This is a genomic window from Brevibacillus brevis NBRC 100599 (genome assembly GCF_000010165.1).
Classification (GTDB): Bacteria; Bacillota; Bacilli; order Brevibacillales; family Brevibacillaceae; genus Brevibacillus; species Brevibacillus brevis_D.
In genome coordinates, this window is sequence record NC_012491.1 from 4,902,151 (window position 1) to 5,017,493 (window position 115,343).

Below are 115,343 nucleotides of genomic sequence, written 5' to 3' on the forward strand. Positions count from 1 at the left end.
CCAGCTACTATCCCTTTTCCCTAAGAAAATGGAGAAAAGAAAAGCTCCTTTGATCGAGCCGCTAACTGGAAAAGAAATGATTATCCTTTCCATGCTGGCCGAAGGAGCATCCAACAAGATGATCGCCGATGAGCTAGGGAATACGCTCGGGACCGTCAAGGTGTATTTGCATCGGATATATGGCAAGCTCGGTGTCACCAATCGCACTCAGGCTCTTCTGAAAGCCCAAGAAATTTCGCTGTTAGAAAATAGCCCTGTTGATTAACGGAACTTTTCACTATGTTCTTGCAGAAAAGCGTCCAGCTTGCGAGGTTCTCTGCCGAGGACACGCCATACATCGTCTGTCGGCTTTTCCGGGATCGCTACTGACATCGCTTGAATTTCAACGACATGACTGGCGAGCCACTCCGGCATGTTTCCATACTCCATCAGATCACGTCGGAGTGCTTCGCTATCCTTGTTGATGTACGTTATCGGGCGGTCAAGCAGCTCTGACAGCTTGCTCGCAATTTGCGAATAGCTGAAAACCTCAGAACCCGTCAGTGTGTATACACGACCTGCTTTTTCGGGATGGGTCAATGCCTCTGCGGCAACATCGGCGATATCCCGGCAATCGATAAAGTTGCAGGCTGTTTCGCCCATCGCACCGAAGAAAACATGTTGCGTCTGAATTGTCGGTGCGAAACGGAGCAGATTCTGCATAAAGGCGTACGGTCGAAGCACAGTATTTTTCATACCCGATTCTAATAAAGTTCTCTCGATTTCCTGGTGCCATCTCGCTACGGCGACTGGCGCCTTTTCGTCGTAGGCTGGACTGGATATTTTCACAATGTGTTGGATTCCAGCCTCAGCTGCTATGCGAATCATCGCTGTTTCCAGCTCGACCTGATCGGGACTGTTTGAAAGGGAAAGGAAAAGCTGATTCGCACCTGTGAATGCTGTGCGCAATGATTCAGGGTCAGAAGCTTCCGCTGCTGCGACTTCCACCGTAGATTCTGCCCGTTCTCCCATTAGCATCTGAAGTTTTTCCGGTGTTCTGCTCAATGCCCGAGTTGGGACACCAAGCTCTATCAATCGTTTCAAAAGTGCACGTCCTATGGTTCCTGTCGCTCCCATAACTACGATCATTATCTATCTCTCCTCCGTAACTGATTCCATTTTTATTGGTCATGGCTGATGGCACTACGCCACCGCCATGTGATTAACGTGCTGGCGATTATCGCTGATAGCGGGAAGTCGATCCAGACACGGCTTAGCCAAGCTAACGATTCACCGGGAGCAACGATGACGAGTAACTCCGTTGTTAGCCATGCTGCCAACAGACCGATCACCGCCATTGTCATCCCCATAACCGCTACCAGCGCCAAATGAGGCGTGTGGGTGACCCAACGTTTATGTATACCTTGGCTCTGTAACCATCGTCCAAGCAGTGCGGCAATCAATGCAGATGTTCCGCCAATCGTGGTCAATGCTCCTATTTGCAGCCCTTTGTCAGCGGTGATCCATCCTCCAATGCTCGCCATGATTGCAGGAGACAAATAAGCCATGACGACCTCTCGCCATAAAACAAACAATTTCCGCTCGGGACTTGCCCTCTTGATCGGATAAACACCTCCCGATTTTGCAGGATCATGCATGTTTTTCACCTCCTTTCCCTTGTTCTGAATAAGTAATTAGGAACCTAACTATATAAGAGTGAAAATGGGCTAGCTGCCTAGCCCGCTTTACTGCTTACTATTCTTCTGTCAGTGCCGAGATGCCTTGTGTCACGCGGCCTAGCAGGTCGAGAAACACACTGCGCTCCTGAGTATTGAGCAATCCGACCATCGCTTCCAATCTCGCAAAGTGCTCAGGCGCCATTTCACGCAGCTTACTAGCCCCGAGCTCCGTTAACATGACCGATTTTTGCCTGCCATCTTTTGCACTCGCTCGTCGTGAGACTAGGCCGTCGCGCTCGAGGATGTCGATCAGACCGGTAACAGTTGCACGTGTTACACCCAGATGCTCTGCCAATTGTGACGGCAGTACTTCCCCTCCGTTATCTTCAAGGTCTGCCAACAACCGATATCGTCCCGTTGATAAGCCGAATCTGGCAAAATGTATTTCGGCCGCATGCCCTAGCTTGGCTCCTGCCTCCATCAGCCTGGCGGCGACGAGTATAGCTTGTGCATCAACATCGAGTCCATACCGGTCAATCTGGCGTTGCGATTGAACTAGCGATGGGATCGCATCTTCTTGTTTTCTTCCGTTTGAATGGTTTGTCATAGATATAGTATGGCACCTAACTATCTTCCTGTCAACACGTCCCCTCTATTTCGGTGCCATTCTGATTGCCCCATCCAGCCGGATCGTTTCTCCATTCAACATCGGATTGGTGAGGATGCTGTTCACGAGCATCGCGTATTCTTTCGGGTCACCCATGCGAGCGGGAAAAGGAACAGTCGCACCCAACGCTGCTTTTTCAGAGCGCGGGAGCTGATCGAACATCGGCGTGTCAAATAGCCCTGGAGCAATCGCCATCACGCGTATGCCATACCAAGCCAGATCTCTTGCTAGCGGCAGGGTCATACTTACAATTCCGCCTTTGGAGGCGCTATAGGCAACCTGCCCCACCTGTCCTTCAAAAGCCGCCACCGATGCGGTATTAATGATGACACCTCGCTCCCCCTGTTGGTTCGGCTCGTTTCCTACCATTTGCTCCACCGCCAACCGAATAACATTAAAAGTACCGATCAGATTGACTGAAATGACTTTGCTGAAGGATTCCAGTGGATGTGGACCGCTTCTCGACAGCGTTTTTTGTGCCAAACCAATCCCCGCACAGTTGACCACAGCGTGAATCGTACCGAATGTGCCAGCAGCCTGATCAATGGCCTCCCTTACACTCGCCTCACTAATAACATCGGTATGCACGAACAAAGCATTCTCGCGCCCCAACTCATTCGCCAGCGCTTGCCCCTTCTCTACCGTCAAATCAAGAATGGCTACTTTTCCCCCGTGTTGAACTACATTCCTCACAGCGGCTTCTCCCAAACCGGAAGCACCACCCGTTACAATGGCAACCACTTCCCGCATATCCAAGCCATTCTCTCCCTTCCTCTGCTATTGCATCCACATTCAGAAAAAAGCTCTGCAAGTTGGATACCAACCAAGCTCCCCCTTGTGGCACGTAGTTTTTCCGAAGCGACAAGCAGACTGCACCTTCTCAAATCCAAACAGGTGTGAGACAGCTGTGTCCGGGCAAAGGACAGTTGTGCTTATCCATCTCCAACATTTTGCGAGGGCGTGCGGCCCGGCCCTTAGAAATCTTCATGCCTAAAATAAGTAGGTAACCATTCTGTGGGTTCATCCGTCTGCTATATAGGAGAATTTTACTAATCATACATACACCTATTTCGAAGTAGTCAGACGAACTGGAGATGATCTCATGAGTCCTATGGTTTTTTTCAAAAAGGCTGTCCCCGCGAACGCGGAACAACTCACCCAAATTGCCACTCGCTGCTTCGCAGAAGACGTCCAAAAGTACGGAGAGGGCCCTGCCGGACATGACCAGCCTGACCAGCATATTTTATTCATGCAAAAGGCCCATTACTATACGATCTTGCTGGATGACCAGATCGTCGGCGGTTTTTGCCTCATTCCAGTCGACCATGAGCATTTGGAGCTGGGGATCATTTATGTCGATCCTGATAAGCAAAACCTGCGTATCGGAAGCCAAACCATGCAGTTCATGGAGGCAGCGTATCCACACATCAAAAAGTGGACGCTCGATACTGGCTATGAAGCGGTGCGCAACCAACACTTCTACGAGAAATGCGGTTACAAAAAGGTCGGCGAGACCGAGCCAAACGCAACAAATGGTTTTTATAAATTCAGGTACGAAAAACGGATACCTAAATAGATAGATGGAAACGGGAGAACAGCTACAGGCCGTTCTCCCTTTTTCTTTTGTCGCCCTTATTTTCGAATGCCCTTCTTGGTCGCCAATTCCAAGTAGTATGTTGTTTCTGCCTGTGTTTCCTTCGTAAATGCTTCACTTACCGCATATGCCGGCTCCACATGGATTTCACTCAGCTTTTGCAAAAAGGCTGGGTCTTTTTCCATCTTGGCAATCGCTTCTTCCCACTTGCGGATAATCGACGCTGGCGTTCCTTTGGCAAACGACACTCCCGTCCACCAGAAAACCGACAAGCCTTGAATCCCTTGCTCCTCCGCAGTAGGAACGTCAGGCAGGAACGGACTTCGCGTGTCACCGGATACGGCGAGGATTTTGACCTTGCCCGCTTTCAGCATCGGCATGATCTCCCCCACGGTATGCACCGCCAAAATCGCGTGCCCTCCAGCGACTTTCGGGACGGAGTCGGATGCGCCTTTCGTCACGATCATTCTCGTCTTGGCGAAGTCAGCCCCAATCACATCCAACCACTCTGCTACCCCAAAAGCGGAAAAACCTGCTGGACCTACAGAAGTCCATGTTAACTGCTCCGGATTCGCACGAACCCACGCGGAAAATTCAGCGAAATCTTTCCAAGGTGCGTCGGCTTTCACAGCAAAAGCAAGCGTTCCTTTGCCAATCCTGGCTGCATAGACTTGATCCTCGCTTGTAATCGGCGGTGCTTTCATCCCGGCAGCGAGCATCGTCGTATTGGATACATTGACAGCAAGCGCTGTGTAACCATCGTTTTTGGCTTGCTTTAAAGCATACTCCGCTCCTACCGCCCCACCACCTCCCGCCTTGTTGACGACGACGATGGGCTGCCCCCATTCCTTGCTCAAGTAATCTGCTGCCGCTCTGGCTACGAGATCGACTCCGCCCCCGGCAGAATACGGCACGATATACTCCACCTGCTTCGATGGATAAGCCAACTCGGCTGTACCTTGATTTCCACATGCGCTAACAGCTGCCGCCAAAAGTAACGACAGGATGACAGCCGCCCATTGTTTATACCTTTTCAATGACTCTTCCTCCCTACGCGACATCTACTCCCCGGTCACGCTCTTCTTTCAGCCTTTGCTGTGTCCGACGGTTCAGCACCAATGAGATGATCAAGAGTGCTCCAGCTGCCAGCAAGATGGTCAACGATAGAGGTCGAAACAAAACAATACTGAAATCACCCGCGCCCATCGCCATCGTTTGAATGAAGGATTCTTCCAGAAGCGGTCCCAAAATGAAGCACAACACCAGCGGAACAACGGGCCATTTATATTTGGAGAAAACATACCCAAGTCCGCCAAACAGAAACGCTACCCACACATCAAACATGCTGTTGCGCACACTGTATGCCCCAATCGTGCAGAACATCAGGATGATTGGAGCCATGATGCCATACGGTACCCTCGTCAATTTGACCCACACCCATACCATCGGGAGGTTCAGCACGAGAAGCATCGCATTCCCCACGAACATCGAAGCGATGACCGTCCAGACAAAGCTCGCATTTTGTTCAAACAAAACAGGGCCTGGCGTCAAACCGTAGATCATCAATCCTGCCAACAAAATCGCCAGTGGCGGTGAGGAAGGAATCCCGAGCGAAAACAGCGGGATGAAGCCCGCACTGCTCGTCGCATTATTCGCTGCTTCTGGTGCTGCCACCCCTTCGATCGCTCCCTGACCAAACTTCTCGGGATGCTTCGATAGCTTTTTCTCCATATCGTACGCCAAAAACGACGTGATCGCAGCCGAACAGCCTGGCAGCAATCCAAGAAAAAAGCCGATAATTCCGCCCCTCAGCATAGGCCCAGCACTTACTCTCAAGTCTTCCTTTTTCGGGTAGACACTACCTGGCTTGCCAAGCAGGGTAGCTGTGCGTTTTTCATCAATCCCTTTGAGGACTTCCGTAATCGCAAACAACCCGATAATGATGCTAATCATGTCAAAACCGCCGACCAATGCGGGCACGCCGTAATCAAAGCGCGGCATGCCCGAAGAGGGTCCCAGTCCAACTAGAGCGAGCGTATAGCCGAATGCCCCCATCAAAAACGATTTGACCAATGATCCTCCTGATAGACTGACCATCAGCGTGAGAGCCAAAATCATCAGCGCAAAGTATTCAGGCGGTCCGAATTTTAAGGCTTGATCTGCCAAAATCGGTGCGAAAAAGACGAGGCCGATTACGCCCAGTACCCCTGCACCAAACGAAGCCAGTGCGGATATCCCTAATGCTGGCCCACCTCTCCCTTTTTTCGCGAGCGGATAGCCATCCAAACACGTGGGGACTGACGATAGCTCCCCCGGGATATTGAGCAGAATGGCAGTCGTCGAACCGCCGTACATGGCACCGTAATAAATCCCTGCCAGCATGATCATCCCTTGTGTCGGCTCCAGTACGGCTGTCACCGGAAGTAGAATCGCGATGGCAGAAGTGGGACCGAGACCGGGCAATACGCCTACAAAGGTGCCAATAAGAGCGCCGAGTGCCGCCATGAGCAGATGCTCCGGCGTGAGGGCTGAAGCAAAACCAGCCAGTAGTAATTGGAACGTCTCGATGATCAGCACCTCCTTATCATGCTTGCTCTAAAACCAATCGCCTCCAGGCAGCGTGATATGCAGCGAGTAGATGAACACCACATACAGCCCCCCTGTCAAAAGGACGGAGTACACGATGGACGTACGCCACCGATAGCTGCCGATCAATATAAAAAATGCAAAGGAGACAAAGAGCGTCGCCATTGTGTAGCCGATCGCACCGAGCAGCCAGACATACAGCAACAGGAATAAAAAGCAAAGCAGCAGGCGCAGCCTTTTTCCAGGAAAAAGCGGTCCGGGATTTGGCGAAGAGGCTTCCTCCGTCACCCGGAATGATTGGACCAGCAGCACACCCCCGAGCATAAAAAACAAAAAGCCGAGAATAGCAGGCAACGTGTGATCCCCCACGTACAAGGACGTCGAGAATGCCTCCAGACGATAGGCCTCGAATGATAGGACGACTCCAAGAATCATACTTAGGAGGGCACCGATAAAATCTGGCTGATTATCCGGGCGTCTCATGTGTATCACCTCAGCAAAAAAGCTACCACCAGCCTATGGCACATGCGCCCATTGTGTGCGAAAGCATAAAAAACTACCATAGCCAGTCCGTATGGGACACAGCATATGGTAGTCATTTACATCTTGATTTCAATTTCGTTCCATTTCGATTTGGTCGCTCAGACGAATAATGGCATGAGCGACCTTCGCTTCATACGTCTCATTGCTCTCGAACTCGCTCCAAAGCTCTTTGCTATCGCCGTTCGAAACATCGTGGATCATGAGCATTTTCAAAAGCTTCTCCATATTGGCTTGATTGCGGATCAAATGAGGCTCCATCCGCTTAACCACCATCCATAATTTTTGCGAATTGACTATCGGCGTCGTCACCATCTGCATCCGCTACCTCCACACCAATTATAACTACATATAACTAGTTATAATTAATTATAACGAATTACTCAAGTAAAAATGTTGTCTTCCGAAGTCACCTTTTTGCGTATAAGAAATGCCCTCCAATTGGAGGGCATTGATTGTATGGTTCAGTATGTTGCTTATGTTTCTACTGTCAGAGAAAAAAGATGATTACCAAGGCTCCGGCCAGCCATATTGTATAATCAGATTAGATTGCTTGGCTGGTTGTTCTACTAAAACTGGCATTGTAATGAAGGCGGTTAACATACACAAAGACAATATCCATTTCTTCATGACCTATACCTCCTGTTTGGATCTATGATTACTTCCATTATACACGTTTACCAATTTATGGAGTATACCAAAAGGAAGATTTTTTTTCTCTGACACATAGAATTCAAAAAGTACGCTCAGACTCTTATCTGCTTGTTTTATCTCATTGATTGCGCGATAGTAATTCACGCTCTCCACAAGACTATCGATTCCTAAGTCTGCTTCGTTTTTTTGAATGTAAAAGGTGCCCTTTGTTCGGAAATACAGTCCCATTTGATTGTATTGATTCGGAGTAGTTAAATTCTCTGGCAAGATCGATGCTTCTGCCAAAAATAGTTCACGGATTTTCTCTTCTTCTCCTACCTGGATATAAATCTCTAGCAAATCATTCGCAATCACAATTTTTTCATCCTGTGCTTGTTGCGCAAGACACTCTTGTAATACCGGAATGGCTTTATCAAATTTCCCTGTCTTTCCGTATAGTTTCCCCCGAATATGTCTGGCATGTTTATGTACCTCGGGATAATCGAACATTTCGTATCTCTCCAGATAAAAATGCCCTAATGTGTAGTCTTCTAACTCAAAATAGGAAATGATAATCGCAAGAATCGCTGCTGCTTTTTGTTCACTCTGACTATGGTCGATTTCAAGTCCTTGTTTACACAGATGAATACAATCTGAATAGAATCCAAGACGCAATGCATGGAAGGAAAATTTATAGTAGGTCAAAATTCGCTCATTGATATGCAGATAGGACGTGTAGTGTAATAGCTCCTTGCCTTCTACATAGGTTTGATCTAATTGGCTTAGATTTTCACGTCGGATCATGTAGCGTTGGAAAAGCGATCTTGCCAGATACAAAGGAATTCCATGCTCACGCGAGTAGTCACAAATCACGTCATAAAGAGCCAAGCGCAGTTCTTCATTCCCTTCCATTCCCGCGCTTTGATACAGATAGTCTAAAGAAAGAAATGTATTGCTTTTGGGACAATTTAGCAATTGCAAAGCTACTTTGTTGGTAAGAACCACATTCTTCTCTTGCATCACAGCCTCTAATAGAGACCGAAGTGTCGCTTCGCGCTTAATTTTATATAAATAGGGTACGATCGCTGTATAAAGTGGAATATCTAGTACTTTTGCCAGCTTCATTACATGCTGCATATTTGGTAAAGTAAAGGCATCGGATTCTATCTTACTAATGGTTCCAGAAGCTACACCTGTTCTTTCTGATAACTCAGTCAGTGTTAAGTTTGCTCTATTTCGATATACTCGTAATATGCCCCCAAAGGTCTTTCCCTCTGAAATCACAGCAAATACACCCTCCTGATGATTCCTTTTTATGGATATGATAGCACATTAAACCACGAATGATATAATCGATTTGAATCATTTTTAAATAGATTACACTTTTTTACTAGAGTGGGGAAGAGATGGGAAAACAAACTCTTTAGAGTGGTAATACTATTACTAGGAATCCATAAGGCAATTATCACTTATTTATTTCCAATTGAATGGAAAAGATTTGAACCATGAAGTGATCTGGAAAGTTTCCATAGCTTCATTAAAATCGAGTGGATAAAGTTTTTATGCAAGCCGAGCAATTGGTTTATTGAATGTGACTTAAGGTTGTGGTATCGAGTTGATCATGTCGAACATAATTTTGATAAGAATAACTTGATATGAAACTACACTCATCAATAATTTACTGTCATAACACCCAGTATTGTATGGGTATAGATCAACAGCAATCATATTATGCGTACATGAAGGTATTTACGAAAAAGCCGCTTAACTAAACAAGCGGCTTTTTGTGGCTATCTACTTCTGTCTTCTTTAAATACTATGCGTTCTTTCAATCATTTCGTAGAATCACGTTGTTGTTGTCGATGCTCATTTAGAGCATCCATCCAAATCGTAACGAGCTCTGCAAAATACTTTGTTTCAATGATCGACTCCAATTCCTCGCCAGTGTCTATACCCGCTTCTAGCTGTTCCTCAACGTATGAGTTATAAATTCGAGTATAATCCCTCCGTATTTCGGAACTGTATAAATTTCCAGTACCATCTGATACTTCCTCTTCACCAGATACCACTCTTTGTATCCGGTCTAAAATTAAGTTCTTCGAGAGTTCCGATCGAACCTCGACTTCTAAAAATTCTTCTACAATCGATAAATGTTCTGGTAAGCAAATTCGTAGTTTATCTGCCTTATCATCGAAAACAATTTCGTAAGGTATCATAGGGTTCCTCCTAGATTACGGTTCATAAATTGGGTAAGCTGTAGTAATCCTTCCATCTTTGTCTAGCCACATTTCAATTTAAATGCCAGAGGAATGCCTACCTTCCCATTTTTGTATCATTTCCGTTCCATTTCACTTTATGGAGGGGATTGCTCATGATGCCACCCTACAGCTTTTCCTTTTTCGTTAATTTCTCCTTCAAGGATATGCCTTCTAGCATTTGGGGCAAAGTACTTTTCAATATCATCCCATTCGCAATTGCCGATATTATGAACCCAAATTTGGGTGAAACCACTACCAAGCCATTTTCCTTCATACAAATAAAAAGCTGTCGCCCAGCCCATGCTTACGAAAAGCATAGCCCGACAACAGCTTCACCTATCCTTCGATTACTCCATCGTCAAAACAACCCGACCATTGATTTGACCTTTTTCCAAACGCTCCAACACTTCGTTAATCTGATCCAGCGGCTGCGTCTCGATGATCGCGCGAACCTTGCCGCGTGCTGCAAAATCAAGTGCTTCTTGCATATCCTTGCGCGTCCCCACAATGGAGCCTTTCACCGTCACACCATTCAGTACCGTGTCAAAAATCGGGATGGGCAGCTCTGCATTCGGCAAGCCAACAACGACGAGAGAGCCGCCACGTCGAACGGATTTGTAGGCTTGTTCAAACGCCTTCTTGGTAACGGCCACGCTGATCGCCCCGTGGACACCGCCCACCTGCTCTTGAATGGCTTGTACCGGATCTACCTCACTGCCGTTTACTGTCACATCTGCCCCTAGTTCTTTTGCCAAGTCCAGCTTCTCCTTGTGAATATCGACAGCTACGACGTTGTAGCCCATCGCCTTGGCATATTGGAGAGCCACATGCCCCAAGCCGCCGATGCCGTAGATCGCCACCCACTCACCCGGCTTCACGTTTGCTACCTTCAATGCTTTATACGTTGTTACCCCTGCGCACAGGATCGGCGCTGCTTCCACATCACCCAGCTCGTCTGGAATGCGTGCCACGTAAGCAGCAGGCGCTACACAATATTCGGCATAAGCACCGTCTGCGGAATAGCCCCCATTTAACTGCTGCATGCACAGTGTTTCCCACCCTGTCAGGCAGTAGTCGCATTCGCCGCAAGCGGAGAATAACCACGGAATGCCTACCCGATCACCAATTTTCAGCGAGGTTACACCTTCCCCCAGCTTTTCGACAACACCTACGCCCTCATGTCCAGGAATCAAAGGCAGCTTTGGCTTCACAGGCCAATCCCCATGTGCCGCATGCAGGTCTGTATGGCAGACACCACACGTCTTGATTTTTACCAGAACCTCACCGTGTCCGACCTCTGGAATGGAGACTTCCTTTACTTCCAGCTTTTGATGGAACTCATTGACTACTGCTGCTTTCATCTTGACCTTCCTCCTCTTTTTTCCCCTTGAGGCATGTGCGCAAAGGGCAGGTGTTCTTCCTGCCTCCTATTAATTGCAAGCAGTATGCCAAAATGAAAGCGCTTTAAAATCGAATGATTATGCGGTTTCCTTTCTTCCATGCAGCCGATATTGCGGCACATGAGCCGAAAAAACGGCCCACTTGCCAACCTTTTGGCCGAAAAAGGGTATTCCTCCCTGCCTGCGGTATTACTACGTAGTGGAAAAAGGGGGCGAACGCATGCAAATATCCAAGTTCATGACGCCGGAAATTATTTTCGGGAACCATTCTCTCGGACAGGTAGGGGAAAGCTTGCGCAGATTGGGAGCTTCTCGCGTCTTTCTTGTTAGTGATCCTGGAGTCGCAAACGCAGGCTGGATCGAGCGGATTATCTCTTACTTGCAGCAACAAAAGCTCGACTACCATCTATGGACCAACGTGACAGCCAATCCGAAAGATTACGAGATTCATGCCGGTATTGCTGAATATCGAGCCAAGGAGTGCAATGCCATTCTCGGTGTTGGCGGTGGCAGTGCCATCGATGCAGCCAAGGCAATTGCACTGTTGGCTACCAACGAGGGCAGTATCGTCCAATACGAAGGCGTCGATAATATCCAGCATCCTCTTCCTCCCATGGTGATGGTACCGACGACAGCCGGCTCCGGTTCAGAGGTTTCACAATTTTCCATTATTGTGGATAGTACACGCAAGGTGAAAATGACGATTATCTCCAAATCGCTCATACCCGATATCGCTATCATCGACCCGCAAACCTTGATGACCAAGGACAAGCTGCTCACTGCCAATACAGGCATAGATGTGCTGACACATGCCATTGAATCGTATATTTCACTCGCCGCAACGCCGCTGACCGAGGTGCATTCGCTACAAGCCATGCGTCTCATCGCCCAGCATCTGCGCCCATCTGTTGCCAGTCAATACAATACAGAGGCTAAGCAAGCGATGGCCATGGCGAGCCTTCAAGCCGGAATCGCTTTTTCCAACGCCATACTCGGTGCTGTGCACGCCATGTCCCATCAGTTAGGGGGATTCCTCGACGCTCCGCATGGCGAGGTGAATGCCATCCTGCTCCCCCATGTACTCGAGTACAACTACATCGCCGCACCGGAAAAGTACAGGCAAATCGCTGAATGCCTCGGTGAAAACACGGCGGGCTTAAGCACACATGCCGCCTCTCGTCTCACACTCAAAGCAGTCAAGGAGCTGGTAAGCGATCTGGATGTGCCCCAATCCTTGTCGGCCATTGGGTTGCATCCAGAGCAAATCGACCTGCTCAGTTCTCTCGCCGTACTCGACGTGTGCATGACGACCAATCCTCGCGACATGAACGTCCACGATGTCGCGACGCTGTTTCGCCAAGCCTTGTAGGAGGTTCGCGCCATGCATACCAAACAAGAGATTCTGGAAAAATTGACCGGAATTCAATCCTCGCGAAAAAGCTATTACAGTGAGCTCGTCTATCTGATCGAGGAGATGAAAAAGAAAAACAAGCAGCTCGCCGTCATTAACCAGCTGACACAAATCCAGATCAACGCCACCTGGCAACAAACAACCAGTTATATCGCCGCACAGCTCTCGCAAATTCTCATATTCGAGCATTTTGCCCTGACCATCGTGAAAGGAGGCATGCTCTCCTCCTATCTCGCCACGTGGAATGACGGAGATTGGCAATGCCATACGCTGACACAGAACATTGCAGTAGAAGCCCATGTGCTCACCGAGCAGGTTCATCTTACCATTGCCGAAGTGCTGCCTGAGCATCACGCCACCTCTGTTCCACTGCGCAGCCAATTAAATCAGACCTTTGGTTTTCTGACACTCTTACGCCAAACAAAGCAGCCAGTCGATCGGGACGAAGCCGAATTGATCCAGCTTGTCGCCAGCCATATTGGCGTCGTCGTAGAAAACAGCCTACTATTTCAAGACGTGAATGAAAAGATCAAAATCGAAGCCCAACTGATTCAATCCGCAAAAATGGCGGCGATTGGCGAGATGGCTGCCGGCATTGCCCATGAGCTAAACAGTCCGCTCACGGCCATCCTCGGAAACTCTCAATTGCTCATGCGCGAGATGACAGATGCCCCAGAGGCTCCCCTGATGAAAGACATCTATCAATGCGGGGTGCGCTGCAAAAAGATCATTCAAAACCTGCTCACCTTCTCACGGCAGGAAGAGTACTTGTTTTCCACTACCTCTATTGACGAGGTCGTAGAGGACGTACTGGGGCTAATTGGCTACCAGCTATCTGTTTCCGGCTTGACCATAACCCGGGAAATGTACGAGCCTCCTCTGCTGTTTCATGGAAGTCGTCATCAGATCGAGCAAATTGTGATCAATCTCCTGTTAAATGCACGGGACGCTGTGGCAGGCAAGGAAGCTCCACACATCGTCATCCGTTCCTTCCTCGTACAAGAGGAGAATAGCTCTTACGTAGGCTTATCCGTGTACGATAACGGTACAGGCATTTGTGAAGAGCAGCTTTCGCAGATTTTTCAGCCCTTCTTCTCGACGAAGGAACGGACAAAAGGGACTGGTCTCGGGCTTTCCGTCAGTCTTGGAATTGCAGAAGCACACGGTGGGAAGCTGTTTGCCGAAAGTGTGGAGGGAGAGTACAGCAAGTTTACGATGCTTTTGCCACTGTTAGCTGACGAGGAGGACAACGATGGAGAAAAAACGGATTTTGATCGTGGATGATGAAACAGAAGTGACTACCTTTTTCACCTATTTTCTCAAGAAAAAAGACTGCGATATCGTCGTTGCCAATTCTGGCAAGGACGTGGAACGGCTGCTTCACTCGGATTCTACCGGCTTTCACGCTGCACTCGTGGACCTGAAGCTGCCAGATGCCGACGGGTTGACGCTGCTCAAACAGATCAAGGCCGTATTCCCCGCCTGTGAAGTCTTGATCATGACGGGCTTCAGTACGATTAAATCGGCTGTGACAGCGATGCAATGGGGTGCTCGCGATTACTTGGAAAAGCCTTTCGACGATCTGGACAGTCTGGAGCAGGTCATCGATGCGGTGCTCTCCCCTTCCAGCAAACACAGCGATCACCTATCCCAAGAAGCCGCCCAATATGGTATCGTGTATTCATCTGACAGTCCGATGGCTAATGTGACCGCAATTGCCAAAAAATTAGCAAAAAAGGCGATCCACGTCCTTATTGAGGGCGAAACGGGTACCGGCAAGGAGCTGATGGCCCGTTTTCTCCACGGAGCAAGCAATCGCGCCCAGCAGCCTTTTGTCGCTTTTAACTGCGGGGCCGTCCCGGAATCCTTGCTGGAAAGTGAGCTGTTCGGCTATGAAAAGGGCGCTTTTACCGGAGCGCTCAAATCACGCAAAGGCTTGTTCGAGCTGGCACATAACGGAACGCTGTTTCTCGATGAGATCGGGGAGGCTCCCCCTTCTATCCAAGTGAAGCTCTTGCGTACGCTGGAGACGGGAGAATTCATGAGGGTCGGTGGTGAGCAGATCGGTCAGAGCAATATTCGCTTTATTTCTGCTACGAACCGTGATTTGGAGCATGAAGTCGAAATGAATCGTTTCCGCAGTGATCTGTTGTATCGTCTGGAAGGGATCAAGCTGTCGATTCCACCTCTTCGCGAACGGATTCAGGATATCCCCACAATCGCGCGCTACTACTTGCAAAAGCGCAGTGGAGAGCCATGTGAAATCGAGCAGGATGCCATTGAGGTCTTGCAGCGCTACGATTGGCCAGGCAATATCCGCCAACTGATCAACGTACTCAATCAAACCATCGCGTTGCACGAATGCGAACGACTGCGTGCCGAGCATTTGCCAGCAAGTTTGCGAAGCCGCACGGTACAGGTGCAGCCTCCCACTGTCCCCAAACGGATCGAGCAGATCATCGATCACGAATGCGAGCGCTTTGTCGATACGATCAGTCGCCTTGTCACCTCTGTAGACGGGATCGACTTCGATTATTTGATCAAGCGGATTAAACAGCTCGAAGGCGAGATCGGGCGAACGATTATCGAAAAGGGCTTGACCGAAACGAATGGAAACAGACAGCTTTTAAGCAAAAAATTAAACATCACCAAACGGACGATTCGCTACATTTTGAACGAAAAAGCATAACGTCTGCATTGGCGCATCTAGGAGGCATTCACGTCGTGGTTCCCGAAAAACCTTTCTCGACCCTAAAAAAAATCCCTGCTGACTTCTCTCTATCTGCCGTTATTGTAGGACTCATCGCCACGATGGTCTCCTATGCAGGACCATTGCTGATCGTCTTTCAAGCTGCCAAGGGTGCAGGACTCAGCGATGCTGTCCTCGCCTCTTGGATTTGGGCCATCTCGATTGGGAGCGGCTTGACGTGTATTGTACTCAGCATCTGGTTTCGTACCCCGGTCATTACGGCTTGGTCGACTCCGGGGGCCGTTCTGTTAGTCACCAGCTTGACGGTATACTCCTTTCCCGACGCGATTGGCGCGTATATTTTTTCGGCCGTGGTCATTACGCTCGTCGGTGTTTCCGGTTTATTTTCCGTCTTGATGAAATACGTCCCGCAGTCGATTACGACCGCCATGCTCGCGGGGATTCTCCTGTCTTTTGGCGTAGAAGTCTTTGTTTCCATGCAGCACCTGCCTGCCTTGGCTCTGCCGATGATCTTTTGCTATTTGTTCGCCAAACGCTGGTCGCCACGGTATGCGGTCGTGCTTACGCTTTTCGTCGGCTTGGGTGTCGCTTTTCTTTTGGGGCGTTTGCAAATGGACAATGTCCAGATGTCCCTCGTCCAGCCCGTCTTTACGATGCCGACGTTTTCTCTCGATGCGATCATCGGCTTGGGGATTCCATTGTGCATCGTCGCGCTTGCCTCGCAGAACGCTCCAGGAATTAGCGTTTTAAAAGCAGACGGGTACGATACACCTGCTGGACCGCTCGTAACGACAACTGGCATCGCGTCACTCTTGCTCGCTCCTTTTGGTTCACCAGGAATTAATCTCGCAGCAATTACAGCGGCTATTTGCACGGGAAAAGAAGCTCATCCGGATCATACCAAGCGCTACATTGCCGGAATTGCCTGCGGGGGCTTTTACTTACTCTTCGGGATGTTTGGCGCTACGATGGCTTCGGTGTTCGCTGCTTTGCCCAAAGAATTGATTGCTGTTATTGCTGGCTTGGCTCTGTTTGCCTCGCTCAGTTCCAGCCTCGCACAGGCGATGAGCGAAGCGAAGGAACGGGAATGCGCCTTGGTTACGTTTCTCGTCACGATTTCCGGCATCTCCATTGGCGGAATCGGCGCTGCTTTCTGGGGCTTGATTGCGGGGGTGATCACTCATCTGATTTTGAATGGTAATGTGAAAAGTTGGTTTGGGAAAAAGAAGAATACGCAGCCGTTGGCATAGCTGCCTGAACGTGAGGAGAGAGCCCCGTGAAAAAATGGTTTGGTGTCATTACTCTTTCAGCTTTCCTTCTAGCGATCAGCTCTGCTTGCACGACGAAGGAGCCCACACACTCCTCAAGTGGTTTTGCGCTATCGAAAACTTTTTCATCCACAGAAGAAATCACCCAATGGGTATGAAGTAGCCGTGGACAACGTGTTTCAAAACCTCACCGATCACCAGATTAAGGCACCGAGTATAAGAATGTGTTTGTATCAGACGAGATTCCCTATATTACGGAAGAGGATGTACTGGATGCAATCTAAGAAACGGCTCCTCGAATGCATCTGAGGAGCCGTCTTATATGTTCCCTGAAAACTAGCGGTAAAACCCTTGTTCCTCTGCGTAATTTCCCCAATGCGGGCGGCTACCATCTCGATCCGTAAAAGAATACTCGTCCGACAAGCCCCATGTACTGAGCGTTTTCCCTGTTTTTTCTGCGACTGCCGGGTCCGAAGCCAGCGCAACCACCGCTCGACCGATGTACGTAGGTGTTTCCGACATGAGGAAGTGCTTGTCTTGCTTCGATGCCTCTCTCCATGTCTCTTCTGTAACGCCAAATTGATCGAGCATCGCTTCTGAGCGCAGGAAGCCCGGTGTTAAAGCCAACGCGGTAACCCCGTGCGGGCGCAGGTCCTCTGCCATCGACACCGCTAGATGAATCGTCGAGATTTTTGCCAAGCTGTAGTACAGATTGCCGCGGTACCGATAGTCGATTCCGTCCGTGATCTCGATAATCAGCCCTTTTTTCTGTGCGACCATGAGTGGAACCGCATAGTGACTGGTAATCATATGCGTACGAATGGCGCGTTCTTGCATCAATAGCCCGTCTGCCAATGGCTGCTCCCAGAACGGTGTCCCCCAGTGAGTCAACGGATCTCCACCCCAGATGTCATTGACCAAAAGATCGAGTTGTCCATTTTGCTCCACCTTTACTCGCTCAAAGAATGCTTTTACCTCTTGTTCCTGCGTATGATCGACTCGCACAGCGATCCCGTTTCCGCCGCTTGCCGTCACGAGCTCTGCTGTCTCTTCAATTGTCTCCTGTCGTGCCATATCAGAGTGCTGACCACGCACCGTGCGTCCCGTCACATATACCGTCGCCCCTGCCTCTCCCAGACTGACCGCAATCCCCCGTCCTGCTCCTCTTGTGCCGCCTGCTACCACCGCTACTTTCCCCTGTAATGGTTTCATTCGTCATGCCTCCTTATCGATTCATACATGAAACATAACGAAGTAAATATGACAACTGCTGTCATATTCGTTACGATACAATCAAAGTAATGTTGTTCTTACTTCTAGGAGGGCTTTTTATGCGGGCAGATCGACTCCTTGCGATTTTGTTACTCTTGCAAAACCACGGTCGTATGACTTCCAAGCAATTAGCTGAAAGGCTGGAGGTGTCCGAGCGAACCGTTCATCGTGATATGGAGGCTTTGAGCTCGTCAGGCGTTCCCGTCTATGCGCTGCGCGGTGCAGATGGGGGCTGGGCTTTGGCTGAAGGGTATCGCAGTAATTTGACCGGAATGAAAATAAATGAGCTGCAATCACTGCTCGTAGCGTCCCCTGCCGCCTTGTTAAATGATCTCGGGCTGCATGAAAACTATGAAGCTGCTTTTCTCAAGCTGCTATCCGCGCTGCCAAAGACTGTTCAGCAGGATGCTATCCACGTACGTCATCTCCTTCATATCGACGGGGCTGGCTGGCATGAATCGACGGAGACATTTCCGTTCTTGTCTACCGTTCAAGATGCCGTATGGCTCTCTCGCAAGCTGTTCATTCGTTACATGCGCGAAGATGTGGCCGTAGAGCGCATTGTCTGCCCGCTCGGACTCGTCGCCAAGCGAAGCATTTGGTATTTGGTTGCAAAAGTGGACGAGGACATGCGGACGTACCGGATTTCACGACTGTTGGATGCACATCTTTTAGATGATGGCTTCGTCCGCCCAAGCGAGTTCGACCTCGCTTCTTATTGGGAACAATCCACAATGGACTTCAAATCCAGCCTCCCACGTTATCCTGCGCGGTTACTCGTTAAAAAAGGAACGTTACCTGCTGTAAAACAGGAGCGTTATATAAAAATAGCTTCCACCCAAGCCGCAACAGACGACTGGATGGAAGCAGAGGTTGAATTTCATACACTTGCATCAGCATGCTCGCTAGTGCTCAGCTTCGGCCCGCACATTCAAGTGCTGGAGCCACAAGAACTGAAACGTGAGGTCCTAGAGCAGGTGCGTGCTACACTTGGCCTGTACGAGGTCCCGAATTAGCAAGGACTTTTGTTTCTCGTCCGTACATGAGCAGGACGATTGCTCCCACGATCAGCACCGCGGTAAACATACTAAAAATGAACGTGTAGCTGTAATGATGCGACGAGTAGTAACCGACGAGATACGGCGCGATAATACTGCCGATTCTTCCGACACCTGATGCCATACCGGAACCGGTAGCGCGCAGCGGTGTCGGATAATTTTCCGGCGTGTACGCGTACAAAGCACCCCAAGCACCCAGATTGAAGAAAGACAAGAAGGCTCCCGTCACCAACAGTTCCATGGTGCCACTGCTTTGTCCAAAAGCGAACGCCATCACACCAGTCATGAACAAGAAGGTCGCCAGCGTCCATTTCCGTCCCCATTTTTCCACGAGATAGGCTGCCGCGAAATAACCTGGCAGTTGGGCCAACGTCATGATCAGTACGTACTGGAAGCTTTTGATCATTGTAAAGCCTTTGTCGACCAATACAGATGGCATCCATAGAAACATGCCGTAGTACGAGAACGCAATCGCAAACCAGACAACCCACAGCGTAATCGTCTCTGTGCGATGAGACGTCAACAGCTTTCCAACCGGAATCTTTTCGGCCTGCTTTTGAAACTGCGGAGATTCAGGAATACTCCTCCGAGCGAACCAGGCGTACACAATAGGCAACGCCCCGATCATGACAGCTACGCGCCAGCCATAGTCCGGAATGATGAAATACGATATGACGGCTGCCGCGATCCAACCGACCGCCCAAAAGCTCTCCAACAGCACAACCGTACTTCCTCGCTTCTCCGGTGGCGCAAACTCGTTTACCAGCGTCGAGGCTACTGGCAGCTCGGCACCCAAACCGAGTCCCATCAGGAAGCGGAACAGCAGCATGGTCGCAAAGCCAGTTGCGAAAGCGCTAGCAAAACTCGCCAAACCAAACAAGATCAGGGTCAGCAAAAACACTGGCTTGCGGCCAATTCTGTCAGCCAAATAGCCACCTGCAATTGCTCCAATCGCCATCCCGACGAGATTGCCCGTCCCTAATAGCCCGGCTTCTTCCCCCGTCAAACCCCATTCCTGTCGTAATGCCACCATAATAAAAGATAAAAGTGCAACATCCATGGCATCGAACATCCAGCCAAAACCGGCTGCCCAAAAAACTTTTTTGTAAGGCTTTGACATTCTCTTTCCCTGCTTTCCTTTCTTTTGCGCATGCTATTCACGCCTAGTTATCATTTCACTTTTTCGTCCAATATCCTGCTCGCGGAAAGAAGTTCTACTATTGTGATAGTAGGCTCAGTTCCATGATTCGTAAGCCCGCTATTTTAAAATAAGGGATTCTTGTTCTCTTATTTAAGGAAGCTGCTGAATGAATCTGTTCATGAGCAAAGAAAGAGAAATCAAGATGGGAGGGTCGTCCGGATGAGGCACATGAAGAGTAACCTGCTGATGAGGGACGATCGTAGTTGGTGTGACAATGATTGGTTTCTTGGAACGTGTTCGCAAGGTCTCGTACGGCAAGAGAAAATCCATCGCCTGCATGCCCCAGGCAACAGATGTCGCCATCAAGTAATACGTGCCCGGCTTGACATTGGTAAAACAAAAATCTCCTAACGAGGGCAGCAATGTTCCGTATAAAGGAAGACCTTCTGGAATCGGCTTGGCAAACAATCCAATCAAAATGACGCCTTGAAATGGCTCTGTGGACTCGATTATCCCTGCAATGGTCATTGGTCGTTCGGGGGCCGGGTGTAACCGACTCCACTCTGTCAACTGCTGCAAGGAACGAAGTCGGTCTTCCGCTAGCTGAGCCGTTTCTCGAAATTCGCTAGGCGATACCCCGACACGCTCCGTAAAACGGGTAGAGAATGTACCCAGACTCTGCTGACCAATTTCCAGACCAATGTCCCGAACACTCATGTTTGTGCGTAGCAGTAAATCCTTTGCTCTTTGGAGTCGCATAGTCGATACATAATAAAGAGGTGGGAGACCGATTCTTTCTTTAAAAATTCGCGCAAAATGATACTGACTATACGCAACATGATTCGCCAATCGAGAAAGTGGCAAAGGCTCGTCTAAATGCCGATGTATATAAGCAATCACTTCGTCAATTTCGGTATACCTGTCCATCAATCGAGCTACTCCCTCCCTCTTCTGCACAGCGAAATACAGAACGTTTGTTCTGAAATAAAATTTACCATATTTTTCTGAACAATGGAAGGAGTAAATTGCAGCAGTTACGCTTTCGCTTTTTGCAAACGGATTTCGTCCAGAAACGCTTGCATCGTGTTCGTTACAAATGAATCTTTTCTACGAATAAAAACGGTTGTCACCTCATGATAAGGCTCCGGGATGCGATGAATATGAACTGTTCCGCTCTCGACCAAGTGATGTACGGCCGACTTCGGCAAAATGGTAATACCGATCCCAGCTGCTACGCCCCCGATAATGGTCTCAAACGTTCCGAACTCCATCACTTTTTTCGGAATCAAGCCCTCCACCTTCATCCAGGTCTCTAACCGTTCTCGATACCCGCAGCCCTTTTTGTAGAGCAAAAGAGCTTTCCCTGTGATATCACTGGCGGTGAAGGAACTGTTTTTCGTTACCAACACCAGCTCCTCTTGAAATACTTGCTCCTGCTCGATCAAAGGATGGTTGATTGGTCCACTCACGAACGCTCCATCCAGCGCGAGATCCAATACTTTTTGTAGCAAATGCTCTGTCACGCCAGCCTTCAGTGAAAGATCCACATGCGGATACTGGCTGCAATAAGAGGATAGCAACCTCGGAAGGGCATTGATCGTCTCGACCATCCCAACCTCCAGCACCCCGGACGGCTCGGAAGCCCGATGAAAGTACTTTTGCATTTCTTCGAATTTGGCGATGATCTCTCGTGAATATTCGAGCAGGCGCTTCCCTTCCGTATTCAAGGTCATGCCTCGCTTGTTGCGATAAAACAAAGGTGTCCCCAGCTCTTTTTCCAGCAGCTTGATCCGCGCCGTCACATTCGACTGAACGTAGCTCAGCTCGGCTGCGGTCTTGCTCACGCTGCCCAATGTGGCGACCATCTGGAATATTTTCAAATCATTGATCTCCACGTTTCTCTCCCTCTTTTCATCCATCACTGAAAATGATACATAAAGTTATTATCAATCATTATACTAACATATTTCCATCCAGTATGATGTGGTAAGTCAACATCTAAGCAACTAAGAGAAAGTTCAAAAAGACGTCTTTTTGAACACATAGGAAAAGGGAGAAATCGCATAATGAACAAGCAACTACTTTTAGGGTCTATTTTCTGCATGGTCGCCAGTATGTCATGGGGGGCGATGTTTCCGGTTGCGCACATCGCACTGCAAGAGATCGATCCATTTTACTTCTCATTTCTTCGCTATTTTTTCGTAACGGTCATCTTGTGCGGTTTGCTTTGGGCAAAAGAAGGCTTGTCTGCTTTTCGTTTTGAAGGGCGCGGGAAGTCTCTGCTGTTTTTTGGAACAATGGCGTTTACCGTCTACAATATGGGAGTATTTCTCGGGCAGGATTTGATGGGAGAGCCTGGCACGATTGCCGCGTCCATTATGGAAGTGCTCATGCCGATGATCTCGATTGTACTTTTGTCTATTACCACTAGAAAGCTGCCGCCGTCCTATACGTTGGCGACGATTCTCGTAGCCTTGGTCGGCGCTGTCCTTGTAATTACCAATGGCAATCTTACCTTCTTTACTACTGCAAGTGAGCATTTGATCCCGTTGGTCTTCATTTTCATCGGTGTCGTGGGTTGGGTTGTCTACTCGATCGGCGGCGGGCGTTTTAACACGTGGTCCACGCTTCGCTACTCCACGTTGACGTGTCTCTTGGGAACAGGAGTGAATTTCGTGATTGTCACGACTTCCTCACTCTTTCAATGGCTTCCGGTTCCTACAGTCGAAACGGTGATGTCCATTAAATACGAAATGGCGTTCATGGTTCTTTTACCCGGTTTTGTCGCTCTATTGAGCTGGAATGCAGGAATTAAGCTGCTCTCTCCGCTCAACGGCATTTTGTTTATCAACCTGGTTCCGATCACGACCTTTGCCATGATGGCGTTTCAAGGATACGAGATCAGCCGTTACGAATTGTGCGGCACCTTGCTCGTGATCCTGGCCCTGATCGGGAACAACCACTTCCAAAGAAAGCAGCTCCAATACCGTTCCGTCACCAAGCAACAACCGAGTGGAAGAAAAGTTCCGTCCATGTAAGAAAGAACTACAAAGGTGAAGATTAACTACTGTCTTGCGTCCCACAAAATTTATGGATAGAAATTCAGCTAACCCTGGATCTCTATCCATTTTTTATTTGTTTGGAGAATTGGTTAAATTCGCCATGTTTCGACATAAACGAATTCAGGGTATCCATTAACTATCTAATATATTAACGCAGAGATGCAGACAATGGAGGAATTTTATGGCATGACGTAACACTATCTCATTCAAAATGATTTTATCGCTGACATGCGTCATCCTCATTACCTTTTCTTTGTTGGGCTACTGGATTTATTCAGAAACACGCGCGTTAATTGTGAGCAATGTTGAAAAAAGTCTCCAGAAGAACAGCGAAAGTATTGTCGCAGATGTAGATGCTCTGTTAGAGGAGAAAGCGGTTCTGGTACGGCAAATGGCGACCAATCAACAGTTTCTCAAGCTGCTTGGTTCCGACCTAGACAGGGATACCGTTCAGACGGACACGCGTTATCAGGATGTGATGGCTTCTCTTGATGCGATAGCTGGCACAGACCCGCTGCTGTCGTTGGTATGGATTGCCCATGAACGAGGGAACTTTTTGTTGGGGAACGGGAAGACACTTTCCAAACCGGATTGGGATATCCAAACACGCCCATGGCATGAAAAGGCTGGAGCAAAGGACGATGTATGGTTTTCCGATCCTTATGTGGATGCGATGACTGGCAAGCTGGTTATCAGTGCCATTCTGCCTGTTAAAGACGGAGGAAAAGTCCTTGGATTTGTTGCAATTGACCTCCTGCTGGACAAGCTGCCGGAAATCATGAACGTCTATAAGCTGGGAGAGTCGGGATATAACTTCCTGCTGTCCGACGACAGTACGGTCCTGTATCATCCGCAGACTGAATTGGTGATGAAAGCCAAGTTTACAGAGCAGGAAGGGGATCGTGCCCGTATCGCCACCAAAATGATTAAGGGCGAAAGCGGGATTGAGGAAGCCGACATCGATGGTGTAAAAAAATATGTTGCCTACTCTCCCATCCCTATAACCGGGTGGTCCGTTGGGGCAACCATTACCGTAAAAGAAGCGCTGGCAGAACTGGAGCAATACAACACGATCCTACTGGTGGGGATGGTTTTATCAGGCAGCGGACTTGTGCTTGTGGTCTATATCTTGACTCGCCGTCTTCTCAAGCGTTTGTTAGGCTTGACTACAGTCCTTCAGGTATTGTCCACGGGCGATTTGACTGTAAAATGGCGTGATTCTTCCCGGGACGAGCTGGGGGTTGCTGCGGATAGTCTGAATACGATGATCGATTCGTTCCGCACTACGATTCAGCAGGCGCATGACACAGTTGCGATTCTTGCAGGCTCTTCACAGCAATTGACGGCAGTCTCGGCAGAAGCCGCACAGATGGGCAACCGAATCGATGCGGCGATGAGCAGTATCATGCGAGGGACAGAATCTCAGCATGAAGGGGCGCAGCAGACGGCGCTCGCGATGAACGAAATGGCGGAAGGGGTCCAACGAGTAGCTACATCTGCAACTGAGGTCTCCGCCTTAACCCAGGACTCACAGGTAATCGCAGAACAAGGGAATCTTTTGTTGCAGCAGGTTGTCGCCCATATGCACGGTATTCGCAAAACAGTAGGTCAATCCTCAGAAGACATGGACAAGCTGGAACAAATGACCAAACAAATCGGAACCATTGTGGCAGTCATCAATGAGATAGCCATACAAACGCAATTACTTTCATTAAACGCCTCGATTGAAGCGGCTCGCGCGGGCGAACACGGCAGAGGTTTCTCTGTCGTGGCGAGCGAGGTGAAAAAGTTGGCGGAACAAACAACGAACTCCCTTGGGGATATCACCAGCATGATACATGATATTCAGTCCATGACCGACAAAGCTGCTGCAACCCTTTTATCAGGCGTAGAAGAAGTGGAGCATGGCGTGCATCTGATCGAGCAAGCAGGAGAAATGGTTGGGGGCGTCTACCGAAATATCGTTGAGATTACTGGACAGACCGAAGAGGTTTCTGCATCTACGGAAGAAATCTCGGCGGGAACGGAGGAAGTGGCTGCTTCCATGAACGAGATCGTCGCGATCAGTCGCTCCGCTTCCGAACATACCCGGGAGGTAAAACAATCAGTAACATCACAGCTGACAGCGATGAAAGAGATTGCGCAAGCAGCTGAGTCTCTCAGTAATACCGCTGAGCAGCTTCAAGAAAGTCTGTTCCACTTTTCGGTAGAAAATGAGGGCAAGGACCAGAATTCGCAAAAATAATACGAGGTAAAATAGGAAAAGCTTCCTGCAAATACAGGAAGCTTTCCATCCATTTAGCACAGGTGATCTGCATATTGCCGTGCCAGCACCTTCGTCGTTTCAATCCAGAGCTTGCGGTGCAAAATCGTCGGGCCCAATCTTCTTTCCATAAACCGCAGCATGGGCTCGTTGTCATGCTCGATAAAGCAAATGCCAAAAGGAAACGCTGGCTGCACCTGTGCAATGGTTTTCATCAAAAGCGTAATTCCTCTTGCCTGCTTCTGATACTTTTCCTGGACAAACATCGTTTTGTATAAAAGCAAATTCCCGGCCATTCGCTGTACGATCACCCAGCCAATGACTTTCCCCTGATAACGCAAGCCTGTACTGTAATCGGGATCGAATTTTCCTTCTTCAAAAAATGGCGACAAAAGCGACGTGTACCATTGCCCTTCACCTTGCTCAATTTCTAGACGCTCTGCTGGGGTCAGATCTTTCCACGGAAAGAGGGTAAAACCTTCAGGAAGAGACAACCTCTCTACCCACTGACACTCCCCTAGTCGCATCGAGCCGAGTGTGTACATATACGTTTTTACCTTTGGCAACTGCCAGCCTTCCCTGATCGCAATTTTGGAGAGCCATGGAAAATCTTGTGCTTTGATGAAACCAGCAAACTGTCCGTCACTGACACCTTGCTCTCTCATTTTTTGCTCGGCGTGCCACAACAGCTTCATGCCCATTCCCCGCCGTTGATGCCCCTCTGCTACCACAAGCTCGATGATCTTGGCCTGTCCCTCGCTTACAGCAGATCGCCCCAAAACGATGCCCGCAGGCTGATTGTTGTTAGAAGCCCCGAATCCCCAAACAGATGAGCCGTTGATCTGGTCCAGCCCCTCCAGGTACTTGGGGTGCACCAACGATTTATACGCCCGTGCAGTGCTAGCAGTCAGTTCTTCTAGTTGCAATGTTCGTACCTCCTCGATGGACTTTGGCTTACTCATTGCTTGGGTTTTACAGGTGCTGTTGCTGTACCTTGTATGAGGTTCCCGGCCTTATCCCTTATGAAGCCTGGCTCAAAGGAAACCTTGCTCTGTTCTGTGATGAGAGACCCGAACATGTTGTAGAACGTATCCTGAAACGTTACGCGAATGGTGTTTCCTGATACCTGGAATCTGGCATACGCCGTCACTTCTCTCTTGTCGTCAAAATTCCCGGAAGGTGAGAATAACAACTTCAAATTTGGATTTGGGTCATTACGTAGTGGCTCTGACGCCGACAATATATAAGTTGTTCCCTCTTCGGTAACGTCTGGGGACAATTGTGGGTTTGTAGCATCAAACCCGACACCGATCTCCTCTGTATCCAGTAAATCTTGGCCGCGATACAGCTTGAACACTGCATAAGAGTTGTCATCTTCTGTAACCGCTGGTTTGGCCTTAAACGTCACTCCATATTCTCCATGGGTCATTTCCAGTAAAGACTCGTCGACCTCGACGGTGATGTACTCCTTTTCATTGATGACAAAACGATCCAACTGCTTGTCATAGTTGTACGAGAGAGGCTGGTTTTTTACAGATACCTCAAGATATTCGCTCAATGCCCTTTTGTCCATTGCTGGCTCCCATTTGTCGCCAATCGTAACTTGACGGTTCTGAGTCGGAGCAATTGGCAGCTCGATCTTTGCATCCGGCCAACGATCTACGCGTGGATTGTTGAACAACATTTGTGCTTTTTCTACATAGGACATCCAGTGTGTTTTTTCTGGACCTTCACGCAGAAGCTCAACCTTGGAATAGGCTGCGTCGATCATTTCCTGTGTGACCTTAGGCCTTAGTTCGATCATATCATTCGTTGTAAAAAGTCCCTCAACTGCTCGCTTCACTTCCTCCGGGAGATTATTCCCTAGATCAAATAACTCCTGTGCTTTTTGGATGTCTGCCAACAGCAATACCTTTGCCTCCGAACCATCCTTTAGCTTATCTACCTTTTCCTTCGCTGCATGGATCGTGCTTTGTGTCACTTCCGGTTTTAGTGCTGCCTGATTTGAATCGGTGAACAGGTCACGCACGGCTTTTTTGGCTTCAACGAGCAGCAAGTCGTCATACTGGTCCTGTGCCTTCTCGATATCGGCAAGCAGACCAGGCTTTTCCTGCACGCTATTATCCAGACCTTCGACCAGCTTCTTGGCATCATCGATCTGTTTCTGGGTCGTTCCTTCCCGCAGCTCCTCTTTCTTCCCATCCGTAAACAGCTCTTCGACAGCTCTCTTCGCCTTTAGCAGAGCCGGGATCGGTGGAGGATCGATTGGGGACGGAATCACAATGACGGGGTCTCTGAAACGGATGGAAAAACTGTCACTTGTCACATCTTTCTGTGCCCGCTTGATGTTTCGCTTGTCGATCGTGAAGCTGACCTCTTTTACAGTGTCCGCGACGGTATGCTTTTTGGCCTGTCCCGTGAACAAAATGATGAGCTCGTCGTCGCTCTCTTGGTTGACCTCAATATCCAGCCCCTCAGGCAGATTATGTACTTCGATATCATCGGCTGATAGTTCACCAAGGAACTTGCCATTTGATAGCTTGAGCGTTTGTTTGGCTGTGATGCTGCCATCATTTGCCCCTGCTTCTTCTATCACTGTCTCGCTGACAGAAAGCGCTGGCAAATCAGGCAGCTCTGCTCCATCTACGGCTATCTCAAAGACGGCTTCTGCATCGTCCATTCTTGCTGTAATTTCAACGAGTCCTTCGTTCTTGGCTGTTACCTTGCCCTCGATGTTGACGAACGCAATTCGTTTATTGCTAGAGCTCCAGAGCAACTCCCGTCCCGTAACGATACGGTTATTTTCATCGAATGCAACGGCGATCAGCGGCAACGATTTATCCGTATGATCTTTGGTAGATAGCTGGGCATCCTCTGCGACCGCTACCAGCTCGATCCGCTCTGCTTTTGTCCCTCTTTCGGCAATCACGTATGGTTCAAATTCTTCTTCTTCACCGTCATACTGCAAGCGTAGGGAAACCGTCTGTTCTTTTTTCGTGGCACGAATCGGTGAAAAGCTGAGCAATACAAGCTGCTCTTTCTCTAGCCAAATAAAATTTTTGATTTTGATCCGGGTAGGATTTCGATCATCTATAGCGGCCGTCAAACGGAAATTCTTTGCAGCAGGTGCCTTGTCTGGAGCATTCTCCAATCGATAGGCAATAAATCCATTCGTAGCTGTGTGCTCTTCTGACTCTAGCAAGGACTCCCATGACTGATTCTTTTCTACTACGACTTCCTCTGTTGCCTCTCGTACTTCCCCACCCGTTTGCTCTTCTGCTACGGAAGCGCTGGCTGTCCCGATTGTCTGGATTTCTTTAATCGGATAGGAAACGGCTGCATAGGCATTGCCGACAAAAGAAAGCAAAAAACCCGTGGATACAACCGCTGTTAGGATCGTTTTGGCTTTTGGCTGCTGTTTGCCCATATGTAAATACCCCCTCTTTTTCTTTTGTATGACAAAATCATGCAAACTAATGCTATCAGAGGGGAAAGTGAAAAAAACCTAACAAAAGTTAGGTTTTTGACGTTCTTTTTTTAGACGAGTAACAGATCGACAAAAGATGCTTGATCCAGATTCCCGAAAAACTCCTGAAGATTGATGTCGGCGAGTCTCTCACTGATTGAGGAGCGATCGTACGGCGTATCTCGCAGCACTGCTTCCAGCTCCGCTATATCACGTACACCGAAGAAATCTCCGTATATCTTCGCTTCTTTCATTTTGCCCTTTTCAATATCAAGCTGGATCTCCACAGTTCCGATATCAAAACGTTTGGATTGACGGTAATTGCTTTTCGGTGACTTGCCGTAGTTCCACTCCCAAGTCTGGTAACGGGAACGGGAAAGCTCGTGAATGTTCTCCCAGTCCTTTTCAGTCAGCTTGTATTCTTCGATCTCTCCTTCTCCAAAAATCGAACGGAGAACCGCCAGACGGAACTCTTCAATGGTCATCTTCGTCTCCAAAAACTCTGAGATGTTGGCGACACGGCTGCGAATCGATTTGATCCCTTTCGACTGGATCTTCTCTGCGTTTACCTTGAGAGCAGACACGACGTTTTCCATCTCCGAATCAAAAAGCAGCGTGCCGTGGCTGAACATGCGTCCTTTGGTCGAATACTGTGCGTTGCCAGAAATTTTCCGTTCCCCGACCTGTATGTCATTTCGTCCTGTCAGCTCTGCTTCTACCCCTAATGTTTTCAAGGCTTGTACCACAGGAGCCGTGAATTTGCGGAAATTGTGGAAGGACTCGCCATCATCATTCGTTATAAAACTGAAGTTGAGATTGCCCAGATCGTGATAAACAGCACCACCGCCAGACAGTCTGCGAACGACGTGAATATGGTTTTCTTCTACATAAGTTGCATTAATCTCCTCAATAGTGTTTTGGTTTTTTCCGATAATAATAGAGGGTTCATTGATATAAAACAGCAAATAGTCTTCACTGTTGGGCAAATGCTTCAGGGCGTACTCTTCAATCGCCAAATTAATGCGCGGATCTGTAATCCCTTGATTATCGATAAATTTCATGAGAGAGCCTCCATCCGTAAGCGTTCTATCTTCCTAATCATACCACTTCCTGCCGGTCTGTACTGCTGTCGAATCTGCTCATGTATGAAGCATTATTTCCTAATCTAATTTTTTTGTTGATTTTTTAAAAATCCTCTATAAAAACGTTTTCAGATTGTCGATAATTGACGTAAGTCTAGGGGCAATCATCTTGGTGTTTTCTTTTCTAGATAAAATACTATGGATCAACGAGGTGTTCTTTATGAAAACAGCCAAGTTCTCCCGTTCAAGCTCTCTGCGAACTAAGCTCGTCCTGTTATGTCTCCTGCTATTGGCGATTCCTTGCCTTAACATCGGAATTCAGGGCTATTATTCTGCGAGTTCCAGTATGGACGACTTGGGCAGCCGCATCTTAAAAAACAACGTGAACCTGACGATTGAAATGATTGATATTCTTCAAAAACAGGTCGACGCTGGAAAAATCAGCAAAGAAGATGCACAAGAGCAAGTAAAAATTCACATCCTCGGGCCTAAGCAATCGGATGGAACCCGCTCGATTAACAAAAATATCGATTCGGGTGCCAGCGGATACATGCTCGTTACGAACGAGAAGGGTGACATGCTCGCTTCTCCTTCGATTGAGGGGAAAAATCAGTGGGATGTAAAAGATTCTGACGGTATCTTTTTTACCCAAGAAATGATTAAGCGCGGTCAAGAAGGTGGCGGCTTTACATACTATCAATGGTCGAAGCCAACGGAGCCCGATGTTCTCTTTCCGAAAATCGCCTATTCCAAGCAAGACCCTCACTGGGGATGGATCGTAAGTGCAACCAGCTATATGGAAGACTTCAATGCTCCTGCCGAAAAAGTGCTATCTGATTTGCTGATCGTGCTGGGACTCTTCTTGATTGTCGGGTTCGTCGTCACGTGGTTTGCCTCCGGATTCATTTCCAAGCCCATCTCCTTGGTTGCCGAGCGCGTGAAAGAGATTGCTGGTGGTGATCTGTCCGGGAAAGACATCGTGATTAAAAACCGTGATGAAATTGGGCAATTGGTCCATGACGTCACCCATATGACAGCCAATTTGCGCGAGCTCATCTCTCGTGTCCGCACCAGCTCTCTGCATGTTGCTTCTACCTCTGAGGAGCTGACGGCGAGTGCAGAACAGACGAGCAAGGCAACGGAACAAATTGCCGTCACGATGCAAGAGATCGCTGTTGGAGCAGAAGATCAGTCCAAAACGATCGATGGAACGGTCAAGACGATCAACGACATGTCCTCGAGTCTGCAACAAATTGCATCCAGCTCCGAACAAGTCTCTCTGACAGTCGATACAACGAACATGCTGGTCTCAAACGGCAATGAAGCGATTGACGGTGCCATCGCTCAAATGAATTCCATCAACACTACTGTCCAAGAGCTGGCAGAATCAATCAAAATGCTGGGTCACCGCTCTTCAGAAATTAGCAACATTGTTGAGGTCATTACATCCATTGCCGAACAGACGAACCTGTTGGCGCTAAACGCTGCGATTGAAGCGGCTCGTGCTGGAGAGCATGGACGTGGATTTGCTGTCGTCGCCAATGAAGTACGAATCTTGGCCGAGCAATCAGCAAAATCTACTCAGCAGATTAAAGACCTCATTAGCGCGATTCAAGTCGATACGAACAAAGCCGTATACGTGATGGAAACAACGACATCTGAGGTTTCGGCTGGAATCGAGGTCGTACATGAAGCTAGCAAGGCCTTCCAGGAAATTTTGTCTGGAACGACAGAAGTAGCACGTCAAATCCAGCAAGTTACCACAGCCACTCATCACATGACAACCGGAGCAGAGCAAGCTGTCCATTCCATTGAAGCGATTGCCACCACTGCGGAGACAACGGCTTTCGGAACACAAAACATTTCCGCCGCCGCTGAACAACAATTAGCCTCTATGGAGGAAATCTCGTCCTCTGCTGCTTCCTTGTCAAAAATGGCGGACGAGCTGCATGAATCGATTCAACAGTTTAAGGTGTAAGAATCATCTCTGAAACGAAAAAGGCTGCCTTTGCTGGTCACCCCTGACCTCGCAAACGCAGCCTTTTCCTCTCCTATCAGCCTATTTAAACCCGAGGCGGTTGCTCCGCTTCCCACGTAATCGAAATCGTCGTCCCCTGCCCGACAGCTGTTTTCACCTCGATCGAACCACCAAACGCTTCCACTAATGCTTTTGTAATGACCATCCCTAGGCCTGAACCTTCCGTGCGGGACTCGGTGTCTGTGCCACGATAATACCTCTCAAATAGTCGATCTGCTGTTTCTTCATCCATCCCGCTACCATTGTCGCTAAAAATGAGCAAAGCTGTAGCTGGCCCGACTGCTTGTACGCGGATGGACACAATCGTACCGCTCTCGTTGTGAATCAAGGCATTGGCAACCAGATTATCCACGATACGCTGAAACCAAGGCTTGTAGACGAGCATGTAAACAGATTCGGGAGAGGGGGTAAACCGGATGCAGCCTTCCGGGTACAACGGATGTTTTGCTGCTTCCGTAATAGCTTCAGCTGTACAACTATTCAAGTCAACGAGCTCGACCGTAGGAGCACCTTGTCCGTTCCTCAATCGATACGTCAAGGCCAAATCGTTGATTAAGTCTTCCATATACGCTGACTTGTCCAAAATAATTTTGGCGAAGGTATGTACCTCTTCTGCCGTCCACGTATACTCGGCATTCCCTAATAGATGCGCGTACCCTTTGACAGAGGACAGCGGCGTTTTCAGATCATGGGAAACGCCAGCGATCCACTCATTTCTCAATTGCTCCGTTTCATGACGAAGCTTTTCGTTGCGGTTAAGCGTTTGCGACAAGGAGTCCATCGACTCGATTACATCTTGGTAGATACGGTATTTGCGCTTTCTCTTCCCTCGCTTGTCTTGGCTGAGCGGAACACCATCCGCATTGGCAGGCTCCTCGTACTGCCCCCCACGCAGAAAGGTCAACCACCGTAATACGTGAACAATCGGTGCACCAAATCGCTGTCCGAACAAGTAGGACACAATCCCGAAGACGAGCATCGCCGACAAGAGCAACATGCCCATCCCGATATATAGGGCCTTACTTTCCGGTGTCAAAAGCGGTTCTTCCCCGGGAGTCGTTCCTGGCAACGGATAACTGAGTACCCAGGTTTGGCCGCTTATTTGATCATAATGCGATACGATTGATGCTCCGTAGCGATCCGGGTATATCGAACGCAGCGCCAGTTCTTCCACGGTGAAATCCTTGATCGCTTTTGCAGGCTTATTAAAGGAAGCCAGCTCTACTCCTTTGGGATCAAGGAGCTGCACCCAGCCTGCTTTCCTCTTCAATTGATTTTGGATGCTTGGAGGAAGCAGGATCTCGTTATTTTTATGATCAGCCTCCTCGATCACCTGTTGCAAGAAGTCGTCATCGCGGTTCGTCATTCCATACAGCAGGGTGTGTACCACGCCGTCTTTTTCCTGTATCCATAACGATAACCGATAGGGGAACGGGCTTTTTCGGAGCCAATAAGCCGTTAATTGGCCAGGACCGTAGTAGCTGGGTACGTCAGGCGGGGTAAAGAAAGAGTCAGTGACATACCCCTTTTCATCAATCCGCTGAAGCCACCCTCCGCTATCTCGCACCTTCTCCAACAGCTCGGGGTCAAAGCGGATATCCTCTCCCTCTACTTCTATGGTCTGAATCAGCCTCTGCAAGCCGACGCTCTCAAATTCACGTGTGGACTGTACTTTTGACATTTCTTCAAGCGTCCAATATAACGTAAACCCGGCTAGCACAAAGAGAATGAGGCCAACCAGCACCAACCACATCACCAGATGGAGCGCAATTCTGCTCTTAATATTCATAAGGAAGGCCCTTTTTCACCATTTTGTACCCGAGTCCCCTGACGTTCACTAAAAACTCTGGCTGCGCTGGATCGGGCTCGATGCGCTCCCGAATCCGATGGATATGTACCATGATGGTGTTGTCGTCACGTAAGCTATTCACGCCCCATACTCGTTCGTACAGCTCACTTTTCGAAAATATCCGATTCGGATTTTTGCACAAAAATAGCAACAGTTGAAAAACAAGGGACGGACAAGGAATGACTTTCCCCTCCACACAGAGCTCCCCTGCTGCTTCATGGACTTGAAACCGCCCAAAATCATAGACCCCTTGAACGGGTGCAGTCGGTACGGCCGCGCTCGTTTTGCGTGTACGGCGAAGCAATGCTTTGATGCGTGCAACAATTTCCATCGGGTTAAACGGCTTCGTCACGTAATCATCACCGCCAACGGCAAAACCGGTTAGCTTGTCAAAATCGGTGTCTCTCGCACTCAAGAACAGAATCGGCGCATCCGTCAGACGGCGGATGAATGGGCAAGCTTCTATGCCACTCATGTTCGGAAGCGTTACGTCCAGAACGATCAGGTCATAGCTTTTTCGTTCGCATGCACAAAGCGCCTCCTCGGATGTTTTCACCTTGTCGATCGAGTGGAATCCTTCTTTGTGCAGTACGGTCTCAAGCAATTGGAGAATCGCTTGCTCATCGTCCACAAGAAGGATAGCTGCATCTTTCACGATCACTTCGCTCCTTTTGCGCTTTTGCGTTATCCTCCATTTTATCATGCGTAGTGTCGGTGCGCGTCCGCAACAACCTTAACGGAATCATAATTTTGCCGCGACAGATTTAAGCATCCTGTAAGCTAGCGTTTCATGTCCGATAAGAGTGGCTTTCTATAATAAAACGAGCACTTAGAACAAGATAGGAGTGGCGACATGAAAAAAGTTTGGATTTCACTTATAGGAGCAATTCTTTTGACAGGATGTACTGGGCAATCAGAGGCAACCGCAATCCCCTCAACTACTGAATCCCTCACAAAGAAAAAAGAAGGTACAAAGACGATGACGGATCAAGCGGAGTCTATTGTGCAAGCTCTCCTTCACGGAAAAATAGGGGAGGTATATGAGCAAACAAGCCCGTCATTCAAACAGCAGGTTTCAAAAACACAGTTTGTAGAAGGGTATACTGCTTTTAGCTCGGGGTTGAAGTCGTGGAATCAGCATTCCCACACGTCCATAAACGGCAGCTATTATGGTACCTGGGTGGATCAGGACGCCAAACGGGGCCTTGTTCTTACGACGGATGAAAAAGGGATCATTACGGGTGTTTTATTAAAGCCGCTGCAAAACTACCCTGACACCGACAATGCTTTGACAAAGCTGGCGTATAGCGCACCGTTTACAGGTGAGTGGTATGTGTTTTGGGGAGGTCAGAATGTCCTTTCAAACTATCACTACGAGGTGGAGAGCCAACGCTATGCATACGATCTGATTCAGGTCAAAGACGGATTATCCTACAAGGGGGACCCTGCGAAAAACGAGAGCTATTTCGCATTCGGGCAAGAAATACACGCACCGCAGGCAGGAACTGTCGTACATGTCGTCCATGATCTCAAGGATAACGTCCCTGTCGGAACCATGAACGCACAAGAGCCCGCTGGCAACGTCGTCATCCTCGATCATGGCAATGGGGAATTCAGCTACTTCGCCCATTTGAAGGAAGGCTCCGCAAAGGTAAAGGTCGGCGATCGTGTGGAGAAAGGGGATTTGCTTGGGCTATGCGGCAACTCTGGCAATTCCAGCGAGCCTCATCTGCATTATCAGGTCTCTGACGGCAAAGATTTGTTCCAGAGCAAATCCATTCGCGTGCAGTGGGAGAACGGATGGAATCCGCGTCAAGGTGAAAGCATTACCGCGAAGTAGTCGTATAGCTGTTAGACAGCAGCAGTCCATCCTTTGTCTGTATCCAAAGGGATGGACTGCTACTTCCGCACCTACTAATCGTTTGATAATGTGAGAGGACATATTGATACCCGCTGAGATGCCAGCAGATGTCACGATAATTCCTTCATCCACGAATTTTACTCCTTTTTCCCCGATAATAAGCCTGCTTCAGCTTTTTGCGAACATCTCTAGTTTTTTTAGCTGTAAGATTCTGCTAGAGTCATTAATAGAAGATAAAAAATGATGGAGGAGGTCCGCTGTCTGATGAGTACCAGCCCGAATATTATAGAGGTCGCCTCCCTCATAGGAGAACCATCCCGCGTCTCCATCCTGATCAGCCTAATGAACGGCAAGGCACTCCCCGCCAGTGAACTCGCACGAAACGCAAAGATCACCCCCCAAACGGCAAGCACGCATTTGGCAAAGCTGGTGGAAGGCGGTCTTTTGGTCAGCGAGTCACACGGTCGACATCGCTACTATCGCCTAGCCAGCCCTGATGTCGCCCATGCCCTGGAATCGTTAATGACGATCGCTGCACCAAAGCCGGTTCGTTCCTTGCGTGAGTCTGACCAATTGCGAGCCATCCGCTATGCGCGTACCTGCTATGATCATCTCGCTGGTGAAGTAGGCGTTGCCCTGACGCAGAAAATGCTGGAGATGCAGTTGATCGAGGCATCCGATCAAGACTATGTGCTCAGTGAAGCGGGAAAAAACAAGCTGCAATCACTCGGCGTAGACCTTGTGGTCAAGCCAAAGAGCAGACGTCGCTTTGCCCGTCCGTGTTTGGATTGGAGCGAGCGTCGCCATCACTTGGCAGGTAGCCTCGGAGCCTCACTCACCAACCGATTTTTTGAGCTTGGCTGGATCGAGCGAGTGCCAGGAGGGAGGGCCGTCCGTGTCACGCCGTTAGGCAGCTCTGGTTTTATGACCGAGTTCGGACTGCAAGTAGATGAATGCAAAAAGCACAGCTAGCTACTCTGCCAGCTGTGCTTTTTCACTGACTTGCCTGCGTGGGGCAAACGTCCAGTTCACCAGGAAGATCCCTGCGAAAATCAACAATCCCCCCACATACACATGCCATTGCACGACCTCACCCAGCAACACCCACCCTGACAAAACACCGAAGAACGGAGCGAGGAACAAAAAAGCACTCGTCCTGCCCGGGTCTCCGTGATTCAGCAAGTAAAACCACGTCGCAAACTGCACAATGGAAGCCATGATCGCGAGCCATACGACGACGAACACAGCGGTCGGCGTCACAATCAGCTTCGGCGTTTCCAGCGTGACTCCCATCACGAGGAGTAGAATTCCTCCGAACAGCATCTGATAAGCTGTCAGCACCCACACATTGAAGCGGACTCCCCACCTTTTAACGAGAATCGTAGCCATTGACCACGCAAGAGCTGACCCGATCCCAAACAGCGTTCCCGTCTCCCATTGCAGATGGAAGCCAAGCGTGATGAACACCCCTACCAGTCCAACCAGAACCCCCATCCATTGCGTCAGTCGATAGGATATTCCGAGAAACAACGTGCCCCATATGACCACAAGCAGTGGGTTCATAAACGTCAGGATCGAGGATTCACCCGCAGTGATCGTACGCAGACTCAAAAAGATACATCCCATGACGGCAGCTGTCTGCAAAAATCCGATCAAACACAGCTTCCCCCAGTCACCCGCCGACTTCGGGAGCGGCTTTTTCCATACCCACGCTCCCATGATCAGTCCTGCCAGCGTAAAACGCAGTCCTACCAGCAGCAATGGTGAAAAATAGGCCAATCCAATCTTTCCTACCGCAAAAGACGAACCCATCAATGATGTCGTCACGACGACAAGTATCCCGAACAAAATTCGATTCATGGCGTTGTTCCCCCGTTTCAGGCAAGCTACTTGCTTCTTCTTACATGCAGTGTACCTGACGGTTAGTTCGATGAGGGTCGAAGTGTGCAAAAGATTTACAGTCTGTACTTCTCCACCAGCTTGATCCCGATTTGATTCAGCAAGACAGCGAGCACCTTCCAGACCGCTCGACGATAAAACGGCAAATGTTTGACATACACCGCTGTAAATTCCGGCTCTCCCTCGGCTCCTCTGTCCGCTTTGAATGCACCTACACCCGCACTTTGATGGAGCAGAATGCCCTTGCACTGTGCTTCTTGTACCAAGAGGCACGATAGCATCCGATACAGCCCGGTCTCTTTGGGGAGAGTCGTATCATATCCGAATAGCGGTGTCGTCATCACACCATTTCGTTCAAAATAGCCAAGAATGCCGTCCAGCTGTCCGTCTTTTTCCAAGCCGATGAGGGTCAATGTCCTCTTTTGCATCGCCAATCGGACGAACTCCACCGAAAACTGTGGATTATGCCGGGAGTATTTATCCAGATACAGCGCGTTGTATAAAGCAACGATTCGCTCGACATGCTGTTCTCCCAGCTCCTCATGACGCAGGATACGATAGCCCGATTTGGCAAGCATTTTTCGATCGCGGTTGAGCGTATTGCGGACCCGCCACTTGCCCTGTGCGGGCCAGTCGGGATGAAAGAGGTATACGTAGCGGCTGGGGACCATGAGATAGCCCTTTTCTACGAGCCCCTTGTGAAAATCCGGGTACAGCCTGCGGCAAACAGATCGAAACGCGATGATGTGACTAGGGAACTTTTGGATGCAGCTTTCCGTGATGTCCTTCACTTCCTCTGCACTCACATCATGATACAGATTCGTCGATAACAGCCAGTTGTTGACGATAACCATTTTGTTGCATTGGCTTTTTTTCATCCAGCGTCCAAGCCCTGTAAGTACAGTCGACAGTGCCTGCCTCAGCACCGCTGAATCGAGCATGCCTAGCTCTTCCTTCGCATACGTCACGTAATGGGTAAACACCGAACTGACATACGAATTGTCGTACTCGTTATCGTTCACCGTTATGGGCATGATCCGATCACCTACACGGAGTGCATCCATCCGCGTCTGTACATTTTGTACATAGCGGGATGGTTGTTCCGTCATCATGGACAACAAGTAGCTTTTGACGTAGTCTGCATCCTGCGCCTGTTCCCAAGTGATTTGCCCCGCCGAAGTCCCTTCATACCATTCAATCAATGGCCTGCTCACCTAGAACAAACATCCTCTCTACCCGCCGCAATTTTTTCGTACCGAGATTCAACTCGTACGGTGCAAACACAATCGCAGGCAATTGTCCTTGCTGATCGGCAATGACTCGCTCAAGACTTTGGCGTACTCGTTCCTGCTCACGCATGGACGGTCCTTCCCCATCCTTCATGAGTAGTGCTAGCTCAACTTGCTCGTAGCTTAGCTGCCGTACCGTATACTCTTCAATCGCATCAGACGAGGTAATGACGGCACGCCGGATGAAATCAGGAAAGACCGATATCCAACGCGCTTCGTTTTCATGGCGAAAAACAAACAGATCATCTGCCCTGCCCTCAATCGATTCCAGCGCCATAAACACCGAGCCGCATGGACATGGTGTGCGCTTTTCCGTCAAAATGTCGTTCAATCGATAACGGATAATCGGCTGTGTCGTCCGGGAAAAGTCTGTGATGATCGGAAAGAATCGCTCCTTTTTCTCATCGAGATATTCCTTTTCCACCACCACGAGGTCTTCATTGACATGCAACGTTCCGTGTGAGCAGCTCGCCGCAAGCAGACCTTCTGTGCATTGATAAATTTGATGCACGATCTGCCCGAATACTTCTTCGATGTATATTTGATCCAACGGGTCCAGCACTTCCGCCACCGAGATTACCTTGATTGGAGATATCCGCAATTTCCCTTGACGCTGGGCAGTCGCGAGCATTCTCAACATCGAGGCTGGCGCAACCAACACCGTCGGCTGATACTGATTCAGATGTTCAAGGTGCTGATCGAGCGGTATTTGCAAATCAAAGAACGAGAATTGAATGCGACGCCTGTTGACCGCTGTATACAGGTTGCTATTCGCTCGCAAGAAAAAAGCAATCCGATGCGTCGACCATAGCTGACCAGGCAATGCTTTCGCCAAAATAACCCCTGCCCATTTCGCCTGCTCCTGCGGTCCCACGAGAAAAAGCCCGCGATTGCCAGATGTCCCAGAAGACAAGCCTACGGTCACACCGTTTAATTGGGGAGTGAAATCGCGTGTCGTTTCTGCTTTCAGTGCAATCGCAAATGCTTCTTCCTTCTTGATCCCGCACGTATTCAGCTCGTCAAAATGGTCCATCATGCTCTTTTTATCAATCGGCTCCATCTGTCTCCAACGTTCTGGCGTTCCCAATCTCTTTCGGTAAAAAGGAGAGGCTGGCAAAATGCGAGTCAACATTGCTCTGACCTGCGCTTCTTGCCATTTCACCAGCTGCTCACGCGAGGAAAACCGACGGGCAAGCCACTTCGTTTTTGCATACTGCTTCAAGATCGTCATGATCTCCATGTGAACGCTCCTCTGCTGGCCTGCCAGACTTCCCCGCAGTGTGTCGGCATGATTTTCATGTCGGGACGTTGGCGGGATAGCACATGCAGCCTGTGCAAATGCTCGCGATACGCCTGTCGATCCGCCATGATCAACATAGCCAGCGGATGAGGCAACAGGTTGCCGCGATAGGCCTCACTCGACCAGGCAGCATCCGCGCACAAAAATACATCCCCATGATCCCGATCACGCAGGAACACACCAAATTGCCCGATTGCATGTCCGTTCAGATCGACGATGTACAGACTCTGATCCGCAAACAAATCGTAGCCTTCGGTGTATGGCGCGTAAGCTTCGGGCAATGCTACAAGCTCTCCTCGATCAATGAAAGTCACCCGTTCTTCGAAATCGTCAGGCATCAAATCAGGCAAGTACGCCTCCCGCAGCGCCGCCCAACCCGTCTTTCCCTTCACGTGATTGTAGGCACTCTCGAAGCAGTATAGTCGCGCATGCGGAAAATCACGCAAACCGCCGATATGATCCGCATGAAAATGGGAAATGAGAATACCTGCTATGTCTGTCGTTTGGATTCCGCGTGCTGCGTGCTGCTCAGCAATACTCTCGTGCGCCTTTGAGAATACGGGCGTTAATTTGCCGTACAGCGAATAAGGAAGCTTGCTCGTGGCTTCAAAAAAGCGCTGTGAATAGCCCGTATCAAAGAGCAGCAAGCCGTGGACGGGATGCTCGATAAGCCCTGCGATGGCGTGAAACGGAATGTTTTTCATCCGGCCGCCCTTTCGTGAAAACATTTCGAGCTGCTGGCAGTAGCCCGTGTCCATCAGCGTCAGTTTAACGTCCATCCTGCGTCCTCCACCATTCTGTAAAGGTCTCGATGCCTTGGGCAATGCTCACCCGTGGTTCATAGCCCAGATCGCGCTTCGCCTTTGAGATATCCAAGGTTTGTGATTTGGCGAGCACACCGACCGAGTAACGTGTCAAAACCGGCTCGCGATAGCCCAAAACGGTCTTGGAGAGTGTCTCCAGCACCCAAGCCGCGGCATACGCCTTCCAATATGGCAGCTCGCGCGTTTTCAGCGGAACACCCAAGCGCCGAAACACATCTGACAACACCTCAATCATTGTCACGGGCTCCCCATTTGTAATGTTGTAAGCCTGTCCCAATGTGTGCGCTGGAGAATCCATACACAAGATCAGCGCGTCCACGACATTTTCCACATAGGTCAAATCAATGATCGCCTTGCCTCCATCGATCAGCGGAACGAATTTCTTTTCATTGGCGCGGATCAATCTGGGAAGGATGGCATTGTCTCCTGGGCCAAACAAGGCCCGCGGACGAATCGTGATCGTCGGTAGTCCTGCAAGAAACGCCTTGTCGACTTCCAGCTCCGCCTGGTATTTCGTTTGTGCGTATGTATTGGCAAACCGAACGGGCATCGGTTCATCTTCGCGGATTCCCAGCTTGTCGTCAAAAGCAAAATAAATACTTGGCGTCGATACATGGACCAGACGCTGGATGCCGTGCAGCTTGCAGCCCTCGATGACATGAATGGTTCCTGTCACATTCGTCTCGTACATGTCACGGTACGTTCCCCACGGGGAGGAAAAAGCAGCAGCGTGATGCACGATATCCTGATCGCGGCAAGCCTTCACCATGGCTTCTCTGTCTCTTAGGTCTGCCCGAAGGAATCGAATGCCTCGCTCCTGCAATAGCTGGCCGATTCGCTCGTCTCGTCCTTGCGCTGTTACGTCATAGCCCATTTCATGCAGTCGTGTAGCCAGCTTCTGTCCGAGAAACCCAGTCGCCCCTGTTACTAGAACTCGCTTGTTCATTTCTTCCTCACGTCCTTACGCCTCTTCTCCGTTCCATTCGATATCGCTCGTACTGCAAGCAATCATGCTTTTTCCCGTTCGAAAGCTCTGCCAAGCCAAATCTGCCAGCATGGAGAACTGATCAAAAAAAGGTCGTGGATCATCCCACCTAAACAGAACATCCCTTGCAGAAAGCAGGTCGCTCACCCAACGTTTTGCCTTCTCTCCATTCGTCATGCCAGCAAGGCCGTATGTCAGCATCGCCATCCCTAGCATGCAAGCTTGTTTTCCAGCAGGAAAAACGTTTTTTCCCCGATCAGAAAAATAGGCAGTAGCCGCGTCGTGCTGTCCTGTAAACAAATGCACACCGCTTGTCAGGCGTGGATTGCACTCAATTACATACAGTTCTCCCTGCTCATTCTCAATGAAATCAAATGCGATTTGTCCACGAAACGTATGCCGTTGCACAAAGCGACTAACAAAATCTCTTACCTGTGGATGGTCTGAATAGGCAAAGTAAATCGAGGCACCCTGCCCTGCTGTATGTGTGGTTTCGTAATCGGCGTACAAGGTGAGCTGTCCATCCAGAGCAACCGCGTAGCTGCACACCTGTTTCCCTTTTATAAACTGTTGGACTAGCCATGGTTGCCCAACTGTCGGTTCGGGCAGTGTGGACTGCCCTGCCGCAGATGACGGGTCTGCCACGATTTGTACATGAGCTGCGAAGCGAGAATAGACGGGCTTCAGCACCACAGGTCCTCCTGCTTGCAGCATGGCCTCCCGCAATTGAGCCGAAGATTGTACCCGAACCGTATGTGGGACCAGTGCTCCCACCTCGCGCGCCATTTCGGCAAAAAGCCATTTGTCGTGCAACGAACGCAATACCTCGATTCCTTCCACTAGCACTTCACCATAGTCAAGCAATTGATCCCGCCCCTGCGATACGTAAAAGATCTCCTCGCAAGTCGGGATCAACAGATCGATACCCTCACGCTGCATGATTTCACACAGCTTTTCGATATAAGCATCGGGCTGCTGTCGGGGTGGAGGCACTTGGTAGGAGCGCTCTACATAACGAGAGTGCTGGCAAAGATGTCGCCCCGCACTCTCCGCTACAATCACTCGATGTCCCGCAGAACCCAGCAAGCGCGCCAGCTCTAACGTAGCTGGAGCTCGTCCTCCTGTCAGCAAGACTGATTGTTTAGTATTCAAGCACAATTCCTCCGAGAGACAAGCCAGCAGATGTGCCCAACAGCATCAGGTGATCGCCTCGCTGTACCCGATTTTGCCCAATCGCTTCATGCAGCGCCATCGGAATCGAAGCTGCAATGACATTTCCATGATCCGCCAGAATGTTCACCATTTGCTGGTCGCTAAATCCGAGCTTGCCTGCCATGATCCGCATCGCCATCCCACTGGCCTGATGAGGAATGACGGTACGGATTTGCTCCTTGGTTACAGAGGCTGAGGACAGCAAACGATCCACGAATCCGGTAATCAGCTGCGAGGTCAGGCGAAAAATTTTCCGTCCGTCCATATCAAATGCAAAGTCTGCTTCTCTTCCTTGCGCAAATTGTCTCGGGTGGATCAACGTGCCGCCACCCCTTATTTCGGAATAATGCGCGCCTTCACTATATGTTTTCATGCTAGAACCCAAGATGCGGGAGCTTTCTGTTTCTGGCGTCCTGCCGATGACAACAGCCGCTGCCCCATCTCCGAACAGCACGCAGCTCTCTTTTTGCTCCCAATTCAAACCTGCGGAGGATATCTCTGATGAAATGATCAAGACTCGCTCGTAAATACCAACCGCCATCTGGCATGACATCACATCCAGCGCAGTAACGAAGCTGAGGCATGTCGCATTTATATCAAAGCAGGGAATGCCTGATTTGCTTAGTTGAAGCTCTTCTTGAATCAAAGCAGCCGTGCATGGGATTTCCTGCTGCGCCGTCCCGCTTGCACACACGATACAATCGATCTCGTGAAGGGAAAGTCCCGCCGCTTCCAAAGCACGCCTAGCAGCGATGGCACCCATCTGTGCTGCCGTTTCATTCGTCACAAAATGTCTGACGCTTACCCCGGACTTTTTCTCTACCCATCCAGCCGCAAGTCCCAGCTTTTCTTCCAGTTCTGCTGCTGTCACTCGCCGAGTCGGCAAGTATTTCCCTGTTCCGAGGATTTTGATTTTTCTCTCCATATTCTGTGTCTCCCTTAGCTCGCATTCCTACACACTATTCGACATCTGCCATTTATTTTACCTAAGTTTGTCGATTTATGGGAAACAGAATAAACACTTGGTACGAAATACCCAAGTGTTTATGTATGCTGCATTTCTTCTCCCACTATAGTAAAAAGCGATAACCGACACCCCACACCGTCTCGATGTATTGCGGCTTAGCCGGATCACTTTCTATTTTTTCCCGCAGCTTGCTAATATGCACGGTCACCGTCGCGATATCCCCGTACGAATCAAGACCCCAAATTTTTTCAAACAGCTCCGTTTTGCTAAATACCCAGTTGGGGTGGGTTACCAAAAAGAGCAGGAGGTCGTATTCCTTGGAAGTGAAAGCTACTTCATTTCCATTGATATAAACTCGCCTCGCCAGCTTGTCGATGCGAATCCCACGAAGCCTGATCTCCTCTTTTGCCGTAAGCGGTTTGGAATCGGAAACGAGACGGTCGTAACGGGCCAGATGGGCTTTGACCCTCGCTACCAGTTCTCCTAAGCTAAAAGGCTTGCTGATATGATCGTCGGCGCCTAGACCCAGGCCACGGATCTTGTCGATGTCTTCCTTTTTCGCAGAGACGAGCAGGATGGGAATATTTTTGACTTTCCGGACTTGCTTGCAGATTTCGAAGCCATCCACGATGGGGAGCATCAGGTCTAGAATCAGGAGGTCATACTCCTCTTGCAACGCCTTTTGCAAACCCCTATCGCCGGAAGTAGCAACATCGACCGAGTAGCCGTTTGCCTCCAAATAATCCTTTTGCACCTCTGCAATCACCGTGTCATCTTCAATGATTAAAATGTGCTTCATTCCGTGTTACCCCCGACTCTCTTGATATCTGGCAAGGTAAAACAAATACGGGTTCCCCGTCCGCTCTCACTCTCCACCCATACACGACCACCGTGCCCCTCCACAATTTGTTTGACGATGGCGAGTCCAAGACCGCTGCCTCCCATGGCCGAATTACGTGCAGGGTCCGCCCGATAAAAGCGGTCAAAAATATGGGGCATTGCTTCTTTTTCAATCCCTGTCCCATTGTCGGAGATCGCCACTAGCACATCACCGCTGGCTTTCTCCACTTCCAATCGAATCAGCTTCTCATCCTTGTTCAAGTACTTCAAGCTATTGTCCACGATATTCATGAGCACGCGATGGAGTTTTTCCTGATCAGCCATGACTGGAATCGGACTTTCATTATGCTCGTCATAGCGAATAGATACGCCGTGCATTCGCGGGTCTAGTCGCAGCTCTTCGGCAAACCGTGCCATATAGGCTCGCATATCGACTTCTTCAAAGTGAAAGGGAAGCTTGTTCAAATCCAGTCTCGAGAATAAAAACAGCTCATCAATCAGACGGTCCATCTGCTCTGATTTGATGGCAATCATCTTCATATATTTTTCTCGCTTCGCTTCCGTATCCGCAATCCCTTCCTGCACCGCTTCCACACATGCCTTGATTCCTGTGATGGGTGTTTTCAGATCATGGGAGATACTCGAAATCAATTGTTTACGATTTTCTTCATACTGAAGCTGCAAATGGATAGAATCATACAATCTGCTGCGCATCTCTTCAAATGCTTCTCCCAGCTCTCCCAGCTCATCTTTGCGCTGGAGTTGAACAGAACGCTCCAGATTGCCTTCTTTGATTTCGTTCGCCGCCTGCTTTAAGGCGTACAAGGGTCGAATGATACTGCGTGAAACAAGAAACGTTAATACACCGTTCGTCAGCGCCACAATCGTTAGAAGACTGAGAATCAATGCGCTAAAAAAATAAATGCCTGTCTGCATGTATGGGAAAGAATTCGCAAGGAAGTAGAGCTTTCCTTTCCTCTGATCAGCAAAAGTAAACTCGTACGTATCAAATGTGTAGCCGTCCTGTTTAAACGGCTTCCAGCTATGCATGCGCCCCTGATCCGGCTGATCCTGCAAATAATCAGATACGTCAGCGCGATCAATCGACGGGGAAACAAATAGCACATGCTCGTCCTTTGTGAGAATCAATGCTCCGCCAACTGCTTGTAGCTCCTCATCCGTCTCTGTTAGCAGCTTCTGGTTCGTCAATTGATTGGGAGCGTATTTAGCCATGAATGTGACACCAGCGAACAATTCGTCTCGTTTGTTAAGCGTATCACGAAGGAGCGGTTTGCCTGGTTCTTGTTCTCCCCAAAAGTAATTCGCCAATCCCGATGCCACCAATCCAAACAAAACAAGGGGGATGATAATCATGGCAATATAGGAGAGCAAAAGTCTTGTTTTAATTGACATGTTTCATTCCCCCTTGCAGTCATGGTTTACTCGGAATCGGAATGCTTCGTCCAGTCTTTTCTCCATTTGTTCTTCATGTCCTCGCGGGAAACCTTCTCGACTTGCTTGCCAGTAAGATCGATGCGATCCGGTGTGGTCGTACCCAAATCGGACAAGCGGATATCCAAAGAAAGCTGGAGCTTGTGCTCTTTCCCAGACGCGTCCGTTCCCGACAGTTGTACCACAGCAGTTTGCTGCTGGATTTGATTTTTCCCATCGATCTTGGCGTTCAGCAACACTTGGTCCACTTGGAAATCCTCTTGCAAGCGGGGAAGCTTCACATATAGCCCGTTCTCAGAGGAAGACGCTTCTTGACTATGTTCGACGAGCTTATCGTAAAGAATAGGTCCGGCTGCCTGGATAAATGCCGGAATTTGCTCTTCGGAGAGCTGAAGCGACGTACGCTTGCCTCCATCCGGTAGATTTTCAACGGTCGCGTTTTTTCCGAGATCGCCGAATACCGTAGTAAGCAGCTTATGCATCATTGCTCCGCGTTTGTTATCGGCGTCATTTTCTGGTTGGGGTCTTCTATCCATTTTTTCCATGACCCGATAAATGTTACTATCCCCTTTTTTAACCACAACTTGATCCTTTTCCAGAAAGGCTTGCACGCTTTTCTCGCCCAGCGTGTCTGTAATAGTCGCATCGACATTCCCGATGTGCTGGTTATGATCGATCTTTGCAACTCCCTCGAGTGTGAGCAGCTTCGTTCCGTTGTCTGTGAGTGCTAGCTGCGCGTGGGCCGTCATGCTCTTCGCTTCCTTCGTTTGTTGCAGGGCTGATTCATACACGCCCATCGTCGTGCTATCCGCACTCGCTGAAGTCCCGTATCCCCAAATCAAAGCTCCTGTGATCCCAACAGACAAGCCGATACCCAACCATTTTTTTCGCATGCTGATCCCTCCTAGTCTCATCGAAAGCAACTGTCATCGCTTCCTATACCAGTGATGATAAATAGTAGGTCTAAACATGCTCTAAATCAATTCTAAAAAAAGTGTAAAAACAATTCCATATGCTATATTGAAAGGAAGAGAGATCAGTATGAACCTGAAGTGGAGGCATTATCGATGAGGATGCAAGAAGGCTATATTGAAGTTCCTGGCGGCAGAGTATGGTACAGTCGTGTCGGCGAAGGGGAGAAAACGCCTCTGATCGTCCTTCACGGCGGACCTGGCAATACGCATGATCCGCTCAAATCAACGCTTCACGTCTTAGGCGACGACAGACCCGTCATTTTCTACGATCAGCTGGGATCAGGCAATTCCGATCGCCCGACAGATCTGACTCTTTGGAAAACCGAACGCTTTGTGGAGGAGCTCGCTTGCATCAGACAAGCCCTTGACTTAAAAGAGGTACACATCCTGGGGCATTCGTGGGGCACGATGCTGGCAGCAGCTTATTTGGTGGACGCCAAGCCGGAGGGGGTACAGAGCATCATCTTCTCCAGTCCATGCCTGAGCGCAGAGCGTTGGAAACAGGACGCAGATCGTTTAATCGAACAATTGCCAGTAGATACGCAACAAACCATCGCCACACACGAGGAGCAGGGTACAACTGATTCACAAGAATATCAGGATGCCATGAAGGAATACTACAAGCGCCATGTGTGCCGCCTTGATCCAATGCCAACCGTTATGACAGAAAGCCGTCCAAAAGCGAATAAAGAAGTGTACATGACGATGTGGGGACCGTCTGAGTTTTGCCCAACAGGGAATTTGAAAACATTCGACTACACACCCCAGCTGCATCAAATCAACATCCCTTCCCTGTTCGTTTGCGGCCGCTATGATGAAGCGACACCTGAATCGACTGGTTATTATCAGTCTCTGGTGCCAAAAGCCGAACTCCATGTCTTTGAAAACAGCTCGCATGTCGGCTATCTGGAAGAGACAGACGAATACGTGCAAGTCATCCGCCGCTTTTTGCAAAAAGCAGAGTCGAAATAAAAAAACGGAAAAACTTCGTATCACCGCCGATGCGAGTTTTTCCGAACCTCTCATTCTTTTTTTAAGTAAAGAAGGAAATTAAGGATGTTTAACCCTACAATGATGAAAAACATATAGGTAGACATATCGTCTCCACCTAGGTTCAATTCATCAGCTATATAACCCATCATCATAAGATTCGTTCCAGAAACGGTTACTGAAATTGCTGAAATCATACTCAGTGTGAATCCATTGACAAGATTACCTTTTTTCTTTTGAAGCAATATAGCAACGGAAATAACGACTAAACTTATGATAAAAGTAATCATAACGAATCTTAATAAATCGTTTATCTCCACCCCTGCCATAATCATCCCCCTAATCTGTCAAATGGCTAAATGAAGCTGTCCGAAGTAGATCCTCGGCAGAATCACTTCGAACAGCTTGCTATTTCAATCCGATATGCTTGTCATACACTTCGTACACGGAACGTGAAATGATCGCGGCCGATCTTCCCCCATAACCACCCTCAGGAACGATTACGGCTACTGCCAGGACCGGATCGTCGACAGGCCCATACGAAATGCTGACACCATTCGTAATGCGGGCGTGCATTTTCCACTTTGTCTTTTTCTGTCCTGTTTTCTCATCTGTCACCGTCACTGGTACATAAATGTCTTGTTCAGATGTACCTGTTTTTGCTGCTACCTGAAACGGCATTCCCGCATACGCGCGGACTGCTGTTCCCCCCGGTTTCGTCACCATCACCATGCCTTGCTCTAAAACATCCCAATACTTATCTGGGTGAGGAAAGGTGCTCATGGTTTTTGACGTGTACGTTTTCACCAGGTTTCCTTTTGCGTCTGTGATCTTATCTACCATCTGCGGCTGCAAACGTACACCTTTATTCGCAAGTGTAGCCGCATACTGTGCCAATTGCATCGTCGTCGCCCGAACTTGCTGTCCGAAGGAAGCCTGCACCATCGATGCTAGTGGACCGTAGTTTTCATTCATCACTAAATAGTCTTCTTTCCCCTTGTTTTCATTCGGCAAATCTACACCAGTCTGAACGCCTAATCCGAACGCATGATAGTACGATTGCAGGACGGACGCTGACTCTTTTCCTTTTCGACGGGACAGCTCCTCCCCGATTCTCGCCATATATGTATTCGATGACTTTTGCAGGGAAATCGCTGGGCTAATCATGCCATGCGCTTTGGAACTGTCGTTCTTAATCCGATCCGTACCACGTCCATAGTGATACACACCTCCATCATTCCAACGATCGGAGGGAGTAATAATGCCTTCCTGCAAACCGAGCAATACCGTAATCGGCTTGATGACAGACCCAGATGGCACAATTGAACCCGGGTGCTTGTAGCCCTCCTGGATGGCCGCCTCGCCCTTTAATGGCGCTGTATTGTATGGGGCTTCCCGAATGGTTCCATTCGTTACCGCCAGCTTAATCTGGTCATACATTTTTTGATCCGGTCCCTCAATCCATACGTTTGGATCGTATTCAGGATAGCTGACCATCGCGACGACCTTGCCTGTCTTAACCTCGACTGCCACGACATATGCTCCCTTTGCCCCCCTCGCCTCAGGGATGGTTGCACGCAGCTTCGGAAGAAACTCTCGGATCGAATCCCGGATACCTAGCTGTACCCGCTGATCAATGGTGAGATACACATGATTGCCCGGGACGGATGGAACTTCCTCCACTTGCTTCACAACCGTCTGATTTGCTGCGACCTCATACATCCGGTAACCGTTGCTCCCGCGAAGCTCGTTTTCGTAAGACAGCTCAATCCCATCGAGCCCGACTAGCTGGTTCGGCAAATACCGCGTACTCTCATCCTTGTAGGAGGCGAGCTTCACATTTTCAGCAATATGAAAGGGCCGGACATATCCAACCGCCTGTACAGAGATTTGCTTCGGATCGTATTTTCGGATCGGTTTTGTCACTACCTCAATCCCCGGCAGATCGCCACGATGCTCACCCAGTACCGCGATTTCTTTAGCCGTCAAATCCACCTTCAGCTCTTTCTCCAAATAGCGCGGCAATTGTCGTGCCGCTTCCACGTACTTGCCATTCTGGTAGGCATAGCCGACATCCATCTTTTTTAACAGTGTGGCCTTTTCGAGACTCAGTATTTTCTCCAGCTTTTCCACCAGGTCAAAGTACGCTTTCTTCTCCATGATCTCTTGTTCACGAAAGACGGCGAGATGAGAAGGCCGACTTTCGGCAATGACATATCCGTTGCGGTCATAAATGTTTCCTCGCATAGCGGGAATGTAATCTTTTTTGTACGATCTGTCTGCCAGCTCATTTGCATAAATGCTCCCTTGCTGGATTTGAATTTGCGCCAATCTCAAAATGATACCCACAAACATCAGAAATACGACGATATATACGATTTGCAGTCGTTTCACACGATCGTTTTTTGCTTCTTTCATACTTGCTCTCCCTAATTTTTCAGTGCCTTCGTGAAGATCCGTTTGATACGTGCATCGAGTACATGACTGCCACCCCGACCACGGACATCCTCTATCATCATGGTAACCAGCAAACGCGGATCATCTACATTAAAAACGGCGTACCATCCGTTTTCCAACCCAAGCTCGCCTTTTTTCTGTTTCAGCTCAGCAGTTCCAGTCTTACCCGCCATGCGAATACCAGGCACGCGTGCTCCTCGACCGGTACCACGCGGGTCTTCCATAACCTGTATCAAATACTGCTTCACCGTGCTCGCCACATCGGCAGGTATGACATTCGTCTTCCAATACCCATCTTTTTTGTCTCCCTGCAACAGAGATGGATTCACGATATTCCCGTCATTTGAAAAAGCGCTGTACACCAACGCGAGGTGAAGCGGCGTCATCGTTACCTCGCCCTGACCGTAACCGGAGTCTGCCAATTGAATCTCGTTTGTGAAACCTTTGTTATACAGCTTCGACTTTTCTAGTGGATATGGAATCGGAAGTGCTTCATGGAATCCTAACAACTCGCTCTTTTTCACGAATGGCTCCTCCCCAATGGAGAGCGCCGCTTTCGCAAAATAAATATTGTCGGAGTACACCAATGCTTTTTCCAAATTGACAGGTCCCCCGTAATCGCTGACCCGCGTTACCTCGTATCCACCCCAGGACACATCCTTTTGCCAATGCAGTCCGCGGACGTGGATACTATCCGCAGGGGTAATGGCGCCTGTCCCAAGGCCAATCGCTGCCGTAATCGGCTTGAAGGTGGAGCCCGGCGCAAACCCGCGCGCGAATCGATTGAGAAGCGGCTTTTGCGGGTTTTCATTCAGTTGCTTCCATTCTGTAGCCGACATCCCAAGCACAAACGCATTCGGATCAAAGGACGGAGAATTGACGAGAGCCAGTATTTGCCCTGTCTTTGGTGAGATGGCCGCAGCCGTGCCTGCTTCGTTTTTCAGCTCCTGGTAAATGGTCTGCTGTACTTCTGCATCTATAGTTAATGCCAGTGGCTGTCCATGCTTGGCCAAGCGTTCCACCACGGTCTTTTTTTCTGTTCCCTCTGCATCCGTAATGACGATACGCCCACCTGCACTCCCTCTTAGCTTCTCCTCAAAAATCTGTTCCAGTCCTGATTTTCCAATCATATCGGACGTTTTATAGCCCTGATCCTTTCGCTTCTCGTACTCTTCCTGATTGATCGCTCCTACATAGCCAACCAGATGGGCCGTCGCGTCCTGATAGGGATAGTAGCGGACTTTCTTTTTGTGCAATTGGAGCCCTTCTGTTTTTTCTAATTGTTTGATGCGTGCATCGTCCTGCGGCAGCGTAGCGATCCGGATAAACTTGGCCGACTTGCTTGTCGTAGCCTGGACCTTCGAGGTGAGGTCATCCAACGGAATTTGCAAGAGCTTGCTGACCGCCATTTTCCCGGTTTGTGACGTCTGGCTCCATTGTCCCGGATTTATCCCGATATCTATCACGACACGCTCTGTTGCCAACGGACGCCCTGCCCGATCCGTGATTTCACCTCGTCTGGGATACATCGTATTGGCTCTTACTTTGTCCCCTTCTTTCATTTCGGGAAAAATAAAAGTAGGATTCCAATGAATGTACCAGTCCTCCAAGTCGTTCTGCGTTTCCTTGACAAGCTTTGCTTTCCCTGTAAAAGAAATCGGTTCGACAAAGGTTTCCATCGTCAGCCGATAATGAAAGTTGATCTGTCCATCCTCACCTGGCATGACGTCGCCATTGTACATCGGCTCGACCACAATCGCTTTGGCCTCGACTCCTCCGTAAATGTTTTGGTAACGCGAAACGAATTCTTCTTTGCTGATAGTCTTTTTTGTATGTAAAGAAAGCTGCTCGTACATGTCAGAGAACTTCTGTTCTTTCCATTTTGTCGTATACGCTGTGAATGCGGCCTTTGCCCTCTCACCATCCGACTGCGTGGTGTCCTTCCAAAAGTCCCAGAAAAGATAGAAAAACCCCGAAAGAACAACGACAAAAACCGTCCAAAATACTATCCATGTCTTTTTCACTAGGCATTCACCTTCCCTACCACACGATATTACAGTCAGATACCATAATATATGGAAAAAAGATGATGGCAGGATGAGACTATTCTCATAGTACGATGATAAGTGTCAGATAGTTACATCAAATGCAATGCAAAAAAACACAGGAAATGCATCCTGTGTCTGCCGTACTGCCTACTATTCTTCCCACATGTAACCAAAGCGCGGGATCGTGGTGACATTCTCGCTATATCTACCCAACCGCTTACGCAAGCGATAAACGAGCGCGTTGATCTCGGCTCGTCCAACATCGGGAACGCTACTCACCGTATTCAGCAACCGCTCTGGCCAGACGAGTACCATGATTTCCTCATAGCTGACCGCCTGATTCGCACGTTGGTACAAAAGCATGAGCAAATCCATATCTTTTCCGGTCAAATGGATTCTTGCGCCATCGAGACGGATTTCCCTGCGCTCCAGATTGATGACCAAGCCGGAAGTGGAGGTGGTTTCTTTTGGATTCATCAAAGGGAATGAGAACTCCCGCGTCACATCCATCTCGCTACCCTCTGCGAAAAATATCATTTCGACCACGCCTTTGGCCAGCGTAATATGATCACCATGATAAAGAAAATGGGGTGCTTGCTGTATCGGCATTCCGTTTACTTCTGTTCCATGCTTGCTTTGCAAATCAGAGATCGAATATTGATTATTGATTTTCCTTATCACTGCATGCCTTCTGGATATATACGGACTGGAAAAAGCAATGTCTGGTTGTAATTGATTGCCCCGTCTCCCAATCGTACACTCTTCCTTATGTAGAAACTGACGCTTTTGAAGCTGTTCGGGGTCTCCCTTTTTAATCAATACATATATGCCGTCGTCCAACATTCATCACCTCGAAAAGAGTTGGAGCTATCATCAGTATTTATTACAGTACAAATTACGCATAAGTCAACACTTTTCTGAACATATATTAATAGCAAAAAAGCCGCCAATTGTCCAGCCCAACGAAAATGACCGGTCGATTGACAGCTCTATATCATCGCTATCCACAAATGAATAGCGCTCGATTTTCTATGTTGATCGTCTTAGGAGCAGCGCTTGAGAGCAGCAAATTTTTTCGGTTCAATCGCCAGTAGATGACAATCGCCATTCGGGATAAACAGCTTGTAGGACACTCCCTTTGGTACAACGATAAACTCTCCGGCTTCCACCCATATGTTACGCTCGTGGTACATCAGCAGCAGTCTGCCTTTGACGACAAATAGCAGTTCATCTTTTTGCTCATTTTGTTGCCAAGGATACTCACCTTGCAGCTTCTCTAGCTTAATAGACGTATCATTCATCTCTCCGACAACCAGAGAGCTCCAGGAATCTTGCAAGCGTGATAAATGTTGTGCGACGTTCACCTTTTCCATGATGATCCTCTCCCCTTTGCACTCTACGATAATATAATTTGCAGGAGAGAGACATAGTAACGAAATGATAAATCGTCTCATAAGGAGATGATAAGATACTGAAATTTCTGATATAGTAAACAAAAATAGGCAGTTACCCTGAAGGCCTGCCCGTTAACTAGACTGTTCATCTTTATCGTCTCACTATTCTGTCGTGCCAAACCGTTTGGCGTTTCTTGCGCGAGCTCGCTCGATTTCGACTTCTCGATTGCGTGGGTCTGCATTCGTCACGAGCGAATCCAGGAGATTTTTCGCAACAACGGAGACCTCTTGGACCGCACGATGAAAAGCCTCTTCATTGGCCTTCGAAGGCGTGTTGAAGCCCGAGAGCTTTCGCACGAATTGCAGGGCTGCTGCTTGAATCTCATCTTCTGTCGCAGGTGGGTCGAAGTTGAATAAGGTTTTGATGTTTCGGCACATCGCTTACACCTTCTGTTCCCTTTTTTGTATCATTCTACTATACGTAAGCAATGAATCGCTAGGTTGTGCTGATTGTGCTTCAAAAATGATCAGGGAATAAATTTGTACACATAAGGAGATAAAACTAATGGCAAATAACAAATTACTAAGAATGGACAATGTTGGCATCGTTGTAGAATCCCTTGATGACGCAATCTCTTTCTTTGAGGAGATTGGCTTGAAGCTCGAAGGGCGGGCTACTGTCGAAGGTGAATGGGCTGGTCGCGTAACCGGGCTGGGTTCACAGTGTGTAGAGATTGCTATGATGGTTACCCCAGATGGCCACAGCCGACTTGAACTTTCGCGATTTCTCACCCCACCTACTATATCCGATCACCGAACTGCTCCTGTAAATGCCCTCGGTTATCTGCGGGTCATGTTCACCGTTGCGGACATTGACGAAATGGTATCCAGGCTCACTAAGCATGGCGCTCAGCTCGTCGGAGAAGTGGTTCAGTACCAGGACTCGTATCGGCTCTGCTACATTCGTGGAATTGAAGGACTTCTAATCGGTTTGGCGGAACAACTCGGTAATAAATAAGTGACGTTTGTAAAGAAGACTTAACTGAAATATACATTACTAAATACCGCGTTCGCGCTCCGGGATGCATGAACTTTTTAACGGGAATCAATGCAAAATCAAATGAAAGGGATTCAACTAACAGGGGCAATTGTTTAATAAATATCTAAAGCGCGGCTGCCGGTATAGATCGGTAGCCGATCTGCGCTAACGGGCAGATTAGTAGGATGGAAGGCGTTAGCGATATAAATCACCTCTTTTTTTTAGATTTCAACAACAAATCAAATATGAGCTGTCAGAAAAAGAGGTTCGCCGAAGTCTATAATTATGAAAACGATTATTTTTAGAAAGAGGGAAAAATACATGTTATCTTACATCGGAAATGGTGCGTACTTCTACGCAAACTCTCATCCATGCCCTTGGAAACGATTGGGAAATCCAAGCGTGTTGCTGTAATGGAAATTCCTGATGAGATGTTTTCGTATGGATTGGAAAGTAAGCTGTTCGGGGAAGTGGTTAAAAATTGAACGTAAGATTTGCCGTGGTTGAGGATATGAAACAACTTGAGTCATTTTTTTCAAAACATATTACTCGCGAGAATAAGGCAGTGTACAATGAGGAGTTTTTTTGCCCATTAGGACTTCGAGCGGCCGTAAAAAGACGATCTGTTGTTGTTATGAATAGAGAAGACATCATTATCGCAGCAGCAAGAATCTACCTAAAGAAAAACGGCACAATCTCTCTTTATCAGTTTGCCGTAGAGGAACAGTATCGTCATAAGAATCTCATGAAATATCTACTATCACAAATTGGTTACCCGATATTCTCCGCATGCCCGTCAAATCTTGCGTTCAATAATTATTATATGGACTCGAAATGGTCGTTTGTTGAGACGAAAGAGGGAATGAATATTTGGAAGCTTGAACCAGACTTACTTTCTGAGTCAACCTTTCCAAATTGATCGTTGAAGTAACGGGGCCAATAGTACGGTGAACCGTATTACAAGTAACTGTAAAGTTGTGTAACTAAGGAGGTCAACCAGTAACAACTGGCTAACCTCCTAATACGAAAAGCAGTAGTTCGCCACAGAGACCTATTGAAAAATACGATCAATTTCGTTGATTTCTTCTTCTGTCAGGTGGACGTCTACTGTTTTTAAATTATCCAGCATTTGCTCTGCTCTTTGTGCTCCGGGAATGACAACATCCATTGAATCATGTGTGAAATACCAAGCAAGGACGATATGGGCAACTTCGGCATTCTTTTTATTTGCCATTTTACGGAGCTGCTCTACCTTTTCTAGATTTTTTTTGAATTTTTCGCCCTGGAAGTGCGGCATATCTTTGCGTAGATCATTGAATGTCATATCCTTATTATATTTACCGGCAAGCAAGCCTGATGCTAGTGGAAAGTATGGAATAAACGAGATGCTATTCTCTGTCGTATATGGAAAGAACTCTTGTTCCGCTTCACGCTGCAGCAAATTGTAGTTTCCCTGTATTACATCGACATAACCATCCTTATTTGCTTCTTTCAATTGTTCCAGTGAGAAGTTAGAAACGCCAATTGCTCTAATTTTACCTTCGTCCTTTAGCTGTTTTAAGACTCCAACCGCCTCATCTTTTGGTGTATCCTGATCTGGAGCATGAATATAAAATAAATCTATGTAATCTGTTTGTAGCCTTTTCAAACTATCTTCAACGGCTTGTTTTAAATAAGCAGGTGAATTATCCATGGTAACATCATTGCCGACAAGTGTAAGGCCACCTTTTGTTGCAAGGATGAGTTCATGACGCTTTCCTGCTTCTTTTATCACTCCACCTATTAGCTCCTCTGAACGCCCTGTCCCATAAAAAAACGCTGTATCTAAAAAATTCACTCCATGGTTGATCGCAGCCCGCACCAAATCTTTTCCTACTTCTTCATTTAAATTAGGATAAATATTGTGGCCACCTACAGCGCTTGTTCCAAGTCCGATTGGATTGACAACTAAATCTGTTTTACCAATTCGTGTTTGTTTCGTCATTCTCTTCAACTCCCTCCCATTTTTAAGCTTAGCGTACGTTTTCGCGCGAGGCTTTTACCGGTATCTACATCATAATTCATTACGTTACGTAAGCTTCAAGTGCAAAATGTTTTTTTGCATATACGTATCTCTGCAACTACAAAAGCTGCCCCTCACAACAACGGGCAGCTTCCTTTACCACGATTCTATTTATACTCATAAAAACAAGGATAAGAATAGGCGAGAAATTCAAAGCCTTTTTTCTCCAAAATCGGTCGACTCATCGGACTCGCATCCACCATCAACAGCGGATAACCGCGTTTCTGTGCTGCTTGTACCCGGACTGCTACGAGGGCCGTATAATAGCCTTTACTTCGGAAGTCGGGCAAAGTAGAGCCTCCCCAAAGACTGCCAAAGGACGTATTCTCATGCAAGTACATCCAAGCAGCACTCACTGCCTGATCGCCACTGTACGCAGCGTAAACGAGTAGCTGCTCAGGATTTTCGGCCAAATCCCGTTTTAATCTCGCAGCAAGCTCCTCATTAGCACTGCCCCATATCTGCTCCTTCAAGTGCATGATATCATCAATGCCAGCCGCGTCGGTGATTTGCCGTATCTCTGGCGGAATGACAAGGCTTCGTAACTCCTCTGCCTGCGCCACCTCCAACACAAGCGTCGCTTCCTCCTCATCAACTGTAAAACCATGACCTTTCAGCCTCTCAAGCAAATTAGCCGGTTGGTCATAGTCAAAAAGCTTCCACTCAAAGGATTGCTGAAGACTCGAGAAATATTCGAGTTCCTGCTTGATAACTTCCTCTGCATTTTCTTCAGACAACCTGGAAAACAAGACGACTCCGGAATCATCCGGGGTGGGTGAGACGTGACGAACGAGGTGTTCTGTCTCCTCCCGGCGGAGGGGCGGATAGGTGATTTCCAGCCTCATCTCTTTGTCAAAAAGCCGCAATACTTCTGTCTTGTTCATGTTTTCATCCTCCCTTGTCTACATCAGGACTAATGCAAAATGTTTAGCAAAAGCGTTAATGTTCCTATACTGATCACCGTCGTAACCAACACGCTGCTGGAGACGAATTGTGGTCGCATGTTGAATTGGATCGCATAGATCGCTGTAGTGGCGGCAGAAGGCATGGCTGCCAGAACGACCAATACCTTTTGCAGAAGCGGATCAATCGGGAATAACAGACAAATGAGGTACGCCAAAAGTGGTGACGCCACGAGTCGAATGACGCTCGCAGCACTGAGTCCTTGCCACTCTAGCGCTTTGGTAGAAACATTGGCGAGCTGCATGCCCAAGATGAGCATCACAACTGGAATCGCCGCCTGTGCAACGAGATCAATCGCCTGGTAGTAGCTTTGCGGGATGACGATTTGCAGCTGTTGTAGCAAAATCGCGAGAACCACAGCGTAATTGGACGGCTGCTTGAAGATCGCCTTGATGGCCGTCCCCATTCCATTCCCGCCTCGAGAGGCAAAATACACGCCGAATACGCCCATCATGATCGAGTGGAAAACCATGATTTGCACCGCATACGTAAAGCCGGCCTCCCCAAAGGCAAACAAAATAATCGGCGTACCGTAATTGCCACTGTTCATGAAGGCGGTCGCGAGCATCAGTGCGCTTTCCTGTTGCTTATCGTATTTGAACATACGTGCCGTCAGCTGCGTGATCACAACGAGAGCAGCCAGCAAAAGCAGCGAAATCACCACGATATAAAATAATTGCAAGTCGAGCTGTGTTTTGTAAAACGTCCGAAAAACGAGTGCCGTCGACAAGATGTAAATCGCCAGGGAAGAAATCGGTTTCAAATCCATTTTGAAAATGCGCTGCAAAATATAGCCGCTAAGAAAAATGAGCAGGACGGGCAGGATGACTTCCACAAAAATCATGAATCTTCCCTCCTACCGTGCTGCTTCCATGAAGCTTTTTACCTCGGACAGCGTAGGCATGGCGGGAATGGCACCTGATCTCGTTGTCGTGAGTGCACCTGCGGCATTCGCAAAGCGCACCATGTCCTCTAACGTCGCTTGTGGGATATCCAGCATACTTTCCCCCACTTCAAGAAGCTGATAGAGCAGCGCGCCCACAAACGCGTCTCCCGCGCCAGTCGTATCGATCGCGGTTACTTGAAAGCCACCGACTGTGCCGAAATTATTTCGTGTGCGGTAAAAACACCCCTTTTCCCCCAACGTGACAAAAACAGCTTGCAGATCATATTGCCCAAGCATCCACGCTGTCGCTTCCACGACATCCTCGCTCCCCACGAGAAAAGCCAGCTCTTCCTCAGACAGCTTGACGATATCTGCCTTCGCCATTCCTTTGAGGGCCAACGCCTTCGCTTCCTCCAGATCCTCCCATAAGGACGCTCGAATATTCGGGTCAAATGAAAGGAGCCGCTGATGCTGTTTGGCGTACTCGACTGCTCTCCAGGTTGCTGATCGGGCTGGCTCATGCGTCAAGGACAGCGTACCGAAATGAAAAATCGCTGCCTGGGCAATCAGCGCCTCGTTCACGTCTTGCTCCCGCAGCATAATGTCCGCACCCGGATTGCGGTAAAAGTGAAAAGAACGATCGCCTGTCTCATCGAGATGGACAAATGCCAACGTCGTATGCGCTTCCTCCGTGAGTACGAGCCCTTTTGTGCCAATATTCAGTCTGATTAAGGTCTGTTGCAAAAAACGCCCAAACACATCGTTTCCTACCGCACCGATAAAGGAAGTCCGTTTCCCAAAGCGCGACAGAGCGGCAAGTACATTGGCAGGCGCTCCTCCAGGGTTTTGCTCAAATGCAATGCTGCCCGGCTTTTCCTTCTGCTGTACAGGTGTAAAATCAATCAATAGCTCCCCACATGCAACCACATCTACCATGTTGATTTCCTCCGATGACCGTGATAGCTCCAGTATGTCACAGGTTCTTTTTTTTGCCAATGAAAGCCAGCGGCTGTACGAGCATACGCCAAAAATGTTAAAATAAGGAAATTAATTAACGTAGTGCTTATTTATCAAAAAGGGGGGAATTATGCAATGCAAGGAAAGAATCCTTTATCAACTGGTCCTTATAACACACTATCGACATCTGCTTATCAACAGGTGAACAATCTAGCTAACAAGGCAGACGGATTTGATTGGGAGCAATTATTAAAAGATGTTTGGCATGATGTTTATAATGGACAAATTACACGAGATTACCTTCAGCTAGCAACAGACAATAATATCGATTATCGTGCCTTAGTCACGACTATATTAGGCTATGCTTCTTCCTTTGTTCCTTTTGTAGGGCCTGTAATAGGCTTCTTTATTCCTATTATTGATTTGATTTGGCCCCCCTCACAACCCGATTTATTTGATATTTTGCGGCAACAAATTCAAGATTTAATTAACCAAGCGTTAACAACAGACACATTGAACAAATTACAGGCACTTCTACAAGGTTGGAAAAATGAACTGGATGTTTTAGCTACAGAAGTCAAAAATTTAACCGATCCGAAGACCTCAACTATAGGGAGCACAGTTAATACGATTCACCTCCAATTTGTTCATGATATACCCCAATTTACACTAAAAGACTATGCAGCTTATGCACTTCCTTTATATGTTCAAGCAGCAACCATGCATCTAGGCCTTTTAAAAGAGGCGATTTCTAAACAAACAGATTGGGGAATTAGTGATTCAGATAAAACTAACTTTCTGACTTATCTAAAACAGTGGATCGTGAAGCATAGTGAGAATGTTTATACTCTTTTTGTAACAGGATTACAAAACATACAAGACGATGAATCTAGTCAAATTAGCTCTGCCGACTTTATCTACACGTCAACATTATATGGGTTTGATATCGCTGCATTATGGCCTACTTTTGATAAATGGCCTACTAATGACTGTCCGGAAGTTTATCCAACACAAACTGATCTAGAACAAACGAGATTCTTATTTTCTGATCTAGTAGGAAGGGTTGACTGGCGAGGCTATCCATCCGCTGGTGATCCAAGCACGTACCTGTATGGAAATTTCCCTGGTGAACTGATGCAAATTTCAACGAGAACATGGGATCGAGTGGATCAGATTCAACAAGTATTAGATAGAGGATACAATCAATCACAAACATATACTTACGGTGATTCCGGTGGAGCTGCAAATGACCCTATCAACATTTCAAGAGACAATCCTTTAATTGGAGTAACACCACGGGTTATGAGCCCGTATGTTGGAATCATGATGGATTTTGCAGATGGGACTAGTATAACTAATGGAGGAAGTTATGGATATGACAAGAGAGTTGTAGCACCTGATAACCATAAAGTTCATTTTGTCTTTCCATGGACAGATGAGCTGGGTGGCCAAGATGCACTGATAAATGCCTTTGTTTTCAAAAATCTACATCCCGAAAATGTAATAGGCCAATCAGATCCAACAACTGGAGTATTTACGATTAAAGGAATTCCAGCTGAAAAAGGTTATATTGAGGATGGTAGCTCACTTAAAGTTGTACAGGAAAGATTGAACGGGACCAACGCGGTTCAGCTTCCACTCGGGCCCTCCCTCGTTGTACCCATCACAAATAAACTAGCTGGTCAGTATCACATTCGCGTGCGTTATGCAAATCCTTCAGATTCAAGCATTGATATTTGGCAATCAGTCAATGCAGGAAAGCAGACTATTCAAGGCGGTAATTTTACATTTCCAAGTACCAAAAACGTTCAAGATCAAGGATACGTGCCAGGACAAAATGGAAACTATAGGTTGCTTACAATCTCTCTTCCTGATCCCATCTCCCTACCTTTAGGAGAGATCGATGTACGCCTCGGACAATACACCAGTCAAACCCAGGGTAATTTGTTTATTGACCGGATTGAGTTTGTTCCCGTTCAAACTCTATTTTCAGGCCCATACTACCTTTATGCTCCGTATGGTTATCCTTTTTCAAAAACTCTTTGGAAAGGTGATACAATTAACAGCCGTATTTCTATAGCAGGATCCGCAAATTTTTCTACTGAACCAGCGGTACTCCAATTTTATCAAGATTCAACATTGCGAAAAGAAATTCCTATACCTGGTTCAGGTCAAAATTACAATTATCCTAATACATCCATTCCAAATGGTTTTAATAAAATTGTACTTCACACAAACCAAAGCGCTGGTAAAGGAATAAGAGGAACAATGACAATTTCCTTGAGTAATTAGTTGTTTATTAATGAATCAAGGTACAAGGTACAATGGACAAATAGAAAAGGCTAAAGATGCAGACATGATCTGTGATCTCTAGCCACCCTTCTCCAAACAAATAGGAAGGGATGACGTTGGTGAAAAGCGAATAACTCCGGATTCCCTACCGAAAGGAGTCGTACCATGAATTTTAATCTGGATGAAGCGATTGAGGTTCTAGCGCGTACGCCACAAGCGTTGGAATCCTTGTTAACAGGCTTATCGGATGGGTGGTTGCTGCACAACGAAGGCGACGGCACCTGGCATGCCACCGACGTGATCGAACACCTTATTGAAGCTGAGAAAACGAATTGGCTCCCACGTCTGGAAATCATTCTGCAAGAGGGAGAGAGTAAACCGTTTCCTCCATTTGATCGGTACGCTCACTTACAGGACAACTCGGTGAGACCGTTCGAACAAAAGCTGCTGGACTTCAAAACGCTTCGAGCCCAAAACATAGCCAAGCTGCGAGCGCTCGTGGAACTGGAAAAGCATCTGGAATTAACCGGACTCCATCCTGCTTTTGGCGTCGTAAAAGTACGGGAATTGCTCTCTACGTGGGTCGTTCACGATTTAACGCATACGGCGCAAATCGTACGGGTCATGGCAAAAAGGTACACGGCTGATGTAGGGCCATGGAGCGAATATTTAGGTATTCTGAACAAATAATTGAACAGGCAAGGGTAGCTCTGAACGGAAATGTACGTCATCGCTACCCCTGCCTGTCTTTTTACGGCAAAAACAACTGTGGAACCGTATAGAGTGCAGGGGAACCACCCGTATGCAGGAACAATACATGATCACTCTTGTTAAAATGCCCTTCGCGAATCAAGCCAATCACCCCTGCCATCGCCTTTCCGGTATAGACAGGATCCAGCAAAATTCCCTCTGTCCGAGCAACCAGCTGAACGGCCTCGATCATGCCATCCGTCGGAATTGCATAGCCTGGCCCGACAAACCTGTCGTCGCAAAGCACAACTTCTGCTCCTATGTCCCCTTTCAAACCGATCAGTGCAGCTATACTGTGCAGTAACCCCATCACCTTGGCTTCTTGTGCAGCCCGATCGCGGCTGACATTGATCCCGATTACTTTTGTGTTAGACTGACGCGCCATAAATCCCGCAAGTAAGCCTGCTTGGGTACCGCCGCTTCCCGTTGCCGTCACGACATAATCGTACGGAGTCATCGTTTCCCAAGCCTGCTGCTCGATTTCTTCCGCACACGCCATGTATCCCAAGGACCCGACTTCGTTGGAGCCTCCCACAGGGATCAGATATGGTTTTCTGCCTTGTTTTCGCAGACCTTCAGCGAGCTCTTCCATAGCTGCAAGCAAATCTGCCTCTGCGGGAATGACCTCGATTTTTTCTGCTCCGAGCAAGTGAAACAACAGATGATTGCCACTCGCTTGCGGTTGGTAGTCCCCCGTCTCAGGCGCAGACAGAACGAGCTGACAGTGCAGACCTTCGCGAACTGCCGCCGCAAGTGTCAGCCGGCAGTGATTGGATTGGACTGCTCCGCATGTAATCAACGTATCTGCCCCTTGCTCGATTGCCTCCGCCACCAAATACTCCAGCTTTCGCGTCTTGTTTCCACCTGCTGTCAAGCCAAGCATGTCGTCTCGCTTGATAGAAATACTCGGTCCGCCTAACTCTTTGGATAATCGCTCCAGCCCTTCGATTGGTGTATGACCCTGCGTGTATTTTCTGCGATCGTAACGGATTTTGTTCATGCTTTTCTTTTCTTCCCTTCTTCTATCGTATCTTGGAATTAGCCCTGCCAACTTCCTTTGCAAAAATCGTAGTTTTCACAATTGACCTTCCGCCTTTCATTCTATACCATTATTTGGTACACACAACATTACAAACAGAGAGGTAAGAAAACACGAATGAATGTCCCAGTAGAAGAAACTGTAAAGAAACCAAAAGGATTAGGCGGCTGGTTAATCTGGCCGACCATTATGGTCGTTCTCAGCCCATTTTCCGTGCTTGCATCCATTATCGGCATTTTTCAAGATCATGCTGAAGCAATGGAAGGACTCCAACCGTTTATGGAGCAGAGTCTGTTGTTCACTTTGTATTACTATGGCAACATTTTGTTAGAGATAGGTTTACTCGCATTTTCACTGACCCTTCTCGTTTTTTATTTCCAGAAGAAGAAACGTGCTCCCCATTTATTTGTTGGCCTGATTCTTTTTTATCTCATCTTGAACATGATCGATTTGTTGGCTTGGGCGAGCTTTGATAGTCTTTTCGGAGACACAAGTCAGCTTGTCAAGCAATCAGGACTAAGATTGCTCCAGACTGGCATTACCGCAATGATCTGGATTCCCTATTTCCGCTTGTCCATACGAGTAAAGAATACATTTGTGAATGAATGAGAGTCCAGCGCTTCCCTCAATCGGTCCCGATGCACCCATAACGGCTTACGCAGTCCCGCCTTCTTCACGATACCTTCTACTGTTAGCTCATGGAGTGTCTCTGTTACTGTTTCACGAATACACCCCATCATTGTCGCCAGCTCCTGATGCGTCAGGTTCACTGCCAGCTCGATCCATTCTGGTGCGTCAGCCTGGCGCTCTCCTCCGTATTTCTCGCACAGCCTGTCGAGCAAATATACAAGACGCTGTCGCACACTTCCATACGCCATGAGCTCCATCATTTCTTCTACCTCTTGCAAGCGATTGGAAACAATCTCGATAAAATGCAAGGCAAGCCTCGGTTTCTCCAGCATCAGCTCTTCAAATTTTCCTTTATCAATCGAACAAATCACCGAATCTTCCCACGCTTCGGCGTACATATTGGTTGAACTAATCGTAAAAGACCCGATCTCGCCAAAAACATGGCCTGTGCCGAGCAAATCAATCGTTAGCTCTTTGCCGTCAGCCGAAAGCTTGTATAGACGAACCTTCCCAGCCTTGATCAAAAACAGCCTTTTTAGCTCCAAGTGAGGGGAGGAAATTATCGTTCCTTTTTTGACCACTTCCATAGGAGTCGCCGGTTCCAATTGGGCTAGCTCTGCTTCACTTAACGACTGAAACAAATTGATGCGGGATAAAAATTTCTCCTTTTCGATCACCCTGTACTTCCTCCTGCTCACTGTAGGCTGGACTACATATTCTATGGATCACTCCCATTATACTCCTCGTTAAGCAATGGATTTTGAATGAACAAAGGAGTGTAAATCGTTGAACACATTCATCATGATTCTTTCACTGATTTTGGCTTTGATGTTTTCCATCTCTGTGTTAATGAAATTTCTCCGCGCAAACTCTATGCTTCAGCACTGGAAGGAATATGGGTACCCCCTTTGGTTTATGGACGTGATTGCCTCACTTGAGCTGGTCGGAGTTATCGGCGTAATTAGCTCCTTTTGGATTCCTGAAGTATTAACATTCGCTTGTATCCTGTTCGCCATCCTCATGCTCGGTGCTATCCATGCCCATCTTTTTCGGGCAAAGCATAAACCCGCCATGGCGATAAATGCAGGAATTATGCTTATTTGTTCGTTGCTTCTCCTTTGGCTTTAATCGTTTCCGAGCGCTTTCCAGTACGTCTTTTGTCCGTTACTGATCAAGCTTGCCTGTTTCGGAACTTGCTTCATCACCAGAAAAAGATTCAGCATATCGACTGATGAAGCGATTGCGTTTATCAAAATCATAAATTTTAATACAGTAGTGAACAGCCCCAAAAAACCTAGAAGAAAAGGCAACATAACCGAAATGAGAATGAATGGAGCGACGGTAATCAGGATGTATCTTGCTTTTGGAATCTTTTCTTCTGTTGCTACAAACCCGCCAAACAACGTTAGCCCCATCCATGTTTTTTCTGATCTCAAGAAATTCGGGATAAAAATCAAATGCAAGCATTCATGAATAATGACCAAGGCGAGTAGAGAGAATATCACACCGAAGTCAATGGATATGGATAGCGAGTCAGATGTCAGCCCCAATTCCTGCAAGGTTATTGGCGAAAAAATATGGATGATCCCAAAAACGATGAGTGCATTGATCAGCATGAAAGGAATCGATAAAAGAGTTGCCCTGCCCAAACTCTGTGGTTCATTCAGTGGAACCCATTCATTTTTCATCAACTCAACATGTACATTTTCATGATACTGTGGCAATTTGGTTGTAATTCTCATAAAAAAACCTCCCCTTTCTAGTAAGACGTTCACCCTATGTAATCAGTTTCTTTAATGGGGAGATAAATAAAAAAAGGCTATCTCCTGAGCTTGTTTGGAGACAGCCTTTTTCTCATGGTCATTTATACTTGGTTAAGCAAAAACTGTTTGCCATATTCCCCGTGATCCAGAATCGTCGGGTGCTCGATTTGAATCGTCGAATGGTCAATTCCGTACTTCGTTTGCAAAATGTGATTAATCGCCAAAATGACACAATACGGCTGGATGCCTTCACGAACGAACACATGCGCTGTCAGGGAGTAATGTTCCGTGGATACCGCCCACAGGTGCAGCTCATGAACATCCTCCACACCCTCTACTTCACTAAGGTCCTGACGGATTTGATCGAGATCAAATTGCTCTGGGACAGATTCCATCAACACAAGCAGCGACTCACGAATGATTTTGGCACCACCTGTAAAAATAATGCCCCCAATCACCAAGCTAATCAACGGGTCGAACAAGTAGAAGCCAGTCATGTAAATGAGAATCGCCGACGTAATCACACCGACAGAGCTGAGCAAATCCCCGATAAAGTGCCATAACGCACTTTTTACATTGAGGTTGTCTTCTTCCTTCATACTGCGGGAAAGTACGATGGTTAGCACGATGTTTACAACCAAACCGATGGATGCAATAGTCAGCATCAACTGCAAATCAACGTCTTGCGGATTGATCATCCGCTTGATCCCTTCAATCACGATCCCAATCGAAATTACGGCAAGAGCCAAGCCATTCAAGAACGAAGCAATAATTTCAAAACGGAGAAATCCGAACGTGTACTTCTTCGTCGGCTTACGTGTCGCCATATAAATAGCGGTCATACTCAAACCTAATGCAACGACGTCAGAAATCATATGGGCGGAGTCAGACAGGAGCGCGAGTGAATTGGACATCAAGCCCCCCACAACCTCCACGATCGTAAAAAACAACGTCAATAGGAGCGTAATCCACAGTGTTTTCTTCGATGTTTGCTGTTCTTTCACATGATCAAGATGGTGAAAATCACCCTTTTTCATACCTATCACCTCTGTCCATTTCATTTATAAAAATTACAATATAAGAATGAATGTAATCATATCCTCTTTTCCGCTAATATTCAAATGAACATTTTATGGATCATACAAGTGATTTTCATTACCAGTCATGTGGTACCAAGACAAAAAAAGCCTCATCCAAAAGGATTAGGCTGATCATTCCTGATTGTGATTCCCTTCCAAAACTCGTCGGATATTGCCCTTGTACTGGGTGAGCAAGCGGCTTGCGTCCTCTGCTTGCAGCCCTGTTTTTTGCATGACGATTGCCAGTTTTGCGTCACCATCTGCCTTGTGCAACAGTACGTCAGCCTCATCAGTGGAGACGTTGGTTGCTTCTGCCACGATTTGTTTTGCCCGTTCCTTCAGTTTCTCATTGGTTACCTGCACATTGACCATCAAATTTTTGTACACTTTCCCCAACCGTACCATGCATCCGGTCGTAATCATATTGAGAACCATCTTCTGGGCCGTCGCTGCTTTTAAGCGAGTCGATCCGGTCACTACCTCTGGTCCTACTACCACATTAATCGCCACATCCACACCTTGGCTGATCTGCGCTACCTGGTTGCAGGACACCGAAATGATCTTTGCCTGCTGCCTTCTTGCTTCCGCCAATGCTCCGATGACATAGGGTGTCCGACCACTCGCTGCAATTCCCACCACGGCATCCCCTGCCTTAACGCCATAGGCAATCACATCTTCCCTGCCATTCTGCTCCACGTCTTCGGCTCCTTCGACTGCCCTGACGATCGCTTTTTCTCCGCCAGCTATGACTCCCTGCACCAATGAGGGGTCCGTCCCAAAGGTCGGGGGGCATTCAGCAGCATCGAGCAAGCCCAATCTCCCACTCGTTCCCGCTCCAAAATAAAAGAGTCTTCCGCCGTTTTCCAGACATTCTGCGATCAAATCAACGGCCGCTGCAATCGAAGCCAGCTCCTTTTCAACGGCAAACGCAACTGTTTTATCCTCTTCATTCATAATCTGGACAATTTCCATCGTAGAGAATTTATCCAGCTCTTCCGTATTCCGATTCCTTGTTTCTGTCGTTAAATCACGCAGGTGAAACTTCATCCAGTTACCTCCCACCCATCTACACTCATCTTCTCTTTCTACCCCACACCATGCTGCTTTTTCTCCGATGGAAACAGGCTGACCGGAAGATGTCCAGCGGCCTTTCGTTCGCCGAACAAAATGTTTGCCACAAGCTCTATGGCTTGGTACGTATGGTCGTAAACGGCGAGATACGCATCCACCTCTGGCATTACCAAGAGATCATACGGGTTTCGCAGGGCGACAGCCACGACCTTTTTCCCCTGTTGAATGAGCCGATTCACCAGCAGCGATTGGCCTTTAAAGATATGGGCATTGTACGTAAAAACGACGATTTGCTCCGTGGCTGACATCACATGCGCCGCCATCTCCCCTTCATCCTCTGTCGGGTTGAGCGTCGACATCATATAGTATTCAACTTCACGGTATTTTCTCAATGGTTCGACCAGATCGCCAGAAGCTGCTTGCCCATCCTCTGCCAAAGTAAGGTTGGCAAGCCCCAGAAAAATGACACCGAGCGGTTGCGTGCTTCTCTGTAAAGGAAGTAGCTGATGTTGATTTTTCACCAAGGTTATGGCTTGGGCGAGTGCACTTTTCGCCATGTCTGCATGCTGGACACGGTCAAAGGAAGGGCCTTTTGCTCGCAAGCACTGTTCCCAGGAAAGAAATCGTTTCTTTAATTGAAGAACGCGATTTACAGCTTCGTTGACCCGCTCCTCCGACAGCTCCCCCGAATGAATGGCTGCAACGAGTCGATCGTACGTTTTTTGCTGAACTTCATGCGTGTGGGAAACCAGCACCAGATCGATCCCAGCCTGCACACTACGAACCGCCGCTTCTGCAACCCCGATGGTACCCGCAATAGCTGCCATCTCCATGCAATCCGTAATCGCGACCCCATCAAAGCCGAGTGACTCACGTAATATTCCCGTTACGATCTCCTTGGAATACGTAGCAGGAGAGCCTGACTCATCCATGCTGGGCAAACTGATATGTCCAACCATCACCATGGGGACTCCTGCCGCAATACTACGCTGGAATGGAATCAACTCGACCTGATCCAATCGCGTCCGATCATGCCCAAGCACAGGAACGGCTTCATGAGAATCGATGCTCGTATCACCATGACCAGGGAAGTGCTTGATAGCGGGAATGACACCACTCGCAAGCAAGCCTTGAATGGCGGCCTCCCCAAACCGCGCTACCTGCTCTGGCGCTTCTCCAAAAGACCGCACCCCAATGACAGGATTGTCCGGATTGTTGTTCACATCGACTGTCGGGGCGAAATTGACTGAAATCCCTGCTGCACGTAGCTCCTCACCTGTTGCCTCGTAGATGCGCTTGGCTTGATCGAGATTGCCTGTTGCCCCCAAAGCCATCGCTCCTGGGAAGCGCGTCGCCCCTTTTTGCAGACGGGAAACCACGCCATTTTCCTGATCAGTCCCGACCAACAGCGGATAGGGATGCCAAGACTCATACGCCCAGCTCTGGAGCTTCTGTACACGTTGATAAGTCTCCTCCGGTGTCCCGATATTGCGGCTAAAAAGAATCACGCTGCCAATCTGTTTTTGTTTGATCCACACTTCCATTTCTTCGGGAATATCCAGCGTAGGGTAACCGATCATCAGCAGTTGCCCAACCTTCTGTTCCACCGTCATATGTTCGGCTTGCATGGAATCCTCCTCCCTACTGACCCACTCTTGTTAAGAGAATGTTTTACCGTACTTCGCATACTGCTTCCAACTGCGATATCCGAGCCTCGCATAGAAGTCGACCAGCGTCGTCCAATCGATGACAATGTTTGATATACCGCGATTTCGTAAAGCCACAATGCCTGCCTCCACAATCGCCAGTCCCAGGCCCCGTCCTCTGTACTCCGCATCCACGCCCAACGGACCGATGCCGCCCAGCCCATCTGCAAACAAAGGTGCCCAGTATACGTTTTGGGCAATAAATGGAGAATTAGCATCATTGATCCGGCAAAAACCGACGATTTCACCGTGCAGCTCCACCACGACAAATTCGCGTCCGGTTCCTCCCCGCTGAAAATAGTGAATGGCTTCATACTCCCAGCGTCCGGGAAAGCATCGATGCAAGAAGGCCAAAAAGGCATCTTCGTCCTCCCTCGTCAACAGTCGAAAGCGGCCATCTGGTACCTCTGGCAATTCCAGCTCTGCTGGTTCGGGATACTGGCCTAACAGATCGTTCTCCAACCGATCCTCCGAATGATACCCTTGTCGTTCAAACCATGCTTTTACGTCCGCAGATTCATCGGGTATGCCCGGGAAATAATGATACGGATCGCGCCCCAGCAAGACCTTTTCCACCCCTTGCTCTCGCAATGCATTCTCTGCTCTTGCCAGCAATTCACGCCCGACCCCTTGCCCGCGATGAGCTGTAGACACGAGCAAGACCTGTATCCAGCCAATGCCTTTCCCCAACTGAATGTCGAGCCTTTCCTGCCAGCATTTGGCTACAACAAAACCAACGGGACGCTGCGTCACAGCATCTACCGCAATCCACGACCCTGCTTTGACTACATTCTGATCCTCGAAGCTGTTTTGCCGCATGAGCTCCGTCCGCATGGGAAAGCGATCACCCAACTCCTGATTCCACAGCTCGCACAGAGCGTCCGCATATTGATCGTCCCAAGGTACGTATTGCATCGGATGCTTGCCTCCCTTACTACGCCCTATTTCAATCCAGAAGTTTTGGAGCCTTCCACAAAATATTTCTCCGCAAACAAAAACACGATCAAAATCGGGATCAAGCTGATCAAGGCCCCTGCTACCAGCAGTTGATCCTCTGTCTTGTACTGACCACTCAAAGACAAAATCCCGATCGGCAGCGTAAAGTTCTCGTCCGAAATGAGATAAATGACTGGCGCCAAAATCTCATTCCACTTCCCCATAAACGTAAAGACCGCCAGTGTTGCCAAGGAAGGCTTGCACATCGGCAAAAACACCCGCCAGTAAATCTGGAACGGATTGCAGCCATCCAGCTTTGCCGCTTCCTCGTAATCCTTCGGGATATTTAAAAATGCTTGCCTCATTAAAAAAATGGCAAACGGCTGTCCGAGCCACTCCAAAATCCAAAGCGGAGCCAACGTGTCGAGCAGTCCCAAATTTTTAAAGATAATAAACTGCGGGACTATCGTGACGATCCCCGGGATCATCATTGTTCCCAGCACAATCATGAACAGCGTGTCGCGGAAAGGAAAACGCAGCCTGGCAAAAGCAAAGGCAATCATCGAGCTGGACAATAAAGCCCCGATAACAGAAAGAATCGCAACAATCAGACTGTTGATCGTATAGCTGCTAAAATTCGCCTGTTCCCACACGGTTGTATAATTGCTCCACTGTGTTGGATTGGGCAGCCATTCTGGCGGAAATTGCATGTACTGCTTGTAGGTTTTCAGCGAGTTAAACACAGTCGTCAAAAACGGTACCAGCATAATCAACGCACTCGCTATGACAAACAGGTATCCGACGATTTTATTGAGTGGAAAACGCTTTTGCATGGTTACCTCCTTGCCTCTTAATCATAATGAACCCATTTCTTTTGCAGCTTGAATTGGATGAGCGTAATGGCAAGCAGGATAAGGAACAGCACCCACGCGATAGCAGAGGCGTAGCCCATTTTGAAAAAGCTGAATGCTTGACGGAACATGAATAGCATTAGGACGAGACTGGCGTTATTCGCTCCACCTGTCGAGCCTGCCTCTGTAGAGCCACCCGTCATGACAAAAATCTGCTCGAAGTTTTGGAAGGAGTAAATCGTGTTCAAGATGATGACCAGAAAGGTCGTGCCGGAAATCATCGGGACTGTCACCCGCCAAAACTTTTGCCAAGCGTTCGCTCCATCAATCGAGGCTGCCTCGTACATGTCAGAAGAAATTCCTTGCAGCCCAGCCAGAAAAATAATCATCATGTAACCGACCGATTTCCAGATGGCGATGAGAACCAAGACCGGGATGACCCAGAATTCATCAATCAGCCAGTTTTGCGGGGCGATGCCCAGTTTGGTTAGAAAAGCATTGGCAAAACCGATCCGCTGGTTAAATACCGCATCCGCTACATACGCGATCACTGTCCATGAGGAGATCACCGGCAAAAAGTGAACCATCCTGAAAAATTTCAGGCCCTTCAGCTTTTGATTCAGGGCTACCGCTAATAGCAACGCCAAAAACGTTTTGGCCGGAACGTACAGGATTGTAAAATAGACCGTATTCCATAACGAGCGATAAAACAGCGGGTCTTCAAACAGCTTTGCGTAGTTGTCCAAGCCCGTCCATTTGGGCGGATTTAAAATATCGTAATCCGAAAAGCTAAAGTACAATGACGCGACCGATGTTCCCACGACGAATACGAGAAAGTGGATGAGATAAGGGGAGACCAGGAGCAATCCCCATCTCCCCTCGCTATCCAACCATTTTCTCTTGTTCACAGCAGGCTTCGCCTGTTGCTTGGTTTGCAGCTCTAGCATGGTTGGCACACATCCTCACTGATAGATGACTACTGCTTCTTGAAGAAATCATCCAGAACTTTTTGAATGCCTTGGTCTGTTTTCGTAATGAAGTCGTCCGTTCCGTATTTATCCATGAACAGCTCCGCCAGATTATCCGTGAACACCTTCACCCACTCGGTAAAGACAGCGTTGGTATCAATCGTGCCTGCGAACTCCAAGGTATCGAGGAACACTTTTTTGTTTTCCGGCTTCGTGGCTGGGTTTAGGAACATTTCGGAATTCGCCACTGATTTTTTCACTGGAATAGCTTCGCCTACTTCTGTCCACTCTTTTTGCGCTTCATCAGATGTCGTCCAGTAGGTGATCCATTCTTTAGCGGCCTTGACCTTCTCTTCCTCTGCTTTTTTGTTGATGACCCATGAGTTGGCGATGACGGGTGCGAAGCGTTTGCCGTCCGGCCCTTTTGGCATAGGAGCGACATCGTAATTCAACCCTGCACCATTCATCGAGGTTGTTGCTGCGTAAATATCGATTTGCATCGCTACAGCCCCGCTCAAAAACGCTTTGAAGTTGCTTTGGAACGCCTTTAGATCAGCCGGATTCGGGAAGAGCTTGCGCTGCATGCCGTCGACCATCCACTCGACCGCTTTTTTGTTCTCCGGGCTGTTGATAATCGATTTTTTCAACGTCGGGTCCAATACCCCACCACCATACGCTTTCAAGATGTTAAACGCCCCGCGTGAGCTACCGAAAAACGCGAAGCCGTACTGCTTCACTGATTTTTTGTCAAAAGCAGGATCGTCTGCATTTTTCCCGTTGGCATCGAGGGTCAGCTTGACGGAAGCCGCCTTTAAATCATCCCAGGTCCAGTCAGCCGTAGGGTATGGCACGCCCGCTTTGTCGAACAAATCCTTGTTGTAGAAAAGCGCTCCGACTTGGATGCCCTGCGGCACACCCCAATACTTCCCGTCAGAGTCTTTGTTGAACTCCAGACCGTTGAGCTCCTCTTTGCTGATTTCTTTCGTGACGTAGTCGGTGATGTCGAGAATCGCGCCACGTTGGGCGTAGCCAAATACTTTTGTCCCGTCGCTCTGCCAAAGATCAGGTGCATTCCCAGCCGCGATCTGAGTCGTCAGCTTTTGATAGAAGTCATCATAAGGTGCTGTCATTGTTTTGATTTTGATGTTCGGATGTGACTGTTCGAATTTTGCGATAATTTCTTCCATCTTTTTCTTCGTGGGCGGATCAGAGTTGTAGCCCATATACAACTCAACTTTGTCCCCCTGCTGTGTGGAGGACTGGCTGCTACATCCGGAAATAAGCAATGCCGCGGTTAAGCCAATCAAACCAAGTACTGAGAGAAACCTTCTCTTTTTCATGGAAAACCTCCCCAATTGCAATAAATGAAAACTTGCATAGCTAACGATATTTCCAAACGCCTCACGTACTTCTAGCTACATGTGGATACTTTGAAGGTAATGGACTCTTTACTGACTGATAGGATAAAAGGATAAAGGCAGGAGTTTGTGTAGTCTAAGGAGGAAGTGGGAATCAGAATGGCGCGGAACAGCTCCTTCGTTTTGTTCAGAACGCTTGATATTGTGCAACGATTCGCGGATGCGCAGCAACCCGCCATTCAACACGATATCACCCCTTTAGTCCGCAGGATTATTAAGCGCTTACATGATGGTGAGACGTGGTAATGGATTACATATTTTGTATTATAGACGCTTGAAATAAAATATCAAGATGAATTGTCAGATTTGAAATAAAATTTCAAAACTATTTTTCGACACTTTCTCCCTTTGGTCGTCTGTTATAAAATTTTCACAATTTTTCCCGTTACTTATTCGAATCTCTTTCCGTATTAAATCATGTACACCCAACTGACAAATAATGGGGATGATCAAAATGACCAAGCGTAAGGTACTCGCATTCACCCTGATAGCGGCACTCCTTTTGCCAAACACACCTATTCTGACCAACGAAGCCGCAGCAGCCTCTTCCCACAAAGAGAAAGCAACTGTAACTGCGACCAAGTTAGAAGAGCTTTCCATAAACGATCTGAATCAAAAAGCAAAAGCGACTCTGAATCACGTCAAAGAAGCCATCCCTGACCTGAAGAACTATCACATCACCTCTATCGTAAAAGAGAATGTTACCACCACTTCTGGTCCGATCGAACGTCTGGAAGCGATCTTGTCGAGCAAACCAGACGGTACTACCCCAGACTTCGGAGTTGTCCATGTAAACGCAAGTACGGGAGAGCTGATCAGCGTCGACATTCAAAACGGACTCCCCTCTTCGAAAGAAGTTTTAAGTGATGAGGAAGCGATCAAAAAAGGCAAGGAGCACCTCAAGCTTTTGTTTGGAAAGCAAGCAGAAAAATACAAGTTCTCACAGATCAACTCCTCTACTGTCCAGGAAAACAAGACACAGGTTCTTGTCATTTACACTTCCCCGGATCATACCATCAACGTGACCATGGATCGTGCCGGAAAATTAAAGGCTGTCAAAAAAGACATTTATCCCAAAGCAGCGGGCAAAAACAAAAAACAAAAAACTTTTGCCCAATGAAAAAGAGACGGTTCTGCCGTCTCTTTTTTGATGCTACCGAACCAACCTTACAACCCTGTAATATTTCGTAAGGTAAATCAATTTCCCATTTCTCTCTTATCGATTAAAATTCTCCTGTTACATGTAAAGGGGGATCTCCAAAATGAATGGCATGGAAATCAACATTCACTATTTTCGCTTGATTAATGACTTGGGGAAAGAGTATCCGGCTCTCAATCCCGTGTCTTTTTACGTAGCGGAATATACGGTGTTTATTCTGGCGTTAAGCGCTTTGGTGTATTGGTTTACGAGAAAACATGAGAATCGCATCATGGTCGTTTGTGCGACATTTACGTTTGTCATCGCTGAGCTATTCGGGAAAGTAGCTGGAAGCCTTCATGCGAATAATCAGCCATTCGCAGAGCTTGCGAATGTCAATCAATTGGTACAAAAAGCGGTCGACAATTCATTTCCGAGCGACCATACGATCTTGTTTTTTTCCTTTTGCATGACCTACTGGCTTTTTAGAAAGACGACGGGGCCACTCTGGATGCTGCTTGCTGTTTGTGTCGGGCTTTCTCGCATTTTGGTAGGCGTTCATTATCCGGCAGATGTCATTGTGGGTGCCTTGATCAGCATTGGGTCTGCCTTAGCGGTCTATATAATCGTGCCGAGATTGAGTTTTGTCCATACTCTACTGGCTTTCTATGAAAAGGGAGAGCAAGCGATCTTGCCTACCAAATCGAAGACGAGAGACTTTTAAATCACCGCTACGTCCCTGTAATCGTTCCACCATTGACATGCAATACCTGGCCCGTGACATATCCCGAATCATCCGAGGCCAGGTAGACATAGGTCGGAGCCAGCTCAAACGGCTGTCCTGCGCGACGCATCGGCGTGTCGACACCCAAAGTCGTGATGTATTCTGCCGAATAGCTGGATACTTGCAGCGGAGTCCAGATTGGTCCAGGAGCAACTGCATTCACCCTGATGCCTTGCTTGACCAATTGAAGGGACAAGGAGCGGGTAAAGGAGACGATGGCCCCTTTGGTTGCTGAATAATCAACTAATTGCGGATGACCGGCATAGGCAGTAACCGAAGCCGTACTAATGATGGAACTGCCTGGTTGCAAATGCGGCAACGCCTCTTGTGTGATGTAAAATAAGGGGAAAAGGTTGGTGCGAAACGTGTCTTCCAGTTGCTCGCGACTTATCTGGAGAATGCTTTCTTGTGGAAACTGTACGCCTTGATTCAAAACAAGCACATCCACTTTGCCGAAACAAGCAACCGTTTGGCGTACTACCTCCCGACACCAAGCCTCGTCGCGCAAGTCTCCCGGCAGCAGCAAACATTGCCCTCCGTAATACTCAACGACTTGCTTAGTCTCCTCGGCGTCGATGTGCTCATCCAAATAAGGAATCGCTACGGCTGCCCCCTCCTTCGCAAAAGCAACCGCTACGGCACGGCCGATCCCGCTATCTCCACCCGTTATAATCGCTACCTTTCCCCGAAGCTTGCCGCTTCCGATATAGTCAGGATTATCGAAAATCGGTCGCGGGACCATCAAGTATTCCATCCCCGGTTGTCGATCCTGATGCTGAGGCGGAAACGTAAGGGGAGTCTCTTCGCAAGTAGTTTTGTAACTGTAGTATGGGTATCTCGGATACATGGAAATATACCTCCTGTACGGTTTCAGTCGATATCGCCATGATATTCGCCTACCCTCCTTGATGTGCGCCGTGTACGCCATCAAGGGCACAACATGGAAGGAAAATGGCATGTATGTATGACATGACCTTTTCCCGAGAAGGAAGCTACCATTTATGAGAGAATCATTTTGATGAACTGAAGAATAAGAGGAACCCCTTGTACAGGAATGTCACTCAGAATCACAACTCCCGGCTGGACCACATACAAATTGGAAGGTTGTAGCATTCCATTGATGAATAGATTCATAACCGAAACTTCATTCGGATCCAGAATCCCGGAAGTACTGAATGGCATGACAGCATCACTGTTGGTATACACATTTTTGACTCCATCTGATATTGCTGTATACTGATAGGTTTCTGTTCGTATGATACCAGGCGTACATGGACACGGGGGACAGGGAGGACATGTGGGGGAGGGCTTTACTGGAAAAATCCCGGGACAACCTAATGGCTGGACGATTTGCAGACACTGTCTCCTCACGGTGTATGACTGTGTGACATAGCGCCTCATGAAATCACTCGTCCTTTCTCGAAGTGCTTCGACCCTTCACTCCGATTTACACATATAGTGAACCCCAGGCACATTCCATCCACCTGGGGCCACCATCCTATTCATCTTAGTTAACGACAAACTCTACAACTATGGGTGTACCACCGTTTTCGGCATCTCCACCTGGAATCGTGATCGCTGTTGTTGTGATTGTGGAAGTATTACCTGCCTGAAGCACACCGTTGACGTAGAGATTGTAAAAAGCAAACGTACCAGGAAATGCTGTGGCAGCAGCGCCCGCGTCAGTGGTAAATGCAGTTGCCGCAATGGCAAACGCAGCACCAGTACCGGTTCCAGCACCCATGGTGGACGTAAATCTCAATGAGGTTAGATAAGGTTTAACAATCGGCACTTTGAACACCTCCTCCTCTAATTAATCCCTACTAGTAAATGATTGATTTTATCTGATTGAAACCGACAAATGACAGTATCAACACGCACATTTCCCCTCAATAGGATATAATCGGAAAACGAAATCACCCTCCCACTTTTACCAGTAGGAGGGCTACATGATTTCTAAGCTTGAAACAGTACTCGCAACTGCTCTTTCTCTGCGTCACTCAATACGTATTCTGCCATCGGGAAGAGGACACTCTCTTCTTTAAAGAAATGTTCCATGAGGATTTCTATTGACTTCAGCAAATGAGTGTGGACCGCTTCTATTTCAACTGGTTCAGACTTTTCCTTTTCTACGATTCGCATGAACGACATCAGGCTTTCATGAATAAGATCATGCTCTTCCTCCATGACAGCAATCGGTCCCATCTCCCGTTCGATATAGTTAGCCATCAGGGGATACAGGTCTTCCTCCTCGCGTCTGGAGTGTTTCTCCAGTTCCGCCCGAAACGAGGACGCCAGCTCATGGAGCTCTGTTAAGCCTTTTTTTCGTTTCGTAGGTTCGGCAGTAGCTTTCAGGTTATTTGCCAGATGTACGAGCTCATTCATCTGCTCAGCTAATGCTAGGTGCTCGTCTTTCAGTTTTTCCAGGGCTGGACACAGCTTCCTTCTCCCTTCAAACTCCTGCATCATCCCCATACATCCTATAGGCGGTGGTCCCATTACAATCCCTCCATCTACTAGTGGGAGTTAGTTACCAAAAGAAATGCGATACGCTAGCTGTCCCCGATTGTCCCTAGCAACCATGCGAATACAGTCATCCTCTTGCGAAAAAACAACCGGTCCATTCTGGATGGGAATCGCAACAAACTGGCAAGGATTAAAATAGAGTCGCAGATGCTCCTCATCCTCCGTGATCTCCCATTTTGCCAGCTGCCTTTCCAAGAGAGCCGGACTGTGTGGTTCGGCATTATCCGCCAAATCTTGAATGAGTATCCCCATTTTTTTATCCACCAAGGCAGGCAGCTCCTGGTGAAGCTCGGCAATCGTTTGCTTACTAGGATTCATGGCAACTGATCACACTCCTTTCCCAGATTATTTCCCTTGCTCTCTTCGATCTCGCTGGTCTTTTCTCAATACCATCCATGCCAGTGGGAACAACACTACCGTTGCACCGCTGAGCAAGAGTACCTCCATATATCGCTGTGCAAGATACATGTTGACTGTGTACTGCGTGCAAACAATGCTGGCGAACAAGATCAATGCTAATAGGATGACACCTCTATAGCTGCTCTTCATATTTCTTCACCCCTACAGCGTATACGGCTCCATCTTTCTCTTGAAGCACAATTTCCGGAAGTGGTCTTCTTGGGGGACCAGCGAGCGGATTACCTGTGGCAATATCAAATTTCCCGTGATGGCAAGGACATAGCAGCTCTTTCTCATCCCGGTCCCAAAATACCGGACAACGTAGGTGGGTACATGCATTTTGATACGCCTTGTATTCCTTTTCCTTCACATAAACGAACAACGCGCTGTCATGCTCTCCTGGATAAGCAAACTCAATCGCATCTCCGGGCTTTATATCGCTGAGATTCGCGATTTTTTGTGTGGGATACGACTTGCTGGATGAACTCATCAGCTCCTTGGCAGCTAATGCTCCCCATGGCAGCGTAGATGCCGCGAAAAGACCGGCCGCTCCTACCATTGTTTTCATAAAACTCCGTCGATCCAGACTACGCTCATTGGAACGATTGATGTTATGCGTGTAATTGTCATCCTTCAACGGAATGGGGCGGGTTTTCTCGTTCTCCATAAGGTATATCTCCCCTCTAGAATAGCTTCTGTTTGCCCTGCAGAATGCCAGGCAGGCTAATTTTCACATTGGTTTCGCCTTCCAGCACATCCGGGTCGTGGCTGGCAGTCCATTTGCCATTGGCCAAAGGAATCTGTGCCCGTTTTTCTTCCAGCTCTGCTTCCTCAATCCACTGCAAGGTGTTTGTCGGGCAAACCGAAGCGCACATCGGCGGGATTCCCTCTTTCGTACGGTCGTAGCATAGATCGCACTTGTACATGAGATTCTGCTCTTCATCAAATTTAGGAATCCCATAGGGGCAGGCAATCGTACAATTTTGGCAACCGATGCATTTCTCTACCAAAGCTGACAATACGGCCCCATTATCTGCGATTTGAATCGCCTGAGCAGGACAGCTGCGGGCGCAAGCAGGATTGACACAATGAAAGCACATGAGGGGAATCGTTTGTCTGCTGATAAACGGGTCGACATCCAGTACGTAGTTTCGGTTTCGGCTGTCGTGACCTCCACACTGTGTACACGCCGCCAAGCAGCTTCGACAACCTATGCAATTATCCATTTCGATGTATAAGACTTGTTTACCCATGGCGAACTCCTCCATGTTTGTGCTTGATGATTTTCGCGGCGCACGCTTTAAACTCTGGCATTTTGCTATATGGGTCCAATGCCGGGTTGGTCAGCAGATTGATAGACTGCGCTTTTCCCCAATGGTACGGAACAAACACCGTATCCTCCCGAATCGCCTCGATCACTTTCACGCGGTACTGCGCCTCTCCTCTTCTCGTTTTCAGAGTGACCAGCTCATCGTGTTCAATACCGTAACGTGTCGCTGTTTTTGGGTGAACCTCAAGCAGCGGATCAGGATACATGTCCTTCAAAAACGGGATTCGTCTTGTCTGGTTCCCGGACAAATAGTGGAACACAACTCGTCCCGTCGTTAACCGCAAAGGATATTCTTCATCCGGCTCCTCCGCTGGCGGACGGTAAGGCAGCGCACATATTTTGGCTTTGCCATCCGGGTGATAAAATTTTTTATCGAGGAATAAATGTGGCTGTCCCTCATCGCCTTCCTCGCGGCACGGCCAGAAAACACCGTTGTTTTGATCAATTTTCTCGTAGGTGACGCCGTAGTAGTCAGCTACTCCGCCTTTGGAGACCTGACGTATTTCATTGAAAATATCCTGAGGAGACTTCAAGTAAGTAAAGAATTTTCCGCGCCCCATTCTTTTGGCGATTTCGATCTGAATCCACCAGTCAGGCTTGGATTCGGCAAACCATTCCTGTGCCTGACGGTGACGAATGATGCGCCCTTCGAGATTGGTTGTCGTTCCATCGTCCTCTGCCCAAGTCGTAACGGGAAGAACGACATCAGCGTATTCAGCTGATTCGGACAAGTAAAAGTCGCAGCAAACCATAAAATCCAGACTTTTCAGGGACTCTCGAACATGGTTTAGATTTGGCGCACTTACCACAGGATTGGAGCAGAGTAAGTATAAGCTGCGAATCGTTTTATCCTTCATGAGCTGGAACATCTCATAGGCAGAGACACCTTTCTGCGGCATCTCTTCCGCGGGAATGCCCCATGCACACGCTATTTCACGCACATGTTCAGGATTGTCGAGCTTGCGGTAGCCAGGCAATTGATCGGCTTTTTGCCCATGTTCCCGCCCTCCTTGACCGTTTCCTTGACCAGTAAGGGTTGCTACCCCTGATTTTGGGCGGCCAATCTTGCCTGTGACGAGTGACATGTTCGTATAGGCCGATACGTTATCCGTTCCTTTCGCCTGCTGTTCCACACCACGGCAAAACATCACAATTGCATCGGGTGCCCTCCCGAAAATGTCGGCAGCCCGCACAATCTTCTCCACCGAAACTCCTGTTATTTCGCTGACATACTCCGGTGTGAAGGTAGCAACCACTTCTTTTGTTTCTTCAAAACCATTCGTATGATTTCGAATAAAGTCTTCATCTATATGTCCATTCTCGATCAGGAGATGAACGATTCCGTTTGCCAGCGCCAAATCCGTACCAGGCCGCAGATCCAAGTGGATATCAGCGCGACGTGCCAAAGGCGTTTCCCTTGGATCGGCTACGATCAGGTAGCCGCCTCGATTTTGCACTTCCCAAATACGGAACATGCTGGTTGGGTGACACTCGGCCGCGTTTGATCCGGCCAAAAACAAGCAGTCTGTTTGGTGAATGTCCGTCCAAGGAATAGTAGAACCGCGGTCAATCCCCAAGCTTCGATTCAATCCTGCCGCTGCGGAGGACATACAGAAGCGGCCATTATAGTCGATATAGCGAGTTTGCAAGGCAACCCGCGCAAACTTACCCGTGAGGTAGCATTTTTCGTTCGTCATGGAAACGCCAGAGTAAACAGACAAGGTATCTTTGCCATAGTTGTGCTGCAACTCCTTGAACTTGGAAACGATCAAGTCAAGCGCTTCTTCCCATGACGCTTCCCGAAAGCCTTCCGCCGTGCCTTTTAATGAAGCATCTGTTCGAATCAACGGCCGCTGTATCCGATCCGGATGATTCACCTGCTGATAAGCCGTCACCCCTTTTGGGCACATCTTCCCCAGATTGACAGGAAAATCGTATCGTGGCTCCACTCCAATAATCTTGTTCGTCGTTGTATCTACACGCAGATTCATCCCGCATTGCATACCGCAGTAGCTGCAGTGCGTGCTGACCAATTTCTCATTCGGATGTATCTTGTTTTCAATTACTTTAAAAAATTTATCCTTTGGCATGTTGATTTGCCTCCCTGGCATTGATCTCGTGCGTAGGAACTCCTGTAAAGCGGAACATCCGGTATTTTCTGCGGCACGGCAAGCAAAGTTCAGCCAAGTGGAATCCTTCTTCCATTTGAAAAGCCATTTCGTTTTTACCCAGCACGTTGATTACATCTGCCGACTGTTCCGCAGAAACAAACTCATTGCTGCACACTTTGCACTTTTTCATTTCCTGCTCGCCATAGTGCTCACGATAATTGCGTGCAAACACACTCATGGGACGGAACGGTATGTGAGCCAGTTTTCCGAATGGCAGATATATCAATGTTACAATCACTGCAAATTGATGAGTGACTGATATGACCGGGTGCCCAAAGCCCCCTAAGAACATGTTGCTTGCGGTTAACATCAAGCCTGTCACGCTGATAAACAGCAGCAGGTATAAAGGCAAAAAGTCGTAGACAAAGGATTGTTCAGCCCGTGCCTGCATGTTCTTTAATCTGCGATACAAGGCCATGACTGCTCCACCGATGACCATAAAAGCAGTAATGTTCAACGCGTTGTAAAAGAGAAACGCAATCCAGCCATCCGCTTGTACGGTCAGAACATCCACACCCATGAACACGACCTGATAGTAGCCATTGTCCGTCATCGTGAAGTACATCCAGCCAAACACTAACGGAAAGGTGACAAACGCGGCCAAGATGCATCCCCATCCCAGCAAAATGTGCTGTGTCCAGCGGTACCATCCCCGATTCCAAATAAAGCGATAGATGGCCAGATGATCCACTGCTGTATTCGCCGTGCTTTTACGAAAGAGCAGGCGTAGCCCCTTTTTCAAAATGACATTCGTTGGCGGGCGATCTGCCCACGCAGAAAATCGATAAAGGAAACCTCCGATAAAGACAAGGGTCCCCACCATATAGCCGTAAAGCGCCAAATCAATATGCGTGAAAAAACGTGTTCCCACGTAACTTAGGACGAACAAGCAAGCAATGATGATAAAAGCACGCTTCGCCACTTTGGAAGCAAATAGATAATTCATACAACACCCTCCCTGCTGCTGCTCATTTTTTCCTTTCGCTCGAGACCATTGTAGCAACAGCTCGAAACCCAGGTTGTGATTTACCTCACACCACTGCCACAATCAGGACGATTTTCTCTTCCCAAACTATTGTTTACGGATGATATAATGAGTTACCTATATATCCTTGTTGTAAGGGGGACCCACATGACCGGAAATGGTACAACGTTTGTCGAGCAGATTTCTTCCGATTTTGTGAATTGCCTTGAAACGTTTTCTGTTCGGAAAAATTTCGTTCCCGGAGCCGTTCTGTTTTTGGATGGTGAAAGAGCCGATCAGCTATTCTTAATTTCGTCGGGCCAAATCAAGCTCACAAAAAACACGAACGATGGAAAAGAATTAACACTGCAAGTATTTGGTGCAGGAGAGCTAGTTGGCGTTTCCGGGCTATTCGAACAGGAATTGACGTACACCTCCACAGGAACCATGTTGATGGAGGGTGAGGTATGGATCATCCCACGACAAGGGTTGGAAAAAATGCTCATCAAAAACGGCCAATTTTGCGTAGACTTCCTGCGTTGGATGGGATTGATGAACAGGCGGATGCAGTCCAAATTTCGCGATTTGCTACTCAATGGCAAAATCGGCGCCTTGTATTCCACGCTAATCCGCATGAGTAACACGTACGGCAAGCCACACCCCGACGGAATCCTCATCGACCTTTCCCTTACCAATCGCGATTTGGCACAATTCATTGGACTGACACGAGAAAGTGTCAACCGGATGCTTTCCGATCTAAAAAAACAGGATTCCATCGATCTGCTTCCCCACGGGCATATCTTGATTAAGGACCTTGCCTATTTAAAAGAAGCGATTTATTGTGATGATTGCCCACCTGATATTTGTCAAATGTGAGCAAAGTCTACATACTTTCCTGCACAAAAAAAGTCCTGGACTTGTCCGTCCAAGACTTTTTTTCATCCGTGATTCAAGCTTCTTTATCCATGTCTTTGCTCCACTAGCTCGCTGAACATGCCAGCATAGTACTCGACTTCACCTGCATCGTCCAGAATCGCGCTAATCGTTAACCATTGGAGATACTGATCCCCATTCTTCCGACGATTCCAGATCTCTCCTTGCCAATAGCCATTCTTCTTGATCGAGTCCCACATCTTTTGATAGAAATCGGCATTCTGCCTGCCTGATTTTAAAATATTGGGGGACTTGCCAATCACTTCATTCATCTCATAACCAGTCACTTTCGTAAAAGCGTGGTTCGCACTTTTAATGACTCCTCGCGTATCGGTAATCAGTATCGCCTCTCCCGTCTTTTCCATAATGGTGGCGGCGAGCTGCAGCTTCTCTTGGTAAAACATCCACATCACCAAGACCAAGCTCACCAGTGCAAACTGCGATAACGCCATGAAACCGATCGCGTAATGCCCGGTCAGATTAAATAACAGCGTTAGGATCAACGGCGGGAAAAATCCTCCTAATCCCCCCATAGCAGATACGATCCCATTTACAATCCCCGCTTGTCGCGAGAAATACATCGGCACTAATTTGAACACAGCACCGTTACCGATTCCGGCACATGCCGCTACCAACAAGCACCCTACTGTATACATCAAAATCGATGGCGAAAACGATAAGACAAGACCAGACAAGGCGAGCCCGGCAAACACAATCATCAACGCCTTGAAGGGGTTCCACTTATCTCCAAGCCAACCTCCCAATGGTCTTGCAAGTGTCGCCAAAAGAATGAACCCTGCTGTTCTCATACCTGCATCTACTTTATCCAGTTGGAAATGGCTCACTAAAAAGTTCGGGAGATACACGGTGAAAGCAACGAAGCAACCAAACGTAATAAAGTAGAACAAACTGATCAACCACAGCTTTTCGTTTTTGTAGACACTCTTTATCTGCTGACCAAGAGGAGTCACTACCTTAGGTTCATTTTTATCCCCCATCAAGAAGGTAAGCACTGCGAATCCCACAAGCAATAGCATAAACATCTGTACAGTGGTTGCCCATCCAAACGATTTAGCCAGAACTGGCGCTGAAAACGTCGTGATCGCTGTACCAATATTCCCCATACCGTAGATTCCGTTTACAGAACCATGCTTCTCTTTCGGATAGTATTTAGGTAGAGACGTGACACCAACGGAAAACACCGCTCCGCCTATCCCTATAAATAACCCGCCGATTAACAAATCGGTATACGTGGTCGCCTGGCTAATATAGAAAACAGGAGCCAGCAGCAAGAGAAAGCTGATGCTAAATAATAGCCTCGCGCCAAATCGGTTACTCCAATATCCAACTGGGATTCTCAGCAGCGATCCAAGAAGAACAGGAATCGCTGTCACCCACGCCACTTCGCTTGGACTCATGGGTACGGTTTCTTTGATAAAAGGCATGAGCGATGACAGAATGACCCATACCATGAAACCGACCGTAAGACTCAACGTCTGTAATGGCAACTGCCATTTTCGTACCATAAACAACACCCCTCACTTGGGAAATCTTCTTCATCCACTATGATAAGAGGCAAAGTTTGGTTTCGTTGTGATTTTAATCACAGCTCCTTCCAAGCAATCCGCTTATAATCAAAGCGAAATCTTGGATCGAAGGAGTGGATTATACATGTTTTGTTATCAATGTGAACAGACTCCAACAGGTGGTTGTAAGGTCATCGGCGTTTGCGGAAAGAATGAAGATCTTGCGAGTATTCAGGATACCATTATTTTTGCTTTAAAAGGGATTGCAGCTTATGCGACACATGCTCGACAACTGGGATATATCGATCCTGAAGTGGACGGGATTACACAGGAAGCTCTTTATTTTACATTGACGAATGTGAATTTCAACTTGGACGAACATTTGCAAATGGCCATGAAAGTAGGGAAGGCCGCGATAAAAGTCATGGAGCTTTTGGATCGGGCTCATACGGATCATTTCGGAGTGCCGCAGCCAATCACAGTCTCGCAAAACAAAATAGAAGGAAAATGCATCGTTGTTACGGGGCACAATCTGTTTGCTCTCGAAGAGCTGTTAAAACAGACAGAAGGCAAAGGAATCAATGTATATACGCATTCCGAAATGCTGCCTGCACATGGCTATCCCGCACTGAAGAAATATCCTCATTTGAAAGGGAACATCGGGAAAGCATGGTACGATCAACGCCAGTTGTTTGAGAAGTTTCCCGGCGCTATCCTGGCTACAACAAACTGTGTGATGCCTATTCGAGGCAGCTACGCCGATCGTTTCTTTTCGTATGATATAACCGGTTTGGAAAATGTAACGAAAATCGAAGAAAACGATTTTGCGCCGCTCATTGAAAAGGCATTGTCTCTTCCTGAGGTTTCCATCGAATCGGAACTGACACTGACGACCGGGTATCATCATAAAACGGTTCTGGGCATCGCCCCTGAAATTATTCAGGCAGTCAAGGAAGGAAAGATCAAACGCTTCTTCGTCATCGCAGGTTGTGACGCTCCTGGCAAGGGAGGCGAGTATTACCGTGAATTGGCTACGTCCTTACCACCAGAAGCAGTCATTCTTACGACCTCCTGCGGAAAATTCCGTTTTAACGATGTAGATTTCGGCACCGTGCCAGGTACCGACATCCCAAGATATATCGATTTGGGACAGTGCAATAACTCGGTTTCTACCATTACGATTGCGGCTGCATTAGCCGATGCCTTCGAATGTGAAGTGAACGAGCTGCCGGTAAGTATCGTTCTTTCCTGGTTTGAACAAAAAGCGGTTGCCATCCTGCTCGGTCTGTTTAGCCTAGGGATACAAGATATACGGATCGGCCCAAAATTGCCTGAGTTCATTCAGCCCGGTGTTCTGCAAGTATTACAAGACTTGTTCCATATTCAGTTGATTGGTGATGCTCAAGAAGATATGAAGCAAATGCTCGGAATCACGCAATAAACTGTAACCGCACATTACAAAAGGAGGCACCTTCTTCTAACAGGAAGGTGCCTCCTTTTTCCTTACAGCGGTAAATGCGTAACGGCCGTCCATGTTCCCACTTCTCCTGCCCGCACAGATGGGGGCTTCATTCGAACCGATCCTCGTAATACATAATGTCGCAACCCAATTGTTGGCTCTTCTTTGTAAGCCAAGGTGCCAACAAAATTGGCATAAGGTGATTCAATCGTGATTTGCCTGGACCTCTCATCCCAACTTCCTTGTATGGGAGTCGGAGTACCACGGAAATTAACGGTACCGCTGACCCTGCCATTCGAGACATTGGATATCACCAATGTGCCCAACGTGGTTGGTCTTCCACCGAAGCTCGCTTGAATTTCCCATGTAGAGGGGTACGGCAAGCTGACCCGAGTCATCTGTCCAATTGCCACGGCGACCTCTCCTTTCGATTGACTTTAGCATGAAGTCAAAATGTACGTTACAGTATACGTCGCCATCAAGAATCTTCCCGTAGGCGGACGCACAACTTTATTTTTAACGAAAAAAGAGACGGTTTCCCGCCTCTTCTCTATTACTTCCATTCCGTTTCCGTTTTGTGTTCAATTACGTGTACGACTTTTGGTTCAATTTCTTTCATCATTTGTTTCAGTAACTCATCGCTGATCGTTACTTTATTTTTCCCATCTTGAAGCTGTCCTTCAGCCTGTGTTCTTGCAATCACATCAATCACTTGTTGTTTCGAGATATTTTTCGATGCTGCAATCTCCACAACAGTTTTTCCCTTTGCTAGTTCTTCTTTTAACTCTTTCGGGCTCATTTTTAGTAAAGCAAACAGTTTTTCATCGTTTAAGAAGCTATCAGCAGTATAATCAGGCTTACCATTTAATGAGAAATAGCCTTCTACTCCCGTATTTGGTTCAGGAGCTACCGGAGAAAGACTAATTGAATTACCCTGAACAAATACTTGGTAACCCCCTCCTTCAAATCCTTCTGATCCCTTCTTGGTGTAATTCAAGATAAATGTTTTTTGATTTGGATTGTCCATTTGCTCCATGGCAACCTCGTAATCTTTGATGTTGCCATACAATTTATCAATGAGCTGATCTACCTTCCCCTTGATTTCCTGATCGGATAACGTAATGAGTGCTTTCTCTTTCGGCTCCCAATTCTCTTGCGTCAGGTCTTGAATCTCATCCGTAATACCGTTTGTATGGAGGGTAATCTTTTTGCCAGTTCCCCCTTTTTCCTGCAAGACGATGCTTAATTGGACCTTTTTGGTTGAATCATTGGGGTCTCCAAGGTAGCTTGCCTCGATAATCTCAAATGATTTTGTTTCAGGAATGGCACGATACAGCTTCTCAAGTGTTGCTTTTCCAGCCTCATCCAGCTTGACTTGTTCAGAAGTTATTGGTGCTCGAGTAAGCATGTCAATCACAACAGGGGACGCAAATGCTGCGGTTGGAATCAAAATCGCAGCAGCAACTAATCCACCAATTAATCGTTTTTTCATCGTTATTTCGCTCCTTTTTCGTTGCAAATAGTGAGAATAGGATTGTTCGATTCGTTTGGAAATGGCCGGCGGGCACTCCATCGTTTGTGCCTCTTCGTGCAGATGTTCACGGATTTTGCGTTCAATAGTCATTGATCTTTTCCATCCTTTCCACGGGGAGATTCCCTATGTTTTTTCGAAGCGCCTGGAGGCCAGCATGATATCTGGACTTCACTGTACCCAGCGGAATATCAAGCAAAGTCGCAATTTCCTCAAGCGTATAGTCGTGATAAAAGCGGAAGATAATCACTGTCCGCTGTTTGTCGGTCAGTTCTCGTATGGACTGAGATATCATTTGGTTTGTACCATCCATCAACGCTGTATGTTCATCCAAATAAGACTCATCGTGGGAGAAGGCACGAATGCGTTCAAAAATGCGGAATCTCCTCCAGCTCTTGACCCGAAATCTCTGCACTTGACGGATTACCAGGCCATGCAGCCAAAACTGGAAAGGACGGTTCGTATCGTAATTAGCAAGTGAGGTCCACATTTGCATATAAATTTCATTCATGACATCTTCCCGATCCTGCTTATGATCTACCAGAAAGGAAACGGTCCGGTAGACGTCCTGAAAGGTGGCGTCATACATCGTATGAAACGCTTGTTGATCACCCTCTTTCATTTTTATAAGTAATTGATACATCTCTTCGTTTTGCATTCAGAGGGCCCTCCTGATTAAGCAGCTTACACCCTATATTGTCTCTCGATCGAAAAAAGGTTCGGTTTTCTTCGTATTTTTTTTCAAAATGTAACGAGCCCTATGGCGAAGCACGAAAAAGAGGCGGTAGTTTCCGCCTCTTTTCTTTCCATTAATCATTTAATCCCTTTCCCTCGAGAATTTGCTGCATACATTTTTCAACCCTTGACTCTCGCGTTTTGGCTTGTTTGGGTGCTGAAAAATGAAGCAGGTAGGCTCTTTGCCGTCCCGGAGTCAATGCTTCAAAGGCAGTTTTCAAGTCAGGGATTTCATCCAATTTATTTTGAAATTCTTCAGGAATGGCATATTCTTCATGCTTTTTAAAGTCCACTTCCAAACCGGCTTTTTCAACTTCAATGGCTTCCTGAATATAGGCCTTCAAAATAGATTCCATTTCCATGATTTCTTCCACACTGGTGAACCGGATCTGACGAGCAGCCTGTACATTCTCCGTTTGTTGAATGAGAATCCCATTTGGATCTTTTAACAAAGCACCTTTTTGAAACAGTAGCGCACAATATTCTTTAAATCCATGTATTAAAACGATGTTTTTTTTCTCAAACGTGTAACAGGGATGCATCCACTTGAAGTCTTCGGTCAACTCACAGTCCAGAACAATCCTTCTCAACTTCTCGTATTCTGCCTTCCACTTTTTCGCCTTGCCTAAAAATTCATCAACCTTAGGATTCGTTTTACTTGTTGTCATCAAGAAACACCCCTCATCTCGTTGGTGTCATGTCAATTTTTAGTTTTGACATTATGGTATTTGTATTATTCGATCATCAGCTATTCAGGTTCCTTCTTTTAATGGACTTCATCATTTGACTAATTTTCATGTGGTAGAGGGAAAACTAACGAGAAATGCCAGATAAGGGGACTACGCATGATCTCAGAATTCAAGCGATTTTTACTCGGTAGACCTATGAAATCAAGTGAGCTTGCCGAAGAAAAGTTAAATAAAGTAAAGGCTTTGGCGGTACTTTCATCTGATGCTCTGTCTTCTGTCGCTTACGGAACAGAACAAATTCTTCTCGTGTTAATTTCTTTGGGAGCAGTAGCGATGTGGTACTCTCTCCCCATCTCCATTGCGGTTGTCTGTCTTTTAACCATCCTCATTTTGTCTTATCGCCAGACCATCTTTGCTTATACAACAGGCGGTGGAGCATACATTGTCGCCAAGGACAATTTAGGAACGACTACGGGACTGATTGCAGGTGGCTCTTTACTCGTGGACTACATTTTAACGGTTGCTGTTAGTACGTCTGCTTCTACAGACGCTATTACTTCGGCATTTCCAGTCCTCCATGAACATCGCGTTCTGATTGCACTGTTCATGATTGCCATCGTGACGGTATTAAATTTACGGGGAATCACAGAATCCGCAACGATTTTAATGTATCCTGTTTATTTGTTTGTTTTCGCCATGCTTGTCCTAATTATTGGCGGCGGATATCAATGGCTGGTGGGGAATGTTCAAACTCATCCCCCAGAATATGGGGCAGTTGTTCCAGGTATAACCTTATTTCTTCTATTGAGAGCATTTAGTTCAGGGTGTTCCGCATTAACAGGGGTAGAAGCCGTATCCAATGCCATTCCCAACTTCAGGGACCCCGCACCCAAAAATGCAGCATTAACTCTTATCATGATGGGACTTATCCTCGGAGTTATGTTCATGGGCATTAGCCTGTTGGCCTATTTGTATGGTATTTCACCGAATCCTAAGGAAACAGTGGTATCTCAAATCGCTTCTACTGTTTTTGGACGAGGAATCATGTATTACTCGATACAAGCTGTTACAGCGCTTATTTTATTCCTGGCGGCTAATACTGCTTTTGCAGCCTTTCCTTTACTCGCCTTTATGTTTGCCAAGGACAGATTTATGCCAAACATGTTCATGGTTCGAGGAGATCGTCTTGGGTTTTCAAACGGGATTATTTTCTTGGCTGTTCTTTCTGCCCTATTAGTGATCGCGTTTAAAGGTGAAACGGAAAACTTAATCCCTTTGTATGCGCTCGGTGTTTTTATACCGTTTACCTTGTCACAAGCAGGAATGATGAAACGCTGGATTTCCAAAAAGCCCCGAGGGTGGTTCACACCTTTCATTATTAATACGTTAGGAATGCTTACGACCCTTACCATCTGCCTGATCTTTTTCATTACAAAAATCACACAGGTGTGGCCGATTTTTGTGTTCCTTCCTATCGTCATTTTCATCTTTAGGAAGATAAATCAGCACTATAGAGATTTAGCAAATGAGCTACGACTCGATATGGAAACAGAAAAGCCCGAACCCAAAGGGAGTGTCATCGTTATTCCTGTGGCAGGGATTTCACAGGTGGTGAAAAACACCATTAGTTATGCGCAATCCTTGTCAGACGACATTGTCGCGGTCTACGTCGGGTTCAGTGATGAAGACATGAAAAAAATGGAGGAAAAATGGGAGCTCTGGAATCCGGGAATACGTTTGATTGTCCTGCGTTCCCATTACCGCAGTATAATAAGACCTTTGTTTAAGTTTATTGATACGGTTGAATGGAAAAAGGCAGAAACAGACCATGTTACTGTCATGATTCCACAGTTTATTACCAAGCGCTGGTGGCATAACTTACTTCATAACCAAACGAGCTTATTGATCCGCGCGTATTTATTCGCCCGCCAAGATGTAAAAATTGCTACGGTTCCATACCGGTTAAAGAAATAAAGCCATATCCATTAGACCATAAACAACGAAGAAAACCCGTCCCTTTGTAAGGTGACGGGTTCCATCATTTTTGATTACCTTGATCATCACGACTATGATTCAAATCCAGTATGAGCCTAAAATTAGATTGAAGGACAACCCAATCATACACTTTTTTTACGCGAATGATTTCCGGCTGAATACTGTTGGGGACTCCAAAGGTGACGGTAACCACAAAGCTGCAAGAAGCCGTATTTCCTGACTGATCCCTGGCTGTGCAGGTGAGCATCGTCATCCCTACAGGAAAGTCCATGGTAAAAGTTGCAACTGCAATGGGGGCAGGAGGGGAAAAGGAACGTGTCATCCCATGACAAGTAATTGAGGTTACCCCACAAGTATCAGTAGCAGTGACCTCATAGGTAACCGTAGCGGAAGTTCTCCCTGGTAAAACAGGGACTGTGATATCCTCAGGGCAAGTGATGGTTGGAGGCTCGTCAATAACCGTGATGGTAAATGAACATACTTCCGTATTCCCAAATATATCTTGTGCCGTACAGGTGACAACAGTATCTCCCACTGGAAAAAGCGATCCGGAAGGCGGCGAACAGGTAACAGTGACTCCGGGGCAGGTGGCAACAGGTGTTGAATAGTTTACGATAGGGCAGGGTACTACCATGTCAGGTGGGCAGGTCGGTGGCTGCACACAGCCATTGAGCAAAACAGAAACATTGTTCGAACCCTCGTTTGCCGTAGCGATGTCAACTCTTCCGTCTCCGTTAAAATCAGCTACTGTAATGCTGAAAGGACCTGCTCCTGTAGGGAACTGAAAGGGAGTCGAGAATCCTCCTGTTCCGTTGTTTATGAGTACAGAAACGTTATCAGAACCTGCATTTGGGGTAGCCAAATCAATGGCTCCATCACAATTAAAATCAGCCGCCGTTATATCAAAAGGAAAGGCATCAGTGCCCAAGGAAAAGGGACTTCCTGCTGCTTCTGTAAAAGAACCGAACCCATTGTTTAGAAAGACGGTTACATTACTCGTAGCAATATTAGCGACAGCAATATCGATAGACCCATTACCATTTAAGTCAGCTGCTACAAGGCTAAGTGGGGATGCTCCCCCTGGAAGTACAGAGAAACTCACTCCAGGAGTTTGGAACGTACCGTCCCCATTCCCGTTAAATATCGTTATATCATTCGTGTCCCGATTGGCAGTGGCCAGATCAAGCTTGCCATCTCCATTAAAGTCGGCCGCTACAATATCAAAAGGGGCCAAACCAGGGGTAGTGGCAAAAGGACTTCCTGGCGCCATGGTAAATACACCTGATCCATTATTCAACAAGACAGTAATGAAGCTAGTTCCTGTAATTTGGCCTACATTTGCTATAGCTAAGTCCACACCGTTTACACCATCAAAGTCCCCTGTAGCAATAGCAAAAGATTGCGAAACAGCAGGAAACACACCTGTACTATAAGCTACGGGTGCAGCAAAGGTGCCATCCCCGTTATTCAAAAGGATAAAAACGCGGTCATTGGGAGTTTGATCCGTTACAGCCAAATCAATGTGCCCATCTCCATTAAAATCTGCTGCTGCAATTTGCCCTAATAAAGACCCAGGGAACAAAGTATTGAAGGGTATCGTTTGCGATACGGAAAACACGCCGGACCCATTGTTAAGAAGAATGGAAACATCATTGGACCCAATATCCACTACAGCCAGGTCTATAATACTGTCTCCATTAAAATCAGCAGAAGTAATGCTGGAAGGAGATGTCCCTCCCGTATCATATTCGACTGCGGGCTGAAAAAATGGGCAGGCCAAATTGGATTCACCCTTTCTTACAGGAATACAGGCACCTATTCTCTCATTGAAATGCTTCACTCCAAACATAAATACAGGTTAAAAAATGCATGTGGTGTTATACGATGCAAATGTCTTTGATTATGATATGGCTGTTTAGGTGTGTATGTGAATTTGCTCTTCTTGTATGGTCAATCCCAAGCAAACCCGCCTCCTTAAAACAGGGACGGGTTTGCTGTTTTCTTGAACATATATTGAACTTTTCAACTGATTATTCCTTTGATTTGAATTTATTCCTTTTACTGTTTTGCTCGAATTAAGAAAATGTAATATATTCCTAAGGTAAATTATCCATATTTAACAGTTCAAGGAGGCTTTTATGAATTCTGTAAAGAAGTACAGTAAGCTAATCTTAAGTTTTGCACTTTTCATCTCTGTTATATTTTCTGGTCAGTCCATTGGTTTTGCAGAAGATCAGTATACAGATGACCTAATTCCTAAAATGACCAGCAACACAGAACCGAATGGTATTGCAAGTGCAAGTTCTTATTGGAGTAATAATCACCTACCTTTTGCTGCATTCGATGATACCGATTCTGCGTATGGATGGGGAACTGTCCAAGGCACTGTTACAGGTTGGTTAGCATATGAATTTTCCACTCCCCAAAAGATACAGAAATATACTATTAAGCCCAGACTCAATAATATAGATGGGATTCGTGAGTTACCAAAAACATGGACCTTTGAAGGCTGGGATGGTTCAAAGTGGGTAATCTTAGATACTCAAAAAAATATTTCAAATTGGGCAATTGGTGTAAAAAAGGAATTCTATTTCGACAATCCAAATAACTATATTAAATATCGGATTAATATTGCTGAGAACAATGGTTACTCCAACTTTGTCACAATCGGCGAAATGGAAATGATGGCGAAAGTTAGTGAATCTCCAGAGCCAGAGCCAGAGCCAAATCCTGAACCAAATCCTGAACCAAATCCTGAACCCACCGGTGATAACGCTCTCCTTGTTATTAAAATGATCAGTGGCCTCGAGAAAGAGTTCGATTTAACTACATCCGAAGTACAGGACTTCATCACTTGGTACAATGGCCGTGCAGATGGACGTGGCAAAGAAACATATATGTTCGATAAGGACTTTAACAAAGGACCATTTACTTCTAGAAAAGATTATGTAACTTTCAGCAAGATTCAATCGTTTGAAGTGATGGAATATACCAAATAACACGATGAGGCACCTCCTATATAACAGGATGGTGCCTCGAATTTTTGAAGACGCTGATCTATGCTGAAAGAAGACCATTTAGCTAATCGTTAATTATATTTCTCTAAAACTTCTTTCTTCAATTTATTAAACTGCTCAACATTTTCACCAAAATATTCACTTTCCTCTAAACTACGGTACGTATCAGTTGGTTGTGCTTTTTTAGCCTTTGTATTCTGCATACCTGCACTGATATCGTATTTGCCTTGATACATTCCAATAATTGCATATCCTTCTTTATCACCTGTATCTCTCAAGAATAATACGTAGGTACCTTCTTCATTCATGAGATTATAACCTTCCACTGTATCAAAAACATCACCCTCGAAATAAGCAGGCTCATATACAGAGATTGTATCTCCTTCTTTAAGACTTCCCTTGTGAACCTTCTGTATTTTTACTTCGGACTCAGAAGCAGCTTTTACATCACCTTCGCCAAGATTCCATTCTTTTAATGATCTCTTTCCAGTAAATCCAGCTTGCACTATATAGCCCGAGTACTTTTCAACCTCTTCAATATTTTCAAACAAAATAAAATCGGCCTGATTCATAGCAACTGAATAATCTTTTTCAGTAGTACTTAATTCTTTATAAGAAAATGCTCCTCCCACTAACAAAGCAATTGTAGCAACAGAAACAGCAATCAATTTTTTCATAACTCCACCTGCTTTCTCTTGGTTCTTCCAGGATAAATTATTTTCGTCTAATGTCGTAGGATCAGTAAGGCTCAACTTTCCTTGCTGCAAATGCCTTTCCTTCATAGTCTTCTATAGCTTCAGTAACAGTACCTAGTAGATTCTCATCTGAAACTGAAGCAAGTGATATAGGAATCAATGTCCTTGACATAACTTGCTGTTGGAATTGTAAAACCGGGCAATCTCTCACCTCCTCTTAGGTTCCATAATTACATAATAATTCCTTCTCCCTTCCTATCAAACAAAAAATACTATTCATTTTTAGATACGTGCTGTGATCTCACTGTAAAAGCAAAGGCATTTTTCCTTCAATCACAGATGGTTACGAGAACATAGTGCAAAAAACGATCCTAGATTTTTGGGAATGAATTTTTCCACCAAGCTGACCAAACTGACTCTGGTATTTGCCCGTCTCCTTAAAACAGGGACGGGTTATTTTCTAGCCAACTAAAATAAAATCGACGAATACGGGAGAGCGTAGCCTTCTACTCTTCGTCCAGTTATGAAACTTTGATCGAACTGGACAACGTTTCTACCTATCTTTAAATTTTCACAATGATTTGTAACTTTTTTCCAATACATCCGTATTAATATATAAAAGCATGCTTGTCTCGACCTCTACGACTTATTGCCAAGGCTTTTTTCAAATAAAGGGAAAGAGAGGATGTGATGAAATTAATAGACAAAAAGTAAACAGGTTAGATTTATGGAAGTGTAAGGAAAACCCTAACTAATCTAAGGAGTGGTACGATGTTAAAGAAAAGGTTTGTAAAAGGTATGATGGCAGTAATGATGGTATTTACACTAGCAAGTTCAACACAAGCGGCATCAAATGAAGTAAGCAAGGTTAACCAGCCAAATAAAGTTCAGGCAAATCAAAATTATTTATTTAATTTTTGGCATAATGGTTTGGAAGCCAACAGCTATTGGAAGGATGCCCCTTTTCAGGTGAATCTCAATTCAACTGTGTGCGGGAAGCTAAATGTCAATCAAGTTCCAGCAAATTCCCAAAATAGCGGTTTTTTAAACACATCGGTGAATCTGCTAGGGAACAATGGGCAAATCTATTCCTTTGACGGGATTACTGGGATAGGCACGTATGAGAAAAACTTTTGCCTTCAGCCTGGGACATACACAGTGAAGTATATAAATAATTCATCTTTCCCAATAAATATATTGGGGTATTTCACCTATTGATACGTCCACGAAATAATAAAAAAGCACCCCTGACTGTGTTTTTCTCGACAGCCTGAATCCGCTCAGATTTCTGGGCGGATTTTTCATTACATTTATCCGTTTGATTGGGCGCTATTATTTGTCATAGACTCATATGACGAAGTCGTAAATGGAATAAGACGAGTAGCTTGTGAATTTAAGACTTTTAAAACGCATGAAGAGGCGGAAATGATATGCCTCTTCACTTCTAATCATCCCAAGAAAACCTCTGCTCTTACCAGGGATCACCGGACATATACTTGTGTAACCATTGAGTGATTATAAATCGTCTAAACTGAGTGTTCTTAAAATAGGGACGGGTTCTGAATTTTTTGAACTAATTTGTTTTGCTTTTGTTTATCTTTGTTGGGAAGCCAAATAGTTGCGTTGGTTTATTTATGCTTTAATTATTAAATATAGTATTTCACAAAAGAAAATATTGCTAGATTTTGTATATATATGTATTGTTTAATTAAATCCAGAAACTAGGAGATGATAGATTTGAAAAAGTTTGCTCAAGCAGCTTTGCTCGCATTACTCACTGCATCTTTTATTATCCCAACAGGAGCAGAAGCCGCAAGTTCTCAACAAACTTCTAATACGGTTGCACCTGCTTCAACCAAACAAGTAGCAGATTACTCAAACCTTGGATCAAATGATCCGACTAAGAAGTCTGCAACCTTCAATGTAACTACACCTGGCTATGTTACAGTTAATGTGACACAGAACCATGGTACGGAAACAGCTTACATGTACTATGCAATTGTTACAGACCTCCCGGATGGTACTACAACCTCCTATGGCGCTTCAAACATCGAAGGAAATGGCTCTTTTAGCTTCACAAGTAGTAAACCACTACCTGCTGGCGAGTATTACATCCGTTATAACAGCAAACAACGTGGCCGAACTTCTGGGACTATTTCAGTCACTACACCATAAACCTAAACTTTTTTGAAAGAGGCTTTCACCAGAAGGCCTCTTTTTTTCCTATATTGGTGCATTTCAACGTTTTAAAAGTTCATTCATGGTATCAATGTCGATCAAAATGCCTTGTTTCCGCGCTTCCTCCATTAGTCTTAACATTCCTTCCCCTGACGTGAAGAACTTCGGCACCCATCCATTACCGTCTGTGGCCCAGTCAGTGAAATCTTCATCGAGATAAGGTTCCCACCCTAACGTCTCCGCAACTTGCTTGTCCACTCTCCACTTGAAATAGTAAGTTAAGTTGAACTACAGAGGATCTGCAACAAACAATTGTTGGGTCAGTTTATTCATGTTTTAACTATTAAATAAGGTGTTTCTTGCAGAAAATTGTTGTTAAATTTTGTATATACATGTAACATTTGGTGTAATCCGAAAACTAGGAGATGACAGATGTGAAAAAGTTTGCTCAAGCAGCTTTGCTTGCATTACTCACTGCATCTTTTGTTATTCCAACAGGGGCTGAAGCCGCAAGTTCTCAACAAACTTCTAATACGGTTGTACCTGCTTCAACCAAACAAGTAGCAGATTACTCAAACCTTGGATCAAATGATCCGAGTGGGAATTCTGCACCCTTCAATGTAACTACACCTGGCTATGTCACATTAAATGTGACACAGAACCATAGTACGAAAACAGCTTACATGTACTATTCAATTGTTACATACCTCCCGGATGGTACTACAACCTCCTATGGCTCTTCAAACATCAAAGGAAATGGCTCTTTTAGCTTCACAACTAGTAAACCACTGCCTGCTGGCGAATATTTCATTCGTTATAAAAGCAAACAGCGTGGCCGAACTTCTGGGACTATTTCAGTCACTACACCATAACCCTAAACTTTTTTCAAAGAGGCTTTCACCAGAATCAATTTCTCGTTTGTGATCCCTTTGTGCTTCAGGAATGCCACGCTTACCGCGTGAGGCACAGTTTCGATGACAAGTGGCTTTATCGCACTGTCCTTTGGCATGCTCATCCAGTCCTCAGATTCTTCGCAGTATTTCCAAACTCGGCCAAGGTATCAGCCTTTCTGAAAATGCTCGTATTCAAGGTAAATCCCTTGCTTTTCAGCTTCCTCCACTAGAACGCCCATTCCTTGCCACCTATTTGAGAAGTAAACCGTTCCCTTCCCCCAATTCCAGAGTCCTTGCTGCCCTTTTGCTGGCACCAGATCAAATTAGATGGTTCATGGCAAAAATGGCAGATGGCTTTTGCTAATGATGTAATTAGCCTAGATGACCTCAAACTCCACATGCATGAAGAGAATGATCATGACATTTGCAAAGAGCAAAAAGGAAAACTAGCCACATCTTGAACTTGATCACAAGAAAGTAATTATGCAAACTGTATTCTCCAGAATCGTAACAGATACATATGACGAAGCTGTTGGGGGTCCTGGTAGAAGAGCAGCACGCAAAATTATTTCATTTGATACGAATTAAGAGGCGGTTTCCCGCCTCTTTTCAATTTCCCCTACATACTTTATAAGGGTGTCTGTCTTCAAAAAAGTATTCTTCACTGTAAATTTACGTAATCATTCATCTTCCGTTTGATGCTCTTCATGTAGCGCAAAGGTCGGGCCATCAAAGTAGCGAGGCCAGAAGTATTTAGGGTCTATCCGTATTTGAATAGGTAATATACTTCCCGTCATACTTCCCTTTATTATTTGTATCGATATGTAAATGGGGTCCAGTAGTATCTGTACCTGTATTACCAGATACCACAATTTCTTTTCCTCTACTGCCAATTAAAATCGTCATATGGATTTATGCCTATGCGTAAGTAGTTCCGTTCCCCGTACTGACAACGGCTGATATTGCGAGAGCTAGACTAAGAAAAAGGTGGTAATTTACTTGTACAAAAAGTTAAAAGTATTCTTGTTGCTTTCTGTCGTTACAATAGCTGGATGTACTACTAATAACAATGCGTTATCCATGCAAGCAAGTCCCCAGCCTCCATTGGTCGACTATAATAAAAAGCTAGAAATTCTTGATCGATTAGAGAATCACGACACTACCTTAAGTCGAATGACAGAAATACTAACGATTGAATGGCATCATTTATTTACACAAAAGAATGAAGAGGATTTATGGAATACGTATTTTTATCTCACTTGGAATTTACGTCCAGACGAAAAAGAACGAGTAAAGAAAGAATTATCTACAACCCATAAAGAACTCGCAACATACTTGGAAATGCAGAAAAAAGGCATTCTTCCCGCAAAGGAAGTACATGTAAAAAATATTATGGCTGAGAGAAGCCCCGATAATGACGGTTATCTCGTAAAAGCATGTTACCTTCTCACACTAAATGATGGCTCATCGAAAGAGATTTGGGTAGAGCTTAATGTAGACGACAATATGGAAACTTTTAATCCTCGTTTTAACACTATAGCTACTGGAGAAAATCTTCCTGAGCCTAAAAATGAACAAGAGGAATTACGTCGTCAATTTATTTTTAGGGCCCTTGACTACAATGTGATTAAAAAAATGACTTATGATGAAATTTTAGAAATGATCGACATGAAATCGGTCGATACAGATTTTTTGTTGTAACGATAAGAAAACCACAAATAGTGAAAACAATACGCCAGAATACTTTATAAACCGAATAAACTCCCCTTCATCTAGTACTACCGGAATATCTGCGCCCATAAGCAAATTAAGAAATAGTTGAATGCCACTTCCAATTAATAACACAATGAATAGTAACCAATTAAGAAAAGCTGGCATACTTCCCCTCCTTATGTAAATTTTTTCTGTATACAACTTCAATATCGCTTGAAATGTATAATACGTATGTTGCAAAGTAAAAAAGTAAAGAACCCGCCTAGACATTTCGCCTGGCGGGTTTTTGGCTGCTGTAATTCTCGGTACATACTAGTTGATCATGCCATTTTCCGGAGTGACGGTAAAATCATAAAAAACCCCTTTTTTATTGATCGATGCCGTAACGGTTGGTTTTCCCTTTTTCGTAAAGGTATACTCGTTGTATTTCGTTGAAACATTGTATCCTGTCAAATCCATATGAAAGATTTTCTTCACCATTGGATTAGCGGCAGCAATCGCTTTTTCTTTCGTATAGAACGGTTTGGCAAACACTTTTGGAATATCTTCGTCCGAGACATAGTTGCTATCTCTGAAATCATTGTGGTTGATGGCTGAAACAACTTTCCCTGTTTTCGCCCCGATGAAGACACTATGTGTACGGTCACGATCCATGAAGCTCCACACCTGGTCCAGGTGATAGTCCGAATTTTTCAGGAGCGAGACCTCAGGGAGCAATGCTGATGCTTTTCCGTTTGATAGTGTCTTCATTGCCTTTTGCGCTGTATCGACCACCTTGGGGTTAATTTTTTGGCTTGTATATTTTATCGAAACAACGCTGATCTTCCCTGTTGTCGCGTCGATGGATGCCGTTACATTCTCTCCCCTAAACGTCCAACTGTTTTCTACATCCGAGCTGATTCGATCTACCTGATCAATTCTAAAAGCCTGTGTGCCATCCATACTTTTCAACGTGCTCATGATCGTATTTTGCAAATCTGTAGCCACTTCGCTGAACTTGAAGTTAACATGTACAGATACGACCGTTCCCTCTTTTTTGGTAACCAGAACCTCGCCTCTGTTGTCTTTGGCTGAGATCGCCCAGCAGTCGGCGTTCATCCCTGTAATCTCATCCAACTCGATCGGCAGACTGCCCGCCTCCTTCTGCATGGCTTGTTTGGCAGCCTCTACGACATTTTTGTCCAATTGTGCGAGTTTCTTCATTGGTTCTGGCGCCAATTTCGTCTGAGTGTCTGCATAAGCTGGTGCTGGCATGCTCGCAAATGGAACTGCTGCTGACAACAGCACTATCATCATACTAACGGCAAAAAACATTTGTTTTTTCATTTCGTTGACTTCCCTTCTATTTTCAGATCACTTATTTGATCCAGCTGGAAGGATTTCGTGACAATGAATTTCGTTTTTTTGCAGTTAAGAGACAAAAACACCCTTCACAGATTCCGTTGAAGAGTGTACTCCCATCTCCTATATTACAGTACCCCTTAAGATACGCATGAGTTCAACTTGTTCGTTCGGGCATTCGCCTAATCTTGCCGGAATAATCATAGATAAATAATCTTGTATTATTGTTTCCTCATCAAGATTGGGACCTTTTTATTACTGATATAAGTACTGCTCCTTTACTATTATCACTATCAATTAATCCGGAAGTAGCAAAGCATAAACGAAAAGTCTTTCTATGCAGTGGGAATAGTAAAAGATAGAACACACCTTGAGGAAGTCCGACTTTTTGTAGAGCAAGCTTCATCCAATCGAAATTACTACATCCAACAATGGGTTTCTCGATCGTTTCAACTCATTCAAAACCCAGAACTTTTTGATTACAAAAAATGGTGTGATGGAGTTGATATCTTTTCTTTCTGGGAAGATTAGGCTTTCCTATATTCCAGCTTGGGATGAAGCCCCATTGGAGGTTTGGCAAGAAGTCATTCAAAAATATCCAGACATGTCTTTTTGGGTTGCTCAAAATAAATCGGTACCTGTTGAGATTCTAAGCATTCTTGCCAGCGATCCCGAATTTTTTGTTCGACAACGTATTGCTTATAACAAGAAAGCTACTTTTAAAGCTCTACAAATACTGAGTCATGATAATAACGATGAACTAAGAACTCATGCTCTGAAACGAATTTCCGAAGACCGATACCGTTAACAAATCGTGTGGTTTGTTAATCGAATCCAAATATTGTAAAATATTTTAAAAACTAAGTGGTGGTAATCCAAATGAACAAATTCGAAAAAGGAATTGTTTATTTCTTTAGCTTTATTTTCTTTCCCATCGGACTAATCGTATGGATCACTTCATTTTTCAACCAAAATCAGCAATTTAAAAGTGTAGGAAGAACAGCTTTATATATTGCTGCTGCTTCCCTTTGCATCCAGATTCTAATAGGAGTCTTAAATTTTGTTGTGTACACTAACATTACTCTCAAATGAGAATGACTTGGAATCCAGTCTTATAATGCTGAAGATTGGACTGGGTATTAAAACAATGACACACCATCTATGTTACCGAAATCCAAATGTTTCCATTGACTGCGATGGCATTTTATATGCTCGACAATATCGCCTTTTTTCAGGCCGTTCAGCGCCTTGGTTCGCATGTAATGAAAACAAAAAAAGAGACGGATAATCACCGTCTCTTTTCCCACAATCAATCCCAAGCAAACCTCTGTTCTTTCCAGGGATCTCCATACATATTATATCCATTCTTCTCCCAAAACCCTTGCCTGTCTTTCTCCATAAACTCAATCCCACGCACCCACTTGGCGCTTTTCCAGAAGTAAAGATGCGGGATGACAAAGCGTAGCGGCCAGCCGTGCTCAGGGGTCAAATCCTCGCCGTTATGTTTCGTAGCGAACAGGTTGCCGTTTTTCATGAAGTCGACAAGCGGAATGTTCACAGTCCATCCGTGCTCAGCATGCAGCATGACGTACTTCGCTTCGGGCTTCACCTTGACCAGCTTCAGAACTTCCTCCACCGGAATGCCTTCCCATTCATTGTCCAGCTTGCTCCAGCCTGTCACGCAGTGAATATCGTTGGTGGTGCCACCTTTTGGCAGGGCCATCATTTGTTCGTAGGTCAATGTTACTTCTTCTTCGACGAGACCGAAAAGGCGAAAGCTCCACTCTGTAGAGAGATCTGTATATTCGGGAACCTCTCCGTAGTGCAGGACAGGAAAGCCTGTCGTCTGTTTTTGATTCGGTGGAATGCGATCGCGCTTGGTATCAGCCGCTGGGTTGATAAACATGTTGTTTCCACTCCCCGATTGTTCAGTCTCTTATTTTCCAACCCGCAAAAGGGCGTGGTCTACCTTGATGCACATGTCCTGCACAACCTCGATGCCTTGATCTGCAACCAGTTTCGCCGCGTCTTCGTTGGCAATGCCTTGTTGCATCCAGAACACTTTTGGCTTGTGCTGCATTTTCAATGCATCTTCCGCAACAGGCATCATGTCTTCGCTGCGGCGGAACACATCGACGATGTCGACTGGCTGATCGATCTCAGACAGGCTAGCAACCACTTTTTCACCCAAAACCGTTTCACCCGCGATGACAGGATTGACCGGGATGATCTTGTAGCCCACGTTCTGCATAGCTTGCGATACCATATAGCTGGTGCGGTCCGGCTTGTTGGACAGACCCACTACAGCGATCGTTTTTGCATCTTCCAGCAGTTGACGGCGTACTTCGTTGCTTGGGTTTTGTGCCATGTGAAAACACTCCTTTTTATATTGAAATGGGAAATTGAACTACCTCTTATTCACTACGGCTGGAAACAAACTCAACAATGGTGCGCGTCATCGCTCCGGTACCGCCAGCTGGTTGCATGTCGCCAGCACTTGCTGTGTACGCCGTACCTGCGATGTCCAGATGTACCCACGGTGTATCGCCAACGAATTCTTGCAGGAAAACACCACCGATGATGCCGTGGCCATAACGTCCACCAGAGTTTTTCAAATCGGCAAAACGGCTCTTGTTCAGGCTGCGATACTCATCGAAGGTAGGCAGCTGCCACAAGCGCTCACCCGCCACGTCTGCTGCGTTCATCAGCTCATCCAACAGTGCTTTGTCGTTGGTCATAGCACCAGAGCAGAAATGACCGAGCGCGACCACGATACCGCCTGTCAAGGTAGCGGCATCCACCAGGCAAGACACTCCTTGCTCTTTTGCATAGGTGATGCAATCAGCCAGTACGAGACGACCTTCTGCGTCTGTCGTAATGATCTCCACCGTTTTGCCGCTCATGGTCGTGATGACATCGCCTGGACGGAATGCCGTTCCGGATGGCATGTTTTCCACGGTACCGACGACAGCCAGTACGTTTACCTTTGGTTTAATCTGTCCCAGTGCCTCCAATGCGCCGATCATCGTAGCTGCTCCGCCCATGTCCGACTTCATGTCTTCCATGCCTGCTACTGGCTTGATGGAGATCCCACCTGTATCAAACGTCACGCCTTTACCGATCAAGCCAATAACATCGTCCCACGTGTCTCTTCCTTGATATTTAACTGCGACGACATATGGCTCGAGCTCGCTGCCTTGTGCAACAGAGAGCACTCCGCCCATTCCCAGCTCTTCCAGCTTCGCTTTTTCCATGACTTCCACAGTCATGCCATAGCGCTCTGCTACCTCGACCATTGCATTCTTCAAAGCGCGTGGAGTCAAGTAGTTAGCTGGTTCATTGACGAGCGTACGCGCCAGATTCGTTCCGGATACGAGCGCCGAACCACGAGCAACACCCGCCTGTACCAATGAAGCATCGGCATCTGCTGCCAAAATCTGCACCGTCGCAATTGGGTCAAACTCGCGCTTTGCCTTTTGGCGGTAGCCCTCGTAATTGTATTCGGCAAGTCCAAAGGCTTCCGTAACTGCCTGCGCCAGACGGTCGGCACTCATATGCTCTGTTGTTGGCAAATCAATCACGACTGTTTTCCCGTTGCCTTTTCCTACAACCGTTTTGGCTGCACGTCCCCATGCATTTCGGGCTGCGACGAAATCAAATTTCCCCGGTTCACCCATCCCGACGATCAACAGTTTTTTTGCAGCTACCTTGTTCATTCCGTGGACAACCGTAATTTCTTTTGCCTCACCTGTAACTTCCTTGTCCTGCTGCAAGCCACTCAGACTGCCCCCAAAAGCTTCGTCCAATTCCGGGTATACTTGCGAAAGCTCCTCACCCTTCCATAGCGGGACAATCAGTTCATCACACGCGATATTTACAAGCTGTATGCGATTTTCTACTGCTACTTTCATATACTCTTCCCTCTTTCTGTGTGGTAGGATACTATATGGGCACATTTGTTTAACAGGATGTGTCGACATATAAGCGCAAGGATGGAAACGTCATGGCTTTTGCCTCTGTGTAAGAAATGACATCCTTTTCCGGCAACATTTTCTCGCATTCATCTATGTAACGAAGAACTCTTGTTACGTCCAGTCCCCAATGAACTGCCTGGTAACGAGTCAAATACTTTCGTGCATTGCCTAACATCCAGCGAGCACCTTTGATATTGCCGTACTCTTGGTGGTACAGTCCGACTGACAATTGCAGCAATCCTTGCAAAAACTTGTCTGACTTGTCTTCCATCCAGATGTCTTCCAACAGATCGTGGCATTCATAGTATTCTCCATCATTGAATTTTTCAATGAACTGCAAATACTGCTCAGGATATCCCATGGATGCATGCCTCCGTTTCGAACCTTCCATCTTCATGGTAACACAGATTGGCAGTCACTTTACATCCAAACAAAAACTTCACGGATTAAGACAACGCCCTTCTGTTACAATAATCCTAGAGATAAGCGCACAGTAGAAAGGAATGGATTTTCCGTGGCGGATTTTTTTGAAAACTTCCCCTTATGGGCAGCACTGCTAGCCATAGGGATCGCCCAATTTATCAAAATTCCCCTTCATTTTTTTGCCACAAAAACGTGGCAATGGTCATTGCTCATGAGTACAGGCGGTATGCCCAGCTCTCACTCTTCTGCCGTGACAGCCCTATCCACAGCCGTGGGACTGCGTGAGGGCTTTGGCAGCAACATGTTCGCTATTTCCGCGATTCTCGGTGTGATCGTGATGTTTGATGCCGCAGGTGTCCGCCGCCATGCCGGTATGCAAGCCGTTGTCTTAAACAAGCTGGTCGATGAATTCAACCACCTGCTAGAAGGTATGAAATCGTTAAAAGTACGCCCTAGCCAGGAAAAAGCGAAAAAACTGAAAGAACTGCTCGGTCATCAACCAATCGAGGTATTGATCGGCGGTTGGTTAGGCGTCATGATTGCGTTATTGCTCCATCCGTTTTTTTAAAGGAGGGCTCCCATGCGCATTGTTTCCATCTGTCCCAGCAATACCGAAATCCTGTATTATTTAGGCCTGCATGAGCATGTCGTCGGTTTGGATGATCACTCTGACTGGCCGCTGGAGTGGCAGCATCTCCCCCGGGTTGGACCCGATTTGACAATCGATATGGACCGGGTCGCTGCTCTCCAACCGGATCTGGTCGTAGCGTCCCTCTCTGTTCCTGGCATGGAGAAGAATATAGAAGCTCTGGGCAACAGAGACATTCCGCATATCGTCCTGAACCCTTCCCGCATCGGGGATATCGCTCATGATATCCGACTCGTCGGTGAGGCGACAGGAACACAGAGGCAAGCCGAGCAGCTTGCGATCCAATTTGACGAAACCATTGAAAGCATCCGGCAAAAGGCAGCGACGTACGAGCAACGCCCGAAGCTGTACTGGGAATGGTGGCCGAATCCCATCTACACACCGGGTCAGGAAAACTGGTTGACCGATGTAAGTGACATTGCGGGTGCCATCAATATTTTTGCGGACTATCCTGTCGCGAACGTCAAGGCTACGCGGGAAATGGTCATGGAACGCAATCCGGATCATATTTGCGTCGTCTGGTGCGGAATTGAACTGAAGCGAATCAAGTCTGATCTGATCACCAATCGCCCAGAGTGGGTGAATATGACCGCGATTCGAAACAATCAGGTCCACTTGTTGGAAGAAGGCCTCTATTGCCGCCCTTCTCCTCGCATTTTGGAAGGATTGGAGAAGCTGGTTGATTTAATTCATACAAAATGACACAAAAAACGTTCAAAGCTTGTGCCTTGAACGTTTTTTCTTTTTTCTTTCATGCCACCGATGCGGCATCCATTTGTTTTCATTCGTTGCTATTCAGTTTGTTGTTGGCCGCTGACGGGTTCCGCCATGGCTGCGATTCCTTTTTCATTCAAGCTATTCAGAAAAGCTTCCGTTACTTTGCCTTCGCCTTTTTTTACGATATACACGTCCACCGACTTTTTCCCCCATTGCGAGAATACGTCCTGCTTGGTCTCGAAATACAGGTCAATCTTATGGCCGCGAATCGCTCCACCCTTGTCAGCTACCACACCATATCCATAACCGGGAATGTACAAAATGGTCCCCAGCGGGAAAACGCGCAAATCAGCTGCAATCGTGGAATAGTCGTCTCTACGTACTTTTACACCTGAATAGGTAATGCCATAGGACGGGTGAGATGGATTTTTGCCCGTCGATTCGTATCCGGCATAGTAGCCTGTCGCCACTACACGTACTTTTGGATATTGATCATGAAATACATCCGCTTTATCAATCACTTGAGTAAGAGAACTGGCAGATACCGTCCGTTTTTTGACGACACGTTGCCCCTCTTTCGTTTCCTTGATTCCAAAAGTGGATGAGACACCGTAGTCTCCCACAACATTATAGCTGTATCCATCGCTTGCGAAGGCCGTCAAGACCAGGATGAACAGCGCGACGATACTTACGAACTGCTTTCCATTCATTTCTTGGTAAACCTCCTCTCGTTTCTAGTCATGTCCCGACGAGGAGGAAAGTATACACAAATTTTGGTTGATTATAGAAATATTCTGTCTGTTGCCCATTTTTCCAATCCAATGCCAAAAGAAAAACAGGCCCGAAACGACGGCCTGCTTGTGCTTGTTTTAAAACATCCGATATCCTTTTTTGCGAAGCGTGTGAATGGTCCAGCCACTCGCCACTGTACCTGCCATGCCGCAGCCCAGAATGAGCGAATCCCAAATTCCCGGAACGATTTGTTGATAGACAAGTGCACCTACGACTACACCAACGCCGATTACAACTGGAAACCATGTCGTTTTCAAAATCATGTTTAAAATAAACCCAATGCCAAACCCTAGCACGGAGAACAGAACAATGGATACCATAAATTGCATCAAGTTCATCGCCGAAAAAGACCTCCTGCCACCTTCTCCACCTTTTGCCACTTTTTATGCAAATACAGGAAAGGCGGGCTATTTTCGGTATTAAGTGTAGCAAAAAGGCGAGGGATCGGTCAATAAGAGAAGCCAAGCGTATGTGTTGCACGCCTGACAGAAAAAACCGCCGATGCATTCGCTTCGACGGTTTTCTATGCGAGGTTCCTTACTCATTATGGATGAGAAGAAACAGCTTCCTTCTGAGCTTCCTGTGTACCGGCTCCGTCACAGTTAGGGCAATTCTCCGAGCCCCCCAGGAGCAGTTGGAAATACCCTTGGCCATGGCAGTATGGGCACTGTTCTTGTTTTTGTCTCATGTTGAGCTCCCCTTTCGGCATACATGCGTGAAGATTAATTGCATGTATTTTCAGATTATTTAGATGTATCTAACTATATCAGAATCTCCCCTTGGTTTACAATGCAGTTCATCGCGAAAAAAACATAAAAAAACCGCAATGTAAACGGAAACATTGCAGTTTATCTAGCTTATTCGCAGGATTGCTTAAAGATTTTATAGGAAGTATATTGAAAAATGGGATCGATTGCAAACGATTGACCTGTCATTCCCTGTTCCCGTTTGATATAGTCCGGCAATATGATTTTCAAATAAGTCGAAGACAACGGATCATGAAGCAGCTCTTGTATGGGCATAAATCTCGCCTCCGCGATCTCACCTTCCTGCGGCCGCGGTTCTCCCCCTATGTAATCCATCCAAAAAACGACCATATTGTCACTAATGGACTCTCGAATAACGCCTGAACGGATTCCCGCTACTTGTCGCACGACTGCCTCGACACCCGTTTCTTCCAGCACCTCACGTACTGCAGCTTCATCTACTGTCTCACCCTCCTGCACGAATCCCGCAGGAAATGACCATTGCCCTTTTAGTCCGCTGTACGTTTTTTTGACAACCAATGCTTCTTGCCCGCGAATGACAATCCCGCAGGCGCCTAGCCAAACCTTCCCTTCGCGCATCCGGCTCGCTCCTTTCATGTCCTAGCTAAACGAAACCCCCGGCTCTTCTTCGCCGGGGGTACCTATCAATCATCCTCGTCATCTAGGAGCCCATTATCGATCATGTATCGCAGATTTTCCCGATCCCTCTCGCGGCCCTTTTCCTTGAGCCGTTCGATGGCAGGCAGGATGAGAATATCTACTTCACGCTGTACATGCCATGCCAAATCGTGTCGCCCCTGCTCTTCCAGATAAAGGCCCACTTCCATCATAGCGTTGTACCGATCCATCTCTTCACGGACCATGAGCCCCCGGACTTGAATGCTCGCGTGACGCATCGTTTTACAGCTTTACTTTCTTCAGTGCGAGACCGACGCCGCCAATTTTGTACAAGTAGCGCAGGTCGCTCGCTTTTTTCATCATGGCTGCTGTGCTGCCGAACAGCTTTTTCGAACCAACTTGCCCGATACCCTCACCTTTTCCAAGAGAGGCCAGAGTCCCTTGCAGATGCGGGATGAATTTTTGCGGAAGATCGCCACGGATCAAGGCAGCGAGATTCTCACCCAGCGTCTCGCCTTCCTGCACCGCGATTTGCGCAGTTGGCGGATACGGACGTCCTTCTTCATTGAAAATCAAGGCACAATCCCCTACGACAAAAACATTTTCATGGCCAGGCGCACGCAAGTATTCGTCTACCTTGACGCGACCGCGCATGACTTCGAAGCCTGCTTTTTCCACGATGCTGTTGCCGCGGACACCTGCTGCCCAGATAACGGTCTTCGATTTAATTTCTTCTCCGGTATTCAACAGTACGCCATCTGGCGTGCACTGCTTGATTGGGGTTCCAATTTTGAACACGATGCCTTTTCTCTCCAATACATTTATTGCGTATTGGATCAGCTCTGGGTCAAAGCCAGGCAATGCAGTTGGTGCTGCCTCAATGCAGTAGACTTTCACCAGTTCAGGATCAACATCAAATTCTCGGCACAGCTCTGGCAGACGATCGCCGAGCTCTCCGCAAAACTCAATCCCTGTAAAGCCAGCTCCACCCACAACAAACGTGAGGTAGTCCATACGATCCGGCTCATTTTTAAATTTGGAGAACATGTATTCAATATGCTCGCGAATATTGCGGACCGCATTGATGCTGCGAATGCTAAACGCATGCTCCTTGAGTCCCTCAATTCCGAACGTTTCTGGCTCGCTGCCCAATCCGATGACGAGATAGTCATATGGCAGCACCTCGCCATTATCGAGCGTAACGGTCTGCTCCTCTGACTGAATGGCTTGCACCGTTCCTTTGACAAAGTTGACTTTGTCCTTGTTCAAAATGCCATCCAGACTGACGCGGGCGTGATCCGCTGGTGCTGTACCTGCAGCCGGCTCGTGCAGCCAAGTCGTGATGTAGTGATAGTTGTGCTTGTTGACCAAGGTGATTTCCGCCTCATTGTAGTTGAGCTTTTTCTGAAGCTGCAACGTTGTGAGCAAACCACCGTATCCAGCGCCGAGAATCAGGATTTTGGGTGTACCCATCAGTATCCCTTCCAATCATGTATGATGTCATTGTTCATGGTAACTTCAGGAAGATTGTGCGATTTTTCACGTGGTCTGGTACAAATTAAGATGCCCCAATTTATGATCCGTGTAGTATCGGAATTATTGCCTCCGATGCCATCTGAACCACTCTGTGAAAAAATGCACAAAGTCAGCCATAGAAAAATGTGACAAATTCTTTACAGTCATCCTCATCTTATCGGCAACCAATTGGATTTGCAAGGTTTTTTTGCCTATCATCCTTCGAATTTTCTCTCCTGTTTTTCCACTTAGATGGGTTATAATGGTTGAGGAGTTCGCTTACGATTAATTCGGAGGTGCTTTGGATTGAATTTTCTGCAAAAGGACGAGCAAATCTACGACATTACGATCATTGGTGGAGGCCCTGCCGGGTTATTTACCGCTTTCTATGGCGGGATGAGGCAGGCCAGTGTAAAAATCATTGAGAGCATGCCCCAGCTAGGCGGGCAATTATCCGCTCTTTATCCGGAGAAGTACATATATGATGTTGCCGGATTTCCAAAGGTTTTAGCACAGGATTTGATCAATAATCTGAAGGATCAGATTTCGCGCTTTCAGCAAACTGTTTGCCTGGAAGAAAAAGTGGAAAATGTCGTAAAAAAAGTAGACGATGTGTTTGAAATCACTACGGACAAAGGCACTCACTACTCCAAATCCGTCATCATCACTGCTGGGGTAGGAGCGTTCGAACCTCGCAGGCTGGAACACCCAGATGCCGTCAAATATGAAAAATCCAATCTGCACTATTTTGTTACCGATCTGAACTCTTTCAAGGGACAGCGTGTAGCTGTTATTGGCGGCGGTGATTCCGCTCTGGACTGGTCCCTCATGCTAGAACCTATCGCAAAAGAAGTACACCTCATCCATCGCAGAGACAAGTTCCGCGCACATGAACATAGCGTAGAAATGCTCATGTCCTCCAAAGTAAACGTCACGACACCTTACGAAATCTCAGCTTTGCACGGCGAGGAGCGCATCGAAAAACTCACGCTGGCTAATTGCACGACAAAAGAAGAAATGGATCTGGAAGTCGATGCAGTCATTGTCAACTTCGGCTTCATCTCCTCTCTCGGTCCAATCAAGAACTGGGGGCTGGAGCTCGAAAAAGGCTCCATCGTGGTCGATACACGCATGGAATCAAACATCCCTGGCATTTTCGCAGCAGGCGATATCGCTACCTACCCTGGTAAGGTCAAGCTGATCGCTGTCGGATTTGGTGAAGCACCTACCGCTGTAAACAATGCGGTTTCCTACTTTAATCCGGATGCCAAATTGCAGCCTGGTCATTCTTCAAGTATGGACAACTTCAAATCGTAAAAATGTTTCGTCCCTGTTGTTGCCTCCGATGGCTGCGACAGGGATTTTTCATTCCATTGCATAACCGCTTTTGTTGGCGTGCACAGTAGAAGCAACGAGGAGGCGATTACACTTTGAATCATCTCTGCCCAGTTTGCAATGGCTTCACACCGCTCCAACAACCCTGTTCAGCATGCGGTCAAGCTCTGCAAGATGCAGGCCGTTTGTATGACTTTTATGGGAGCTACAGCCCGTACCGGGAGATAGACGATGCCAAGATGGACAACGGTTACTTAGATCGTACCCGCCACCAATGCGTCCATACAGGCTGGTGTCCTTCCTGCCAAATTGAAGAGAAGGTCTTTCTGGATGAATGGACCCCCGTTATGCTTGTAACCGATATGGAAAAGGACGCGTACCAGTAAGTCGGCCACGTCCTTTTTTTGTTCAAATCGTTATTTTTTCTTCATGGCCAGCTTTTCCGCCATGCGAGAATTGTTTGCTTGCATTTGTTCCAGCATTTGTTGAAGCGACTCCTTAATCTTGGCAGTATCACCAGATTCAATCGCCGAGTCAAAAGCATCGTGTGTCTTTTTCATTTGCTCGATTCGGGCTCTTCGGGCGTCACGCTCTTCTTTCGGCCCCATGTTTTTGTCTTTCCATTCCTTGAACTGCTTTTCCATCTGTTCGTTGGTGATTTCGCCCTTTTTCACTTGTTCATTCAGCTTGTTGATCAGTTGCTTGCGTTCTTCACGCTTCGCCTGCCACTTCGGGTCGTCACTCAACGTCCCGAACTCGTTCATTAAACGATCGCGTTCTTTAAACGCTGCCTGCCATTTCCCCACGCTATCTGGTGCATATTTTTCCGCCAGCAAGAGCATGTACATTTTTTGATGAACGCCTCTGTTTGAGCTATGTTGCACCTTCATATGCTTTTCTCCATGCTCTTCATGGCCGTGAGTCGGCTTGATCACCAGGGCAACTGTTGCAGACACATCTTGGGCCAACGCGATACCTGGCATGGCGAGACCCATTACCAGCGCTGTAGTCATCATTCCTTGCTTCCACATCTTCATGCTGTTCACTCCTTCTTCTTTTAGAAAACGTCTATGATTGATCCGTTAAAAAGGACGCAATTCTTCTCTATCCAACCCCAATAGCTTTACCAGGCCCATTTGCTCCAGATCGCTTTTCGTTTTTTCCGTGCCATACTCATAAATAAGCTGATAGATGGCCCGCAGGTTGTCATCGTATTCGTCGTTGTCCCGATCCGGCATGTCAGACCATAGCGTATGCCCATGCATCCACATCATGAAATCGCCGTGCATACAATTATTGAAGAGATCGCGCATCATGCCAACTTCTACATCAGTCGCTTCGATCTCAAAATCGTACGTGGCGGAGCCTTTTTCATCGCGGATTTCTGCCACGGTCGTTCCCGCTTGCAAGGTCACGTAGTAGTGTTTCTTATCCAGTGTCACTCATCTCCTTTTTGGATCGCATCACCGACTTGAAAACTTTTCCTCCTTACGATGTGCAAAAATCGCGAAAACATGTATATAACAAGCAAAAAAGCCCTCCGTCAGGGGAGGACTCTTTCCTACTTTCGTTTTAGCCGGTATGTTACGATCGATCTTCTTTCCGTAAATTATGCCCAGTGTTCTCTCCCGTTTTCGGAGGAGTGCTGCGTGAGCCAGCGGATGCTTCCGTTGGGCGT

Annotated in this window: 117 protein-coding genes and 1 pseudogene (1 of these 118 running past the window's edge); 35 read left to right on the forward strand and 83 right to left on the reverse strand. The window is 47.0% G+C overall.

Annotated elements, in window-relative coordinates:
- Positions 1-265 carry the 3' portion of a LuxR C-terminal-related transcriptional regulator gene (locus BBR47_RS23230; protein WP_041749602.1) on the forward strand. 2,330 nt of this gene lie to the left of the window's left edge, so 265 of the gene's 2,595 nt are visible here — the last part of the coding sequence; its start codon lies off the left edge, out of view; the stop codon is at positions 263-265.
- Here BBR47_RS23230 and BBR47_RS23235 read toward each other — a convergent pair.
- The 4 genes from BBR47_RS23235 to BBR47_RS23250 all read right to left on the reverse strand — a co-directional run bounded on the left by BBR47_RS23235 (position 262) and on the right by BBR47_RS23250 (position 3,081).
- Positions 262-1,128: an SDR family oxidoreductase gene (locus BBR47_RS23235; protein ID WP_015892877.1), complete on the reverse strand. Its 867-nt coding sequence runs from the start codon at positions 1,126-1,128 to the stop codon at positions 262-264. The two genes, BBR47_RS23230 and BBR47_RS23235, sit on opposite strands and share 4 nt — an antisense overlap.
- A gap of 32 nt (positions 1,129-1,160) precedes the next feature.
- Positions 1,161-1,637 (reverse strand): hypothetical protein, encoded by a 477-nt coding sequence (locus tag BBR47_RS23240; RefSeq protein ID WP_015892878.1) that lies wholly within the window; start codon positions 1,635-1,637, stop codon positions 1,161-1,163.
- Positions 1,638-1,734: 97 nt separating this feature from the next.
- On the reverse strand, positions 1,735-2,265 hold the full coding sequence (locus BBR47_RS23245; protein ID WP_015892879.1) for a MarR family winged helix-turn-helix transcriptional regulator: 531 nt from the start codon (positions 2,263-2,265) through the stop codon (positions 1,735-1,737).
- Between the two features lie 45 nt (positions 2,266-2,310).
- Positions 2,311-3,081, reverse strand: coding sequence for a 3-hydroxyacyl-CoA dehydrogenase (locus BBR47_RS23250; protein WP_015892880.1), 771 nt, complete (start codon positions 3,079-3,081; stop codon positions 2,311-2,313).
- Positions 3,082-3,427: 346 nt separating this feature from the next.
- Between BBR47_RS23250 and BBR47_RS23255 the strand changes: the two genes are divergently transcribed.
- Positions 3,428-3,901: a GNAT family N-acetyltransferase gene (locus BBR47_RS23255; protein WP_015892881.1), complete on the forward strand. Its 474-nt coding sequence runs from the start codon at positions 3,428-3,430 to the stop codon at positions 3,899-3,901.
- A gap of 56 nt (positions 3,902-3,957) precedes the next feature.
- Here BBR47_RS23255 and BBR47_RS23260 read toward each other — a convergent pair whose 3' ends face one another.
- The 8 genes from BBR47_RS23260 to adhP all read right to left on the reverse strand — a co-directional run bounded on the left by BBR47_RS23260 (position 3,958) and on the right by adhP (position 11,297).
- On the reverse strand, positions 3,958-4,980 hold the full coding sequence (locus BBR47_RS23260) for a tripartite tricarboxylate transporter substrate binding protein (RefSeq protein ID WP_015892882.1): 1,023 nt from the start codon (positions 4,978-4,980) through the stop codon (positions 3,958-3,960).
- A complete protein-coding gene (locus BBR47_RS23265; RefSeq protein ID WP_015892883.1) occupies positions 4,970-6,496 on the reverse strand; it encodes a tripartite tricarboxylate transporter permease in 1,527 nt (508 codons plus the stop codon). The genes BBR47_RS23260 and BBR47_RS23265 overlap by 11 nt, the downstream gene beginning before the upstream one ends.
- Positions 6,497-6,514: 18 nt before the next feature.
- A complete protein-coding gene (locus BBR47_RS23270) occupies positions 6,515-6,988 on the reverse strand; it encodes a tripartite tricarboxylate transporter TctB family protein (RefSeq protein ID WP_015892884.1) in 474 nt (157 codons plus the stop codon).
- A 129-nt stretch (positions 6,989-7,117) separates the two neighbouring features.
- Positions 7,118-7,366 carry a hypothetical protein gene (locus BBR47_RS23275; protein WP_015892885.1) on the reverse strand — a complete coding sequence of 83 codons (249 nt, stop codon included), beginning with the start codon at positions 7,364-7,366 and terminating at the stop codon, positions 7,118-7,120.
- A 186-nt stretch (positions 7,367-7,552) separates the two neighbouring features.
- Entirely contained in the window at positions 7,553-7,675 is a 123-nt protein-coding gene (locus BBR47_RS31840) for a hypothetical protein (RefSeq protein WP_016742160.1), read from the reverse strand.
- A 3-nt stretch (positions 7,676-7,678) separates the two neighbouring features.
- Positions 7,679-8,962, reverse strand: a complete 1,284-nt coding sequence (locus BBR47_RS23280; RefSeq protein WP_015892886.1) for a helix-turn-helix domain-containing protein — start codon at positions 8,960-8,962, stop codon at positions 7,679-7,681.
- A 548-nt stretch (positions 8,963-9,510) separates the two neighbouring features.
- Positions 9,511-9,894, reverse strand: a complete 384-nt coding sequence (locus BBR47_RS23285; protein ID WP_015892887.1) for a hypothetical protein — start codon at positions 9,892-9,894, stop codon at positions 9,511-9,513.
- 389 nt (positions 9,895-10,283) lie between these two features.
- The gene (gene adhP, locus BBR47_RS23295) at positions 10,284-11,297 is read right to left on the reverse strand and encodes an alcohol dehydrogenase AdhP (protein ID WP_015892889.1); all 1,014 of its coding nucleotides are present in this window, start codon (positions 11,295-11,297) and stop codon (positions 10,284-10,286) included.
- Between the two features lie 259 nt (positions 11,298-11,556).
- On the opposite strand from adhP, the gene BBR47_RS23300 reads away from it, so the two are divergent.
- Genes BBR47_RS23300 through BBR47_RS30985 form a run of 5 tightly spaced genes read left to right on the forward strand, consistent with a single transcriptional unit; the run spans position 11,557 to position 16,883 of the window.
- Positions 11,557-12,705 carry an iron-containing alcohol dehydrogenase gene (locus tag BBR47_RS23300; protein ID WP_015892890.1) on the forward strand — a complete coding sequence of 383 codons (1,149 nt, stop codon included), beginning with the start codon at positions 11,557-11,559 and terminating at the stop codon, positions 12,703-12,705.
- A 12-nt stretch (positions 12,706-12,717) separates the two neighbouring features.
- Positions 12,718-14,031 (forward strand): sensor histidine kinase, encoded by a 1,314-nt coding sequence (locus tag BBR47_RS23305; protein ID WP_015892891.1) that lies wholly within the window; start codon positions 12,718-12,720, stop codon positions 14,029-14,031.
- Positions 14,000-15,436 carry a sigma-54-dependent transcriptional regulator gene (locus BBR47_RS23310; RefSeq protein ID WP_015892892.1) on the forward strand — a complete coding sequence of 479 codons (1,437 nt, stop codon included), beginning with the start codon at positions 14,000-14,002 and terminating at the stop codon, positions 15,434-15,436. The genes BBR47_RS23305 and BBR47_RS23310 overlap by 32 nt, the downstream gene beginning before the upstream one ends.
- A 35-nt stretch (positions 15,437-15,471) precedes the next feature.
- Complete coding sequence (locus BBR47_RS23315; RefSeq protein ID WP_015892893.1) at positions 15,472-16,707, forward strand: benzoate/H(+) symporter BenE family transporter; 1,236 nt, start codon at positions 15,472-15,474, stop codon at positions 16,705-16,707.
- 26 nt (positions 16,708-16,733) lie between these two features.
- The gene (locus BBR47_RS30985; RefSeq protein ID WP_155801107.1) at positions 16,734-16,883 is read left to right on the forward strand and encodes a hypothetical protein; all 150 of its coding nucleotides are present in this window, start codon (positions 16,734-16,736) and stop codon (positions 16,881-16,883) included.
- Between the two features lie 178 nt (positions 16,884-17,061).
- Here BBR47_RS30985 and BBR47_RS23320 read toward each other — a convergent pair whose 3' ends face one another.
- Positions 17,062-17,937 carry an SDR family oxidoreductase gene (locus tag BBR47_RS23320; protein WP_015892894.1) on the reverse strand — a complete coding sequence of 292 codons (876 nt, stop codon included), beginning with the start codon at positions 17,935-17,937 and terminating at the stop codon, positions 17,062-17,064.
- A 119-nt stretch (positions 17,938-18,056) separates the two neighbouring features.
- Between BBR47_RS23320 and BBR47_RS23325 the strand changes: the two genes are divergently transcribed.
- Positions 18,057-19,013 carry a helix-turn-helix transcriptional regulator gene (locus BBR47_RS23325; RefSeq protein WP_015892895.1) on the forward strand — a complete coding sequence of 319 codons (957 nt, stop codon included), beginning with the start codon at positions 18,057-18,059 and terminating at the stop codon, positions 19,011-19,013.
- Here BBR47_RS23325 and BBR47_RS23330 read toward each other — a convergent pair.
- From BBR47_RS23330 to BBR47_RS23340, 3 genes are all read right to left on the reverse strand, one after another.
- The gene (locus tag BBR47_RS23330) at positions 18,982-20,175 is read right to left on the reverse strand and encodes an MFS transporter (protein ID WP_015892896.1); all 1,194 of its coding nucleotides are present in this window, start codon (positions 20,173-20,175) and stop codon (positions 18,982-18,984) included. The two genes, BBR47_RS23325 and BBR47_RS23330, sit on opposite strands and share 32 nt — an antisense overlap.
- A 171-nt stretch (positions 20,176-20,346) precedes the next feature.
- Positions 20,347-21,123 (reverse strand): helix-turn-helix domain-containing protein, encoded by a 777-nt coding sequence (locus BBR47_RS23335; RefSeq protein WP_015892897.1) that lies wholly within the window; start codon positions 21,121-21,123, stop codon positions 20,347-20,349.
- A gap of 107 nt (positions 21,124-21,230) precedes the next feature.
- Positions 21,231-22,091, reverse strand: a complete 861-nt coding sequence (locus BBR47_RS23340; RefSeq protein ID WP_015892898.1) for a LysR family transcriptional regulator — start codon at positions 22,089-22,091, stop codon at positions 21,231-21,233.
- 171 nt (positions 22,092-22,262) lie between these two features.
- Between BBR47_RS23340 and BBR47_RS23345 the strand changes: the two genes are divergently transcribed.
- Positions 22,263-23,234, forward strand: a complete 972-nt coding sequence (locus tag BBR47_RS23345) for a DMT family transporter (protein ID WP_015892899.1) — start codon at positions 22,263-22,265, stop codon at positions 23,232-23,234.
- 319 nt (positions 23,235-23,553) lie between these two features.
- A complete protein-coding gene (locus tag BBR47_RS23350) occupies positions 23,554-25,503 on the forward strand; it encodes a methyl-accepting chemotaxis protein (protein ID WP_162023132.1) in 1,950 nt (649 codons plus the stop codon).
- Between the two features lie 53 nt (positions 25,504-25,556).
- Here BBR47_RS23350 and BBR47_RS23355 read toward each other — a convergent pair whose 3' ends face one another.
- The 3 genes from BBR47_RS23355 to BBR47_RS23365 form a co-directional block, all read right to left on the reverse strand.
- A complete protein-coding gene (locus BBR47_RS23355) occupies positions 25,557-26,447 on the reverse strand; it encodes a GNAT family N-acetyltransferase (protein ID WP_015892901.1) in 891 nt (296 codons plus the stop codon).
- Between the two features lie 32 nt (positions 26,448-26,479).
- Positions 26,480-28,948, reverse strand: coding sequence for a toxin Cry1Ac domain D-VI-related protein (locus BBR47_RS23360; RefSeq protein WP_015892902.1), 2,469 nt, complete (start codon positions 28,946-28,948; stop codon positions 26,480-26,482).
- A gap of 110 nt (positions 28,949-29,058) precedes the next feature.
- A complete protein-coding gene (locus tag BBR47_RS23365; RefSeq protein WP_015892903.1) occupies positions 29,059-30,048 on the reverse strand; it encodes a lipoate--protein ligase in 990 nt (329 codons plus the stop codon).
- Between the two features lie 241 nt (positions 30,049-30,289).
- Between BBR47_RS23365 and BBR47_RS23370 the strand changes: the two genes are divergently transcribed.
- A complete protein-coding gene (locus BBR47_RS23370) occupies positions 30,290-32,047 on the forward strand; it encodes a methyl-accepting chemotaxis protein (protein WP_015892904.1) in 1,758 nt (585 codons plus the stop codon).
- Between the two features lie 85 nt (positions 32,048-32,132).
- On the opposite strand, the gene BBR47_RS23375 is transcribed toward BBR47_RS23370, so the two are convergent.
- Positions 32,133-33,896 carry a sensor histidine kinase gene (locus BBR47_RS23375; protein ID WP_015892905.1) on the reverse strand — a complete coding sequence of 588 codons (1,764 nt, stop codon included), beginning with the start codon at positions 33,894-33,896 and terminating at the stop codon, positions 32,133-32,135.
- Complete coding sequence (locus BBR47_RS23380) at positions 33,886-34,611, reverse strand: response regulator transcription factor (protein WP_015892906.1); 726 nt, start codon at positions 34,609-34,611, stop codon at positions 33,886-33,888. Before BBR47_RS23380 ends, BBR47_RS23375 begins: the two co-directional genes overlap by 11 nt.
- Before the next feature lie 198 nt (positions 34,612-34,809).
- Between BBR47_RS23380 and BBR47_RS23385 the strand changes: the two genes are divergently transcribed.
- Positions 34,810-35,796 carry a M23 family metallopeptidase gene (locus BBR47_RS23385; protein WP_015892907.1) on the forward strand — a complete coding sequence of 329 codons (987 nt, stop codon included), beginning with the start codon at positions 34,810-34,812 and terminating at the stop codon, positions 35,794-35,796.
- 57 nt (positions 35,797-35,853) lie between these two features.
- Here the strand turns inward: BBR47_RS23385 and BBR47_RS31670 are convergent.
- Positions 35,854-35,964: pseudogene (locus BBR47_RS31670) on the reverse strand (DJ-1/PfpI family protein); the annotation flags it as partial.
- A gap of 117 nt (positions 35,965-36,081) precedes the next feature.
- Between BBR47_RS31670 and BBR47_RS23390 the strand changes: the two are divergent.
- On the forward strand, positions 36,082-36,789 hold the full coding sequence (locus BBR47_RS23390) for an ArsR/SmtB family transcription factor (RefSeq protein ID WP_015892908.1): 708 nt from the start codon (positions 36,082-36,084) through the stop codon (positions 36,787-36,789).
- Here the strand turns inward: BBR47_RS23390 and BBR47_RS23395 are convergent, their stop codons facing one another.
- The 10 genes from BBR47_RS23395 to BBR47_RS23440 form a co-directional block, all read right to left on the reverse strand.
- Entirely contained in the window at positions 36,790-37,677 is an 888-nt protein-coding gene (locus BBR47_RS23395; protein WP_015892909.1) for a DMT family transporter, read from the reverse strand.
- A 95-nt stretch (positions 37,678-37,772) separates the two neighbouring features.
- Positions 37,773-38,918, reverse strand: coding sequence for a GNAT family N-acetyltransferase (locus BBR47_RS23400; RefSeq protein WP_015892910.1), 1,146 nt, complete (start codon positions 38,916-38,918; stop codon positions 37,773-37,775).
- The gene (locus BBR47_RS23405; protein ID WP_015892911.1) at positions 38,911-40,245 is read right to left on the reverse strand and encodes a F390 synthetase-related protein; all 1,335 of its coding nucleotides are present in this window, start codon (positions 40,243-40,245) and stop codon (positions 38,911-38,913) included. Before BBR47_RS23405 ends, BBR47_RS23400 begins: the two co-directional genes overlap by 8 nt.
- Complete coding sequence (locus BBR47_RS23410; RefSeq protein ID WP_015892912.1) at positions 40,233-41,084, reverse strand: MBL fold metallo-hydrolase; 852 nt, start codon at positions 41,082-41,084, stop codon at positions 40,233-40,235. Before BBR47_RS23410 ends, BBR47_RS23405 begins: the two co-directional genes overlap by 13 nt.
- Positions 41,074-42,075 (reverse strand): NAD-dependent epimerase/dehydratase family protein, encoded by a 1,002-nt coding sequence (locus BBR47_RS23415; protein ID WP_015892913.1) that lies wholly within the window; start codon positions 42,073-42,075, stop codon positions 41,074-41,076. Before BBR47_RS23415 ends, BBR47_RS23410 begins: the two co-directional genes overlap by 11 nt.
- A 15-nt stretch (positions 42,076-42,090) precedes the next feature.
- Positions 42,091-43,266, reverse strand: a complete 1,176-nt coding sequence (locus BBR47_RS23420; protein WP_015892914.1) for an ATP-grasp domain-containing protein — start codon at positions 43,264-43,266, stop codon at positions 42,091-42,093.
- Positions 43,256-44,251, reverse strand: coding sequence for a beta-ketoacyl-ACP synthase III (locus BBR47_RS23425; protein WP_015892915.1), 996 nt, complete (start codon positions 44,249-44,251; stop codon positions 43,256-43,258). Before BBR47_RS23425 ends, BBR47_RS23420 begins: the two co-directional genes overlap by 11 nt.
- 145 nt (positions 44,252-44,396) lie before the next feature.
- Entirely contained in the window at positions 44,397-45,092 is a 696-nt protein-coding gene (locus BBR47_RS23430) for a response regulator transcription factor (RefSeq protein ID WP_015892916.1), read from the reverse strand.
- Positions 45,089-46,546 carry a sensor histidine kinase gene (locus BBR47_RS23435; protein ID WP_015892917.1) on the reverse strand — a complete coding sequence of 486 codons (1,458 nt, stop codon included), beginning with the start codon at positions 46,544-46,546 and terminating at the stop codon, positions 45,089-45,091. The genes BBR47_RS23430 and BBR47_RS23435 overlap by 4 nt, the downstream gene beginning before the upstream one ends.
- Positions 46,547-46,572: 26 nt before the next feature.
- Positions 46,573-47,478, reverse strand: coding sequence for a hypothetical protein (locus BBR47_RS23440; protein ID WP_015892918.1), 906 nt, complete (start codon positions 47,476-47,478; stop codon positions 46,573-46,575).
- A 174-nt stretch (positions 47,479-47,652) separates the two neighbouring features.
- On the opposite strand from BBR47_RS23440, the gene BBR47_RS23445 reads away from it, so the two are divergent.
- On the forward strand, positions 47,653-48,531 hold the full coding sequence (locus BBR47_RS23445) for a proline iminopeptidase-family hydrolase (protein ID WP_015892919.1): 879 nt from the start codon (positions 47,653-47,655) through the stop codon (positions 48,529-48,531).
- A 50-nt stretch (positions 48,532-48,581) separates the two neighbouring features.
- Here the strand turns inward: BBR47_RS23445 and BBR47_RS23450 are convergent, their stop codons facing one another.
- From BBR47_RS23450 to BBR47_RS23475, 6 genes are all read right to left on the reverse strand, one after another.
- Complete coding sequence (locus BBR47_RS23450; RefSeq protein ID WP_015892920.1) at positions 48,582-48,878, reverse strand: hypothetical protein; 297 nt, start codon at positions 48,876-48,878, stop codon at positions 48,582-48,584.
- A gap of 79 nt (positions 48,879-48,957) precedes the next feature.
- A complete protein-coding gene (locus tag BBR47_RS23455) occupies positions 48,958-50,967 on the reverse strand; it encodes a peptidoglycan D,D-transpeptidase FtsI family protein (protein ID WP_015892921.1) in 2,010 nt (669 codons plus the stop codon).
- An 11-nt stretch (positions 50,968-50,978) separates the two neighbouring features.
- Positions 50,979-53,030 carry a penicillin-binding transpeptidase domain-containing protein gene (locus BBR47_RS23460; RefSeq protein WP_015892922.1) on the reverse strand — a complete coding sequence of 684 codons (2,052 nt, stop codon included), beginning with the start codon at positions 53,028-53,030 and terminating at the stop codon, positions 50,979-50,981.
- Between the two features lie 174 nt (positions 53,031-53,204).
- Entirely contained in the window at positions 53,205-53,897 is a 693-nt protein-coding gene (locus BBR47_RS23465; protein WP_015892923.1) for an FHA domain-containing protein, read from the reverse strand.
- Between the two features lie 200 nt (positions 53,898-54,097).
- On the reverse strand, positions 54,098-54,427 hold the full coding sequence (locus tag BBR47_RS23470; protein ID WP_015892924.1) for a cupin domain-containing protein: 330 nt from the start codon (positions 54,425-54,427) through the stop codon (positions 54,098-54,100).
- A gap of 183 nt (positions 54,428-54,610) precedes the next feature.
- The gene (locus BBR47_RS23475) at positions 54,611-54,886 is read right to left on the reverse strand and encodes a DUF2277 domain-containing protein (protein ID WP_015892925.1); all 276 of its coding nucleotides are present in this window, start codon (positions 54,884-54,886) and stop codon (positions 54,611-54,613) included.
- Between the two features lie 127 nt (positions 54,887-55,013).
- Between BBR47_RS23475 and BBR47_RS23480 the strand changes: the two genes are divergently transcribed.
- A complete protein-coding gene (locus BBR47_RS23480; RefSeq protein ID WP_015892926.1) occupies positions 55,014-55,466 on the forward strand; it encodes a VOC family protein in 453 nt (150 codons plus the stop codon).
- A 502-nt stretch (positions 55,467-55,968) separates the two neighbouring features.
- Complete coding sequence (locus BBR47_RS23485) at positions 55,969-56,406, forward strand: hypothetical protein (protein ID WP_015892928.1); 438 nt, start codon at positions 55,969-55,971, stop codon at positions 56,404-56,406.
- Between the two features lie 132 nt (positions 56,407-56,538).
- Here the strand turns inward: BBR47_RS23485 and BBR47_RS23490 are convergent, their stop codons facing one another.
- From BBR47_RS23490 to BBR47_RS23505, 4 genes are all read right to left on the reverse strand, one after another.
- Entirely contained in the window at positions 56,539-57,471 is a 933-nt protein-coding gene (locus tag BBR47_RS23490; protein ID WP_015892929.1) for an aldo/keto reductase, read from the reverse strand.
- A 185-nt stretch (positions 57,472-57,656) separates the two neighbouring features.
- Positions 57,657-58,433 carry a GNAT family N-acetyltransferase gene (locus BBR47_RS23495; protein ID WP_015892930.1) on the reverse strand — a complete coding sequence of 259 codons (777 nt, stop codon included), beginning with the start codon at positions 58,431-58,433 and terminating at the stop codon, positions 57,657-57,659.
- A 29-nt stretch (positions 58,434-58,462) separates the two neighbouring features.
- Positions 58,463-59,356: an AEC family transporter gene (locus BBR47_RS23500; RefSeq protein ID WP_015892931.1), complete on the reverse strand. Its 894-nt coding sequence runs from the start codon at positions 59,354-59,356 to the stop codon at positions 58,463-58,465.
- 12 nt (positions 59,357-59,368) lie between these two features.
- Positions 59,369-60,334, reverse strand: a complete 966-nt coding sequence (locus BBR47_RS23505; protein WP_015892932.1) for a carbohydrate kinase family protein — start codon at positions 60,332-60,334, stop codon at positions 59,369-59,371.
- A 156-nt stretch (positions 60,335-60,490) separates the two neighbouring features.
- Between BBR47_RS23505 and BBR47_RS23510 the strand changes: the two genes are divergently transcribed.
- Complete coding sequence (locus tag BBR47_RS23510) at positions 60,491-62,647, forward strand: insecticidal delta-endotoxin Cry8Ea1 family protein (protein ID WP_015892933.1); 2,157 nt, start codon at positions 60,491-60,493, stop codon at positions 62,645-62,647.
- Between the two features lie 165 nt (positions 62,648-62,812).
- Positions 62,813-63,337: a DinB family protein gene (locus BBR47_RS23515; protein WP_015892934.1), complete on the forward strand. Its 525-nt coding sequence runs from the start codon at positions 62,813-62,815 to the stop codon at positions 63,335-63,337.
- 61 nt (positions 63,338-63,398) lie between these two features.
- Here BBR47_RS23515 and BBR47_RS23520 read toward each other — a convergent pair whose 3' ends face one another.
- Positions 63,399-64,397 carry a D-cysteine desulfhydrase gene (locus BBR47_RS23520; RefSeq protein ID WP_015892935.1) on the reverse strand — a complete coding sequence of 333 codons (999 nt, stop codon included), beginning with the start codon at positions 64,395-64,397 and terminating at the stop codon, positions 63,399-63,401.
- Positions 64,398-64,553: 156 nt separating this feature from the next.
- On the opposite strand from BBR47_RS23520, the gene BBR47_RS23525 reads away from it, so the two are divergent.
- Positions 64,554-65,045: a DUF2569 domain-containing protein gene (locus BBR47_RS23525; protein ID WP_041749603.1), complete on the forward strand. Its 492-nt coding sequence runs from the start codon at positions 64,554-64,556 to the stop codon at positions 65,043-65,045.
- Here BBR47_RS23525 and BBR47_RS23530 read toward each other — a convergent pair.
- Complete coding sequence (locus tag BBR47_RS23530) at positions 64,997-65,743, reverse strand: Crp/Fnr family transcriptional regulator (RefSeq protein ID WP_015892937.1); 747 nt, start codon at positions 65,741-65,743, stop codon at positions 64,997-64,999. The two genes, BBR47_RS23525 and BBR47_RS23530, sit on opposite strands and share 49 nt — an antisense overlap.
- 109 nt (positions 65,744-65,852) lie before the next feature.
- Between BBR47_RS23530 and BBR47_RS23535 the strand changes: the two genes are divergently transcribed.
- A complete protein-coding gene (locus BBR47_RS23535) occupies positions 65,853-66,194 on the forward strand; it encodes a DoxX family protein (protein WP_041749604.1) in 342 nt (113 codons plus the stop codon).
- Here BBR47_RS23535 and BBR47_RS23540 read toward each other — a convergent pair.
- The 8 genes from BBR47_RS23540 to BBR47_RS23575 all read right to left on the reverse strand — a co-directional run bounded on the left by BBR47_RS23540 (position 66,191) and on the right by BBR47_RS23575 (position 74,780).
- A complete protein-coding gene (locus BBR47_RS23540; RefSeq protein WP_041749605.1) occupies positions 66,191-66,808 on the reverse strand; it encodes a DUF3267 domain-containing protein in 618 nt (205 codons plus the stop codon). The genes BBR47_RS23535 and BBR47_RS23540 overlap by 4 nt on opposite strands.
- Positions 66,809-66,930: 122 nt before the next feature.
- Positions 66,931-67,866 carry a cation diffusion facilitator family transporter gene (locus BBR47_RS23545; protein WP_015892941.1) on the reverse strand — a complete coding sequence of 312 codons (936 nt, stop codon included), beginning with the start codon at positions 67,864-67,866 and terminating at the stop codon, positions 66,931-66,933.
- Positions 67,867-68,040: 174 nt separating this feature from the next.
- On the reverse strand, positions 68,041-68,955 hold the full coding sequence (gene murQ, locus BBR47_RS23550; RefSeq protein ID WP_015892942.1) for an N-acetylmuramic acid 6-phosphate etherase: 915 nt from the start codon (positions 68,953-68,955) through the stop codon (positions 68,041-68,043).
- A 38-nt stretch (positions 68,956-68,993) separates the two neighbouring features.
- A complete protein-coding gene (locus BBR47_RS23555; protein ID WP_015892943.1) occupies positions 68,994-70,607 on the reverse strand; it encodes a glycoside hydrolase family 3 protein in 1,614 nt (537 codons plus the stop codon).
- Positions 70,608-70,637: 30 nt separating this feature from the next.
- A complete protein-coding gene (locus tag BBR47_RS23560) occupies positions 70,638-71,600 on the reverse strand; it encodes a GNAT family N-acetyltransferase (RefSeq protein ID WP_015892944.1) in 963 nt (320 codons plus the stop codon).
- A 26-nt stretch (positions 71,601-71,626) separates the two neighbouring features.
- Complete coding sequence (locus tag BBR47_RS23565) at positions 71,627-72,454, reverse strand: carbohydrate ABC transporter permease (protein WP_015892945.1); 828 nt, start codon at positions 72,452-72,454, stop codon at positions 71,627-71,629.
- A gap of 17 nt (positions 72,455-72,471) precedes the next feature.
- A complete protein-coding gene (locus tag BBR47_RS23570) occupies positions 72,472-73,419 on the reverse strand; it encodes a carbohydrate ABC transporter permease (protein ID WP_015892946.1) in 948 nt (315 codons plus the stop codon).
- Positions 73,420-73,448: 29 nt separating this feature from the next.
- On the reverse strand, positions 73,449-74,780 hold the full coding sequence (locus tag BBR47_RS23575; protein ID WP_015892947.1) for an ABC transporter substrate-binding protein: 1,332 nt from the start codon (positions 74,778-74,780) through the stop codon (positions 73,449-73,451).
- A gap of 532 nt (positions 74,781-75,312) precedes the next feature.
- Between BBR47_RS23575 and BBR47_RS23580 the strand changes: the two genes are divergently transcribed.
- Both BBR47_RS23580 and BBR47_RS23585 read left to right on the forward strand, forming a co-directional pair.
- Positions 75,313-75,978 (forward strand): hypothetical protein, encoded by a 666-nt coding sequence (locus BBR47_RS23580; protein WP_015892948.1) that lies wholly within the window; start codon positions 75,313-75,315, stop codon positions 75,976-75,978.
- A gap of 142 nt (positions 75,979-76,120) precedes the next feature.
- Entirely contained in the window at positions 76,121-76,720 is a 600-nt protein-coding gene (locus tag BBR47_RS23585; protein WP_015892949.1) for an undecaprenyl-diphosphatase, read from the forward strand.
- Between the two features lie 7 nt (positions 76,721-76,727).
- Here BBR47_RS23585 and BBR47_RS23590 read toward each other — a convergent pair whose 3' ends face one another.
- From BBR47_RS23590 to BBR47_RS23635, 10 genes are all read right to left on the reverse strand, one after another.
- A complete protein-coding gene (locus tag BBR47_RS23590; RefSeq protein ID WP_015892950.1) occupies positions 76,728-77,627 on the reverse strand; it encodes an SDR family oxidoreductase in 900 nt (299 codons plus the stop codon).
- Between the two features lie 152 nt (positions 77,628-77,779).
- Positions 77,780-78,181, reverse strand: coding sequence for a DUF4183 domain-containing protein (locus BBR47_RS31845; protein ID WP_015892951.1), 402 nt, complete (start codon positions 78,179-78,181; stop codon positions 77,780-77,782).
- A gap of 106 nt (positions 78,182-78,287) precedes the next feature.
- Positions 78,288-78,572: a DUF4183 domain-containing protein gene (locus tag BBR47_RS23600; protein WP_015892952.1), complete on the reverse strand. Its 285-nt coding sequence runs from the start codon at positions 78,570-78,572 to the stop codon at positions 78,288-78,290.
- Between the two features lie 164 nt (positions 78,573-78,736).
- Complete coding sequence (locus tag BBR47_RS23605; RefSeq protein WP_041749606.1) at positions 78,737-79,249, reverse strand: hemerythrin domain-containing protein; 513 nt, start codon at positions 79,247-79,249, stop codon at positions 78,737-78,739.
- Positions 79,250-79,306: 57 nt separating this feature from the next.
- Positions 79,307-79,624, reverse strand: a complete 318-nt coding sequence (locus BBR47_RS23610; RefSeq protein ID WP_015892954.1) for a hypothetical protein — start codon at positions 79,622-79,624, stop codon at positions 79,307-79,309.
- A gap of 27 nt (positions 79,625-79,651) precedes the next feature.
- Positions 79,652-79,855 carry a hypothetical protein gene (locus BBR47_RS23615; protein WP_015892955.1) on the reverse strand — a complete coding sequence of 68 codons (204 nt, stop codon included), beginning with the start codon at positions 79,853-79,855 and terminating at the stop codon, positions 79,652-79,654.
- A complete protein-coding gene (locus BBR47_RS23620; protein ID WP_015892956.1) occupies positions 79,839-80,372 on the reverse strand; it encodes a Rieske (2Fe-2S) protein in 534 nt (177 codons plus the stop codon). The genes BBR47_RS23615 and BBR47_RS23620 overlap by 17 nt, the downstream gene beginning before the upstream one ends.
- A 16-nt stretch (positions 80,373-80,388) precedes the next feature.
- A complete protein-coding gene (locus tag BBR47_RS23625; RefSeq protein ID WP_015892957.1) occupies positions 80,389-80,958 on the reverse strand; it encodes a 4Fe-4S dicluster domain-containing protein in 570 nt (189 codons plus the stop codon).
- A complete protein-coding gene (locus BBR47_RS23630) occupies positions 80,951-83,125 on the reverse strand; it encodes a molybdopterin oxidoreductase family protein (protein ID WP_015892958.1) in 2,175 nt (724 codons plus the stop codon). Before BBR47_RS23630 ends, BBR47_RS23625 begins: the two co-directional genes overlap by 8 nt.
- Positions 83,112-84,152: a hypothetical protein gene (locus tag BBR47_RS23635; RefSeq protein ID WP_015892959.1), complete on the reverse strand. Its 1,041-nt coding sequence runs from the start codon at positions 84,150-84,152 to the stop codon at positions 83,112-83,114. Before BBR47_RS23635 ends, BBR47_RS23630 begins: the two co-directional genes overlap by 14 nt.
- Positions 84,153-84,338: 186 nt before the next feature.
- Here BBR47_RS23635 and BBR47_RS23640 point away from each other — a divergent pair, with 186 nt between their 5' ends.
- Positions 84,339-85,046: a Crp/Fnr family transcriptional regulator gene (locus BBR47_RS23640; protein ID WP_015892960.1), complete on the forward strand. Its 708-nt coding sequence runs from the start codon at positions 84,339-84,341 to the stop codon at positions 85,044-85,046.
- A gap of 83 nt (positions 85,047-85,129) precedes the next feature.
- On the opposite strand, the gene BBR47_RS23645 is transcribed toward BBR47_RS23640, so the two are convergent.
- Positions 85,130-86,629 (reverse strand): nitrate/nitrite transporter, encoded by a 1,500-nt coding sequence (locus tag BBR47_RS23645; RefSeq protein ID WP_015892961.1) that lies wholly within the window; start codon positions 86,627-86,629, stop codon positions 85,130-85,132.
- 145 nt (positions 86,630-86,774) lie between these two features.
- On the opposite strand from BBR47_RS23645, the gene hcp reads away from it, so the two are divergent.
- Positions 86,775-88,070, forward strand: a complete 1,296-nt coding sequence (gene hcp / locus BBR47_RS23650; protein ID WP_015892962.1) for a hydroxylamine reductase — start codon at positions 86,775-86,777, stop codon at positions 88,068-88,070.
- A gap of 62 nt (positions 88,071-88,132) precedes the next feature.
- On the opposite strand, the gene BBR47_RS23655 is transcribed toward hcp, so the two are convergent.
- The 4 genes from BBR47_RS23655 to BBR47_RS23670 all read right to left on the reverse strand — a co-directional run bounded on the left by BBR47_RS23655 (position 88,133) and on the right by BBR47_RS23670 (position 91,022).
- Complete coding sequence (locus BBR47_RS23655) at positions 88,133-88,501, reverse strand: hypothetical protein (protein ID WP_050763843.1); 369 nt, start codon at positions 88,499-88,501, stop codon at positions 88,133-88,135.
- 140 nt (positions 88,502-88,641) lie between these two features.
- On the reverse strand, positions 88,642-89,712 hold the full coding sequence (locus BBR47_RS23660) for a hypothetical protein (protein ID WP_041749607.1): 1,071 nt from the start codon (positions 89,710-89,712) through the stop codon (positions 88,642-88,644).
- Entirely contained in the window at positions 89,702-90,277 is a 576-nt protein-coding gene (locus BBR47_RS23665; RefSeq protein ID WP_015892964.1) for a sigma-70 family RNA polymerase sigma factor, read from the reverse strand. Before BBR47_RS23665 ends, BBR47_RS23660 begins: the two co-directional genes overlap by 11 nt.
- Positions 90,278-90,428: 151 nt before the next feature.
- Entirely contained in the window at positions 90,429-91,022 is a 594-nt protein-coding gene (locus BBR47_RS23670; RefSeq protein ID WP_015892965.1) for a YdeI/OmpD-associated family protein, read from the reverse strand.
- Positions 91,023-91,199: 177 nt separating this feature from the next.
- Between BBR47_RS23670 and BBR47_RS23675 the strand changes: the two genes are divergently transcribed.
- Positions 91,200-93,017 (forward strand): APC family permease, encoded by a 1,818-nt coding sequence (locus BBR47_RS23675; protein WP_015892966.1) that lies wholly within the window; start codon positions 91,200-91,202, stop codon positions 93,015-93,017.
- A 64-nt stretch (positions 93,018-93,081) separates the two neighbouring features.
- On the opposite strand, the gene BBR47_RS23680 is transcribed toward BBR47_RS23675, so the two are convergent.
- A complete protein-coding gene (locus tag BBR47_RS23680; RefSeq protein ID WP_015892967.1) occupies positions 93,082-94,887 on the reverse strand; it encodes an FG-GAP-like repeat-containing protein in 1,806 nt (601 codons plus the stop codon).
- A gap of 289 nt (positions 94,888-95,176) precedes the next feature.
- Here BBR47_RS23680 and BBR47_RS31390 point away from each other — a divergent pair, with 289 nt between their 5' ends.
- Entirely contained in the window at positions 95,177-96,037 is an 861-nt protein-coding gene (locus BBR47_RS31390; protein WP_015892968.1) for a discoidin domain-containing protein, read from the forward strand.
- Between the two features lie 89 nt (positions 96,038-96,126).
- On the opposite strand, the gene BBR47_RS23690 is transcribed toward BBR47_RS31390, so the two are convergent.
- Positions 96,127-96,822 (reverse strand): hypothetical protein, encoded by a 696-nt coding sequence (locus tag BBR47_RS23690; RefSeq protein WP_231850517.1) that lies wholly within the window; start codon positions 96,820-96,822, stop codon positions 96,127-96,129.
- A gap of 699 nt (positions 96,823-97,521) precedes the next feature.
- On the opposite strand from BBR47_RS23690, the gene BBR47_RS23695 reads away from it, so the two are divergent.
- On the forward strand, positions 97,522-97,968 hold the full coding sequence (locus tag BBR47_RS23695) for a hypothetical protein (protein ID WP_015892971.1): 447 nt from the start codon (positions 97,522-97,524) through the stop codon (positions 97,966-97,968).
- A 510-nt stretch (positions 97,969-98,478) separates the two neighbouring features.
- Positions 98,479-98,925, forward strand: a complete 447-nt coding sequence (locus BBR47_RS23700) for a hypothetical protein (protein WP_015892972.1) — start codon at positions 98,479-98,481, stop codon at positions 98,923-98,925.
- Positions 98,926-98,988: 63 nt separating this feature from the next.
- Here the strand turns inward: BBR47_RS23700 and BBR47_RS23705 are convergent, their stop codons facing one another.
- Positions 98,989-99,186 (reverse strand): hypothetical protein, encoded by a 198-nt coding sequence (locus BBR47_RS23705; RefSeq protein WP_015892973.1) that lies wholly within the window; start codon positions 99,184-99,186, stop codon positions 98,989-98,991.
- A gap of 167 nt (positions 99,187-99,353) precedes the next feature.
- Here BBR47_RS23705 and BBR47_RS29830 point away from each other — a divergent pair, with 167 nt between their 5' ends.
- Entirely contained in the window at positions 99,354-99,800 is a 447-nt protein-coding gene (locus tag BBR47_RS29830; protein ID WP_015892974.1) for a hypothetical protein, read from the forward strand.
- 1,020 nt (positions 99,801-100,820) lie between these two features.
- Complete coding sequence (locus tag BBR47_RS23720) at positions 100,821-101,522, forward strand: hypothetical protein (protein ID WP_015892978.1); 702 nt, start codon at positions 100,821-100,823, stop codon at positions 101,520-101,522.
- Between the two features lie 324 nt (positions 101,523-101,846).
- Here the strand turns inward: BBR47_RS23720 and BBR47_RS23725 are convergent, their stop codons facing one another.
- A complete protein-coding gene (locus BBR47_RS23725; protein ID WP_041749610.1) occupies positions 101,847-102,860 on the reverse strand; it encodes a hypothetical protein in 1,014 nt (337 codons plus the stop codon).
- Positions 102,861-103,440: 580 nt separating this feature from the next.
- Here BBR47_RS23725 and BBR47_RS23730 point away from each other — a divergent pair.
- Positions 103,441-103,683 carry a hypothetical protein gene (locus tag BBR47_RS23730; RefSeq protein ID WP_081437271.1) on the forward strand — a complete coding sequence of 81 codons (243 nt, stop codon included), beginning with the start codon at positions 103,441-103,443 and terminating at the stop codon, positions 103,681-103,683.
- A 501-nt stretch (positions 103,684-104,184) separates the two neighbouring features.
- Here the strand turns inward: BBR47_RS23730 and BBR47_RS23745 are convergent.
- The 4 genes from BBR47_RS23745 to BBR47_RS23760 are packed head-to-tail and all read right to left on the reverse strand — an operon-like array spanning position 104,185 to position 107,210.
- Entirely contained in the window at positions 104,185-104,781 is a 597-nt protein-coding gene (locus tag BBR47_RS23745; RefSeq protein ID WP_015892983.1) for a sulfite oxidase-like oxidoreductase, read from the reverse strand.
- 30 nt (positions 104,782-104,811) lie between these two features.
- A complete protein-coding gene (locus tag BBR47_RS23750) occupies positions 104,812-105,243 on the reverse strand; it encodes a CoA-binding protein (protein WP_015892984.1) in 432 nt (143 codons plus the stop codon).
- A 46-nt stretch (positions 105,244-105,289) separates the two neighbouring features.
- Positions 105,290-106,786 (reverse strand): leucyl aminopeptidase, encoded by a 1,497-nt coding sequence (locus BBR47_RS23755; protein WP_015892985.1) that lies wholly within the window; start codon positions 106,784-106,786, stop codon positions 105,290-105,292.
- Between the two features lie 49 nt (positions 106,787-106,835).
- On the reverse strand, positions 106,836-107,210 hold the full coding sequence (locus BBR47_RS23760) for a DUF309 domain-containing protein (protein ID WP_015892986.1): 375 nt from the start codon (positions 107,208-107,210) through the stop codon (positions 106,836-106,838).
- A gap of 153 nt (positions 107,211-107,363) precedes the next feature.
- On the opposite strand from BBR47_RS23760, the gene BBR47_RS23765 reads away from it, so the two are divergent.
- Positions 107,364-107,840 (forward strand): divergent PAP2 family protein, encoded by a 477-nt coding sequence (locus BBR47_RS23765; RefSeq protein ID WP_015892987.1) that lies wholly within the window; start codon positions 107,364-107,366, stop codon positions 107,838-107,840.
- A gap of 12 nt (positions 107,841-107,852) precedes the next feature.
- A complete protein-coding gene (locus BBR47_RS23770) occupies positions 107,853-108,623 on the forward strand; it encodes a cobalamin-binding protein (RefSeq protein ID WP_015892988.1) in 771 nt (256 codons plus the stop codon).
- 89 nt (positions 108,624-108,712) lie between these two features.
- Here BBR47_RS23770 and BBR47_RS23775 read toward each other — a convergent pair whose 3' ends face one another.
- From BBR47_RS23775 to BBR47_RS23795, 6 genes are all read right to left on the reverse strand, one after another.
- Complete coding sequence (locus tag BBR47_RS23775) at positions 108,713-109,348, reverse strand: 3D domain-containing protein (RefSeq protein ID WP_015892989.1); 636 nt, start codon at positions 109,346-109,348, stop codon at positions 108,713-108,715.
- A 159-nt stretch (positions 109,349-109,507) separates the two neighbouring features.
- The gene (locus tag BBR47_RS23780) at positions 109,508-109,768 is read right to left on the reverse strand and encodes a YuiB family protein (RefSeq protein WP_015892990.1); all 261 of its coding nucleotides are present in this window, start codon (positions 109,766-109,768) and stop codon (positions 109,508-109,510) included.
- Between the two features lie 206 nt (positions 109,769-109,974).
- Positions 109,975-110,139, reverse strand: a complete 165-nt coding sequence (locus tag BBR47_RS31110; protein WP_015892991.1) for a YuiA family protein — start codon at positions 110,137-110,139, stop codon at positions 109,975-109,977.
- A 148-nt stretch (positions 110,140-110,287) separates the two neighbouring features.
- Positions 110,288-110,776 carry an NUDIX domain-containing protein gene (locus BBR47_RS23785; RefSeq protein ID WP_015892992.1) on the reverse strand — a complete coding sequence of 163 codons (489 nt, stop codon included), beginning with the start codon at positions 110,774-110,776 and terminating at the stop codon, positions 110,288-110,290.
- Positions 110,777-110,841: 65 nt separating this feature from the next.
- Positions 110,842-111,093: a hypothetical protein gene (locus BBR47_RS23790; RefSeq protein WP_007716742.1), complete on the reverse strand. Its 252-nt coding sequence runs from the start codon at positions 111,091-111,093 to the stop codon at positions 110,842-110,844.
- Positions 111,094-111,097: 4 nt separating this feature from the next.
- Positions 111,098-112,288: an NAD(P)/FAD-dependent oxidoreductase gene (locus BBR47_RS23795; RefSeq protein ID WP_015892993.1), complete on the reverse strand. Its 1,191-nt coding sequence runs from the start codon at positions 112,286-112,288 to the stop codon at positions 111,098-111,100.
- Positions 112,289-112,636: 348 nt separating this feature from the next.
- Here BBR47_RS23795 and BBR47_RS23800 point away from each other — a divergent pair, with 348 nt between their 5' ends.
- Both BBR47_RS23800 and BBR47_RS23805 read left to right on the forward strand, forming a co-directional pair.
- A complete protein-coding gene (locus tag BBR47_RS23800; RefSeq protein ID WP_015892994.1) occupies positions 112,637-113,647 on the forward strand; it encodes an NAD(P)/FAD-dependent oxidoreductase in 1,011 nt (336 codons plus the stop codon).
- Between the two features lie 113 nt (positions 113,648-113,760).
- Positions 113,761-114,051, forward strand: a complete 291-nt coding sequence (locus tag BBR47_RS23805; RefSeq protein WP_015892995.1) for a hypothetical protein — start codon at positions 113,761-113,763, stop codon at positions 114,049-114,051.
- 30 nt (positions 114,052-114,081) lie between these two features.
- Here the strand turns inward: BBR47_RS23805 and BBR47_RS23810 are convergent, their stop codons facing one another.
- Both BBR47_RS23810 and BBR47_RS23815 read right to left on the reverse strand, forming a co-directional pair.
- Entirely contained in the window at positions 114,082-114,702 is a 621-nt protein-coding gene (locus BBR47_RS23810; RefSeq protein WP_015892996.1) for a hypothetical protein, read from the reverse strand.
- Between the two features lie 45 nt (positions 114,703-114,747).
- Positions 114,748-115,107, reverse strand: a complete 360-nt coding sequence (locus tag BBR47_RS23815; protein WP_015892997.1) for a hypothetical protein — start codon at positions 115,105-115,107, stop codon at positions 114,748-114,750.
- Positions 115,108-115,343 lie beyond the last annotated feature (236 nt).

Coding starts and splice junctions, on each gene's coding strand:
- BBR47_RS23375 (WP_015892905.1), bottom strand. CDS start 33,896: ATGAATATTAAGAGCAGAATTGCGCTCCATCTGGTGATGTGGTTGGTG.
- BBR47_RS23300 (WP_015892890.1), top strand. CDS start 11,557: ATGCAAATATCCAAGTTCATGACGCCGGAAATTATTTTCGGGAACCAT.
- BBR47_RS23520 (WP_015892935.1), bottom strand. CDS start 64,397: ATGAACAAAATCCGTTACGATCGCAGAAAATACACGCAGGGTCATACA.
- BBR47_RS23645 (WP_015892961.1), bottom strand. CDS start 86,629: ATGGTACGAAAATGGCAGTTGCCATTACAGACGTTGAGTCTTACGGTC.
- BBR47_RS23780 (WP_015892990.1), bottom strand. CDS start 109,768: ATGAACTTGATGCAATTTATGGTATCCATTGTTCTGTTCTCCGTGCTA.
- BBR47_RS23335 (WP_015892897.1), bottom strand. CDS start 21,123: ATGGACAGGTATACCGAAATTGACGAAGTGATTGCTTATATACATCGG.
- BBR47_RS23575 (WP_015892947.1), bottom strand. CDS start 74,780: ATGAAAAAGAGAAGGTTTCTCTCAGTACTTGGTTTGATTGGCTTAACC.
- BBR47_RS23325 (WP_015892895.1), top strand. CDS start 18,057: ATGCGGGCAGATCGACTCCTTGCGATTTTGTTACTCTTGCAAAACCAC.
- BBR47_RS23660 (WP_041749607.1), bottom strand. CDS start 89,712: ATGACTATTGAACGCAAAATCCGTGAACATCTGCACGAAGAGGCACAA.
- BBR47_RS23750 (WP_015892984.1), bottom strand. CDS start 105,243: ATGGCACAAAACCCAAGCAACGAAGTACGCCGTCAACTGCTGGAAGAT.
- BBR47_RS23565 (WP_015892945.1), bottom strand. CDS start 72,454: ATGCAAAAGCGTTTTCCACTCAATAAAATCGTCGGATACCTGTTTGTC.
- BBR47_RS23790 (WP_007716742.1), bottom strand. CDS start 111,093: ATGCGTCACGCGAGCATTCAAGTCCGGGGGCTCATGGTCCGTGAAGAG.
- BBR47_RS23610 (WP_015892954.1), bottom strand. CDS start 79,624: ATGAATCCTAGTAAGCAAACGATTGCCGAGCTTCACCAGGAGCTGCCT.
- BBR47_RS23390 (WP_015892908.1), top strand. CDS start 36,082: ATGAGTACCAGCCCGAATATTATAGAGGTCGCCTCCCTCATAGGAGAA.
- BBR47_RS23445 (WP_015892919.1), top strand. CDS start 47,653: ATGAGGATGCAAGAAGGCTATATTGAAGTTCCTGGCGGCAGAGTATGG.
- BBR47_RS23255 (WP_015892881.1), top strand. CDS start 3,428: ATGAGTCCTATGGTTTTTTTCAAAAAGGCTGTCCCCGCGAACGCGGAA.
- BBR47_RS23410 (WP_015892912.1), bottom strand. CDS start 41,084: ATGGACGTTAAACTGACGCTGATGGACACGGGCTACTGCCAGCAGCTC.
- BBR47_RS23500 (WP_015892931.1), bottom strand. CDS start 59,356: ATGATTTTTGTGGAAGTCATCCTGCCCGTCCTGCTCATTTTTCTTAGC.
- BBR47_RS23810 (WP_015892996.1), bottom strand. CDS start 114,702: ATGAAGATGTGGAAGCAAGGAATGATGACTACAGCGCTGGTAATGGGT.
- BBR47_RS23745 (WP_015892983.1), bottom strand. CDS start 104,781: ATGTTTATCAACCCAGCGGCTGATACCAAGCGCGATCGCATTCCACCG.
- BBR47_RS31840 (WP_016742160.1), bottom strand. CDS start 7,675: ATGAAGAAATGGATATTGTCTTTGTGTATGTTAACCGCCTTCATTACA.
- BBR47_RS23425 (WP_015892915.1), bottom strand. CDS start 44,251: ATGGAGAGAAAAATCAAAATCCTCGGAACAGGGAAATACTTGCCGACT.
- BBR47_RS23640 (WP_015892960.1), top strand. CDS start 84,339: ATGACCGGAAATGGTACAACGTTTGTCGAGCAGATTTCTTCCGATTTT.
- BBR47_RS23470 (WP_015892924.1), bottom strand. CDS start 54,427: ATGGAAAAGGTGAACGTCGCACAACATTTATCACGCTTGCAAGATTCC.
- BBR47_RS29830 (WP_015892974.1), top strand. CDS start 99,354: ATGACAGATGTGAAAAAGTTTGCTCAAGCAGCTTTGCTTGCATTACTC.
- BBR47_RS23545 (WP_015892941.1), bottom strand. CDS start 67,866: ATGAAAAAGGGTGATTTTCACCATCTTGATCATGTGAAAGAACAGCAA.
- BBR47_RS23560 (WP_015892944.1), bottom strand. CDS start 71,600: ATGCAATACGTACCTTGGGACGATCAATATGCGGACGCTCTGTGCGAG.
- adhP (WP_015892889.1), bottom strand. CDS start 11,297: ATGAAAGCAGCAGTAGTCAATGAGTTCCATCAAAAGCTGGAAGTAAAG.
- BBR47_RS23785 (WP_015892992.1), bottom strand. CDS start 110,776: ATGCGCGAAGGGAAGGTTTGGCTAGGCGCCTGCGGGATTGTCATTCGC.
- BBR47_RS23555 (WP_015892943.1), bottom strand. CDS start 70,607: ATGCAAGCCGAACATATGACGGTGGAACAGAAGGTTGGGCAACTGCTG.
- BBR47_RS23605 (WP_041749606.1), bottom strand. CDS start 79,249: ATGATGCAGGAGTTTGAAGGGAGAAGGAAGCTGTGTCCAGCCCTGGAA.
- BBR47_RS23345 (WP_015892899.1), top strand. CDS start 22,263: ATGAACAAGCAACTACTTTTAGGGTCTATTTTCTGCATGGTCGCCAGT.
- BBR47_RS23725 (WP_041749610.1), bottom strand. CDS start 102,860: ATGAAAAAACAAATGTTTTTTGCCGTTAGTATGATGATAGTGCTGTTG.
- BBR47_RS23620 (WP_015892956.1), bottom strand. CDS start 80,372: ATGGAGAACGAGAAAACCCGCCCCATTCCGTTGAAGGATGACAATTAC.
- BBR47_RS23275 (WP_015892885.1), bottom strand. CDS start 7,366: ATGCAGATGGTGACGACGCCGATAGTCAATTCGCAAAAATTATGGATG.
- BBR47_RS23415 (WP_015892913.1), bottom strand. CDS start 42,075: ATGAACAAGCGAGTTCTAGTAACAGGGGCGACTGGGTTTCTCGGACAG.
- BBR47_RS23430 (WP_015892916.1), bottom strand. CDS start 45,092: ATGAAGCACATTTTAATCATTGAAGATGACACGGTGATTGCAGAGGTG.
- hcp (WP_015892962.1), top strand. CDS start 86,775: ATGTTTTGTTATCAATGTGAACAGACTCCAACAGGTGGTTGTAAGGTC.
- BBR47_RS23770 (WP_015892988.1), top strand. CDS start 107,853: ATGCGCATTGTTTCCATCTGTCCCAGCAATACCGAAATCCTGTATTAT.
- BBR47_RS23440 (WP_015892918.1), bottom strand. CDS start 47,478: ATGCGAAAAAAATGGTTGGGTATCGGCTTGTCTGTTGGGATCACAGGA.
- BBR47_RS23615 (WP_015892955.1), bottom strand. CDS start 79,855: ATGAAGAGCAGCTATAGAGGTGTCATCCTATTAGCATTGATCTTGTTC.
- BBR47_RS23515 (WP_015892934.1), top strand. CDS start 62,813: ATGAATTTTAATCTGGATGAAGCGATTGAGGTTCTAGCGCGTACGCCA.
- BBR47_RS31110 (WP_015892991.1), bottom strand. CDS start 110,139: ATGCCGAAAGGGGAGCTCAACATGAGACAAAAACAAGAACAGTGCCCA.
- BBR47_RS23270 (WP_015892884.1), bottom strand. CDS start 6,988: ATGAGACGCCCGGATAATCAGCCAGATTTTATCGGTGCCCTCCTAAGT.
- BBR47_RS23755 (WP_015892985.1), bottom strand. CDS start 106,786: ATGAAAGTAGCAGTAGAAAATCGCATACAGCTTGTAAATATCGCGTGT.
- BBR47_RS23320 (WP_015892894.1), bottom strand. CDS start 17,937: ATGAAACCATTACAGGGGAAAGTAGCGGTGGTAGCAGGCGGCACAAGA.
- BBR47_RS23365 (WP_015892903.1), bottom strand. CDS start 30,048: ATGAAATTTATCGATAATCAAGGGATTACAGATCCGCGCATTAATTTG.
- BBR47_RS23310 (WP_015892892.1), top strand. CDS start 14,000: ATGGAGAAAAAACGGATTTTGATCGTGGATGATGAAACAGAAGTGACT.
- BBR47_RS23490 (WP_015892929.1), bottom strand. CDS start 57,471: ATGACGAAACAAACACGAATTGGTAAAACAGATTTAGTTGTCAATCCA.
- BBR47_RS23680 (WP_015892967.1), bottom strand. CDS start 94,887: ATGTTTGGAGTGAAGCATTTCAATGAGAGAATAGGTGCCTGTATTCCT.
- BBR47_RS31390 (WP_015892968.1), top strand. CDS start 95,177: ATGAATTCTGTAAAGAAGTACAGTAAGCTAATCTTAAGTTTTGCACTT.
- BBR47_RS23305 (WP_015892891.1), top strand. CDS start 12,718: ATGCATACCAAACAAGAGATTCTGGAAAAATTGACCGGAATTCAATCC.
- BBR47_RS23700 (WP_015892972.1), top strand. CDS start 98,479: ATGATAGATTTGAAAAAGTTTGCTCAAGCAGCTTTGCTCGCATTACTC.
- BBR47_RS23525 (WP_041749603.1), top strand. CDS start 64,554: ATGAATGTCCCAGTAGAAGAAACTGTAAAGAAACCAAAAGGATTAGGC.
- BBR47_RS23370 (WP_015892904.1), top strand. CDS start 30,290: ATGAAAACAGCCAAGTTCTCCCGTTCAAGCTCTCTGCGAACTAAGCTC.
- BBR47_RS23495 (WP_015892930.1), bottom strand. CDS start 58,433: ATGAACAAGACAGAAGTATTGCGGCTTTTTGACAAAGAGATGAGGCTG.
- BBR47_RS23465 (WP_015892923.1), bottom strand. CDS start 53,897: ATGTTGGACGACGGCATATATGTATTGATTAAAAAGGGAGACCCCGAA.
- BBR47_RS23760 (WP_015892986.1), bottom strand. CDS start 107,210: ATGGGATATCCTGAGCAGTATTTGCAGTTCATTGAAAAATTCAATGAT.
- BBR47_RS23435 (WP_015892917.1), bottom strand. CDS start 46,546: ATGTCAATTAAAACAAGACTTTTGCTCTCCTATATTGCCATGATTATC.
- BBR47_RS23450 (WP_015892920.1), bottom strand. CDS start 48,878: ATGGCAGGGGTGGAGATAAACGATTTATTAAGATTCGTTATGATTACT.
- BBR47_RS23570 (WP_015892946.1), bottom strand. CDS start 73,419: ATGCTAGAGCTGCAAACCAAGCAACAGGCGAAGCCTGCTGTGAACAAG.
- murQ (WP_015892942.1), bottom strand. CDS start 68,955: ATGAAGTTTCACCTGCGTGATTTAACGACAGAAACAAGGAATCGGAAT.
- BBR47_RS23480 (WP_015892926.1), top strand. CDS start 55,014: ATGGCAAATAACAAATTACTAAGAATGGACAATGTTGGCATCGTTGTA.
- BBR47_RS23455 (WP_015892921.1), bottom strand. CDS start 50,967: ATGAAAGAAGCAAAAAACGATCGTGTGAAACGACTGCAAATCGTATAT.
- BBR47_RS23505 (WP_015892932.1), bottom strand. CDS start 60,334: ATGGTAGATGTGGTTGCATGTGGGGAGCTATTGATTGATTTTACACCT.
- BBR47_RS23385 (WP_015892907.1), top strand. CDS start 34,810: ATGAAAAAAGTTTGGATTTCACTTATAGGAGCAATTCTTTTGACAGGA.
- BBR47_RS31845 (WP_015892951.1), bottom strand. CDS start 78,181: ATGAGGCGCTATGTCACACAGTCATACACCGTGAGGAGACAGTGTCTG.
- BBR47_RS23625 (WP_015892957.1), bottom strand. CDS start 80,958: ATGGGTAAACAAGTCTTATACATCGAAATGGATAATTGCATAGGTTGT.
- BBR47_RS23580 (WP_015892948.1), top strand. CDS start 75,313: ATGACCAAGCGTAAGGTACTCGCATTCACCCTGATAGCGGCACTCCTT.
- BBR47_RS23360 (WP_015892902.1), bottom strand. CDS start 28,948: ATGGGCAAACAGCAGCCAAAAGCCAAAACGATCCTAACAGCGGTTGTA.
- BBR47_RS23590 (WP_015892950.1), bottom strand. CDS start 77,627: ATGTATCCGAGATACCCATACTACAGTTACAAAACTACTTGCGAAGAG.
- BBR47_RS23510 (WP_015892933.1), top strand. CDS start 60,491: ATGCAAGGAAAGAATCCTTTATCAACTGGTCCTTATAACACACTATCG.
- BBR47_RS23260 (WP_015892882.1), bottom strand. CDS start 4,980: ATGTCGCGTAGGGAGGAAGAGTCATTGAAAAGGTATAAACAATGGGCG.
- BBR47_RS23585 (WP_015892949.1), top strand. CDS start 76,121: ATGAATGGCATGGAAATCAACATTCACTATTTTCGCTTGATTAATGAC.
- BBR47_RS23695 (WP_015892971.1), top strand. CDS start 97,522: ATGTTAAAGAAAAGGTTTGTAAAAGGTATGATGGCAGTAATGATGGTA.
- BBR47_RS23630 (WP_015892958.1), bottom strand. CDS start 83,125: ATGCCAAAGGATAAATTTTTTAAAGTAATTGAAAACAAGATACATCCG.
- BBR47_RS23405 (WP_015892911.1), bottom strand. CDS start 40,245: ATGGAGATCATGACGATCTTGAAGCAGTATGCAAAAACGAAGTGGCTT.
- BBR47_RS23540 (WP_041749605.1), bottom strand. CDS start 66,808: ATGAGAATTACAACCAAATTGCCACAGTATCATGAAAATGTACATGTT.
- BBR47_RS23245 (WP_015892879.1), bottom strand. CDS start 2,265: ATGACAAACCATTCAAACGGAAGAAAACAAGAAGATGCGATCCCATCG.
- BBR47_RS23285 (WP_015892887.1), bottom strand. CDS start 9,894: ATGATACCTTACGAAATTGTTTTCGATGATAAGGCAGATAAACTACGA.
- BBR47_RS23475 (WP_015892925.1), bottom strand. CDS start 54,886: ATGTGCCGAAACATCAAAACCTTATTCAACTTCGACCCACCTGCGACA.
- BBR47_RS23235 (WP_015892877.1), bottom strand. CDS start 1,128: ATGATCGTAGTTATGGGAGCGACAGGAACCATAGGACGTGCACTTTTG.
- BBR47_RS23330 (WP_015892896.1), bottom strand. CDS start 20,175: ATGTCAAAGCCTTACAAAAAAGTTTTTTGGGCAGCCGGTTTTGGCTGG.
- BBR47_RS23395 (WP_015892909.1), bottom strand. CDS start 37,677: ATGAATCGAATTTTGTTCGGGATACTTGTCGTCGTGACGACATCATTG.
- BBR47_RS23635 (WP_015892959.1), bottom strand. CDS start 84,152: ATGAATTATCTATTTGCTTCCAAAGTGGCGAAGCGTGCTTTTATCATC.
- BBR47_RS23665 (WP_015892964.1), bottom strand. CDS start 90,277: ATGCAAAACGAAGAGATGTATCAATTACTTATAAAAATGAAAGAGGGT.
- BBR47_RS23675 (WP_015892966.1), top strand. CDS start 91,200: ATGATCTCAGAATTCAAGCGATTTTTACTCGGTAGACCTATGAAATCA.
- BBR47_RS23670 (WP_015892965.1), bottom strand. CDS start 91,022: ATGACAACAAGTAAAACGAATCCTAAGGTTGATGAATTTTTAGGCAAG.
- BBR47_RS23240 (WP_015892878.1), bottom strand. CDS start 1,637: ATGCATGATCCTGCAAAATCGGGAGGTGTTTATCCGATCAAGAGGGCA.
- BBR47_RS23775 (WP_015892989.1), bottom strand. CDS start 109,348: ATGAATGGAAAGCAGTTCGTAAGTATCGTCGCGCTGTTCATCCTGGTC.
- BBR47_RS23795 (WP_015892993.1), bottom strand. CDS start 112,288: ATGGGTACACCCAAAATCCTGATTCTCGGCGCTGGATACGGTGGTTTG.